Origin of the sequence: Pseudoalteromonas sp. Angola-30 (genome assembly GCF_028599215.1) — a bacterium.
GTDB lineage: Bacteria > Pseudomonadota > Gammaproteobacteria > Enterobacterales > Alteromonadaceae > Pseudoalteromonas > Pseudoalteromonas atlantica.
The window spans coordinates 1-101,018 of record NZ_JAQREI010000016.1 but is presented as its reverse complement, the minus strand read 5'-3'; the positions used below and the strand labels follow the sequence as shown (position 1 = coordinate 101,018).

The following is a 101,018-nucleotide window of genomic DNA, read 5'->3' as shown; positions in this document are numbered from 1 at the left end:
AGGTTTATCTGCAGCAGCGAATGCAGCAAATTTTGAGGTAGGGGGCTTTGATGTCACCTTCGACTCAACTTTTTCCTATGGTCAAAGCGTCCGTGTTGAAGACAGAGATTTCGACATTATTGGTAAAAGCAATAATCCTGCATTTGATTGGACTGGGTATAATCCTTCATTAAATACAATTTATTCTTCTCAAGATGTTTGGGCTCAACCAGGCTCTTACTCTAATAATGGCGATGCAGGTAATCTTAATTTTGATAGCGGTGATTCGTTTTCAAAATTATTGAAAGGAACACACGACCTTTCAATTAGTAAAGATAACTACGGCTTATTCACACGTTTTATGTACTTTTACGATTTTGAGTTAATGGATGGTGATAGAGCCTACGTTAACCCAACCTCAGGACAAGGCGTAGATCCATGTGATGATGACGACACAAAAGAGCAAAGCTGTGCCGACATTCGTTTATTAGATGCCTACGTTTGGGCAAATTTTGACTTAAACGATGGCAATAACCCGCTGTCAATTCGCCTTGGTCAACAAGTAGTTAACTGGGGTGAGAGTACACTTATCTCTCATGGTATTAACGTAAACCCGGTCGATATTGACCGCTTAAAAGCGCCAGGTGCTGAGCTTAAAGAAGCATTTATTCCTGTAGGTATGCTTTGGGCGTCATTAGGGATCACTGAAAATATTACTTTAGAAGGTTTTTATCAGTACCAATGGCATGAAACACGCCTACCGGCTGCGGGTACTTATTTTTCTACCAATGACTTTGCAGCAGAAAACGGCTATCAGCAAAATGTACAGTTAGGTTTTACTTCAAACCCTGACATTGATATGGCCTTTTTAACCGACAGCCTTAATAACCTTTATACTAATTTTGCTCAGGTAGCCGCAGCACAGGGTATTGACCCAACAAGTGCTGAAGGCCAAGCCCTGCTTGCAAACATGTATTTAGCTCATCCAACTAAAGTTGCGCTTAAGGGGAAAGGCGATAACGGTAAAACAGAGCCAGATGACGGCGGCCAATATGGTTTACGTTTAGGTGTATTTTTACCTGAGTGGAACGACACAGAAGTGGCGTTATACCACGTTAACTACCATAGTCGACGTCCGCTAATTTCTGGTCGTGTATCTAACTTTTCTCAAGCTGCCATCGCACAAGATTTAGCGATGATTGCAACAACAGAAATTACAGATGACAACGTGGCAGATTTAGTTGCGTTTTCAAAAGCAGAAAATGATTACCCAGAAGATATTAAACTTTACGGTTTAAGCTTTAACACCACAATTGGCGAAACCGCGTTTGCTGGTGAGTTTGCATTTCGTAAAGACGAACCGTTACAAATTGATGATGTAGAGCTACTTTATACCGCCATGCCTGAACAATTGGCGCTTGCTGGTATTCGCCCAGACTTTGCGGGTATTTCGCAAATGAGCTTTGGTGATGCGATTAGCTCTGTAGCGGCAGGTGAAGTTGCGCAAGGTTATATTGAACGCGACACATCACAAATTCAGTTTACTGCAACACATTTATTTGGGCCGTCATTAGGTGCTGATAGCTGGGCTGTAGTAGGTGAAGTAGGTGCTGTGAAAATTCATGATATGCCTGATTACGACGAAATGCGTTTAAATGTGTCGGGTACAGGTCGAAGTGGTGTGATCACAGGCCCAGGCACTACTGACTACACAACATTACAACTAGGCCTTTCTAATGGCCCAGAAGAAAAGTCGTTTGCAACGGCATCATCTTGGGGTTACCGCCTAATTGCTAAAGGTGATTACTTTAACCTTTACAATGGCATTAACTTCTCTCCACGATTTGTATTTTCTCATGATGTAAACGGTAACACACCTGATCCTATGTTCTTGTTTATTGAAGACCGTAAATCGTTGGGTGTAACGATGAACTTTAATTACCAAAATGCATGGTCACTTGATGTGAGCTACAACTCATTTTGGGGTGGTGGCGATATCAATACTTTCTCAGATCGTGACTACGTTTCTTTCAATTTAAAATATTCAATTTAGGGGTAATATTAGTATGATTAAAAAACCTACCCTCATCGCTACCGCTTTGTGTAGCATGTTTTTAAGTTCAGCGGCAATGGCAAAAATGAGCGCTGAAGAAGTTGCACGTTTAGGACAAGACTTAACGCCATTTGGCGCAGAAAAAGCAGCCAATGCTGATGGGTCAATTCCAGCGTGGAATGGCGGTATTACATCTGCACCAGAAGGTTATGAGCCAGGCATGCACCATTTAGACCCGTATTCTGCGGACAAAGTGTTGTTTACCATTGATAAAACAAACCTTGATAAGTACAAAGCTAACTTAAGCCCTGGTCAAATTGCTTTATTTGAAGCATACCCAGATACGTTTAAAATGCCTGTTTATGAAACGCGCCGCTCTGCGTCTTACCCACAGTTTGTATACGATGCAACAAAAGAGTTTGCTGCAACGGCTGAGCTTATTGAAGGTGGCAACGGAATAAAAAATACCGCAATTGGTATTCCATTTCCTATTCCTAAATCTGGCTTAGAAGCTATTTGGAATCACTTATTACGCTATCGTGGACAATCAATAGAGCGTTTTGGTGGACAAGCTGCACCCACCGCATCGGGTTCGTACAATTATGTAGGCTTTGATGAACAACTATTGGTTAAATATTCAGATCCTAAAGCGACCCCTGCAGAGCTTCAAGACTCAAACATTTTGTTTAAATTTAAGCAAAAGGTGACAGAGCCAGCACGCCTTGCCGGTACAGCGCTACTTGTACACGAAACCATGGATCAAATTTTAACGCCTCGCCAAGCGTGGACATATAACTCAGGTCAGCGTCGTGTTCGTCGTGCACCAAATGTTGCATATGACGCTCCAGGTACAGCCGCAGATAGCTTACGTACTACCGATGATTTTGATATGTTTAATGGCTCACCTAACCGTTACAACTGGACGTTAAAAGGTAAGCAAGAGCTATATATTCCGTACAATAGCTACAAGTTACACAGTGATAAACTAGAGTACGATGATATTTTAAAACCAGGCCACATTAACCCAGAGCATACGCGTTATGAAAAGCACCGTGTATGGGTTGTTGAAGCTAACTTAAAAGATGATACACGCCATATTTATAAAAAACGCGTGTTTTATATTGATGAAGATAGCTGGCAAGTACAAGTGACCGATATTTATGATAATCGCGACCAGCTTTATCGTGTAGCAATGGCATATGGCTTAAACTACTACGAAGTACCTACGCAGTGGAGTACCTTGGAAGTGTATCATGATTTAAATTCGCGCCGTTACTTAGCTATTGGTTTAGATAACCAAGAAAAAATGTACGACTTTTCAGAGTCGTTTAACGATAACGAATTTACTTCAAGCGCATTACGCCGTGAAGGTAGATAACAACGTAATATGCAGCTAACAGCCCGTTAGCTGCTTTTTTCTTTCTCATCGCGTTTGTCTATACGACACGCAGGATTTTCCTCAGCAAACAGACAAACAATTCTTCAGTTCAAGGCGATTAAAATTTATGAAGTATTTGGTATATGCCAGCCTGATCATAAGCGGTGCGAGTATTGCACAAGATGCACCTCAGTATGCTATTAGCGCAATCAACGCAAATAAAACCCTACTAACTGATATTACCAATACAGGTGCAGGTTTAGTGGCTGTAGGTAAGCACGGTACGGTAATAACAAGCAAAAACGCTGAGCAATGGCAGCAAGCGCAAAGCGTCCCTACACAGGTATTGTTAACGGCTGTCGATTTTTCTAATGAAACCCACGGGTGGGCATGCGGGCACGATGCCACAATAATTAATACCACCGATGGTGGTTTAAATTGGCAATTACAACAAGCAAAGCCAGAGCTTGATAAGCCGTGTTTAGATATTTACTTTGAAGATGACTTAAATGGTTTTGCTGTTGGCGCTTATGGCATGTTTTATCAAACCAGTGATGGCGGCAAGCACTGGCATAAACGCTTTTTAGACTCTTTACTGTTTAGTGAAGACAGAGAGTATTTGAATGATTTAAAAGAAAATGACCCTCAAGGCTACGAGGCTGAAACAGCATCTATACTGCCACATTTTAACCGTATTGAAAAAACAGACAGTGGTTTGATGTTAGTCGGTGAAATGGGGTTAATGGCCAAAAGCAGTGATAATGGCCAAACATGGCAACGCCTTGATGAAATTTACCCAGGTTCTTTTTTTGCGGTAGCATCAGAACCGCAGCAAGAGATTGTGGCAGGGCTCAGAGGAAATGTATTTGTTAAAAATAAAAATGAACAACAATGGCAGCATTTTGAAAATGTTAAAACGGCCACGGTTAATAACATTATAAATTATAATAATGAGCATTGGTTACTGCTGGCAAATAGTGGTGTGATCTTTCATTTAAAAGACGGCTTACTTACACATGAACAACGCCCCGATGGTAAAGCTATTCTTGATGGCGTAATAATTAATAATAAATTAGTCATGGCAACAGAAGATGGCATTAAAGTGAAGGAGTTAAACCCTTAATGCATACGTTTTTAGATTTTTTAGAAAAGGCGGTGTTTAGACACCGTACTATCATGTTGATCGCTTTTGCGCTAATCACATGTTTTTTAGGCTATAAAGCCACTCACATTGAACTAGACGCCTCGTTTAACAAAAATATTCCGCTAAATCATGAATACATGAAAGTGTACACCAAACACGAAAAACAATTTGGTGGCGCAAATAGCATTTTAATTTCGGTGTGTGATGACAGTGGCAACATTTTTAACCCCGAATTTTTCACCCAGTTAAAAGCAGTACACGATCAACTGTATTTTATTCCCGGTGTAAACCGCCCATTAGTTAACTCTATTTTTGCGCCCAGTGCGCGCTTTGTCGAAGTTGTTGAAGATGGTTTTGCTGGCGGCCCAATTATTCCTGCAAACTTTAAAGCTGACCAAAAAGGTTTAGCGGTAGTTAAAGAAAACATTGAAAAAGCAAAAGTAGTAGGGCGAATGATTGCCAGCGATTACTCATGTGCCATGGTGACCGCGCAGCTACTAGAAACCGACCCGCAAACTCAGCAAAAGCTAGATACACTCGCATTTGCAGATAAGTTAGAAACGCAAGTAAGAGAGCCTTTAAGTACAGATAAAGTCAGTATTCATATTATTGGATTTGCCAAAATGGCCGGCGATATCGCACAAGGGGCAAAAGGCGTTGTGCTATTTTTTGCTATTGCCATTGGTTTTACCTTTATTATGGTATGGCTATTTTGTGGCAGTTTAAAGCTCACCATTTTACCTATAGCGTGTTCAATTATTGCCGTAATTTGGCAAATGGGTTTGCTGTCGAGTTTAGGTTTTGGTCTCGACCCTATGTCTATATTGGTGCCGTTTTTAGTATTTGCGATTGGTGTAAGCCACGGCGTGCAGATGATCAACGCCATTGGTAAAAAAGTAGGTGAGGGCAAAAGTACCCGCATTTGTTGTCAATCAAGCTTTAGAGCATTACTTGTACCTGGTGGTATTGCGCTGCTTTCAGACACGGTGGGCTTTTTAACCCTGCTGACTATTGATATAGGTATTATTCGTGAACTTGCAATCACAGCAAGTTTAGGTGTTGCGGTTATTATATTTACTAATTTAATTTTATTACCAGTGTGGGCCTCGTATATGAATTTTGCCAACACTGTGCATATTCAATCAGGCGATGCGCAAAAGCCAAATATGCTAGATGCGATACGCGATTTATTAGTAAAAGCCACAGACCCTAAAACCGCAAAAATGATTATTGGTTTTACGCTGGTGTTATTTGCCTTAGGTTACTGGCAAGCAGATAAAATGCGAATTGGTGATTTACATGCAGGTGCGCCTTCGCTGCATCAAGATGCTCGCTACAATCAAGATACTTTTTTAATATCGGACAAATACACTATTTCGTCGGATATTTTAAAAGTGATTGTTGAGGCTTACCCAGCGGCGTGTACAGAGCACGATGTGATGGCGCGCATTAGCCGTTTTCAGTACAAGGTAGAAAACGTGCCAGGCGTACAATCGGCGGTTAGTTTAAGCTCTGTGGCGCAGTCGGTTAACGCAGGTTACAACGAAGGTAACTTAAAATGGCAAAGCTTGCCGCGTAATTCAGCCAGCTTAGTGCAATCAACAGCCCGTGTAGAAACAAGCACAGGATTACTCAATGGCGATTGCTCAGTCATGCCGGTGATTATATTTTTAGATGATCACAAAGCAAATACAATCGATACCGTTATTCAACGTGTTAAGCAATTTGCACAAGAAGAAGGCACAGACAAGTTAGCCTTTAAGTTAGCGTCTGGGCCTGTAGGGGTTATGGCGGCAACAAACGAGTCTGTTTCTGCGGCGCAAATTCCGATGATGCTTTACGTTTACGGCGCAGTTATTATTTTGTGTTTGTTAAGCTTTAAGAGTGTGAAGGCGACAATCGCAGTGGTATTACCTCTGTATATTGTATCAACTCTTGCACAAGCACTTATGGTGCAATTAGAAATTGGCTTAACGGTATCTACTTTACCTGTTATAGCCTTAGGTGTAGGTATTGGTGTGGATTACGGTATTTATATACTTTCTTCGATGATGGGCCAACTTAAGCAAAACGTACCGCTGAGCGTGGCGTACCGTAATGCCCTTGTTGAGCGTGGCAGTGCTGTATTGTTTACCGGTATTACCCTTGCGATAGGTGTTAGTACGTGGATATTCTCTGATCTTAAGTTTCAAGTAGATATGGGAATACTGCTTACCTTCATGTTTTTAGTAAATATGTTAGGTGCGGTACTGCTATTACCCGCAATTGGTAGTTTGCTGTGGACCGACCAGAAAAAATAAAGTGAATAATTGTGCTCCTAAATGACCTGTAATGGTCATTTATATCTATATTTTGTGAATAGATGACCAAATAGCTGAAATGCTTAAAATGTTTTCATCGAAAAGGCTGTTTATTAGCGCTAAAAGGGTTAGAATTTAACTGACTCCACGCTAATAAATGGCTGTACAAATATTCTGCTTAACTAAAAGCAGTAATAGATTAAGGAACATACAATGACACGAAATGAAGGCCAAGCCTCGGTTATCCTAGATAATGTCTGTAAGCTTATCCAGAAAAAAGTTCACGCTGATAATGTGTTACTCGTTGAGAAATTCGCCAAAGCCTTGTACAGCAATATGTCTAAAGAGGATTTGGCAAATCGCAATGATAGTGACCTATACGGTGCTGCACTCAGCCTTTGGAATGCACTAGAAAAAAACACCACGGACGACGCAGTAATTCGCGTTTTCAACCCTGAAGTAGCAAAAGATGGCTGGCAGTCATCACATACAATTGTAGAAATTATTGCTAAAGATATGCCATTTTTAGTCGATTCTGTTCGTATGGCTATGACCCGTGAAAATATAGCTTCTCACTTATTACTTCACTGCCCACTAAAAATTCAGCGTGACGATAACGCTAAAATTTCTGGTTTATCAAATTTAAAAGCAGAGCAAGAATCGAGCTCTACTAAAACAGTGTTCTTTATTGAGATTGACCGCCAAACCGATGCATCTGTTATTGCGTCTTTCAAAAAAGAGCTCGAATCAGTATTGGTTGATGTTTCTATTGCGGTAGATGATTGGCAGCCAATTCGCGAAAAATTAGTCTCTGTTACTAAAGAAGTACCAAAACGTAAGCACAATAAAAACAAAAACGAAGTATCTGAAGCCGTAGAGTTTTTAGATTGGCTGGCTAAAGATAACTTTACTTTAATGGGTTATCGCGAGTACGAGCTTACCCCTGTACAAGGTGATTACCAGTTAAAAGGTAAAATGGATACAAGCCTTGGCCTGATGAAAAATTCAACCGATGAGCACACACGTTTATTATCTGAATTACCAGAATTTGCTCGCCAAGAAGCCCTCAGCAGTAACTTATTAGTATTAACAAAAACGAACTCTGTATCGCGCGTTCATCGCCCAGCGTACATAGATTACGTTGGTATTAAACGCTTTGATGATGAAGGCAATGTGGTTGGTGAAGACCGTTTTATCGGCCTATTTTCATCAAGCTTTTACAACAACAGCGCAGCAGATGTGCCTGTTCTAAAAACTAAAATTAACCGCATCATGGATATGTGTGACTTTGCAAAAGGCACCCATGCATACAAAGCGGTACTTAATATTTTAGAAACGTACCCACGTGATGAATTAGTTCAAGCTCGCGAGAGCGAGTTACTCGAAGTAGCAATGGGTGTTTTACAAATTCAAGAGCGCGACATGTGTCGCTTGTTTGTGCGTAAAGACGCCTACGGACGTTTCTTCTCTTGCATGGTGTACGTTCCGCGTGAGCGATATAACACAGCGCTGCGCCGAGAAACACAAGACATTTTAGCTAACGCCTTTAATTCTGACGAAAAAGTCGAATTTACTACCTATTTCTCTGAGTCAACACTGGCGCGTACACATTACACCGTTCGTGTGACCGATAACAATATCGAATATAACGTGAAAGACATCGAAAACAACTTAGTAGAAGCTGCTCGTACATGGGAAGATAAATTACAATCTGCACTGTTAGAGTCAGCAGGGGAAGCCCGCGGTAATGAGCTAAATCGTAAATATTGCAACGCGTTTGCACGCTCTTACAAAGATGAAGTACTACCGAGTGCTGCGGTTGTAGATATTGAAAAACTAGAATTGTTAAACGACGAGAACAAGCTAGAAATGTTGTTCTACCGTCCGCAAGAAGAAGCTAACAGCAATATTGTACGCCTAAGCTTGTTCCATAAAGATGAGCCAATTCACTTATCTGATGTTATGCCAATGCTAGAAAACTTTGGTTTACGCGTTGTAGGTGAAACGCCATATTCTGTTAAAACAAGTGATGGTCGTATCAATTGGATCATGGACTTCTCTATGCTGATTGACAGCAAAGGAATGGCCGACTTTGATAAGATTTCTGCTCGTTTTCGCGCTGCATTAACTAATGTATGGGGCAACCGCCTTGAAAACGACGGCTTTAACCGCTTAGTATTAATGGGTGGTTTAACAGGTCGTGAAGCCTCTATATTACGTGCCTATGCAAAATACATGCGCCAAATTGGGGTTACTTTCTCACAGACCTACATTGAGAGCACGTTTGCAAACTACCCGCATATTGCTGCGCAAATAGTTAACTTATTTGCTAAAAAATTCTCAGTAAAAAGCCCTGCAAGCCCTAAAACACTTGAAAAATTAAGTGCACAAATTTACTTAGAGCTTGAAAACGTAGCGAACCTTGATGATGACCGTATTATACGTTTATACGTAGATATGATTGTCGCAACACTGCGTACTAACTACTTCCAAAAAGATGAAACAGGTCAGTTTAAATCTTACGTGTCGTTTAAAGTACAGCCTAGCTTAATTCCTGATATGCCGCTTCCGCTGCCAGCATTTGAGATTTTTGTATACTCTCCGCGTGTAGAAGGTGTGCATTTACGCGGTGGTAAAGTTGCTCGTGGTGGCCTTCGTTGGTCAGACCGTCGTGAAGATTTCCGTACTGAGGTACTGGGCTTAGTAAAAGCACAACAAGTTAAAAACACCGTAATTGTTCCGGTAGGTTCTAAAGGTGGTTTTGTATGTAAGCAGCTACCGAGTGAACGCGAAGCCTTTATTAAAGAAGGTCAAGAGTGTTACAAAATTTTCATCCGTGGTTTATTAGACATTACCGATAACATTGAGCGTGGTGAAATTGTACCGCCAGCTAATGTAACACGTCACGATGAAGACGACCCATACCTAGTAGTTGCAGCCGATAAAGGTACAGCTACCTTCTCTGATATTGCTAACGGTATTGCTAACGAATACAACTTCTGGCTAGGTGATGCGTTTGCATCAGGTGGTTCAGTAGGTTATGACCATAAGAAAATGGGCATAACAGCAAAAGGTGCATGGGAGTCTGTTAAACGTCATTTCCGTGAAATGGATATTGACTGTCAAACTACCGACTTCACTGTGGTTGCTATTGGTGATATGGCCGGCGACGTATTTGGTAACGGCATGTTATTGTCTAAGCACATTCGCTTACAAGTCGCGTTTAACCATATGCACATATTTGTAGACCCTACACCAGATGCAGCGACCTCTTACCCAGAGCGTGAGCGCTTGTTTAACCTGCCTCGTTCATCATGGGAAGATTACAATAAAGATCTGATTTCAGCGGGTGGTGGGATTTTCTCGCGCGCAGCTAAATCGATTTCTTTAAGCCCAGAAATGAAAAAAATGCTTGGCACTAAAAAAGCAAGCATGACACCGAACGAGTTGATCAAAGCCTCATTAATGATGGAATTTGATTTACTGTGGAACGGTGGTATTGGTACTTATATTAAAAACAGCCACGAAACAGACGCTGATGTAGGGGATCGTGCAAACGATGCGCTGCGCATAAACGGTAAAGACCTTGGCGCTAAAATTTTAGGTGAGGGCGGTAACTTAGGTGCAACCCAATTAGGGCGTATCGAGTTTGCAGCCAAAGGCGGGCGTGTAAATACCGACTTTATTGATAACGTAGGCGGTGTTGCGTGTTCAGATAACGAAGTAAATATTAAAATTTTACTTAACGGCTTAGTTTCAGAAGGGGATTTAACACGTAAACAACGTGATGAGTTACTTTACTCTATGACCGACGAAGTATCTGAGCTTGTACTTAAAGATTGTTACCGTCAAACACATACATTGTCGATTACACAGTCTAAAGGTGCATCAACACTTAAAGAGAAGATCCGCTTTATTCATGCCCTTGAAAAAGAAGGCAAGCTAAACCGTGCAATCGAGTTTTTACCAACTGATGAAGAGTTGGCAGAGCGCGCTGCAGCAGGTAAAGACCTAACACGTCCAGAGCTTTCAGTATTAGTTTCGTACGCTAAAATGGTGCTTAAAGAGTCTTTAGTAACAGATGAAATTACTGAAAACCCGTACTACCGTCAGCTACTAGTTAAGTCTTTCCCGCGTCCACTGCGTGAAAAATTTAACGACGCGATGGATAATCACCCACTGCGCAAAGAAATTATTGCAACAAAACTGGCGAACAATATCGTTAATGACATGGGCTTAAACTTCATGGTACGCATGAACGAAGAGACCGGTGCTAACGAAGCTGAAATCGCAATGTGCTATTCAATTGCGAGTGAGATTTTTGAAATGCGTGAAACCTGGTCATCAATCAGCGCGCTAGATAATAAAATCCCAGCAGCAGTTCAAACCGAAATGCTGTACCAATTACGTCGTACTGTTCGCCGTGCAACACGCTGGTTCTTACGTCATCGTAATAAGTCACAAACAATTGAACAAGCTATCGAGTTCTTTGCACCAACGTTTAAAGATTTAAGCGAAAACTTAAATACGTACATGCAAGACAAAGAACACGAATGTTTAACTGGCAAAGCAAATGAGCTAGTTGAAAAAGGTGTACCTAAGCAAATTGCTAAGCGTATTATTGACCTTTCTAGCCTGTTCTCTGTAATGGATATTGCTGAAATAGCGCATAATTCAGGCCGCAGTGTGGCGATGGTATCTAATACCTACTTTAAACTTGGCTCGCGTATGGGCTTACACTGGTTCTTAGATCAAATTACTAACCAGCCTGTTTCTAATCATTGGCAAGCACTTGCCCGTGCGTCGTATCGTGAAGAGCTTGATTGGCAACAACGTACGCTTTCTCATGTTGTGCTAAACAGCTTTGAAGGTGACGAAAACGATGTTGATAATCAAATCGATCAGTGGATGGCCAGCCAAGATCTGCTGCTACAGCGTTGGAAGCAAATGTTAGCTGAATTTAAAACCTCGCAAAGTCACGACTTTGCTAAGTTCTCAGTTGCACTGCGCGAATTAATGTTGTTAAGCCATAACTGTGATACATCAGGAAAATAATTTAGCTTTAATTGGTTATTTATTCAGTAAATAATCAGTTAATTGTTAAAATTGTTATACAATACCTCAGCCTAGTCTGAGGTATTTTTTTGTCTGTAATTTAAAGAGGAACAATTCATGTTTTACGATTTAGCCCGCCGTTTTATGTTCACCCGAGATGCTGAATGGGCACATGAGTTTGCGCTTAATAATTTACGCCGTTTTGCACACACCCCTTTAAACACAGCTTGGTCACAACAACTACAAAACAAACCCGTTAATTTTTTAGGCCTTGAGTTTAAAAACCCTGTGGGTTTGGCTGCAGGTTTAGATAAAAACGCTGAGTGTATTGATGCCTTTAGCCAAATGGGCTTTGGTTTTGTAGAAGTTGGCACGGTTACCCCGCGCCCGCAAGCAGGTAATGATAAGCCGCGCATTTTTAGATTACCGCAGTCAAATGCCATTATTAACCGAATGGGCTTTAATAATAAAGGGGTCGATAATTTAGTTAATAACGTAAAAAATGCCAAGTACACCGGTATTTTAGGTATTAATATTGGTAAAAATAAAGATACCCCAAATGAACAAGGTAAAGACGACTACATTCATTGTATGCGTAAAGTGTTCGAGCATGCTTCGTATATTACGGTCAATATTTCATCTCCAAATACCCCAGGGCTGCGCGATTTACAATATGGCGCCGCGTTAGATGATTTACTGCAAAGTTTAAAGAATGAACAGCTTGATTTAATTGCCAAGCATAATAAGCAAGTACCTATGCTGGTTAAAATAGCGCCAGATCTTGATCAAATCCAAATTGAGCAGGTTAGCGAGTCACTATTAACTAATAAAATTGATGGCGTAATCGCAACAAATACTACGCTTGAACGTAGTGCAGTAATGGGTCAGCAATACGCCGATGAGGCGGGTGGTTTATCTGGCAGCCCAGTAAGAGAGCGCTCTACACACGTTGTTAGCGAACTTAAACGTTTAACACAAGGTAAATTACCAATTATTGGTGTAGGTGGTATTGATGATGCGCAATCTGCTCAAGAAAAGCTAAATGCAGGCGCAAATTTAGTGCAGGTTTATACTGGGTTCATCTACAAAGGGCCACAATTGGTAAAATCGATCGTTGATTCCTTATAAGGATCAGTTATGTAAGCTTTTGATCGTTCAATAAATGTTCTAAACAAATGTTTTAAAAATGGTCAAAAGCCGTTATAATCTAATATTAATGTCTTAATTAAAAATAAATTTTTAAACAAGGAGGAGGCAAATGTTACAAGCAACAAAACAATGGCAGTGGATTGCATGTGCAAATAAAAACCGCTTACTACTTGATTTAAATGACGATATGCAGTTATGTACACCGTATAAATTAAGACAACTCACCGACTGTGTATTTGAAAACCCGCGTTTTAGCTTAGAAGATGCTGCTTTTTATGAACAGGTGTATAACTACTTAGATGGTTTTGAGCTGTATAAGCCTGCACAAATTTGCCAAATTGCGCTCAATGCCACCGCTGTAAAATTTCATTTAAAACCTGTACTGGCTAAAAGTTGGTTTTTTGAAGAGTACACAGGCACCCAGCCAAGTACAGAAGCCATCGTTAAACTTACCTCAAAAGCGCAAACCGGTGAGTTTTTAATTGTTGAGCATTGCCCTGATGCTTCAATTTGCTTAAACCTTAACGAAACATTCAAACTTGATGATAATTTGTCTCTTGAACAGTTTGAAGTTATCCGCGTTTTAAACAATCGTGTTCACCCGCTATTACTTGAGCAATATCACACTAAATCAGCTTAGCAAATTTACAAATCGAGCTGCGTTTATCAAGTGTTTGTCAGCCAACCTATGTTATAATCCTGCGCAATTAGCTATTAAGGGTTATTACTTTGCAATTTATCGCACTTACTTCTATCGGAATCGAAAATTTACTTGTTGATGAACTAACAGAATTAGGCGCCGTCGTGTCTAAACAAACTGTGGGTTCTGTTCGCTTTGAGGCAGATTCAACATTGGCGCAAAAGGTTTGTCTATCAACTCGTTATGCAACACGTGTACTGATGCTTATTGAAGAAAAAGAAGGCGTTAATGATAAAGATAGCCTGTATAAATTTGCTCGTTTTCAGCCATGGCAAGAATGGTTTGGCCCTACCCAAACATTTGCCGTTGATTTTAATGGTACCAACGACTCTTTAAAAAATACCCAGTTTTCAGGCTTGGTAATTAAAGATGCGATTGTTGACTACTTTAACGATTTATACGAGCAACGCCCAAATGTAGATAAGCAAGACGCCAATGTGCGTGTTGTGGCGCGTTTAAATCGCCATGGTGTGGCTTTGTACATTGATTACTCGGGACCTCGTTTGTCTGAGCGCGGTTATCGCCAAGGCCAAGGTAAAGCCCCAATTAAAGAGCACTTAGCGGCCGCGATTATTAAACGCAGTGGTTGGCTTGAAAATGTAAATCAACCTTTATTTGACCCATGTTGTGGTGCCGGCACTATTTTAATAGAAGCGGCGGGCATGGCGCGTAACGAAGCACCTGGTTTATTTAGAGAAGGGTTTGCTTTTGAGCGTTTACCTAGTTTTAGAGCGGCCAAATTTAAACAACTTCGCGAAGAATTAATTGAGCAAATTACCGATCCTAAATTGTGGTTAATTGGCCACGATTACGATGCGCAAGTTCTAGATAAAGCCATTGCCAATGCCGAGCGTGCAGAGCTGGGTAATGTTATTAAGTTTAAGCAAAGTGATGCAACAAAGCTTACCTCTGTTGCTAAATTACCCGGGGTGGTTATTTCTAACTTACCGTACGGCGAACGTATTGGCTCTATGGCTGAGCTGGTAAATTTACACCGCAGCATGGGCGTGGGTTTTAAAAAGCACTTTAATCATTGGAAGCTTGCGTTACTAGGCATGGATGAAAGCTTATTTAAGCTGTTAAAACTGGTCAAACAAAAGCGTTATAAATTTAAAAACGGCCCATTAGATGTAGAGCTAAATTTATATCAGTTAGATGATAAACAGGTAAGCCTGACAAGCGATGACATACCGGCTCTTAATTTTGAAGGCTCAATGTCGTTTGCTAATCGTTTGAAAAAGAACAAACAAGGCCTAAAAAATTGGCTTAAACAAAACGAAGTACAAGCTTATCGCGTATACGATGCTGATATTCCTGAATACAACGTAGCGGTTGATATTTACGGCGATTCTGCTGTTATTTTTGAATACGCAGCACCTAAAGAAATTGACGAAAAAACATCAGAAAAGCGTCTTCAAGATGTGATTAGCTTAACTGCACAGCAGCTAAACATAGCGCCTGAAAACATTGCCGTTAAAGTGCGTAAAAAACAAAAAGGGGAAGAGCAGTACACCCCAATGGCTAAACAAAACCGCACTATGGTGGTGGAAGAATTTGGCGCTAAGTTTAAAGTAAACTTGTTTGATTACCTCGATACAGGGCTGTTTTTAGATCATCGTTTAGCGCGTCGCTATATTCAGCAAAATGCAAAAGACAAACGCTTTTTAAACTTATTTGCCTACACAGGTACAGCCTCTGTGCACGCGGCATTAGGGGGTGCAAAAGCAATTACCACCGTTGATTTATCAAAAACCTACCTTAAGTGGGGCCAAGATAACTTTGCGTTAAATGATATTAGCAATACCCGCTACCGTTTTGAGCAAGCTGATTGTTTAAAATGGCTAGAATACGCACAAGGGCAATACGATTTAATCTTTTTAGACCCGCCTACTTTTTCTAATTCTAAACGAATGAAAGACGCGTTTGATGTGCAAACCGATCATATAAAATTACTTACTTGGGTAAAAAAAATCTTGAGTCCTTCGGGTACATTAATTTTTTCTAATAACAAACGTGGTTTTGTTATGGATGAAGTAGGTTTAATGGGCTTAGGGTTAAAAGCTGAAAATATTTCAGAAAAAACGTTATCACCTGATTTCAAACGTAATAAAAAAATACACAACAGTTGGTTAATTACCCATGGCTAATTATGTTTTATACCACACCGATGGCTGTCATTTATGTGAGCAAGCCGAGCAGGTTTTATTATCGGTTTTGGATAAAAATAGTGAGCTTAAATTAATTGATATACTCACTGATGAGCAGCTAATAGCGCGTTTTCAGTTAAGTATTCCCGTATTTGAGAGCAAAAGCGGCCACCATTTGTATTGGCCGTTTGATGCACAAACAGTGCATGAATTTTTAGCGCAAGAATAAAAGAGCAGTATTTATGGATTTAATTAGAATACAAAAAGCGCAGTTAGCTTATGGTACGCACCCATTACTTGATGATGCTGATGCAGTGATAGAAAGCGGTGAGCGCGTCTGTATTGTAGGGCGAAATGGGGCGGGTAAATCTACACTTTTAAAAGTACTAGATGGCCAAGTTATTTTAGATGATGGTGAAATTAACCAGCTTGGCGGGATCAAAATATCTCGCTTAGAGCAAGATCCTCCTAAAGGAGCAAACGGCTCAGTATTCGATTATGTAGCACAGGGTATGCCTGATATTGCTAATTTACTGATCGATTATCACCACGTAAGCACACAGCTACAAACCGACTGCACCGACAAACTGCTAAATAAGCTTGAGCGTTTATCTAACGATTTAGAAGCGTGTGACGGCTGGCGTTTTGATTCGCGTATTCAATTAGTACTCACGCGTTTAGAGCTTAGCCCTGATGCTAAGTTAGAATCGCTCTCAGGTGGTTGGTTGCGTAAAGTTGCTTTAGCACGTGCTCTTGTGAGTGAGCCTGACTTATTGTTACTTGATGAGCCAACAAACCATTTAGACGTAGACAGTGTTAAATGGCTAGAGCAGTTTTTAAAAGAATTTAAAGGCGGTATTGTATTTATATCGCATGACCGTGCGTTTATCCGTGCTGTTGCAACGCGTATTTTAGATTTAGACCGCGGTAAACTTATCTCTTACCCTGGCGATTACGCGACCTACCTTGAACAAAAAGCGCATGACTTAAAAGTAGAAGAATCACAAAATGCACTCTTTGATAAGCGTTTAGCAGAGGAAGAAGCCTGGATACGCCAAGGTGTTAAAGCCCGTCGTACCCGCAACGAAGGCCGTGTACGTGAACTTAAACAGTTACGTGTTGAGCGCAAAGCTCGTGTAGAGCAAGTAGGTAAAACCGATTTTAATATTGAAACGGCTGATAGATCCGGCAAGCTAGTGTTTGAGGCAAAACACCTTAGTCATGCATTTAAAGATAAAGTAATTGCTAATGATTTTTCTACCCTTGTTATGCGCGGTGACCGAATTGGCTTAGTAGGCCCAAATGGTATTGGTAAAACTACCTTACTTAAACTGCTGTTTGGTGATTTAGAAGCCGATAGCGGTCATGTTAAACAAGGCGTTAATTTAGAATTTGCTTACTTTGACCAATACAGGCAAAAGCTTGATGAAGAGGCCACTGTTCAAGATAACGTTGCCGAGGGTAAACAAGAGGTAATGATGGGCGGGCGTTCTCGTCATGTACTTGGTTACCTGCAAGACTTTTTGTTTCCACCGGCACGTGCGCGTACACCTGTAAAAGCACTCTCTGGTGGTGAGAAAAACAGGCTTTTACTTGCAAAACTATTTCTAAAACCCTCAAATATTTTAGTACTCGATGAGCCAACCAATGACTTGGATATTGAAACATTAGAGTTACTCGAAGAAATTATTAATCAGTATCAGGGTACTGTGCTTATAGTAAGCCATGACCGTGAATTTATTGATAATACGTGTAGTAGTGTATGGGCGTTTGAAGGTGATGGCAAAATAACTGATATGGTAGGGGGTTACACCGATTACCAAGCTTATTTAAGCTATTTAGCCGAGCAGGAAAAACAGCAACAAGCACCAAAAAAAGACGTTAAACCTGCGCCTGTAGCCGCGGCAAAGCCTGAAAACAAAAGCACTAAGCTTTCTTACAAATTAAAACTTGAATTAGAGCAACTACCCAATAAAATGGAACAACTTGAAGCCGCTGTAGAAGCGCAGCAAGCTGTAGTGAGCGATCCTGACTTTTTCAAACAAGATAGCGACGTAACCACTAATGCATTGAACCATTTAGCAAAACTTGAGTCTGACCTTGAAGCCGCGTTTGAGCGCTGGGAAGAACTTGAAGAATTACAGAATCAGTAGTAAGGATTAAAATGAAATATAAATTACTCGCTGCCAGTATTTTAGCGACATTGAGTACATCTGCATTAAGTGCAACCTATGAATTAACAGAACTAGGTACTCTTGACGGCGCTAAACATTCTTACGTTACTGACGTAAGCGAAAGCGGGCACATTATTGGTACTGCCAACGGATTGTATAATTTACCAATCGATATTAGCTATATCGACTTTACCGAAAGCGTTATTGAAAATGCGTACGATAGTGAAGAGTACAACTTTGAGCTAAGTGATAAAGAAATTACTTTTACACTTGATGATATAGAAAATAACGATGCGGTTTTTAATAACGCCGATGCACATTCATTTATGGTTAGTTTTTTAGCTGGCAGGCCAACGGATTACGAGTACCAAAAGTTAAGCTCGGTAGTTGGTATTAAGTTTGACGATGGCATAGCGACTGAGCAAATACTGTTTGATGAAGAGTCGGTAGATTACGATGGTTTAACGCGTTCGGTTAGTAACTTTTATAATGCGGTAAGCGAAGATGGCGTGAGCGTTGGTTGGAGTGCAGCTCCATATGATAAAGTTTTATTTACGCCAGATGATGAAGATGAAGAAGAAACATGGTTTACCCATGACTTTATTGAGCGCGGAATAGTTATTTCTGAAGATGGAACGCAAAAGGTTGAGTTAGTTCCAGACTTTGACGATTACGGCGGTACTAGCCGAGCTAACGATATTGTTAAAACAAATGACGGATACACTGTCGTTGGTTATGTTTCAACAGGTATTCCTGAAGACAGGCTTGATAATATTGAAGATAACTGTGATAACGAAGACGAGCCAACCAATACCTGTGTGGAATTATTAAATTCAAGTGTAACCACCGGCGTATTTGATGAGCGCGCGGTAAAATGGGAGCTTGATGAAGCATTTAATATCACTTCTACTGAAATACTAGGCCTTGCCTTAACGCCAGAAGAAGATGATGACTTTGCTTTTACAAGTACCGCTCTTGCGCTAAATAATAATGGCACAGTGGTGGGCTCTTCAAATGCTCGTTACTATAAAAATGACGACACTATTTTAACAATGCCTGTTTATTTTAAAAATGGTGACGTGTTTAATTTTATAGACCAAGAAGATGATTGGCTTTCTGGTAAAGCGCTTGCTGTCAATGACAACGATGTAATTGTTGGTTATGCATCAAAGCGTATTGAAACCACGATCCGTGATCAGTTTTTCTATCATGATATAAGTACTGGCAATACCGTTTTCCCTACCGGTTACTTTAATAGCTCAAGCGCTTATGGTAATGATATTAATAACCAAGGTTATGTTGTTGGTGAAGGCGAGGTAGGTACATCTGAAAACAGCCGTCGTAAAGAAGCGTTTATATATAAAATTGGTGACGATAAAATTACCAACTTAAACGATTTACTACCTTGTTACGAAACAGATGGTGAAACAGACTACGCCTACACAATGGCTGAAGCGAAAGTCATTAATGAAGACAATGAAATTTTTGGTGTAGCTACCAAAACCGTTGAAAAGCGCGATACCTTTGGTAATGTAGAAACCGATATCGAAGGTAATATTGAGTACGAAAGTGTTGCTGTTGCAGTAAAACTAACACCTATTGATGGTGAAGTAGAAGACTGTACACCTATAGAAGAAGAGCTTTATGAAAGAAGCTCAGCAAGCTTCCCTTGGTACACACTGTTATTATTGCCGCTAGTGGGCTTACGCAGAGTATTTAGATTTTAAGCTTTACGCTATTCATAAAAAACCAACTTATAAAAGTTGGTTTTTTTTCGTCTATAATAAAGTGCTTGGCGTTAATTAGTTATCTCAATTTGCTTCATTAAGTCATTCTATTTACGCACTTGAATAGTTGGCTTTATTACGTATTAGTATTTCGCGCTAACCAGGCTTTGCGCACAGAGCGTCGCCAAATAATATCAATACCTAAATAAGCAATAATAGCAGCAACAGAAGCGCACACCAGTGAGCCAATTAAAAATGCAGGACCGATGGTAGAAAGGCTTTCTAAGAACCATGCCCAACTGGCTTCAAATGCAAAATGCTGCTCTGGTTGATTTAAAACAAGCGTACCTACAAGGTATGAGCCGTAAAATATTGGCGGCATAGTCAGTGGGTTGGTAAGCCACACCAATGCCACAGAAATAGGTAAGTTAACTCTAAATACAATAGCTGCCGCAGCGGCTAAAACCATTTGAAAAGGAACAGGGATGAACGCAAAAAATAAACCAACTGCAAATGCGCCCCTTGCAGAGCGTCTGTTTAAATGCCATAGGTTGGCGTCTTGTAATAGGCGGCCGAATATTCTAAGTGTTTTATGATGCCTAATTTTATTAGGATCAGGTAAAAATCGTTGGATCGTTTTCTTAGGCATTTCAAGCAACCATTTACTTCAGTGTGGATTAGTCTTGGATTTGTAATTGGTTGTATTTCAACCGTATTTTATTATCAAACCCATGAATTTACAGTCATCACAATATCTGTCCTTATTGCGAGCGCCTATTTTAAGCCGTTTTTGAATGTTTTGTTAGGGTTTATTTTAGCTATTTGCTGCATTGTTGTGCACTTTTACCTGTTTTATAGCTATACATTGCCAAATGATGAAAATAACTATGCTTACCCTGCCACAATTCTCGTTGATGACGTTATCTCTGCAAAGCAACCACAGTATATAAAAGCAACGTTATTAAAGTTAAATGGGGATGAAATACACAAATTTAAAGCACCTAAAGCCATGTTAAGTGTCGATTCTGCACAGCTTATTAAGCAGGGCGATACTTTTGAGGCAACAATAGCGCTGAAAAAATTCAGAACAATTAAAAATATCGGTGTGTTTGATAATAATGTGCATGCCTTTAAACAACGCATACTATTTAAAGGCAAAGTACTTAATAAACAATTGCGCATTACTAGCGCGGCTTCACCTTCAATAATTTATAAATACAGGTCGTTTTTAAAACACACTTATCAAAAAACAACGCTTAATTGGCTTTATTATGCATTGCTTAGTGGTGATAAATCACTGATGTCGTTTGAAAATAAACAAACAATGCAAAGTTTAGGGCTCAGCCATTTATTAGCTATTTCAGGGTTGCACATAGGGCTTATATTCAGCTGTTTTTATTTACTGAGTAAGTACACAGCATACATCCTTAAAATTAAAGTATTGCAGTCTATTAATTTAACTATTGTTTATTGTTTTATCGGCTGGTTAGCGGCATTTATCTATGTGTATTTAAGTGAATTTTTACTTTCAGCGACTCGCGCATTTATTATGTTAAGTTGCGTATTAGGTCTTTACTTTATTGCCAAACAGCCACTGCGCTGGCGAAGCATTTTATATGCTTTAGTCGCTGTATTACTCATCAATCCTTTTAATGTTTTAAACCCAGGTTTATATTTTTCTTTTATTGCGGTTGCAATTATTTTCCTTGTTATAAAACACCTCCCTAAAACTGAATATAATTGGCTTGGCGTGTTTATGGCGCTGTGTATTATTCAGCTTGCTTTATTTATTGGGCTTTTGCCCATTACCCTTATTTATTTTAGTGGGGTAAGTATTGCTGGGTTGGTTATTAATTTATTGGCAATTCCATTATTAAGCGTGGCAATCATGCCACTTTTGCTGCTATTTACGATAATAAGTGCTGTGGTAGATATAACGCCCGTCATTTTATTATTCGATAGTGTACTTATAACATTGTTTAAATATATGGATGAAATCCCTTGGCATTACAGATGGTTAGATATAGCTAAACCGCGTACATTGTACTTAGTCGCAGCTTATCTATGCATATTAATCGCCTGGTTTAGCCCCTTTAAACGTTTAGCACTCATTCCTCTATGCGTTACATTAATAGATTATCTGTATTTACCAAAACCTCTTTGGCAATTGCATGTGTTTGATGTTGGGCACGGATTAATGACGTTACTCGAAAAAGACAATCAAGCGCTGGTTTACGATTTTGGCCCGAGTTATTTTAACCGTTTTAGCCGTACATACAGTGTGTTAATTCCCTATTTAAAAACACATAACTTAACCGTCAGTGATGCAATAATAAGCCATCAAGACAACGACCATGCAGGAGGCGCAGCACATTTTATTAATGCAGGATTTGGTGAAAGCTTTAAGCGGTTTCACCCACATGGAATAACCACACAGTGTATGTCTTTAGATTATAACTTTAATGGATTACGCATTAGCAGCTTTGCTGATAGCACATTTAATGACGAAAACGATAATTCGTGTGTGCTTTTAATCAAATCACCGCAACTTACTATGTTATTAACGGGTGATATTTCTAAAGCACGTGAGCTGAGCCTTATCAAAACTCACTCATTACAAGCCGATGTGATTTTAAGCCCTCATCATGGCAGCGATACGTCTTCAAGCACAGAATTTATCAACCATGTAAATCCGCATACGGTTATTCACTCAACAGCTTTTCAAGGCCAATGGCAATTTCCCAGTGAAAAAGTGGTTTCGCGCTACAAAGCAATAAATGCTAAACAATATGTTACGGCACGTGATGGGCAAATTACGGTAAGTATTTATCAAGATAGCTTTAAAGTGACAACGGCGCGCAAACACGAAAGTTATTGGTTTATAGAAGATTGACGTTTAGTTTTAACGGTTTGAAGGATACAATAAGGGCTGTAATTGTATAACGAGAGTAATATGAGTCAAAGTACTACACAAATTTATAAACGGTTGATTTCTTACGTTGGTGATTATAAAAGCGTTGCCTTCGTCGCTATTATTGGAATGATCGGCTATTCGGGTATGGATGCTTTATTTATTCAATTAATGAAACCCTTTATTGATGAAGGCCTAAACCAACGTAATAGCGAAGTGCTAGCTTATGCCCCTTTTGTTGTAATTGCGCTGGTAATAGGGCGTGGCCTGTTTAATTTTATGTCTTCGTATTGCCTAAGCTATGTAGGCTCGCAAGTAGTACGTTCGTTACGCCAGCAGTTATTTGAACACATATTACATTTGCCTGTTTCGTTTCATGATAAAAACTCAACAGGTGATTTAATTTCAAAAATTACTTTTGATACAGAACAAGTTCAGCAAGCAATCACCAAAGCACTGTTAATTGTTGTAAGAGAAGGCGCTTTTGTCGTTTTTTTACTTGCCCTTATGTTTTATACCAGCTGGCAGCTTTCGCTGATTTTTTTAGTGATCATTCCATTAGTGGCAATTATTGTAACGTTTGTGTCTAAACGCTTTCGCCATATTTCAAAAAATATACAGTCTGCAATGGGGCAGGTCACCCGTAGCTCTGAGCAAATGCTAAGTGGACACAAAGTTATTCATGGTTTTGGTGGGCAAAAACAAGAAATCGACCAGTTTTCAAAAATCAATAATCATAATCGCCAGCAACGTATTAAAATGGATGCCACTAAAGCGTTAAGCGTATCGGTAATTCAAGTGCTTGCAGCAAGTGCAATGGCTGTTATTTTGTGGGTTGTATCTATGCCTTCAATGATAGATACGATCAGCTCTGGCGATTTTATGGTACTCATCTCTTCTATGATGATGCTTTTACGCCCGCTTAAACAATTAGCAAACGTGAACAGTGATATGCAGCGCGGTATTTCTGCAGCGCAAAGTATTTTTTTAGTTTTAGATGAAGAAATTGAAAAAGACAAAGGGACTTACAGCGTAGATAAAGTGAAGGGCGAAATTGAGGTTAAAAACGTGACCTTTAAATACCCAACTAAAGATGAAGCTGTTTTAAATAACCTATCAATAAGTATAAAAGCCGGTGAAAGCATCGCGCTTGTAGGGCGTTCAGGCTCGGGTAAATCGACTATTTCTAATTTATTACCGCGTTATTATGATTTAGAAGCACCAAGTGAAATTTTATTAGATGGCGTTGCGCTTGAGAAATATAAACTGGCTGATTTACGCCGCCAGTTTGCCTTAGTATCTCAGCAAGTTGTGTTATTTAACGACACAATTGCTAATAATATTTGTTATGGCATAAGCCGCGAAATAACACCGCAGCAATTAGAAGAGGTGGTTAAACAAGCCCACGTGTGGGAATTTGTTAAAGACCTACCTGAGCAGCTCAATACCATGGTCGGTGAAAACGGGGTGATGCTCTCTGGTGGTCAACGTCAACGTATAGCAATTGCTCGCGCTATATTAAAAGATGCACCTATTTTAATTTTAGATGAAGCAACTTCAGCCTTAGACACAGAGTCTGAAAAACTAATTCAGCAAGCTCTTGATACCCTTATGCAAGACAAAACGTCTATAGTCATTGCCCATCGTCTTTCAACCATTGAGAACAGCGACAAAATATACGTTATTGATGGTGGTCGGGTGATTGAAAGTGGCGATCATCAGAGTTTACTAGCTAAAGATGGTACTTATTCAGCTCTATGTAAAATGCAGTTTGGTGAGCACGGGTGAGTAAAATAGAGCAAAGCTGGTATAAACCATTTAGTTTTATAACGCTACTTTTACTGCCATTAGCTGCGCTTTTTTGGTTAATTTCAAGCATTAGGAAATGGTTTTTTAAGGTTGGCTTTGCCACGCCTTTTAAAGCTAAATCTAAAGTGATTGTGGTGGGCAATATAAGTGTAGGCGGAAATGGCAAAACGCCATTTGTGTTATGGCTTTACGAATACTTGTCAGAGCAAGGCCTAAAAGTGGGTATTATCAGCCGAGGTTACGGCGGTAAAGCCAACAGCTACCCGCTGGTGGTAGAGCGCGGCGTAACAAGTGCACAAGCCGGTGATGAGCCAATACTTTTATTTAATCGCTTAAAATGTCCGCTTGTTGTTGGACCCGATAGAAAAGCCAACATTACATTATTAGAGCAGCAATTTTGTGTGGATGTCATAATCTCAGATGATGGTATGCAGCATTATAAAATGGCGCGCGATATAGAGTGCTGCATTGTTGATAGCCAAAGGCGATTTGGTAATGGCTTTGTTATGCCTGCAGGGCCATTACGAGAAACCACAAACAGATTAAATAGCGTTGATTTAGTGATTGAAAACGGGGGAGATGCATCCCTTAGCTACGTTTTGCAAACTGGTGCACTTAAACACGTTGCTAACAATACCCCTGTTAATAAAACCATTGAAAAAGGCCATGCGGTAAGTGCCATTGGTAACCCACAACGTTTTGAAGATTCATTAAAGGGGCAAAATATTCAGCTGCTTTCGACTCATCATTATCGAGATCACTATGCTTATAGCATGGCTGATTTTACTCAATTTAATGATGATAACGTATTAATGACAGAAAAAGATGCAGTAAAATGTAGAGACTTTGCAAAAGATACTTGGTACTACCTACCCGTAAATGCAAAACCTACTGACGCTGTAATACATAAATTAGAATTATTATTAAAACAAAAAGGGATCCTCAATGGCCTTTGATACAAAATTACTTGAAATAATTGCTTGTCCTGTGTGTAAAGGAAAGCTTCGTTTTGATAAAGAAAATGCAGAACTTATTAGTACTGCAGCTAAACTTGCATACCCAGTACGCGACGATATACCGGTACTTTTAGAAAATGAAGCGCGTGAGCTATCTCAAGATGAGGTTGATAAGTGGAATTCGTAGTTGTTATACCTGCACGTTACGCGTCTACCCGTTTGCCTGGCAAACCATTAGCTGACATATGCGGTAAACCTATGATTCAACACGTGTATGAAAAAGCGTGTTTGTCAGGTGCAAGTAAAGTGGTTATTGCAACCGATCATCAAAAAGTTTTTGATGCTGTTAAATTGTTCACAAACGATGTGCTGATGACGCGAGAAGATCATCAATCGGGTACCGAACGCTTAGCAGAGGTTGTTGACCTACTTAAGCTAGACGCAGAAACCCTGGTGGTCAATGTACAAGGCGATGAGCCATTACTTGCCAGCGAAAACGTATCGCAAGTTGCCACTTTATTAAATAATTCAAGCGCGCCAATGGCAACATTAAGTGTAGCCATTGAAGAGCAAGACGAAGTGTTTAATCCTAATGCCGTGAAGGTTGTTAGTGATATTAATAAAAATGCGTTGTACTTTTCACGTGCCAGTATTCCGTTTGATAGAAGCGCAATGTTAAATAACGACAGTGTGTTAGATATAACGCCTTTTCAGCGCCATGTGGGTATATATGCTTATCGCGCGGGCTTCATTAAGCAGTATATTGAGCTAAGTGTATCGCCACTTGAAGTACTTGAGTCGCTAGAGCAACTTAGGGTGTTGTACCATGGTTACGCTATCAAAATTGAGCAGGCCAAAGTAACGCCACATGCTGGGGTTGATACGGCCGAGGATTTAGAAAAAGTGATTGCCTACCTAAAAGCTAAGCAAGCCTAATAATGGTTAAAAGTGAATTACCCATAGTGTTTAGCCACGCTGATTTTTATATTTTTGAAAAACCAGCGGGGCTTAATTTTCACTCAGAAGGTGAAAAAGGGTTTGTGGTATTAGCTGAGCAGCAAACTGGCGAAAAATTATTTGCTGTTCACCGCCTTGATAAAGTGACATCTGGCCTTATTATTCTTAGTCGCAATAAAGAAGCCGCTGCTAAATTTACGTCTCTTTTTACTGAGCACGCAATAAACAAGTTTTATTTAGCTATAAGCAATGCTAAACCTAAAAAAAAGCAAGGGTGGATAAAAGGTGATATGGCTAAGTCTCGCAGAGGCATGTTTAAGCTTTTACCGACCGTGCAAAACCCGGCCATTACCCGCTTTTATTCTTTTAGTTATAAGCCCGGGTTTAGAGCGTATATTTTAAAGCCGTATTCGGGCAAAACCCACCAACTTAGAGTAGCATTAAAAAGTTTAGGGGCGCCAATTTTAGGCGATACACTTTATAGTGGCAGCAAAGCTGAGCGGGCGTATCTTCATGCCTATGGGTTAAGTTTTTTATGGCATGGGGAGCAAATTAATTGCTCTTTGCTACCTACTACGGGTGATGAGTACCAGCAATTAATTAATCATCAAGAATTTCAAGCATGGCAATCGCCGTGGCAACTGGATTGGTAAATGAGCGAACAAGTAACAGATATTCGTTTTGGCGGGATCAAACGCCTATACGGTAATCAACAATTTGACTGGCTACAACAAGCCCATTTTTGTGTAGTGGGCATAGGCGGTGTAGGAAGTTGGACCGCAGAAGCTTTAGCACGTACAGGCGTGGGTAAAATCACTTTAATTGACTTAGATGATATTTGCGCGACGAACGTAAATAGGCAAATTCATGCACTTAGCGGCAGTATTGGCCAAGCCAAAGTAGATGCAATGAAAAGCCGCTGCGAACTGATAAACCCAGAGTGTAAAGTAACTGTGATAGATGACTTTATTACTCTTGAAAATATTCGTGAGCATATTCAAGGTTTTGATTACGTTATTGACTGTATCGATGCAGTTAAAGAAAAAGCAGCGCTTATTGCTCATTGTAAGCGTAATAAAATGCCTATTATTACTACTGGCGGCGCGGGTGGGCAAACTGATCCTAGCCAAATAACATTTGGTGATGTGGCTAAAACCACGCAAGATCCGCTACTTGCTAAAGTGCGTTATATTTTACGCAAACAATATAATTTTAGTAACAACCCTAAACGCAAATTTAATATTGATTGTGTGTACTCAACTGAGCAACTTGTTTACCCAGGCAGTGATGGCAGTGTATGCCATGCTAAACAAAATGCTGATGGTACAATGAATATGGATTGTAATAACGGGTTTGGCTCGGTAACTATGATCACCGGAAGTTTTGGCTTTTTTGTAGCGGCTAAAGCGGTACGTAAATATTTAGATAAAAAACAGCGTTTACAACAAGCTCAATAGTTTAATTGAGCTTGTTAGTTGCCATGCTTTGAATTGCCTCGACCATGGCTTTTATTCCGTTCCCTCGAGATGCACTAAGGTGTTTAATTAAGCCTAACTTTTCAAATTCGTCATACGCATTAATATTCACGACCTCTTCAGGTGTTAAGCCATTATAAAGCGCTAAAATTATCGCTAATAAGCCTTTTACAATGCGAGTGTCTGAATCGCCAATAACCACTAAACGATTCTCGCTATCGTCAAACTCCATAAACATCCACACTTTGCTTTCACACCCTGGCACAAGCGCGTCATCGGTTTTAAGTACATCCGCTAAAGCGGGAAGTGTTTTGCCCAGAAGCATTATTTCGCGATATTTTTGCTGCCAAGATTGCGCCTGCTGTATAGGTTTTACTACGTTTTTAAACGTATTTGTCATGAGTTATCCTAAATTAGTCTAATAATTCAATCGATTCTTTCAAAGCATTGATGAAATTATCAACATCTTGATGGGTATTATAAAATGCAAAGCTTGCTCGAACAGTGCCTTTTACCCCTAAATGGTGCATTAATGGTTGCGTACAATGGTGTCCACTGCGCACTGCAATACCAAATCCGTCAAGCAAAGTTGCCAAATCGTAAGGGTGTTCACTTTTATAATTAAAACTGAGGGTGCCAATATTATTGTTCAGGTCGCTATAAATAGTAATACCGTCAATTTTACTCAACTGTGTGGCTGCATAATTAAAAATAGCCTGCTCATGGCGCTGTAACTGTTGTATGTTTAGGGCTGATAAATAATCAATTGCTGCACTAAAGCCAATGACGCCAGCTATATTTGGGGTGCCGGTCTCAAATTTAGCAGGAGCGTCTCTGTAGGTGGTTTTTTCAAGGGTTACAGTATCTATCATCTCACCACCCGTTTGATACGGGGTAAGCGCATTAAGTAATTCATAGCGACCATATAAGCCCCCTACACCCGTAGGGCCAAGCATTTTATGCGCTGAGAATACATAAAAATCACATCCAAGCTGCTTTAAATTAGGGCGTAAATGCATGGCTCCTTGTGCGCCATCAACAACAACTAACGTGCCGACTGCTTTCGCTGCAGCTATTAATGGCGCTAAATTGGTAATATTACCTAATGCGTTAGATGCTTGGCTGATACACAGCACCTTTGCTTTAGTGTGCGTGATCATGTCTATACAGCGCGCTATATTAAGCGTCGCGTTTTGCTCAAGGGGGAGTGCAGATAGCGTAGCCCCGGTATTTTGTGTTAATACCTGCCAAGGTACAATATTAGCGTGGTGCTCAAGGGGGGTAATTAATACCGTATCTTCACCTGTAATTTGCCTTTGTAGGCCATGAGCAAGTAAATTTAGCGCCTCTGTCGCGCCTTTTGTCCAGACGATTTCTTTAGCATTTACGTTAAAGTAATCCGCTGTTTTTAATCTTGCCTCTTCATATTGTTCTGTAGCGCGCTCGCTTAAAGTATGGCGGCCTCTGTGAACGTTTGCGTTGCCTAAATTATAAAAACGAGTCGTTGCATCAATAACGCTTTGTGGCTTTTGCGACGTTGCGCCAGAGTCTAAATAAACTAAAGGGTTGCCATTAAGGGTTTGGTTTAGAGTAGGGAAGTCGTTGCGGATTTTTGTTATATCAAACTCTTGAGAAGGCATGGCTATTCAACATCTATAAATTTAGGCAGGAATTGTAATCGGTTTCGTAAAATTGACAAGCAAAGCGCACAAAAAAGGCCGCAAAAGCGGCCTTTTTTAACTAACTAAGCTTAGCGCTTGTCAGTTGATACGAAGTCACGTTGCGTGTAACCAGTATACATTTGACGAGGGCGGCTGATCTTATGACCAGGTTGAGATAGCATCTCATCCCAGTGAGTGATCCAACCAACAGTACGTGCCATTGCAAAAATTACAGTGAACATGCTTGTTGGAATACCAATCGCTTTTAAGATAATACCTGAGTAGAAATCAACGTTAGGGTAAAGTTTCTTCTCTACAAAGTATGGGTCTTCAAGGGCAATTTGTTCAAGCTTCATTGCAATATCAAGAAGCGGATCTTGAATGTTAAGCTCTTCTAATACTTCGTGACACGTTTGACGCATTACTGTAGCGCGTGGGTCGAAGTTTTTGTAAACACGGTGACCAAAGCCCATGAGACGGAACGGATCAGACTTATCTTTTGCTTTTGCTACGTATTCATCAATACGATCAACAGAACCAATCTCTTCTAACATGTTTAAACATGCTTCGTTAGCACCGCCGTGAGCAGGGCCCCAAAGAGATGCGATACCCGCTGCAATACATGCATATGGGTTAGCGCCTGAAGAACCTGCTAAACGTACTGTTGACGTTGAAGCGTTTTGCTCATGATCAGCATGAAGCATGAAGATTTTATCCATTGCTTTAGCTGTCACAGGGTTAACTTTGTATTCTTCAGCCGGTACAGAGAACATCATGTGTAAGAAGTTTTCTGCGTAGCTTAAATCATTACGTGGGTAAACAAACGGTTGACCAATGTTTGTTTTGTACGCCATAGCTGCAATAGTCGGTAATTTAGCGACAAGTTTAATCGCGCTTGTTTTACGTTGGCTTGCATCAGTAATATCAAGATCTTCGTGGTAAAAAGAAGATAATGCGCCTACTACACCACATAGCATTGCCATTGGGTGAGCATCGAAGCGGAAACCTTGGAAAAAGTTAGCAATTTTCTCATCAAGCATTGTGTTGTGCGTGATTTCTTTTGCAAATGCATCGTATTGCTCTTTAGTTGGTAACTCACCGTTTAATAGTAAGTAACAAAGCTCGATGTAGTTAGAGTCTTCAGCTAATTGCTCAATTGGATAACCACGGTGAAGTAATACACCTTTACCACCATCAATGTAGGTGATTGCAGATTCACAAGAGCCAGTCGACATGAAACCTGGGTCATAAGTAAAGTGACCGTGTGAACCTAACGTACGTACGTCGATCACATCTTGGCCAGCAGTGCCTTGATAAATTGGAAGTTCGATTGGATCTAGTCCATCAATATGGACTGTGGCTTTTTTATCTGCCATCTATGTATCTCCTATTAAGATATCTATTCTGATTTTTAGATTTTTAAAGTTCTGAAATCTTGTTTTAAGCACATCTTCGCATTTTAACGTGAAAGAGGGGGTTAAAGTCAATTTTTATAAACATTATGCATATATGTATAATAAATATTCGGTATTAATTAAATATTATACTATCGGCTAATTCGCAAACGTCTCTAACTAAACAAGAATTGTAAAACAACCTTTGGGTATATATACTATCGGAGGTTTTAAACCGCTTTGTATTTAGGTAAACATATTTTTACAGCGTAATTTTTGCAGATTTGTGAACTTTTGCTGTATTGACACGTTTACTTTGATAGTTCCACCAGAAATTTTGGTGGGTTTTAGAAAAACAAGTAGATGAGCTCCAATGTGAGCAAGATGGGCAAGTAACTGTGAAAAAGCAAAGACCTGTAAATCTAGATCTAACAACTATATCTATGCCGGCAACGGCTAAAGCATCAATCTTTCACCGCGTCACCGGTGTTGCATTATTTTTTGCTTTAACGTTTGTCATTTGGGCTTGGTCTGAGTCTCTTTCTTCAGCTGAAGGTTTTGAATTCGTCAAGGGTCTGTTTAGCGGATTCATTGCCAAATTCATAGCTTGGGGCACACTTTCTGTATTGGGTTATCACCTTATTGGTGGTATCCGTCACATCATTATGGATATGGGCCACTGGGAAGAACTTGAATCAGGTAACCTTAGCGCTAAAATTGCAATGGCACTTGGCGTTGTATTTGCCGTACTGGCAGGGGTGTGGATATGGTCTTAAATCAAGCAACTCTTAAACGTGATGGTGTACAAGATTTCGTATCTTTACGTACCACGGCACTAGTAATCACCGCATACGCGATTTTTATTATCGGCTATTTTTTAGCAACGCCAGAAGTCACTTTCGAAGCCTGGACAGGCCTATTCTCTAATCTAGCAATGAAGGGTTTTACACTTATTACTCTTGTATGCATGATGGTTCATACCCGCATTGGCCTTTGGCAAGTTTTAACGGATTACGTTAAAAACGCTAAACTACGCGCTGTTTTAGGCTTTGTATTAAACCTGATGGCCGTTGCTTACGTAGCTATTGGTCTAATCGTTTTATGGGGTGTTTAAGTGAAATATTCTGTTCGTGAATTTGACGCCGTAGTAATTGGTGCAGGTGGTGCTGGTATGCGCGCCGCTCTTGCCATTACCGAATCTGGCAAAACGTGTGCATTAATATCTAAAGTATTCCCAACACGCTCACACACTGTATCTGCACAGGGTGGTATTACAGTAGCGCTAGGTAATTCACACGAAGACAACTGGGAATGGCATATGTACGATACCGTTAAAGGTTCCGATTTTATCGGTGACCAAGACGCTATCGAATACATGTGTCAAACAGGCCCAGAAGCTATTACTGAATTAGAAAACATGGGTTTACCATTTTCTCGTTTTGAAAATGGCCGTGTTTACCAACGTCCTTTCGGTGGTCAATCGAAAAACTTTGGTGGTGAACAAGCTGCACGTACTGCAGCAGCAGCTGACCGTACTGGTCACGCTTTATTACACCTTCTATACCAACAAAACGTTAAAAACCAAACTAATGTATTCTCTGAGTGGTATGCACTAGATTTAGTTAAAAACGACAATGGCGATGTAGTAGGCTGTACAGCAATTGAGATTGAAACAGGTGAAATCACTTTCTTCAAATCAAAAGCTGTTGTACTTGCAACCGGCGGTGCTGGTCGTATTTTCGCATCAACAACCAATGCTCACATTAATACGGGTGATGGTGTTGGTATGGCAGCTCGTGCAGGCGTTGCTATGCAAGATATGGAAATGTGGCAATTCCACCCAACGGGTATTGCAGGCGCTGGTACACTTGTAACGGAAGGTTGTCGTGGTGAAGGTGGTTATCTTTTAAATAAAGATGGCGAACGCTTCATGGAACGTTATGCACCAAACGCTAAAGACCTAGCGTCTCGTGACGTTGTAGCACGTTCAATGATGACTGAAATCCGTGAAGGCCGTGGCTGTGATGGTCCTTGGGGTCCACACCTTAAGCTGAAACTTGACCACTTAGGTGAAGAAACGCTTAACTTACGTCTACCAGGCGTATGTGACCTTGCTAAAACTTTCGCACACGTTGACCCTGCTAAAGAGCCAATTCCAGTAATACCAACTTGTCACTACATGATGGGTGGTGTTCCAACTAACGTAAATGGTCAAGCGCTACAAATCGATGCTAACGGCAACGAAAAAGTAGTAGAAGGCTTATTTGCAGTAGGTGAAATTGCCTGTGTATCTGTACATGGTGCAAACCGCCTAGGTGGTAACTCATTACTTGATTTAGTTGTATTTGGCCGTGCTGCGGGTAACTTCCTAGGTAAATACCTAAACGAAGTTGAAATTACTAAAGCACCGAAAGCATCTGATATTGACGCGTCTCTTGCACGCTTTAACCGTTGGGAAAATTCAACGGCTGGCCAAGGTGAAGACCCAGTTCAAATCAAAAAAGACCTACAACAATGTATGCAGCTTAACTTCTCGGTATTCCGTGAAGGTGAGTCTATGGCGACAGGTCTTAAAGAGCTTAAAGAAATTCGTGAACGTCTGCAGCATGCACGTCTTGATGATAAATCATCAGACTTCAACACGCAGCGTATCGAATGTCTTGAACTAGACAACTTAATGGAAACAGCTTACTCAACTGCAGTAGCTGCAAACTTCCGTACTGAAAGCCGTGGTGCACACTCTCGCTTTGACTACCCAGATCGTGATGACGAAAACTGGTTATGTCACTCAGTATTCAATCCGGTAACGGATGAAATGAGCAAGCGTGACGTAAACTACGCGCCTAAGACGCGTGAAGCGTTCCCACCTAAAGCACGTACCTACTAGGAGCGAGACGATGGCACAAGTACAATTTTCAGTTTATCGTTACAATCCTGATGTTGATAACGCACCTCGTATGCAAGAATATACTTTGCAAACAGAGGAAGGTCAGGACATGATGGTATTGGATGCACTTTTATTATTAAAAGAGCAAGATCCAACATTATCATTCCGTCGCTCATGTCGTGAAGGCGTGTGTGGCTCTGATGGCGTTAACATGAATGGTAAAAATGGTTTAGCATGTATTACACCATTATCTACGCTGCAAAAAGGCGGCAAAGGTACTATTGTAATTCGTCCTTTACCTGGCTTGCCTGTGGTACGTGACCTTGTTATTGACATGAGTCAGTTCTACACTCAGTACGAAAAAGTTAAACCATACCTAATTAACGATCAGCCAGCGGCTGGTGAGCGTCTTCAATCTATTGAAGAACGTGATAAATTAGATGGACTTTACGAGTGTATTTTATGTGCATGTTGTTCTACATCGTGTCCTTCGTTCTGGTGGAATCCAGACAAGTTCATTGGTCCAGCAGGCCTTCTTCATGCTTACCGTTTCTTGGCAGATAGCCGCGATACGGCAACTGAAGAACGTTTAGCAGACTTAGACGATGCGTTCAGTGTGTTCCGTTGCCACAGTATCATGAACTGTGTTAGCGTTTGTCCTAAAGGTCTTAACCCGACCAAAGCAATTGGACAAATTAAATCTATGTTATTAAACCGCGCGGTTTAATCACTTAGTAACGTAAGATGGCTAATATTTTTATTAGCCATCTTGTTATGACAACTATTAATTTCTGCGCTAAAGAAAAGGGCTTATAAATGCACGAAGGTGTGATGAAGGCATGGCTAGAATCTTCACATTTAAACGGCGGCAACGTTGCTTATGTAGAAGAGCTTTATGAAGCGTATTTAGATGATGCGACTTCTGTGCCAGAAGAATGGCGAGAAGTGTTCGAACAATTACCTAAAGTAGATGGTGTGGATGTTGAAGTAAAGCATTCAGAAGTTCGTTCACAGTTTGCGGCGCTTGCTAAAAACAAGCATAGAGAGGTAGTGGTAGCAGAGGGTAGTGGCGGTGACCTTAAACAGGTTAAAGTACTACAACTTATTAATGCTTTCCGCTTTCGAGGACACCAAAATGCTAACCTAGATCCATTAGGCATTTGGCAACGAGAGCGTGTTCGAGATTTAGAGCTAGAATACCACGACTTATCTAAAGCTGATTTTGACCGCGAATTTAACGTAGGATCGTTTGCCGTAGGCCGCGATACTATGCCTTTAGGTGAACTATACCAGGCACTTAAAACCACCTATTGTGGTTCTATTGGTGCTGAGTATATGCACATCACATCAACAGAAGAAAAGCGTTGGTTACAACAGCGTTTAGAATCTGTTCAATCACGACCTACTTTTTCTAAAGAAGAAAAACTGCGTATCCTTAAAGGATTAACCGCAGCAGATGGTCTTGAAAAATATTTAGGTGCAAAGTTCCCTGGTGCTAAGCGTTTCTCACTTGAAGGTGGTGATGCGTTAGTTCCTATGCTTAAAGAACTTATTCACCGTGCTGGCGAAAGCGGGCAAAAAGAAGCAGTTATTGGTATGGCCCACCGTGGTCGCTTAAACGTCCTAGTTAATGTGTTAGGTAAAAACCCATCTGAGTTATTCGATGAGTTTGCTGGTAAACACAAAGACACGTTAAGCTCTGGTGACGTTAAATACCATATGGGTTATTCATCTGACTTTGCGACCAAAGGTGGCAATGTTCATATGGCACTTGCGTTTAACCCTTCTCACCTAGAAATTGTTAACCCTGTTGTTATGGGATCGGTAAGAGCGCGTTTAGACCGTTTAGGTGACAGTTCAGGTAGCAAAGCATTACCTATTACTATCCACGGTGACTCTGCGATTACAGGCCAAGGTGTTGTACAAGAAACATTTAACTTGTCGCAAACAAATGCCTTCTCATGTGGTGGTAGTATCCGTATTGTTGTAAATAACCAAGTTGGTTTTACAACCTCAAAACAAGACGACGTACGTTCTACAGATTACTGTACTGACATTGCTAAAATGGTTCAGTCACCAATCTTCCACGTTAACTCTGATGACCCTGAAGCCGTTGCATTTGTTACACAACTTGCACTTGATTTTAGAAACCAGTTTAAACGTGACGTAGTAATCGATTTAGTATGTTATCGCCGCCATGGTCATAACGAAGCTGATGAGCCTAATGCAACACAGCCTCTTATGTACCAAAAAATTAAAAAGCATGCGGTTCCGCGTTTAATTTACGCTGATCAACTTATGTCTGAAGGCTCATTCACTGAGAGTGAAATTAAAGCTTTAGCTGATGAATACCGTAACGGCTTAGATGAAGGTAACTGTGTTGTTGAAGAAATTCAGCCAGAAACTTCGCACTCATCTGATTGGGCAAAATATGTTGGCCATGAGTGGAATGTTGAGTACGACGCAAGCGTACCGGTAGATAAGCTAAAAGCACTTGGCGAACAAGTTGCGCAGTTCCCTGAACAATATAAAGCACAGTCTCGTGTTAAAAAGATTTACGATGACCGTAAGCTTATGGCAAGTGGCGAAAAACCACTAGATTGGGGTATGGCAGAAACACTTGCTTATGCAACAATTGCCTCTGAAGGCACAGATATACGTTTAACTGGCCAAGACTCAGGGCGTGGTACTTTCTTCCACCGCCATGCTGTAGTACATAGCCAGTCGGATGGTTCAACTTACCTCCCTCTTCAAAATTTAAGTGAAGACCAAGGTACCTTTGAAGTATTTGATTCTGTTTTATCAGAAGAAGCGGTACTTGCTTTTGAATATGGTTATGCAACAGCTGAACCTACATCATTAGTCCTTTGGGAAGCCCAGTTTGGTGACTTCGCAAATGGTGCACAAGTCGTATTTGACCAGTTCTTAAGCTCTGGTGAGCAAAAGTGGGGCCGTTTATGTGGCTTAACATGTTTGCTTCCGCATGGTTATGAAGGTCAAGGCCCAGAGCATAGTTCTGCACGTTTAGAGCGTTTTTTACAGCTTTGTGCCGATCACAACATGCAAGTGTGTGTTCCTTCAACACCTGCACAAGTTTACGCTATGCTACGTCGTCAATCAGTTAGACCACTTCGTCGTCCATTGATTGTAATGACACCAAAATCACTACTTCGTCACCCACTTGCGGTATCTTCACTTGAAGAACTTTCACAAGGTGTATTCCACAATATGATCGACGAAATCGATGATATTAACCCTGAGAAAGTAGAACGCGTAGTATTTTGTAGTGGTAAAGTTTATTACGAACTATTACAAGAGCGTCGTAAGCTTGAGCAAGACAACATTGCTATTGTACGTGTGGAGCAGTTATACCCGTTCCCACATGCAGAAATGGACACGATTATGGAACGTTACCAACACGTTACTGATTTTGTTTGGTGTCAAGAAGAGCCACAAAACCAAGGTGCTTGGTACTGTTCGCAACATCACTTTATTGATGCAATCCCACAGGGTGCTAAATTGACTTACGCAGGGCGTAAGGCGTCGGCATCTCCAGCGTGTGGTTACATGTCAGTACATACTAAAGAACAACAAGCGCTCGTTGCAGACGCGCTTACTATACAAAAGAAAGGATAAGCAATGAGCACAGAAATTAAAGTTCCTGTTCTTCCTGAGTCGGTTGCAGATGCTACCGTTGCTACATGGCATGTAAGTGTAGGCGACAAAGTAAGCCGTGACCAAAACTTAGTAGACATTGAAACAGATAAAGTGGTTTTAGAAGTGGTTGCACAAAATGACGGTGTAATTACTGAAATATCACAAGAAGAAGGTGCAACAGTACTTGGCGACCAAGTTATCGGTTTACTTGGTGATGCTGATGCAGCACCAGCAAGTGACAGTGCTCCGGCTAAAGAAGAAGCCGCACCTGAAAAATCAGAAGACGCGCCTGCGGCGCAATCAGCTCCAGCATCAGAAGGTAAAGAAGTGGACATTAAAGTACCTGTACTTCCAGAATCAGTTGCAGACGCAACAATTGCTACATGGCATGTACAACCAGGTGAAGCGGTAACTCGCGACCAAAACTTGGTAGATATTGAAACTGATAAAGTTGTTCTTGAAGTAGTAGCTCAAGAAGACGGTATCATGGGCGAGCAACTAAACGCAGAAGGCGATACTGTACTTGGCGAGCAAGTTATTGGTAACGTTAAAGCGGGCGGCGCTCCAGCGGCACCTGCAGCTAAAGCAGAAGAAGCGCCTGCTGCAAGTGAGTCTAACGATAGCTCAGATGTGTTAACGCCGTCTGTACGTCGTTTAATCGCTGAAAAAGGGCTTGATGCGTCTAAAATTAAAGGCACAGGTAAAAACGGCCGTGTAACTAAAGAAGACGTTGATACTTTCTTAAAAGCACCTGCTCCAGCTGCTAAAAAAGAAGCTGCTTCAGCACCTGCTGCACCTATGGGTGACCGTACACAAAAACGTGTACCAATGACGCGCTTACGTAAAACCATTGCTAATCGTTTATTAGAAGCGAAAAACTCAACAGCAATGTTAACTACATTTAACGAAGTAAACATGAAACCTATCATGGACCTTCGTAAGCAATACCAAGAAGTATTCGAGAAGCGTCACGGTATTCGTTTAGGCTTTATGTCTTTCTACGTGAAAGCAGTAACTGAAGCACTTAAGCGTTTCCCTGACGTAAATGCATCAATTGATGGTGACGATATTGTTTACCACAATTACTTTGATATCAGCATCGCTGTATCTACACCACGTGGTTTAGTTACACCAGTACTTAAAGATTGCGACAAACTATCTGTTGCTGAAATCGAGAAAGGTATTCGTGAATTAGCCCTTAAAGGCCGTGACGGTAAACTAACACTTGACGATATGACAGGTGGTAACTTTACCATTACTAACGGTGGTGTATTTGGTTCGTTACTTTCTACGCCTATTATTAACTTACCACAGTCATCAATCTTGGGTATGCACAAAATCCAAGAGCGTCCTATGGCTGTAAATGGTAAAGTTGAAATTCTTCCTATGATGTATTTGGCACTATCTTACGATCACCGCCAAATCGATGGTAAAGAATCTGTTGGTTTCTTAGTAACTATTAAAGAGTTACTTGAAGATCCAACTCGCTTATTACTGGATGTTTAATCGAGTAGTATGAAATATAAGCTGTGAATGACAATTCACAGCTTTTTTTTTGCGCCTTTGGTGTTACTGGGGTTTTCATGTTAAGCCTTGGGATCTATACTAGGTGCGCAATTTGGGATAGCTGTTTATTTGCATAAATATTCAGCTCTTTTAGTATAAAAAATTGGATAAAGCATCATGAATTTGCATGAGTATCAGGCAAAACAACTTTTTGCCGAATATGGTTTACCAGTTTCTCAAGGTTTCGCTTGCGATACACCTGAAGAAGCTGCAGCAGCTGCCGAAAAAATTGGCGGTGATATGTGGGTTGTTAAAACTCAGGTTCACGCAGGTGGCCGTGGTAAAGCTGGCGGTGTTAAGCTAGTTAAAACAATCGAAGAAGTAAAAGAATTCGCTGCAAACTGGTTAGGTAAAAACTTAGTTACTTACCAAACAGACGAAAATGGTCAGCCTGTTGCTAAAATTTTAGTAGAAAGCTGTACAGATATCGCTAACGAATTGTACTTAGGTGCAGTTGTTGACCGTGCTTCTCGCAAAGTTGTTTTCATGGCGTCTACTGAAGGCGGTGTTGAAATTGAAACTGTTGCTGAAGAAACTCCAGAGCTTATCCACAAAGCAGAGATCGATCCATTAGTGGGTCCTCAAGCTTACCAAGCACGTGAGTTAGGTTTTAAACTGGGTCTTAACCCTACACAAATGAAGCAGTTCGTTAAGATCTTTATGGGTCTTGGCAACATGTTCAACGATTTTGATTTCGCTCTTCTTGAAATCAACCCGTTAGTAATCACAGACGAAGGTAACCTTCACTGTCTTGACGGCAAAATTGGTATCGATGGTAATGCACTTTACCGTCAACCAAAAATCCGTGAAATGCACGATCCATCTCAAGAAGATGCACGTGAAGCTCACGCAGCAAGCTTCGAGCTTAACTACGTAGCACTAGATGGTAACGTAGGTTGTATGGTTAACGGTGCAGGCCTAGCAATGGGTACTATGGACATCGTAAACCTACACGGCGGCAAGCCAGCTAACTTCCTAGATGTTGGTGGCGGCGCGACTAAAGAGCGTGTTTCTGAAGCATTCAAAATCATCCTTTCTGACGATAACGTAAAAGCTGTTTTAGTTAACATTTTTGGTGGTATCGTACGTTGTGACATGATTGCTGAAGGTATCATTGGCGCAGTTAAAGAAGTAGGTGTAAACGTGCCTGTAGTTGTACGTTTAGAAGGTACTAACGCTGAATTAGGTCGTGACGTTCTTAAGAACTCTGGCCTAGATATCATCGCTGCTGAATCACTAACAGACGCTGCTGAGAAAGTTGTAGCTGCTGCGGAGGGCAAATAATGTCTGTATTAATCAATAAAGATACAAAAGTTATCTGTCAAGGTTTCACTGGTGGCCAAGGTACTTTCCACTCTGAGCAAGCGCTTGAGTACGGTACACAAATGGTTGGTGGTGTAAGCCCAGGTAAAGGCGGTCAAACGCACCTTGGTCTTCCAGTATTCAACACAGTACGCGATGCAGTTAAAGAAACAGGCGCAACAGCGTCAGTTATCTACGTACCAGCACCGTTCTGTAAAGATGCAATCTTAGAAGCTATCGATGCGGGCATCGAGCTAATCGTTTGTATCACTGAAGGTATCCCAACGCTAGACATGGTTGACGTTAAAGTTAAGCTTGATAACTCTGGTGTTCGTATGATCGGTCCTAACTGTCCAGGTGTTATCACTCCTGGTGAGACTAAGATTGGTATCATGCCTGGTCACATCCACAAGCCTGGTAAAGTAGGTATTGTTTCTCGCTCTGGTACTTTAACGTACGAAGCGGTTAAACAAACTACAGACGCTGGTTTTGGTCAGTCTACGTGTGTTGGTATTGGTGGCGACCCAATCCCAGGTACTAACTTTATCGACGTGCTAGAAATGTTCGAAAAAGATCCACAAACTGAAGCAATCGTAATGATTGGTGAAATTGGTGGTACTGCAGAGGAAGAAGCTGCAGAGTACATTAAAGCTAACGTAACTAAGCCTGTTGTTTCTTACATTGCTGGTGTAACTGCACCAGAAGGTAAGCGTATGGGTCACGCTGGCGCAATCATCGCAGGCGGTAAAGGTACTGCTGATGAGAAATTTGCTGCACTAGAAGCTGCTGGCGTACAAACTGTACGTTCACTTGCTGATATCGGTAAAGCACTTAAAGAGAAAACAGGCTGGTAATCAGTTTGCTTAATCTTTAAAAAGGCTCGCATTTGCGAGCCTTTTTGTTATTGGCTAAAAAATTAGTATGGGTAACTAATGTGTTGAAAAAACCGTACTAATAAATCTTGTCGTTCTTTATTTATTGCCAGCTCTGAGCACATAGCGTGTATTGTTTTTTCTACTTGATTCATAAAGCGGCCGTAGCCCATTTCATGTTTATCTTTATGGGTGGCAACAATCACAAAATGTAGTGACTCAACTAATTTTTCAGCATTGAAAAAAATATGTATTTGCGTGGCTGTGCCATTCACATCAAAACTTATTTTTTGCAATTCTGAATTCCCATCATTTTTATCTATTTGGCTATTACGCACTATGGGCCTTGCACCATTAGCAACCATAGCGCCGTGAGATAATTCGTATCGATCGCAGCACCCTTTAAATGATTGGGCAAAGTAGTTATAAAACTCAGTGTAATTATTTTTGTTTATTAAGCTTTGAAATTGCGTTTTAATGCCGCGCGAAACCGGTATAGAAAACGTTGCATAGGTCATTTCTGCATGCTCGGCGGGTATTTTACATTGGCGAGCTAAATAACGAGGGTATAGGCTTCTAAGTTTGTAGCCGTAACTTTGGTAGCAGCCTTTGCTCTTGGCAAATAAGTCATAGGTTAAATGCTGATGATCGCGAAGCTTAAACTGGGGTTGTTCAATAAATAATTGTGTTTGTAAATTATCTAACACTTTTTGCACCCTGCTGTGAAATTGTGCCGAGCTTGCGCGTAAATCATCACCGGTAGCTAAAAATAACAAGCGAATTTTTTTACTTTTAAAAGTAGGGGTGTAGTGTAGTTTGTGCGCCTCGTGGTAACGCGGGTTGTAAAAAAACAACATTTGCTTTGCTGTTTCTAATTGATACGACTCATCATGAAATCTGACCACAGGTAATTTGTCGTTAGCGAGTAGATGTACATTATGTAGCTCGTATTCATCACAGCTTGCAAATAGTTGCTTGGCAATGCGGGTATAGCAACTATCGATATCGCTAAAACTAGTGTAAAAGTCATCAGTGGGTGTTATTTCAGCGAGTAAATAGTGATTAGCTCGCGCATTTGTTGGAATATAAACTCTGTGTTGTGTAGAACTGGCCATCTTTGAATCCTTTTAAGGAGCTTAAGTTTAGGTACTATAAATGCCTTTCATGACTCAAATATTGCGCTAAAACAAATTTAAGTAATAAACTAATGCACCATTGCCATAATAACTAGAATAAACCCGCATCTAGTGCTGTATGTTAGTGTTTGTTTTTGTAATAATGCATTAGTTTTGTTATCACGAATATTCAGAGGATCGCACTCCTATGGCGGAAATTGAGAATCGCCCAAGTAACTTTATAAGAACTCGAATTGATGAAGATTTAGCAAGTGGCAAACATGCAACTACGCATACACGTTTTCCACCTGAACCAAATGGCTTTTTACATATTGGCCATGCAAAATCAATTTGTTTGAATTTTGGCATTGCAAAAGATTACGATGGTTTATGTAACCTACGTTTTGATGATACAAACCCAGAAAAAGAAGATATTAACTACGTTAATTCAATCAAAGAAGACGTGCAGTGGTTAGGCTTCAACTGGAGTGGTGAGATAAAATATTCGTCAAACTATTTTGATACCCTATACGGCTATGCAGTAGAGCTTATTGAAAAAGGCTTAGCGTATGTTTGTTTTTTAACGGCCGATCAAGCACGCGAGTATCGCGGTACGTTAAAAGAGCCGGGTAAAAACAGTCCATACAGAGACACCTCAGTAGAAGAAAACCTCGCATTGTTTGAAAAAATGCGCGCGGGTGAATTCAAAGAAGGTGAGTGTGTTCTACGCGCTAAAATTGATATGGCAAGCTCATTTATGGTGCTTCGCGATCCAATTATTTATCGCGTTCGTTTTGCTCATCACCATCAAACAGGTGACAAGTGGTGCATTTACCCAATGTATGACTTCACACATTGTATTTCTGATGCGCTTGAGGGGATAACCCATTCATTGTGTACACTTGAGTTTCAAGATAACCGTCGTTTATACGACTGGGTACTTGATAATATCAGCCTTGAGTGCCACCCACAGCAAATTGAGTTTTCGCGCTTAAATCTTGAATACACAATTATGTCTAAGCGTAAGCTAAACGACTTAGTTGTAAATAACTATGTAGAAGGGTGGGATGACCCACGTATGCCAACTATTGCTGGTTTACGTCGTCGTGGTTATACACCGGCTTCAATACGTGAGTTCTGTTTACGTATCGGTGTGACTAAGCAAGAAAACATGGTTGAAATGGGCATGCTTGAAGCGTGTATCCGTGAAGACTTAAATGAAAACGCACCACGTGCAATGGCAGTACTCGATCCAGTTAAAGTGGTAATAGAAAACTTAGATGCAGATAAAGTAGAAACATTGTCGGTAGCTAACCACCCTAATAAAGAAGAAATGGGGCGTCGTGAAGTACCGTTTACTCGTGAGCTTTTCATTGAGCGTGAAGATTTCCGCGAAGAAGCGAATAATAAATTTAAACGCTTAGTACTTGATAAAGAAGTACGCTTACGTGGTGCTTATGTAATTAAAGCACAGCGTGTAGAAAAAGATGAAAATGGTGAAATTACCACTATTTACTGTACTTACGACAACGAGACACTAGGTAAAAACCCAAGTGACGGTCGTAAAGTAAAAGGGGTTATTCATTGGGTTTCTGCGCCTGAGTCGGTTAATGCAGAAGTTAGATTGTATGACCGTTTATTTAATGTACCAAACCCAGGTGCAGCTGAAGAGTTCGAATCGACACTTAATCCTGATTCGTTAGTTGTATTAGAAAATGCAAAACTAGAAGCATCGCTTGCTAAAGCCGAACCGGCTCAAGGCTTCCAGTTTGAGCGTACTGGCTATTTCTCACGTGATACAAAGTCAGAAAATTTAGTATTCAACCAAACGGTTGGTCTTAGAGATTCATGGGCTAAAATCGAGAAGCAGTAACGCTTTTAAAATACCAATTTGCATAATATCTCATTATTGCAAATTGGTATTAAACACAGTTTAAATGTTTAATTTTAAGCACAAAAAAACCTGCAATAGCAGGTTTTTTTATTTCTATAGCGCGTTATTAGCTATTTGAATCGCTAAATGCTTTACACGCTGCTTTGTCTTGACACTCACCGTATAGGTATAAAGAGTGATTTGTTAGTGTAATACCGTTTTCTTCGGCTATTTCTAACTGGCGACGTTCAATTAAGTCATCTTCAAATTCAACAACTTTACCACATTTTAAACACACTAGGTGGTCGTGGTGAGTGCTGCCAGAAAGTTCAAATACTGACTTTCCGCCTTCAAAATGGTGACGGCTTACAATACCTGCGTCATCAAATTGGTTTAATACACGGTAAACAGTCGCAAGACCAATTTCTTCACCTAAATCTAAAAGAATTTTGTATACATCTTCAGCGCTGATGTGTTGGTTATCTGGAGATTGTAGAATTTCTAAGATTTTAATACGCGGTAAAGTTACTTTTAAACCGGCTTTTTTAAGTTCCAAGTTATGATCAGTCATTAAATCTGTCTCAAATTTGTTTGGTTATACTAGACATCTCTTACAGATGCACACGACACATTAGCAATAACAAGGATAACGCGCCTAAGCACTGAGTGCAAAGAACAATTGATCAATTTTGCTATTAATTCTAAAGTCGCTAACTGTTTGATAATTATTTAAACAGTTAGCGATAAAGGGGGGGAGGTTAGTCTGCTAGTTCGCTTAAGCACATTTCATCATATACTTGTGCGCACCATGCTTTAACACGTTGCTCTGTTAATTCAGGTTGGCGGTCTTCATCAATACCTAAGCCTACAAAGTGCGTGTCATCAGCCATACCTTTAGATGCTTCAAAGTCGTAGCCTTCACTAGACCAATGACCAACCACAATAGCACCGCGCTCGGTAACGATATCGTTGATCATACCCATAGCGTCTAAAAAGTATTCTGCGTAGTCTTCTTGGTCGCCACAACCAAAAATAGCCACTAGCTTTCCTTCAAAGTCTACTTCTTCAAGCTCAGGGAAAAAATCATCCCAATCACATTGTGCTTCACCGTAGTACCAAGTAGGAATACCGAATAAGATTAAATCGAACTCTGCAATCTCTTCTTTAGAGCTTTTTGCAATGTCGTGAACAGCCACAAGCTTTTTACCCAATTCTTTTTGGATCATTTTTGCTACGTGTTCTGTATTACCTGTGTCACTTCCGAAAAAAATGCCTACACTTGCCATGGACTTCAAACCTTTTATCTATCAATAGCCAATCTTTCTTGTAAAATTGTTTCAATCAGCGCACTACGGCTAATATTTTGTGCATCTGCCATATCACTCAGTGCCTGATATAACTGTGATGAAACTTTAAATTCTACACGCTTTAAACCGCGTGCTTTATCTCGTTTTATTTGATTACGTTTATTAACCTTTAACTGCATATCCCTTGGTAAAGGGTTCGTTTTAGGCCTGCCTGGGCGCTTTTCGTATTCAAATAAATCGGGAGTTGTTCTATCTGTTTCTGACTTCGCCATGCCTAACCTACACCTGCACCTTGCCAAAAAACTTGTATAAGTCCTTTCGCAATAAAGCCAGAACACCCTAAAAAGAGGACGCCCCACACAATGTAGCGACCAAACTTAGGTACGTTACCACTATTAAGTACGTCTTTAATTGCCAGGCCGATGAATACAAAAATACCGGCTAAGCCAAAGTACAACCCTAGGGTATCAAATTCGTTAATAAACTGACTGACCATCAACGTATAACCTTTAAATTAAACGGCGCGTACTATAGCATATAAATATGCATTAATTTAGTACGGATAACCAAAAACACATGATTAAAATTGCATTAAAGCCCTGTTAAAAAGTCATTTATTGCTTTATTAACTGCAGCGGGTTTTTGAGCATGAAGCCAATGTCCTGCACCGTGTATAATTTTTGCTCGTGTATTTTTAAAGCGCTTTGTTATTTCATCGCGGTATTCTGGCAGTATGTAATCAGAATCATTGCCTTTGATAAATAAAGTATCGCACAAACAAGAATTATTTTCATTAACATTAGCTGTGATTGTCGAATATTTTTCATCAAGTACATCTAAATTAAATCGCCATTTGTACTGTCCATCGTCGTTTTTAGCTAAGCTTTTTAGTAAAAACTGCCTAACACCTAGCTCATTAATGTACTCGCTCATAATAGCATCAGCTTGTTTTCTATCAGTAACCTGGCTAGTTGCCACTTTTTTTAGTGCATTAATAATTTGTGTGTGGCGGGCAGGGTAACTCACAGGGGCAATATCAAGTACCACCAGCTTATTTACTTTTTGGCTATGCATTAGCGCCACTTCCATCGCCACTTTACCGCCCATTGAATGGCCAATCAGGTGCGCATTGTTAATATTTAACGCGTTCATTAGCTCAACAATATCTGCGGCCATTGCAGGGTAGTTCATTTCATTACTGTGCGGTGAAGCGCCATGGTTACGCAAATCTACATTCGTTACCCTAAAGTGCTCGCTCAATGGTTTTGCAATAACATTTAGGTTTTCTAAAGAGCCAAATAAACCATGAATGATCACTACATCCGGACCTTCACCGTATTGTTTATAGTTTAATAGCATGACCGCCTCCTAAAATTTTGGCTTAGTTTGCCGAGCATTGCCCTAAAAAGCAAAAGATATAACGGTTAACTGCTCTGCACGCGCCTTTTATGGGGTAACACCGTTTATTTTTACGCCAGTTATGGGCTCTTTGGTGTTACCAGCCTAATGGAGATAATAATACGGGTAGTACTTTTAAAAGCTGTTAATTACTACATTGGGTTTATAAGCAAATAATCAACACACCTTTATTAGCGCGTTTATAGGTTATGTTTGTGCGAGTGCTTGTTGTAACTCGCATTTATATTTGGTTTGGGTATAATCACGGGGAAAGAAAAAATGTGGCCCGTAATGACAGGAACAACATGAAACAAATCGACATAGACGACGAGTTATATCAGTATATTGCTAGCAATACACAAAGTATTGGCGAAAGCGCATCCACTATTTTACGTCGTTTATTAAATCTAAACGGTGATGACAACACTCCCGTTGCTAAGAACAATCAAAACAACCAAACAGCTACTCAAGCCCCACTTGACGACACGCCAGCTACTAACGACAGCCAAGAGCAAGAGGTTGTCACACCCGTGAAGCAAACAAACGCTAATGTATTTAATATTCTAAATAAAGAAGAACTAGCAATGCAAAAAGGGGTGGTAGGCAGGTTTTTATTTATTTTAAGTGCTTTTTATAGAACGCATAAAAAAGAGTTTAGTGCTGTGCTTGATATAAAAGGGCGCGACCGCGTTTACTTTGCAACCAGCAAAGAAGACTTAGTTAATAGCGGCAGTAGTATGAACCCTAAAAACATTACCGACAGTGAGTACTGGGTAATGACAAATTCAAACACGACACGTAAAAAAATGATGCTACACGAGGTTGCGCTGTGCTTAGGTTATTCAGCAGAGCAAGCAGAAGAAATTCGCGATTACTTGTAAGGAAATAAACATGGCTATTCATTCAGGTGCTGGGAAAACTGCGCCACATTCAACTTTAGTTAACGTACCAAAACTGGTATCGGCTTATTACTTAAATGAGCCAGACTTAGAGCAAAACCCAGAGCATTGTGTTGCTTTTGGTACGTCGGGTCACCGTGGTTGCTCTTACGATGTTAAGTTTAACGAATCTCATATTTTAGCCATTACACAAGCTATTTGTGACTACAGAAAGCAAAACGACATTTTTGGTCCGCTTTTTTTAGGTAAAGATACGCATGCATTAAGTGAAGCTGCTTTTAACTCTGCTATAGAAGTATTAGTGGCTAATGAGGTGCAAGTAATCACCCAGCAAAATCACGATTACACGCCAACCCCTGTCATTAGCCATGCTATTGTTTGCCATAACAAATTAAATCCTAACGAATTAGCCGATGGTATTGTGGTAACGCCTTCACATAACCCGCCAGAAGACGGTGGCTTTAAGTACAATCCACCTAACGGTGGCCCAGCAGATACCGACGTAACTAAATGGATTGAAGACAGAGCAAATCAATTACTATTAGAAGATTTAGTAGAAGTTGAGCTGTTTCCATTTGCTAAAGCATCGCGTTCAGGGTTTATTAAATACGAAGACCTAATGACGCCATACATTAACGACTTAGAAAATATCGTTAATTTAAAAGCCGTTAGCGATGCGGGTATTAAAGTAGGTATTGACCCGCTAGGTGGCTCTGGTATTAACTTTTGGCCATTAATAGCGCAAAAATACAATTTAGATTTAACCGTAGTAAACGACAGTGTTGATCCGCGTTTTGCATTTATGCCACTTGATAAAGATGGCAAAATCCGTATGGATTGCTCATCACCTTACTCAATGGCTAATTTAATTAAATTAAAAGGCGACTTTGATATTGCTATTGGCAACGACCCAGATTACGACCGCCACGGTATTGTTACCCCAGATGGATTAATGAACCCTAATCACTTTTTAGCGGTAGCGATTGATTATTTATTAAAACACCGCGACTGGGACAGCAGTGTAGAAATTGGCAAAACGCTGGTTTCTAGCTCAATGATTGACCGCGTAGTAGCACGTAATGAGCGAAAAGTTAAAGAAGTGCCGGTTGGCTTTAAATGGTTCGTCGATGGCTTAAACAAAGGCAAGCTTGCCTTTGGTGGCGAAGAAAGTGCGGGTGCTGCGTTTTTACGATTTGATGGCAGCGTATGGTGTACCGACAAAGACGGCTTTATTATGGGGTTACTTGCAGCTGAAATACTCGCAGTAACAGGTAAAACACCATCAGCGCTTTATAAAGAGCTAGAGCAAGAATTCGGCTCTCCACTATATAAGCGTTTAGATGCCCCTGCTAGCAGTGCGCAAAAGTCACGTTTAAAAGCACTTAGTGCAAGCGATGTTAAAGCCGATACATTAGCTGGCGAACCTATTTTACAAAAACTGACTCATGCCCCTGGCAATGATGCGGCTATTGGCGGCTTAAAAGTAGTGACTGAAAACGGCTGGTTTGCAGCACGTCCTTCTGGTACTGAAGATATTTATAAAATTTATCTTGAGTCTTTCAAAGGTGAAGAGCATTTAGCACTACTAGAAAAAGAAGCGAAGCAATTAGTTGACTCTGTGATCAGCTAACAAGGCTTACACTATTTAAAAACGGCTGATTTATTCAGCCGTTTTTGTTTGTATCTCTCACACTATAAAAGGGCTTATCATGTTAGCCAAACCAGATTATTTAAATGAACTAATAAATAGCGGCGATTTTTTAACACTCAGTCGCGACAATGAATGGCATTTAGAGGCAAGTGAATTTGCTTTAGAAAATGGCACGCACGTAACCGTTCACGATACAGGTGTTATTGAATTTCAACCACAGGGCATAACAACAAAAGATGTTGTGCTTTCAAGCGCTGTACACGGTAACGAAACCGCACCTATAGAAATATGTGACGAGCTAATAAAAACCATAATAAAAGGGGAGCTTGCATTAAATCAGCGTGTGCTCTTTATATTTGGCAATCCAAAATCAATAAATATTGGCCTGCGCTTTGTAGAAGAAAACCTAAACCGTTTGTTTAATGGCCACCACACTGTTGAGGGTGTGCCAATGAATGATGAGCGTAAACGCGCAGCAAAACTAGAAGAGTATGTAACTGACTTTTTTACACGGGGCGAGCAAGGCAGTACACGTTATCATTATGATTTACATACTGCTATACGTGGCTCAAAAAATGAAAAATTTGCTGTGTATCCTTATCTTCATGGTAAACCATGGAAAAAATCGCAGTTACAATTTTTACTTAGCTGCGGTGTAAATACCGTATTGATGATGAAATCACCGGCAACCACATTCAGTTACTATTCTTCGTTTGTTCATGGCGCTGATTCATTTACCGTTGAACTGGGTCAAGTTAAACCGTTTGGTGAAAACGACATGGCTCGCTTTGCAAAAACCAAGCAAACGCTAACTGCATTAATTAGCCAAAAAGAAGTCCAATACCCTCAATTTAATGCAAGTGACTTTGAGCTGTTTGCCGTACATCGCACAATTAATAGAACGCAGCAGGACTTTAGCTTTCCGTTTTCTGATGATGCAGAAAATTTTACAGGGTTTGCTAAAGGTGAGTTGCTAGCAACAGACGGCGATACCCCTTATTATGCCGATGTGGAAGGGGAAGCTATTATTTTTCCAAATGCGCACGTTGCGCTTGGGCAAAGGGCACTGCTTACCGTTATTCCTATGCAAGTAGATAGTAATTTCGTCTAATAAAACTCATCAGACCACTCGCCTTATATATTTAACTGTATGTTTTTATTAGTTTAATAAATGCGTACAGTTAACTTTCCATATTTTTAATCGTATTTTACTTTTGTTTCGTCTTACACTTGTTGAATAACATCTTACGTTAACGTAAGGTGGTGGCAGCTTTAATTAAATACAGCGCAGATGCTGCAAAGTTTATTCGCAAGCCTCACCCATAATAAAAACTTAAAAGGGGCGCTGTATCACAGACAACAAGAGAAGGTAGGTTATGAGTAATCCAAATAACGTATCGCTGAATATTAACCACGACCTCGAGTTTATAGACGGTCATGCGCTAACTATTCCAACCCTTAGTATTTTAACTGAGGACGGCGACATTCATCCTAGTGCTACCGCACCGACTATTTCTAAACACACAGCGATTAAACTATACGAAACAATGCGTTTTATTCGCCTACTCGATGAGCGGATGCAAGGGGCGCAGCGCCAAGGCCGCGTAAGCTTTTATATGCAATGTTTAGGTGAAGAAGCCGCTGTTACTGCCTCAGCTGCCGCACTTGATCAAGATGACATGATTATGGCGCAATACCGCGAGCAAGCCGCTTTGCATTACCGCGGATTTACGCTTGATCAATTTATGAATCAAATGTTTTCTAATGAGTTAGATTTAGGAAAAGGGCGCCAAATGCCGATTCATTATGGTTCAAAAGAATTAAATTATATGACCATATCATCGCCCCTCGGTACGCAAATTCCTCAAGCTACAGGCTATGCCTACGGGCAAAAAGTAAAACACATTGACGCAAAAACTGGCGAGCTTGCAAGCACCATAGATAATGTGACGATTTGTTACTTTGGTGAGGGCGCAGCATCTGAAGGTGACTTTCATGCGGGTTTAAATATGGCTGCGGTACACAAAGCCCCTGTTATATTTTTTGCACGTAATAACGGGTATGCAATATCAACACCTGCAGATGAGCAATTTAAAGGCGATGGTATAGCGTCGCGAGGCGTAGGGTATGGCATTAAAACCATACGTGTTGATGGCTCAGATGCATTAGCCGTGTTTGCAGCAACACAAAAGGCCCGCGAAATTGCAGCAACGCAGGGCGAGCCGGTATTAATTGAGTCAATAGCGTACAGATTAGGCGCTCACTCAACCTCAGATGACCCAAGTGGTTATCGCTCAAAAGATGAAGAGGCCACGCATAAAGTTTGCCCAATTGATAAATTTAAAAAATGGTTGATCAAGCAAGAGTGGTTAAACGAAGAGGACGATGCTAAAGCGAAAGACACTATTCGTGAAGATATTTTAGCCGCCCTTAAACGTGCTGAAAAAGTGCAAAAGCCAGCGCTTGAAGAGCTCATATCAGATGTTTACGATACGCCAATTCCTTCACTTGAGCGCCAATATAACGATTTAAAAGCACATATAAAGCAGCACCCAGATGCGTACCCAATCACAGCAGGGAGAATTAAGTAATGGCTAAAATGAACATGCTACACGCAATTAATTCTGCACTCGATATCACCATGAATGAGCACCCTCAGGCGTGTATTTTTGGGGAAGATGTTGGCTATTTTGGTGGTGTTTTTAGAGCGACCTCAGGTTTGCAAGAAAAGTACGGTAAACACCGCGTATTTAACACACCGCTTACAGAGCAAGGTATTTTAGGTTTTGCCAATGGCTTAGCCGCGTTTGGCGCGCCTGCACTTGCTGAAATACAATTTGCTGATTATATTTTTCCGGCATTTGATCAAATAGTTAATGAGTCTGCCAAGTTTAGATACCGCAGTGGTAATGAATTTAACGTGGGCAATTTAACGATACGAACACCGTATGGTGGCGGTATTGCGGGGGGCTTATATCACTCACAATCGCCAGAAGCATACTTTGCCCATACGCCAGGACTAAAAATAGTTGTACCGCGTAACCCGTACCAAGCAAAAGGGTTACTACGAGCAAGTATTAAAGACGATAACCCCGTTATTTTCTTCGAGCCTAAACGTTTATACCGCGCTTCTACCGGCGAAGTACCAGAGGATGATTACAGCATTGAGCTGGGTAAAGCCGAAGTAGTACAAGAAGGTAAAGATATCACTGTACTTGCGTGGGGAGCGCAAATGGAAATTGTTGAAAACGCAGCAAAACAAGCCAATGAACAAGGCATTAGTTGTGAGGTGATTGACCTTAGAAGCATATTACCTTGGGATGTTGAGACAATTGCTAAGTCGGTCACTAAAACAGGACGTTTAGTGATAAGCCACGAAGCGCCTATTACCAATGGCTTTGGTGCCGAAATTGCGGCGACTATTCAGCAAGAGTGCTTTTTACACCTTGAGTCACCTATTATGCGAGTATGTGGGTTAGATACACCTTACCCATTAGCACTTGAAAAAGAATATGTGCCTGATGCGCTAAAAGTAATGGCCGCAATTAAACAATCAATGGATTTTTAGGGGATACCATGGCTAAAGATTTTATATTACCCGATATTGGTGAAGGCATTGTTGAGTGCGAAGTGGTTGAATGGCTAATACAAGAGGGTGACACAGTAAAAGAAGATCAACCCATTTGTGACGTGATGACCGATAAAGCCCTGGTGCAAATTCCGGCTGTGCACGATGGCGTAATCACTAAATTGTATTATCAAAAAGGGGAGATAGCCCAGGTTCATGCACCCTTGTTTGCTATGAATGTAGCCGATGAGCAAAGCCAAAGCGATGAAACACACACAGAGCAAGTGCAAAATACACAAAGCGACAACGCATCGTCAGAGCATTTAGAAGATTTTATTCTTCCAGATATTGGTGAGGGGATTGTTGAGTGTGAGATAGTTGATTGGCTAGTGGCCGAGGGCGATGAAATACAAGAAGATCAGGCTGTGTGTGATGTAATGACCGACAAAGCTCTTGTACAAATTCCGGCTAAATACACAGGTACAGTGCAAAAGCTTTACTATCAAAAAGGTGAAATTGCTCAGGTACATAGCCCGTTATTTCAAATGAGCATAGCCGGCAGTACAGCTAAACCAAATGTAGATGTAAACGAAGCCGTTGTAAAAGCACAAAGTAAAGCGGCAGATAAATCTGTAGCAACGCAGCAAACAACAGCAAATAAAGTTGTTAATAAAAAAGCGGTTGCCTCTCCAGCTGTAAGGCGCAAAGCCCGAGAGCTTGATGTTGATTTAACGTGCGTACCGGGCAGCGGTAAAAATGGCCGTATTTATAAACAAGACATAGAAGAATTTATTAAAGGTGAGGTACCTAACACAATAGATACATCACCACTTAGTAGTGCTACTACTCAAAACAGCGTTACTCAAAATAAAGAGCCACAATCGCCACAAACACAAAACGGTGGTATGCGAGCAGAGCCAATTAAAGGCATTAAAGCGGCTATGGCAAAGCAAATGATGGCCTCGGTCTCTACAATCCCTCACTTTACCTTTAGTGACGAGATAGACTTAACGCAATTAATTGCCCTGCGAGCGAGTTTAAAAGAGCAATATAAAGCACAAGGTGTAAAGCTCACTATGATGCCATTTTTTATCAAAGCGTTATCGCTTGCGATGAAAGAGTACCCAGTGCTTAATTCTAAAGTAAATGATGATTGCACTGAGCTTACCTACTTTGACGATCATAATATTGGGGTAGCAGTGGATTCAAAAGTGGGTTTGCTAGTGCCTAATATTAAATCCTGCCAATCTAAGAGTATTGTTGAAGTTGCAAACAGTTTAACACGCTTAACTGATGCAGCACGCGAGGGGCGTGTAGCACCAGATGACTTAAAAGGGGGCACCATTAGCATTTCAAATATTGGGGCAATTGGCGGCACTATTGCGACCCCGATTATTAATAAGCCAGAAGTTGCTATTGTAGCATTAGGGAAGTTACAACACTTACCGCGCTTTGATGAAAGCGGGCAAGTTGTGAGCAAAGCTATTATGCAAGTGAGTTGGTCTGGCGATCACCGTGTTATTGATGGCGGTACAATTGCGCGCTTTAATAATTTGTGGAAATCGTACCTAGAAAACCCATCGGCAATGATGATGGCAATGAGTTAAAAATTAAACTGACAAAAAACCAGCAATTTGCTGGTTTTTTGTTTTAAAGCGCAGTGTTTTTAATTAAGATACAAATGTTACTAAAAGGTAATAAATCAAACCCGCTAGGGAATATAAAAACTAACACTAAGGAATTGTAATGGAACATTATATGAACGCGCTGCGTAGCTACGCAGATTTTTCAGGACGTAATCGCCGTAAAGCATTTTGGATGTTTTACTTAATAAATTTATTAATCAGCATAGTACTAGGTGTTGTTGATGAGCTAATGGGCGTAGCTGTAATTGGTACTATCTATAGCTTGGCACTGTTAATTCCTCAATTAAGCGCAGGTGCACGCCGTTTACACGATACTGGCCGCTCTGGCTGGTGGCAGCTACTTTGGTTAGTGCCAATCATTGGCTGGATTGTTATAATTGTATTCCTTGCGCAAGACTCACATGAAGGTGAGAACGATTATGGCCCAAATCCTAAAGAGTTAGCGGCTGAACCTGTTTCTGTATAAATAATACGTGTCCCGTCCTGAAATAGGTTGACGGTTTTAATGAAAGACTTGGTGCGAAAGCGCCAGGTCTTTTTTATGCACTTGATTTGGTGTTTTCATATCCAAACTTAAGTGCGGTCGCATTTCATTGTATATAAATATCGATTCTTCAACGAGCTGTTTTAACTCTGCCATATTGCGACATTTATACAGTAAAAACTCTTGCTTTAATATCCCGTTAATACGCTCTGCTAATGCGTTTTGATAACAGTCATACCCATCGGTCATCGATGGTCTAATGCCCTCTTTTAATAGCGAATTTTGATATACTTCAGAGCAATATTGTAAACCTCTATCTGAATGATGAATGGCATCACGTTTATATACGCGTTGCTTAATTGTCATTTCTAATGCTTTGGCTACATCGGTTGCTTTCATTTCATCACTCAGCTCATAACCCATTATTTTTCGACTGTAAGCATCAGTGACTAACGATAGGTAATGCACGCCTTGCGCTGACTTTACGTATGTAATGTCACTAACGAAGACTTCTTCGGCCGCAGTAGGCATGTATTCCTTTAGTAAATTGGGATGCTTGCGCATCCAATGGTTACTGTTTGTTGTTTTAGTGTAATTTTTCTTTGGTTTTACAAGAAAGTCATGCTCTCTCAAATAATCAAAAAAACAATCACGACCTAGTTTAATGCCACGCTCTTGCAGGTCTGGCTTTATCATCAGATAAAGTTTCTTCCCACCAATACGAGGCATGAATTGCCGCCAGTACATCACTAATTCTTTGACTGGCTCCAATTTTTTATTCCGAGCATCTATTCTGCGCATAGCTTGATAGTAACCTTGTCGCGTTATGCCATATGCACGGCATAACGGAGTAAGCTTTATTTGATGGTTTTCTTTTGCGCGCGTGATAGCTCGGATATGTACTTTTTTCGCAAGCCCGCTCCATATTCTTCATCCATAATATTAATCATTTCATCTTTGATTAAATCCTTTAGGCGTAACTCTTCTATCTCGCGCTCTAAACGTTTAATTTTTTGTGCTGGGGTTTCTTTCGATTTAGGCATGTTGGCTATATAAGTTGGTTTAGACCAATCTAATTTACCATGTTTTCGCAGCCATACCAGAACGGTACTGCGGCCTTGAATGCCGTAATGACTTTGCGCTTGTTTATAGGTGAAGTCGCCTTTTTCTACTTGCTCAACAATAGATAATTTAAAGCCTAATGTATAATCTCGCTGAGTACGCTTAACGTCTTTAGTTTTAGTGGTTTTCATAAAATAAGTCCTAAATGTGTAAACACATTTCAGGACAAGACAACGCTAACATTAAAAAAGCTCAGCAATTGCTGAGCTTTTTTGTACTTATGATTTTTTAAACTGTTAACTTAAAAAGTAAAGCCCGTAACCAACAACTAAAGCAGGTATAGAGGTATACAAGGTAGCAATTACAGCCGCTTTTGGCGCCATTGCAATGGCAGGAAACAACGCATCGCCATCATTTGAAATCGCATTAGCAGCTAATGCACTAAAAGGAATAATGCCCTGTATATAAAGCGTGGTTACAATTATTTGTGGCCCACAGCCAGGTAAAAAACCAATGACGACTGCAATTAACGGTGCTAAATAGGCGTAGTGCATAAACCAGGTTTTTAAATCAAGGCCTACCACACTGACTAATATTTCAAACAGCATGAACGAAGCCACCACCCAAGCAGTTACAAAATGGGTATCTTGTAATACTTTTATAAGCTTTGAAGGCGGATTACATTCATCGTCTTCAGAGGTTACTTCTTTATAGCTTTCGCCTTTAGAAGAGTAGGCCCATATAACAACCGTAAACAGTGCCATTGCTGCACCAAATAAGCTAATACCGGTGCTGGTATATTGACCAAATTGGTTAAAGTCCACATTAAATGCAATTAAAAACGCAATGATTAAACTTGGAATAATGGCAAACATCCACACAGGTTTGCTAATTTTTATTATTTTAGTGGGCAAAACTTTTACTTGGTGTTTTTGCTCTTGTGCGCTGGGGCGTAAAAAATCAGGTTTGTGAATTGCATTAACTATTAATCCACACAGCGTGCCTACCACTAAACCTATAGCCATTATTGTTAAGCCTTCAGTAGGGCGCGTAGCAAGCAGTAAAAAAGCAGCATCGCCCATTGTGGCGGTAAGTACAGCAACAATAGCCCCAAAGCTTGCTTGGCCTTTAGTGTATTGAGTAACCACAATAATTGCACCACCACAGCCGGGTAAAGCGCCAAGAACGGATGCAAACAGCACTTCAAGCGACTTAGATTTTGCGCTTAAGTAGCTCATTTCTAATTGAGGGATATGTTCTATTGCGTAGTAGTAAATAAGTAACGTAGCCGCTACAAATACACTAACCTGAAAAAACGCATCACTGAGAGCAGTAATGGTTATTTCGCGAAGACTAGGAACAGCTAAACATACCAATAAAAAAAGTGGTAGGAGTAAGCGTTTATTTTGGCTAACAAACCGTTTGGAAGCTGGCGTAATAAATCCTATTTGAGAGAGTAAAATCATAAGTGTGCCCCAGTTTTATTTTAACTAGGACACACTGTATACATTTTGCAAATGATAATCAATATCATTTGCATCTATTTAAATTGATAGCTCAGTTTGAGTTTTTCGATGGTAAATAACCTACGCTCAGGCTAAATACATTATTTGCGTTGAAACTCTGAGTTTTCGTACCATGCTGGCCATTGTGCTTGCTCAGAAATATCAAAGCCTACTTTATAAAACAATTGTAAGTCTTGCACCGCACCCGATAAATCCCACTCATCGCGGTATCTGTCACAGGGTTGATGGTAGCAACCACGTAGCACTAAGCTCATACGTTTACGATAATTTGCTGTATCCTCATCAGCAGCAACAGTTCCGCCGCCTGCATACATAGCCGGAATGCCCATGTTTGCAAATGCAAAATGATCAGAGCGGTAATAACCACCTGATGATGGTTTAGGGTCGCCCGCTATTGTTCTACCTTGCTCTTTTGCTGCTTTGGCTAGTAGGTCGTCCATTTGCGACTTACCTAAACCTACTACGTTCATGTCTTTTACTTTACCTAATAAGTTTAGGCTATCCATGTTTATATTGGCGACTGTTTTATCGGCAGCAATAACTGGGTTAGCAGCGTAGTATTTAGATCCAAGTAAGCCTTGCTCTTCAGCCGTAACAGCTAAAAATGTCATTGAGCGAGTAGGGTGCTTTGGCAGCTTAGTAAATGCCTCTGCAACCTCAATTAGCCCCGCAGTGCCTGTGGCATTATCGTGCGCCCCATTATAAATTTGGTCGCCCTTACGGGTTGTATCTGTACCTAGGTGATCCCAATGCGCTGAATAAATAACATGTTCATCCGCTTTTTCGCTACCTGGCAACGTTGCAATAAAGTTATACGACACCGATTTTTTAATTGTATTTTTAACATTAACCGATGCAGTTAAATCGCCCATGTCAACGTTATACGCACCTTTAGCTGCATTGGCTTTTGCAGTCTCAAAATCAAGACCCGCTTTAGCAAATAACTCTTTTGCTACATCAGTGGTCACCCAGCCTTCAACCGCAACGCGGTCCATATTGTTGTTCTCTTTTTGAAAACCGAACTGCTCACCGCTCCATGAGTTTTCAACCACTGACCACGGGTATGACGCAGGGGCTGTTTCGTGAATGATAATAGCACCGGCTGCACCTTGACGACTCGCTTCTTCATATTTATAAGTCCAGCGGCCGTAGTAGGTCATTGCATCGCCGGTAAATAACGCAGGATCTTTTGTAGCAAAACCCGGATCGTTAACAAGCATAACAACAGTTTTGCCTTTTACGTCTAGGCCTTCGTAATCGTTCCAGTTATATTCTGGGGCATTTACACCGTAACCTACGAATACAAGCTCTGAATTTTCAATCCCTTCTTGTGCGCTAATGCGGCTACTGCCCATAACCATGTCTTTTTTGTATTGATAATCTTTGCCACCAATACTTAATACCATATTTGAATCAGCTTCTAATGAAACAAGCGGCACTTCTTGTAAAAAGCTATCACCATTACCGGGTTCAAACCCTAATGCTTTAAATTGTGTAGTTAAGTAATCTAGGGTTAGTTTTTCACCTTCAGATGAAGGCGCTCTACCGCCAAATTCATCAGAGGCAAGCACTTTAATGTGCGCTGCAAGTTCATCTGCTTTAATACTGTTGTAACCATTTGTTATATCGGTAGGTGTAATACTTGTTGTTGCACAGCCAGCTAACACAGCGCCAGCAATCAGTGTGAGAGAGAAATATCGTTTCATAGTAGCTCTATTCTTGTTCTAAGATGTGATTAGTATATTAACTTCTATTAATTAGAACCAGTTTTTGCGGTAAACTGCCCGCAAATTAACAGCATAAATTGTTAAAGGTATAAATGAAGCGCTTTACTCCGCCCGAGCAATGGCAAGTTAGTAGTTTGAAAAGCGGTGCGTTTGAGCACTTACGAACACTGTTTAATATTGATAAACAAACTGATTGGCCAACCCCCGATTGGTTCACTGTATATTTGAATGCCATTAATGCTAATAACCTGCCAATAACGTTTGAAGACGATGCAAACGTTGATTTTGGTGAGCGCTATTACGAGCAAGTCATTTTTGAAACTGGCGTAGTGCCAACACGCAGTAAAAATTGGCACGACTTATTTGGTGGCTTTATTTGGTGTTTGTTTCCAAAAACCAAGGCGCTTATTAATCAGCGTCACGTACAAGAAATAGCGCAACATGGCTTAAAGCAACGTACTAAACATCGTAATGCACTCACATTATTTGACGAGTGCGGCGTGGTGCTTGCCATTAGTGATACTAAGTGGCAAACGCTTTTAACAGAGCACCAATGGAAAACTGCATTTATAACTCACCGTGAAGAGTGGGGCAAAACAATACAACCTTTTATGTTTGGCCACGCTAATTATGAAATGCTTACAAAACCCTATATTGGTTTAACGGGTAAAGCGTTATTTGTAAGTGTACCGGATGAAATATTTTGTAAAGATTTAGTTACTCAATATCAGTACCTAGACCAAGTACTTTATGAGAAGATAAAAATAGAGCATTGCTTAGCCGATAACAAACAGCTTTCTCCATTGCCATTATTAGGTGTACCAGGGTGGCATGACGCAAATGAGAATGAATTGTTCTATGATAATACCGACTACTTTAGAGCTAAACGAAGGATACGAAAATGATAGAAGTCGCAGGGCTTAAAAAAAAGTTTAAGTTAACCAAGGATCATAAAAAAAATAAAGTTGATGATATAGACCCGCGTGAAGATAAAGATTTTTTTCATTCTGTAAGAGATGTCAGCTTTCAATGTGCAAAAGGTGAAGTGTTAGGGTTACTTGGCCCTAATGGCGCGGGTAAAACTACTACATTGCGTATGCTCTCAACTGCACTTAAGCCCGATGAAGGCACAATAACTATTGCCGGCAACGACATAATTAAAAAGCCGTTAGTAGGGCGCAAGTCTATTGGTTTTTTATCCGGTTCAACTGGTTTGTATGGTCGCCTGACCGTTAAAGAAAATATTGAATACTTTGCAAAGCTTCATGGAATGAACAAAGAGCAAATAGCGGCTCGTTGTGAAGAACTTTTTACTTTGCTCGACATGCATAAATTTATTGATAAACGTGCAGAAAACCTATCTACCGGCATGAAGCAAAAAGCCAATATTGCACGCGCTGTGGTACATCACCCAGAAGTGGTGGTACTCGATGAGCCAACCACAGGCCTTGATATCATGACCACACAAACAGTGATCAACTTTATAAAAGGCTTAAAGGCGCAAGGCACGCCTGTTATTTTTTCAACGCACCATTTAGATGAAGTCGCCCTTTTATGTGACCGTGTTGCGGTAATTAATGAAGGCGTAAGCTGCTTTGATGGCACACTTGCTGAATTCAAACAGGCAGGTAATAGTGAAGAGCTAAACCAAGCGTTTATGAATATTTTAACGGAGAAACACGATGTTTGAAGTTTTTAAAAAGGAATTAACAGAACTCTTACGCGATAAAAAAACCTTGTTGTTTGTAGTCGCTCTACCCGTTGCGGTGTTTCCCTTATTATTTGCCGTTATGGCGTTTATTAGCTCTCAAGCGGCACTCGATGCTGAACAAAAGGTACATACCTACGCCATTATTAATGGCGACTACGCGCCAGAGTTTACCGAAAAAGTGTTTTATCATAAAAGCTTTGAACTTTATAAAGGTACTAAAACCTTTAATAGCATTGAAGAGCTAAAAGAAGGGGTAATCGCAGGTGATATAGACATGGGTATATATTTACCCACTAACGCTAAACAAGCCTTAAATGATGCCCAGCAAAGTAAGTGGGAAGTGGTATTTAATGATGCTAAATCTATCAACTTTTTATTTCAGCGTGTAAAAGAGCTCGCCAAAGAGTATAGCGATGCATTACAAACAGAAAAATTAATCAGTTTTGGTATTGAAAAAGAAGCTCATTTAGCACTTTTAACCCCTATTGAAGTAGTAAAGGTTGATACCGCCGATAAACGTGAAAACTTAGGTGAAAAACTAGGAGGCTTTTTGCCCTACCTACTTATTCCCATAGTTCTTATGGGCGCTACGTACCCAGCAATAGATTTAGGTGCAGGTGAAAAAGAGCGCGGTACATTAGAAACCTTATTGCTTACACCTATTACGCGTACCGAGCTGGTACTAGGCAAATTTATAACCTTACTGACAACCTCAATTGCATCAACAACTATAACTGTACTCAGTATGGGCGGGTGGATAGCCGTAGCCCTTGCATTTGCAGACCTTGAAGTAATTAAAACAGCATTTAGCTCATTAGCGGTAAGCGATTTATTAATGATTTTTGTATTGTTACTACCTATTGCTGCGATATTCTCAGCATTGGCGTTAGCAATATCTATTTATGCTCGTACATTTAAAGAGGCCCAAAACTACATGGCACCATTGAGTATGGGGGTGTTTTTTCCCATCATAGTATCCATTATGCCTAATGTAGAGTTAACAGCTAAAACTGCTTTTATTCCTGTTACTAATGTAGCGCTCGCGATTAAAGAAATTGTTAAAGGCACGGTAGATTACACCCTTGTAGGCTTAATATTTTTAGCAACAGCTATTATAGCTGGGGCATTACTTGCTTTTTGTGTTAAGTGGTTTAACCGCGAAGACGTATTATTTAGATAGTTTAAGGTTTTATAAACGGGCAGGGTATTGCCTTGCTCGTTTACTTTTACTACCCATTAACTGTTATCGCTTATAATTTTTTTATTTGCCGTCTATATTAATTTGTATGTTTTTTAGAATGGTATTCATCTTAAATTAACACTGCTTTTTAATAGTAATACTAAGTGATTGGTTTAGAGTATTTGTTCAAACTTTAATTACACTTTTTTAAGTAACTAATTATTTTTACTTCTATTTTTTATCAAATAATCCTCTATAATCTAACCTAGAAAATAGTGAGGAGTGAGGGTTCAATGCTAAAAAGGAATGTATTTATAACAGCAGCAAAAGGTAATAAATTATTACTGGTTGCCATTATTGTTTTTTTAGTTATTGCATTACCTTCGGTGTATGTGTTTGAAAAAAAAGTGCGCGCAGAGATATATAACGATGCTCGTAGTGAACTCAGTCGTGAGCTTGAAACAAAAGCCGCGTCTTTAAAAAATCATTTAAACGACAGTATTACCGCTATTCGCTTTTTAAACGCCACTCCACCTATTCAAGGTATATCTAGAGCGACCGACAATCAATTAATCGACCCACTATTACAAACCCCAATTGCTGTATGGCAAGACCGCCTTGCTGATATTTTTAGCGGGTTTATGCAAACCGACGATTCTATTTTGCAAGCACGTTACATTATGCTTGCTGAAAATGGCCAAGAGATAGTACGTGTAGACCGCTTTTTAGGTGACATAATTAGGCTAGAGGGCGCACAACTGCAAAAAAAAGGCGGGCGAGACTACGTACTTAAAGCCAGCATGCTTGATGAAAAAAGCGTGTATATATCGCCTATTAACTACAACCGCGAAAACGGCGAAATACAAAAACCCTTTGTGAGTACATACCGCGTAGCTAAGCCTGTTTTTGATCATCTAAAGCAAGTGTTTGCAATTTTAGTGACAAACTACTCCGCAGATAAGTTATTTGAAAGTTTAACGTTTGAACTTCCACCTGGGATTAATATTTATTTGCTTAATAATGAAAGCGAATTTTTATACCACCCAAACCCAGATTTACGGTTTGGCTTTGAATTTAACCAAGCCAAAACCTGGAGCGATGAATTTAGCTCCACACAAAACATGAACTCTCACGAAACATTGTTAATAGGTGATGCGCCAAAACAGTACTTTTTAAATAAACGAGTAAGTTTTGAAGGCGATATTGCCATGCTGCCGTTAGAGATGGCCGTTTCTATTGATTCTGAAACCTTGTTGGAACGCGTTGCAAAAAGGCGCGAAAGTTTTATTGCCATTACCGCCACATTTTTTACCATATTTATAATTATTACGCTGTTGTATCAGCGCTATATTAATCGCAAGCTGCTTATACACTCTTTAACAGAGCAAAATAATAAAGTGATTGAAAATTCACTCGACGCTATTTTTACCATAGACAGTGATGAAACCATTATTCACTGTAATCAAACGGCTAAAAAAGTTTTTGCAAGTAGGCTAGGTAATGACAACACCCGCTTTAGTAACTTATTTACCCTTGCAGATGAAGATAAAAACTGCATTAGTGAAACCATAGAGCATGGCTCTAAAATGCCATTTGAAGCGGTTTATACTGGTGATGATGGCAATAAAGAATGTTATTCAATCACGCTTACCAGCGTATTTGATGTATTTAGCAACCGTTATCAGGTTGCTGCTATTTTGCGTAATATCAGCTCGTTAAAGCAAACTCAATCACAGTTACAGGGTTTAAATAGCACGTTAGAGTTAAAGGTATCTCAGCGTACTGTTGAACTTGAGCGAGCGATTGACCAAGCCCTTGCCGCAAGCCAAGCAAAAAGTGACTTTGTAGCCAATATTTCCCACGAAATACGCACACCAATGAACGGTGTTTTAGGCATGCTTGAAATGCTAAAAGAAGACAGCCTCAATGAGCAACAGCAACACTATTTAAAATTAGCCAATAGCAGTGCACATTCGTTAATGAGTTTAATTAACGATATTTTAGATTTTTCTAAAATTGAAGCGGGTAAACTAGATATTGATAATCACTCGTTTGATGTTATCTCTGTCTGTAGCGATATGATTAATTCAATTGCGCTGCAGGGCCAACGTAAAGGGTTAGAGGTCTTTTTAAATACCCAAAACGTGGTTGATAGAATGGTTATTGGTGATAGCCATCGCCTTAAGCAAATTTTAATTAATTTAATAAATAATGCGTTTAAGTTTACGCATAAAGGCGAAGTAAGTTTAACCTTAAACTCTAAATACATTACCGACAGTAAAATTTTAATGAGCTTTATAATTAAAGACACCGGTATTGGTATTGCCCCTGAAAACATCGATAAACTGTTCGATGTGTTTACCCAAGAAGATTCAAGCACTACGCGCCATTTTGGTGGCACCGGTTTAGGGTTATCTATATGTAAAAAATTGGCGCAATTAATGGGCGGTAATATCACCGTTAGCAGTGAAAAGGGCGTAGGCAGCACCTTTATTGCCACGGTAGAGTTACATGTGGCGCAACAGCAAAAACTTAATACCGGCATTGAGCTTTCTAAAGAGGTCAGTGTAGCGGCGCTTATTGCGCGCGATAACGTATTTAAAAATGTATGCGGATTATTAACTCAAACCTGTAAAATTCAGCCGAGCCATATTACAAGGCTCGACTACTTTAGTGAACACAGCGAATTTGATGCCGATTTACTGATTATTGATGACGAACACCCGCAAGTTAATGCGCTAATAAGCTACTGCGAAAAGGCAGATAAAAAATATGTGCTTATATTGCGAGACATGGTGGTTAATAAGCAATCTAAAAAGGTGTTTCCTGAGCATAGCCACATTTTGCACAAACCACTCACGCAAGATCAATTTACCTATAAGCTAGGCAGTATTTTTGGCGCTAATAATGAGTTTGTTTTAACCGCGCCTAAACAAGCAAACGACGTAGAGCCAGAGCCTGAGTTGTCTAAGTATCATGTATTATTGGTAGACGACAACATGATTAACATTGAGGTAGCGAAAGCTATTTTAAAACGCACAGGGATAAAAATTACCTGTGCAAGTGATGGTATAGAAGCACTCTCGGCCCTTAAATTTAATCAAGAGCAACCGTTTGACTTAATTTTAATGGATTGCCAAATGCCTAACCTAGATGGCTACGATACCACCAGCGAGATAAGAAATGCTAAAGCTGGGGTTGAGTATATTAGCATTCCAATTATTGCCATGACCGCAAGTGCAATGGAAGGCGATAGAGAGCGTTGCATTACCGCCGGCATGAATGATTATATTACCAAGCCAATAAAGCCTAAAACGCTTAAAAATAGGCTGCTAACCTGGTTAAATTAAATGAGCTAAGTCCAGCAGTTACGCTGCTGACTTACTTGGTTTGGTATCAGTTTGAATAGGTTTAACTAAGCTGGTTACATCGGCTGTATCAAGTACTTTTTGCGTATCAGACCAATGCAACAGCTCTATTTTACCGTTTGGCTGCTCAACTAATGCGGTACAGCTTTCAATCCAATCACCATCATTACAATACACTATGCCATCTACTACTTTAATTTTAGGGTGATGGATGTGTCCGCAAATGATGCCATCGACCTTTTGCTTTTTTGCCTCATGAATAGCGGCATCTTCAAAAGCCGCAATGGCTTCACGGGCTTTATGTACGCGTGCTTTTATCCATGCAGCAAGCGAATAGTAGTTACCGCCAAACACTTTACGAACTCGGTTAGTCCAACGATTTAAAAACAGCAGTAAGTCGTAACCTGCATCGCCTGCAATACTAATGAGCTTGTTGTAGCGGGTTGCCGAGTCAAAGTCATCACCGTGGATCAGTAAAAAGCGTTTATTGGCTTTTGTGGTATGAATAAACTGCTGGTGGACTTCTACACCAAATAAAGTTTGATTTATGTAGTGGCGAAAGGTCTCGTCGTGGTTACCAGGTATGTATATTACACGGGTGCCATCAAGGGCTTTTTGTTGAATGCAACTAAGCACTTGGTAATGAGATGGGTGCCAATAAAAACTGCGCTTCATCGACCACAAATCAACAATATCACCCACTAAATAAAGCGTATCGCATTCAATTGAGTTTAAAAAATCTAATAAATAGTCGGCTCTACAGTCTTTATACCCTAAATGTACATCCGATATCCAAACGGCTGGATAATGTTGTTTTTTACGCTGTTGATTGTTTGTCATGCCCGTCATCCATAGTGTAATAATTAAACACTGTAGATAAATCTAATGACACTTATGAGACACTTTAGCGAAGCCTCCATGACAATTTATATCAAACCAGCTAATTAAAGTTTATTGGCTGGGAAGGAGATTAGGTGAGCGGTTTTTACATACATTACTATTAAACCCGCATAAAAAGGCCGCATGTTTAAATGCGGCCTTATAAGTTTGTTTTAAGTGTGGGTGTTATTAACCTTTAACAGCCGCTTTAATAGTCTCTATCGCGGTGTCTAAATCAACCATTAACTTTTCACCGGTACGGCGATTTTTAAGCTCAACCTTGTTTTCATCAAGGTTACGCTCACCAATCACTAAAGTATAAGGTACACCCATTAATTCCATGTCGTTAAACATAACGCCAGGGCGCTCTTTACGATCATCAAATAAAATATCTAAGCCTGCATCTTTTAAACCTTGGTATAGATTATTAGCAATATCAGGAATACGATGCGACTTATGCATGTTCATTGGCACAATAGCTAAATCAAATGGGGCAATAGATTGTGGCCAAATAATACCGTAATCATCATTATTTTGCTCAATAGCCGCTGCCACAATGCGCGAAACACCAATACCGTAACAACCCATAGTCATTACTTGGTTTTTACCCGACTCGCTCAGTACGCCTGCTTTCATGGCTTCTGAGTACTTAGTACCAAGTTGGAAAATATGACCAACTTCAATACCGCGTTTAATTTGTAAAGTGCCTTGTCCACACGGGCTCGGATCGCCTTCAACAATGTTACGAATATCAGCAACTTGATATTCTTTAACATCGCGATCCCAGTTAATTCCGCTAAAGTGCTCGTTATCTTTATTAGCACCGGCAACAAAATCTGCCATTACATTAGCGGTTCTGTCTACAATAATTGGCATTGATAAACCCACCGGGCCAAGTGAGCCTGGCTTTGCACCAATTGCTGCAACAATGTCAGCCTCAGTGGCCATTTCAAGTGGAGAGTCTACAAGTGGGTGCTTTTCAGCCTTTAATTCGTTTAACTCGTGATCGCCTCGTAGTACAAGCGCAACTAAATCACGTTGTTCGTTTTCATCAGGCGTACCGTAAACAATTAATGTTTTAACACCGCGGTGTGGTTTAACGCCGTAGTGCTTTTTAAGCTCGCTAATTGTTTTAGCATCTGGTGTAGGAAACGCTTTAAGCTCTTTAGATGGCTCAGGACGACTTTGAGTTGGAGCTAACGCTTCTGCTTTTTCGATGTTAGCTGCATAATCGCTTGCATCACTAAAGGCAATCGCGTCTTCACCTGATTCAGCAAGTACATGAAACTCATGTGATAAGCTACCACCAATAGAGCCTGTATCAGCAAGTACAGGGCGGTATTCTAAGTTTAAGCGTTCAAAAATATTACAGTACGCTTTGTGCATTACTTTATATGTGGCATCTAAACACGCTTCACTTAAATGAAATGAATACGCATCTTTCATCGTAAATTCACGTGCACGCATTACACCAAAGCGTGGGCGTCTTTCATCGCGCACTTTAGTTTGTACTTGGTACAAAGTAACAGGCAGTTGTTTATAGCTGCTAATCTCTTTGCGAACAAAATCTGTAATTACTTCTTCATGCGTAGGACCTAGCGCAAACTCACGGTTATGGCGGTCGTTAAAGCGAACAAGTTCAGGACCAAATTGCTCCCAACGGCCAGACTCTTGCCATAAATCAGCAGGTTGAATAACCGGCATCAACATTTCTATTGCGCCTGCTTTATCCATTTCTTCACGAACAATATTTTCTACTTTACGAAGCACGCGTAAACCAGAGGGTAACCATGTATATAAACCCGAAGCGACGCGACGGATCATACCGGCTCTAAGCATTAATTGATGCGAAACAATTTCAGCATCTGATGGCGTTTCTTTAAGTGTTGCGAGTATATATTGACTGGTACGCATGATTTTTCCGAAATTAAGTAATATGTTCTTTTTAATAGGGCGCTAAGTTTACCAGCGCTTGCTTTTACACTAAAGCGCTAACTGCACTTTTTAGTTATTTTCTATACTTGTTACTAAGTTATGCTCGCCGTTAACCTGCCAGCGTATATTATAATTATACAGTGTCATACCATAACTTTGCTCGCCTTGTTTTTGTTTTTTATAGGCGGGGCGTGGGTCTTGTTTTAGTACATTAGCAATAAAATCTTCAAGCTCAGGGTAGTGTGTTTGCTTGGCAATAAAATCAATTGCCTCGGGTGAAAACGCGACACTCATTTGTGTTTCTGGTCGGGTATCGGCGAAACCGGCACTGGCGTCGTGCATTGCATCTGAATACGGTAAGTAAGGCTTTATATCGACAATAGGCGTGCCATCGAGTAAATCTATACCAGCAAGCAGTAAACTAAGTTGGCCGTTTTTATACTCAACGCCTTCAAGTTTTACAGCGCTCATCCCAATGGCGTTGGGTCTAAATGTGGCGCGCGTTGCAAAAACACCTTTGCGCTCATTGCCGCCTAAACGTGGTGGGCGCACCATAGCTGAATACCCTTTATCGGCGGTTTCATGAAACCTAAATAACAGCCAAATATGGCTAAATTCTTCAATGCCTCGCACAAATTCTTCACGATTAAACTCAGCAGTAAAAATAAGTTTGGCTTTAGCTTGAGGCACTAAACGTGGTTGCCTAGGTATTGCAAACTTTTGTTTATAAGGGGATTGAATGTGGCCAACAGCCGAAATGCTATAATCGCTCATAATGCTCAGTTAACAAAAAAATAGGGCGCTATTCTACCTCTATTTAGTATTTATAGCAGTACAGTTAATGCGTTATATTTTAGACTGGTTGGTTTAATCGAGCATTAGACTAAACGGTTTAAAATATAGCGATTAGTGTTTATTCCAATTTGCTAAATTAAGTGGAGCTATTTTGAGGCTGGAGCGACACGTTTAGCGCCGCGATATGATTAGCTATTATTACGGATGGATATTATGTATAAGCAACAAAAAGGTGAGCACATGGCTCACCCTTAAGTGTTTTAAATGCTAATTAAAACATGTATTGAATTGATACTGATGCAACATCCATTTCTGGGTCAATTTCATCATCTAGTTCGTAGCGTTCGTACTCTAAGCGCATTTGAACATTGCTAGAAAATGCGTATTGAATACCTGCGCCGTAAAACACGTCGCCGCCGTCTTGTGATGCTGAAATACTACCAACAGGAAGCTCTTGCTCTACATCTGCATCCCATTCAAACCAACCACCTTTAGCATATACTGAAAAGCTTTCAGAAAGCGGAGCCGCTAAAATAGCTGCTAATGACACACCATCAACTTCTGCTTTGCTGTCGATGTCGCTCACTTCATCAAAGTTTTGATAAGCTAACTCAACGCTAAAGTGTTCGTTAAATTGTGTACCAATGTAACCTTTTAGCATTTGTGCATCGTCATCAAATTCAGTGTCGTTTTCGCTGTCTTCAAATTCAAATGAGTATTGGCCATAACCAACACCTGTATAAATGCGAGGAGAATCAAAATCCGTAATGTCAGCGTGTGCTGCAGAGTTAAAACCCAGTGTTGCTAAAGCAATTGCAGAAAGAGAAAGTGTTTTAATCATTGTATAGCTCCTTTAAAAAAATAATAAATGTTTGATTTAACTTATCAAACGACAATTAGTTATTTGCAGTGAGCATGCCAACAATAGGCTGTGGTTACAAAATAGCCGTAAAAACGACTTATACGGCATTTTTACGGCTATTTTGTATTTTTTATAAGCAGGGTGAACTTTTTTAGTTTTTTGTTTTCTAAGTAAAGGTTGTACCTTTTACACGGTCTATGTGAATTTTACATTGTACTTTTATACTTTATGAAGCAAATTTTCTGTCTCAATTGCAATTTGTTTCATTTTAATAGCGTAGTTTTCCAATTTAATATCTTCTTCTGTTTGTGCTTTAAAAGCAGGAACCTCTACCGGGTAACCTGTTTCGTCCATTGCTACAAAGCTAATAACACAGTGGTTTGTTTCTACCATGTTTTGAGTTTTAGGATCGCCACACCGTACTTGAATAAATATTTGCATACTTGTTGAGCCTGTATGCGCAATTTTTGCTTCAACTTCGACAATTTGGCCAACCAAAATAGGGCGTCTAAATTTAACCCCAGCAACAGAAACAGTAACACAATAATGGCCGCTCCAACCTGCAGCGCAGGCATAACCCGCTTGGTCAATCCATTTCATGACCACACCACCATGAACCTTCCCACCAAAATTTACATCGGTAGGCTCTGCTAAAAAACGAAATACAACATTTGACGACGGCATATTAAATACTCACTTTATGAAACTTACCTATGAGCATACCGTAAAAAAGGGGCCGAAGCCCCTGCAATTTAGGATAGGTTTATAATTTATATGTAAAAGATAGGTTTTTAATGCACCTTTGTGCATAAAATAGTTACATATTAGGGTAGTTTGGCCCGCCAGCACCTTCGGGTGTTACCCACGTAATGTTTTGGCTTGGGTCTTTTATGTCGCAGGTTTTACAGTGCACACAGTTTTGAGCATTAATCACAAACTGATCTTCACCTTCAATTTGTTGCACTTCGTATACCCCTGCAGGGCAATAGCGCTGTGCGGGCTCGTCAAACTTTACTAAATTAACCGCAATAGGAATGGCGGGATCTTTAAGCTTTAAATGGCAAGGCTGCGACTCTTCATGATTAGTATTAGATAAAAACACGCTAGAGAGTTTATCAAAGCTAAGTAGGCCATCAGGCTTAGGGTAGTCAATGTGAGGGCTGTTAGCTGCATCTTTTAGCGTGTCGTAATCGGGCGTGTTGTCTTTAAAGGTAAAGGGCAGTGCACCGTTGAAGATGTTTTGATCAAGGGTATTATACGCACCCCCAGCAAACTTACCTAATGTATGCATAGCGGGGCCAAAATTACGCGATTGGTAAAGCTCTTTATAAGCCCAAGAATTTTCAAACGCGTTTTTATAATCAGCTAAATCAGTATTAGCTTGGCCACTTTGGAGCGCTTTAAAAATAACGTCTGCCGCCACCATGCCCGATTTCATTGCGGTATGGTTACCTTTAATTTTGGCAAAATTGAGCGTACCGGCATCGCAACCTATTAATAAGCCACCAGCAAAATGCATTTTAGGCAACGAGTGAAGGCCGCCTTTTGCAATTGCACGGGCACCATAGGCAATGCGTTCACCCCCTTCAAGGGTTTGCTTAAAAACAGGGTGGTGTTTCATTCGCTGAAACTCATCAAACGGACTTAAATGCGGGTTAGAATAATTTAAATCAACAATTAACCCTACAACCACTTGATTGTTATCGCAGTGATACATAAAAGAGCCGCCATTGGTATCGCCACTTAGCGGCCAGCCCGTACCATGCACTACTTTACCTTGCTGGTGTTTACTGGCATCTATTTGCCAAATCTCTTTAAAGCCTAAGCCATAGTGCTGTGGTGACACATCTTTATCAAGCGCAAACTCGTTGATAAGCTGCTTACCTAAATGCCCGCGACACCCCTCAGCAAATACAGTGTATTTAGCGCGAAGTTCCATACCTGGCATATAACCATCTTTTTCATTGCCGTCTTTATCAACGCCCATATCGCCTGTAACAATGCCTTTAACGGTGTCTTGCTCAATAATTAAAGAGTGAGCGCTAAAGCCTGGGAATATTTCAACGCCTAAATTTTCAGCTTGCTCGGCAAGCCATCGGCACACATTGCCCATAGAAACAATGTAATTACCTTCATTATGAAATGTTTTAGGGGTCGCAAAGCGAGGGAGAGTAGTGGCTTTTTCGCTGTTATTAAACCAATAAATTTCATCCTGTGTCACTTGTGTAGTGACGGGAGCGCCTAGCTCTTGCCAGTTAGGCAAAAGCTCATCTAAAGCTTTGGTTTCAAATACCGCGCCTGAAAGAATATGCGCGCCTACCTCGGAGCCTTTTTCTACCACACAGATAGTTTGTTCTTGTTGTTTTTCTTGCGCTAGCTGTGCGAGCTTAATAGCACTGGCAAGGCCTGCTGGGCCCGCACCTACAATAACTACATCAAATTCCATGGTTTCACGTTCGACCATAATAACCTCTTAATCAATGACGGGCTTAGCTAAATTAGATAAGCAATGCAGCCTTTTTAATACTTGCACATTAAATGTTACAGGCTGTGAATACTTTAAGGTTATTTTAGGTTGACGTTTACGTCAACAGGAAGTAGTCTGAATTCATAAAATAAATAGGTTGACGTACACGTTAGCTTGTAGGTTTAAATATAGATGGAGTTCCTATGAAAGTTCTCGTTCCAATAAAAAGAGTGATCGATTACAACGTTAAAGCACGCGTAAAGGCTGACAACAGCGACGTTGACTTAGCAAATGTAAAAATGGCAATGAACCCATTTTGTGAAATTGCGATAGAAGAAGCCATTCGATTAAAAGAAGCGGGCACAGCAACAGAGGTTATAGCGGTAACAATTGGTGCAAAAGCAGCGCAAGAGCAGCTACGCACCGCACTTGCATTAGGTGCAGATAAAGCCATTCACATCGAAACCGATGAAAAACTAGAATCGCTGCACATTGCTAAATTATTAGCAAAATTAGTTGAGCAAGAAGCCCCAGAACTAGTTATTTTAGGCAAGCAATCTATTGACTCAGACAACAACCAAACAGGCCAAATGCTTGCGGCTTTAACTAAGCGCGGCCAAGGTACGTTTGCCTCTAAGGTGGATATAAACGGTAACACAGTGAATGTAACCCGTGAGGTAGATGGTGGCTTACAAACTGTTGCACTAAAACTGCCCGCTATTGTAACTACCGATTTACGCTTAAACGAGCCTCGCTATGCATCGCTGCCAAATATAATGAAAGCAAAGCGTAAACCACTTGATGTAATAGCAGCAGATTCGTTAGGTGTAGATTTAACACCCCGCGTACAGCTAATGAAAGTAGAAGAGCCGGCTAAGCGCAGTGGCGGTATTATTGTTGAAGATGTAGCCCAGCTGGTAGAGAAACTTAAAACAGAGGCAAAGGTGATTTAAATGAAAACACTTGTAATTGCAGAGCACGATAACGGTGCACTAAAACCAGAAACCTCAAAAACAATCAATGCGGCAAGTAAATTAGGCTTTGATATAGATGTACTTATTGCGGGTTTAAATGTAGACGCAATGAGCGAACAGGTTGCCAGTATTGAAGGTGTAACAACTGTACTCACCGCCGATAATGCACTTTATCAGCATCAGTTAGCTGAAAATATGGCTGAGCTTGTTTTAACTATTGCCGATAATTATACGCATATTGTTGCCAGTGCAACCACCACAGGTAAAAACTTTATGCCTCGCGTTGCAGCGCTTTTAGATGTAGCGCAAGTGTCAGAAATAATAGAAGTAATAGATAGTGATACATTTAAACGCCCCATTTACGCCGGTAACGCAATTGCCACAGTTAAATCGCTTGATAGTAAAAAAGTGATCACCGTACGAGCGAGTAGTTTTGACTTACAAAGCCAACAATCACCTGCTAGCATAAATGCATTAGATACACTAAGTGATACTCAATTAAGTGACTTTGTAAGTGTTGAACAAACCGAGTCAGAGCGTCCTGAGTTAACTGCAGCAGAGGTGGTTATATCAGGTGGTCGTGGCATGCAAAATGGTGAAAACTTTACTTTATTAAACGGTATTGCTGACAAGTTAGGCGCTGCAATTGGTGCGTCTCGTGCTGCCGTTGATGCAGGCTTTGTACCTAACGATATGCAAGTAGGGCAAACGGGTAAGATCGTAGCGCCTAATCTGTATATTGCCGTGGGCATAAGCGGTGCTATTCAACATTTAGCAGGTATGAAAGACTCAAAAGTTATTGTGGCGATTAATAAAGACCCTGACGCCCCTATATTTCAGGTGGCTGATTACGGTCTGGTTGCTGATTTATTTGAGGTATTACCGCAGCTTGAAAACGCGCTATAAACATATTCTGGTTGTAAAGCCGCGGTGAACTTAGGTTCCTGCGGCTTTTTTTATTCAGCCTCAACCATAGAATAATGATGCGCTGACAAAGTATCTAAAACACGCTTATCTTTTAATAAATTGAGCAACACCTCTGTTTGCTCTACAGAGCGGCTCGATTGGCTATTTACCAATAAAATTAGGGGGCGAACAAACGTATACTCACCATTTTTAATAGTTTCATCTGAAACGTTAACGCCATTGATACCGAGTAAATTTATTTTATTTATTTTTTTAGAGCCAAGTAGCTGCGAGACTGCACCGTAAGAGTCAAAAGCAATGGCATTGGGCATGCGTTGTACTATGCCAAGGGCTTGGTTAAATTCGTCATACATTTGCACTTCCATTTTAGGAAATAACCCTCGGTTACCAGCCTGCTTTAGTTTAATTGTATTACCATTTGGAACCCGCATAAAAGATAGGTTTAAAAACTCTAATAAAATATCAAATGTGCCATGGTTATAGGCCTTACTAAACAGAAGAATTTTATTATCTCTTTGTGTCTCTGGTTTATAATCTGGGTTAATTTCTTGCCACGTTTTATATTTGCCCGAATAAATGTCGCTGAGTTGCTCTACGCTTAGTGAATCAATGTTATTTTTTTTATTAGTAAAAAATACCAGCGCATCTTGCGCAATAACAATTTGACGTACATGAGGGTATTGCTCTTGCTCTGCATTGGTTAAATAGCGTGATGCTGTACCAATATCAATAATGTTTTGTGCTATGGCTTTAATGCCTTTAGTACTGCCCATAGAGCGGATTTGCATGGCTGTATTAGTTTGCTCTTCATAGTTGGGCTTTAATAAATGCAATAGGTGCGAGACCGAAGAAGAGCCGCCAATAAGTAAAGGCTTGTGATCGGGGGCAATATCAGAAACTGATGTTGCAATGTTAGAGGAAGAAAGCAGTACGGTGGCTGCCAAAATAAGGTTTTTTATCATGCTATTAGCCAAATAACGAATACGTTATAAAACTATAGTTCAAAATTTATAAATCTCTAATTTATAAACAGTATTTTACAAAGCCATAATTAAAAAACAACAGGCATTAAAAAGCCAGCAAAAAAGCTGGCTTTTAAAATCAATTAATTTGATTAGTAGGTTGCGCTGCCTTTAGTACGAGGGAAGGCAATCACATCACGTACGTTGCCCATACCTGTAACATAAGCAACTAGGCGTTCAAAACCTAAACCAAAGCCAGAGTGTGGCACGCTACCGTATTTACGTAAATCGCGGTACCAGCTGTAATCTTCTTTGTTTAAGCCCATTTCATCTAAACGCGCATCAAGCACATCAAGGCGCTCTTCACGTTGTGAACCACCAATAATTTCACCAATGCCTGGTGCTACAACGTCCATAGCGGCAACGGTTTTACCGTCTTCGTTTTGGCGCATGTAAAACGCTTTAATATCGCGCGGGTAGTTTTTAATAACAACCGGTGCTTTAAAGTGCTCTTCAGCTAAGTAGCGCTCGTGCTCAGATTGTAAATCTACACCCCATTCAACGGCGTACTCAAACTTTTTACCACATGATTTAAGTATTTCTACGGCGTCAGTGTAATCAACTTGGGCGAAGTCTTTTTCTACAAACTCTTCTAAACGGCTAATCGCTGTTTTTTCGATACGTTGTGCAAAAAATTCCATATCGTCACGGCGCTCTTCAAGTACCGCTTTAAATACGTACTTAAGCATGTTTTCAGCAAGTTTTGCAATATCTTCTAAATCAGCAAATGCTACTTCAGGTTCAACCATCCAAAACTCAGCCAAGTGACGAGACGTGTTTGAGTTTTCTGCACGGAATGTTGGGCCAAAGGTGTAAATTTTTGACATAGCCGATGCGTATGTTTCACCATTTAACTGGCCAGATACCGTTAAAAAGGCTTCTTTACCAAAAAAGTCTTCGCTGTAATCAACGTCGCCTTTATCAGTGCGTGGCAAGTTTTGCATATCAAGTGTTGATACGCGGAACATTTCACCTGCGCCTTCACAGTCACTGGCTGTGATGATTGGGGTGCTGATCCAGTAAAAGCCTTGCTCGTGGTAAAAACGGTGAATTGCTTGTGCTAAACAGTTACGCACACGTGTTACTGCACCTATCATGTTTGTACGTGGGCGAAGGTGAGCGTGCTCACGTAAATACTCAATGCTGTGGCGCTTAGCGGCCATAGGGTATGAATCTGGGTTTTCTACCCAACCTAAAACTGTGACAGAATTAGCTTGAATTTCAAATGACTGACCTTTACCTGCAGATTGCACTAACACACCAGTAACCGACACAGAACAACCGGCTGTTAAGCTAGTAACTTCATCATAATTATTTAGTGAATTAGGAACTACCGCTTGAATAGGATCAAAACACGAACCGTCATGAACGGCTAAAAATGATATTCCTGCTTTTGAATCGCGGCGTGTACGGATCCAGCCTTTTACTGTTACTTGGCTGTCTACCGCAACATTGCCTTTTAATAGCTCTGAAATCGCTAAATGGCTCATCTTCACTCCAATGATATAAGTTGCCTAACTGTATAATATTAACTACTCAACGCAGCGGTTAAATTTAGTGCGTTGAACTTGAACCGTGTATCTTACCTAGTTAAATAAAATAAAAAAACTATTGTGAGCAACTCTTTAAAAGTTTTTATGCAAGTGGGTTACTTTTAAAGCGTTTTTTGCTTTAAATTACCACTATTGTTATTTGGTGCTCTGAAATTTAGTGATTTTGTGGCATTATTACTGCGTGTTGACTCTACGGATTGAAATTAGCCAACCTTGAGGCTATTTAATCACCGAGCAAAATTTATAAGCTAGTGGGCGCGCTAACTGCTTCAGCGTTATTCTAATGGCTTACAATGATGAAATAATAAGTAACAATTAAGCCGGTAAATCAGCACATCATAATTTTAACTATTTAATATTTACCATTACCCAGAAATGGATGCTATGAAACAAGTTTTTATTTTAAGAGGGCTACCAGGAAGTGGTAAGTCTTACTATGCACAAACCCTAGCCGATGAGCTTGGTGGAGTTGATACAAGCCAATATTTAATTTGTTCAACCGATGACTACTTTGTCAATGAACAGGGCGAGTATCACTTTGATAAATTTAAACTACCGCAATATCATAATTTAAATTTAGCGCGCTTTATAAATGCTTTAGCGCAAAATATTCCGCTTGTAATTGTTGATAACACCAATATAAAAAAATGGGAGTTTATTGCGTACTCTCAAGCAGCACATGCACTTGGTTATCAAGTTAAAGAAGTTATTGTTGGTGAAGTAAAAGACAAGTCTATGCAGCATTTATACGCTAAGCGCAATACACATAACGTGCCTTTAAAAACCATTAGTAAAATGGCGTACATGTTTGAGTGGTAGGTGAGTGTTACTTATGGGTTATTTAAGCTTTATTAAAGCGCTTAAATCACATTGAGTAATGGCATCTAGATGAGCAGTGATTTTTTCATTGCTCCAATCCCACCAAGCTATATCTAGTAACGTACTTATTGTGTTGCTATCAAACCTGGGCTTAATTACTTTTGCCGGATTACCACCTACCACGCTATAAGGGGCTACATCGCAGGTAACCACCGATTTACTTGCAATGATAGAGCCACTGCCAATATTTACCCCTGGCATTATGGTTGCGTCATAACCAATCCATACATCGTGACCGATAACCGTATTGCCTTTAAAGGGTAACTCGCCAGCCTGCGGGGCCGATTTTTCCCAGCCGTTGCCAAATATAAAAAATGGATAGGTAGAAAACCCCGCTGTTTGATGATTAGCGCCGTTCATTATAAAGGTCACGTTTTTAGCTATAGCGCAAAACTTTCCAATAATGAGACGATCACCAATAAAATCGAAATGGTAAAGGACATTTTTTTCGAAGTTTTCAGGGCCGTCAGGATCGTCGTAATAGGTATAATCACCCACAACTATATTAGGCGAGGTAATAAAGTTTTTTAAAAAGCCAACCTGAGGAAAGCCCTCAACAGGGGCAGGGTTATTTGGATTAGGGCCCTGTTTAGACATAGCTACCTCATAGTTTAATTATTGTTTTTTATACACAGCCAGCGGGTGAGTAGTAACAATAGATACATGAACGCTGTCACCCGGATTAACCACAACCTCGTGGCTTACACGGCTAGTAACGAGCGTATTATAGCTTAATTTAACCGCACATAAACGGCTGCCACCTTCAAAGCGTACCCAAACAACTTCACCGTTAGGTTGATTTAAGTTTTGAATAAGCTGTACATCGTCAGGGCGAAGCAACACATCTACATCGCCACTGTCGCAGTCTATACCTTGGCCTGGTGCTACGCCAATACTGGTGGTTGCTTGGCCATTTTCAAACTGCCCAGCAATAAAGCTTGCCTCACCTAAAAAGCGTGCTACAAAGCGGTTGTTTGGCATGCTAAAGCATTGTTCAGGGCTGTCGAGTTGCTGTATCTTACCGTTTTGTAATACACCTACACGGTCACCTACCGAAAGCGCTTCTTCTTGGTCGTGAGTAACCCACACGGCAGGCACTCCAGCTTCTTTTAGGGCGTTTCTTATATCCCAGCGCAGCATATCTTTTAATGCGGCATCAAGGTTAGAAAGTGGCTCATCAAGTAACACAAAATCTGGCTGGTGAGCAAGTGTACGCGCAAGTGCTACGCGCTGTTTTTGACCACCAGAGAGGGTGGCTGGCTTTTTTGCTCTAAAATCATTTAGACCAAGCAGTTTAATCCAATGATCGGCAATGGCGGTGTCTTTTAATCTAAAACAAATGTTTTGCTCAACCGTTAAATGAGGAAACAATGCAAAATCTTGAAACACCATACCAACACTGCGTTTTTCAGGGGGCACATTACGTTTTGGCGTTGCGCGCCATTTGCCTACGTTTATTTCGCCCTCGCTAATGGGGATAAGCCCTGCAAGTGCTTGCAATATTGTACTTTTACCGCAGCCCGTAGGGCCTACTAGCATGAGAATTTCATTTTCACCTAACGATATATTTAAATCGCTTACTACACGGTTACTGCCGTAATCTATAGACAACTGGCTTACAGATAGCATTTGTTTTTAAATCCTCAATGTTCGAGTTGGTTACGTTTTTCGCCAGACATCATAATAGCTAAGCCACAGGCAGAAATCACCACTAACAATAAACCGGGAATGGCAGCACGGCCAAAATAACCGGCTTCGTACACACGCCATAAATAGGTTGAAAGGGTTTCGAACCCGGTTGGGCCTAGCAATAGCGTTGCTTCAAGCTCGCGCATTGATTCTAAAAATACCAATGCAGCACCGGCAATAATACCACGCATTGTTAGCGGCAGGGTAATGCGAGTAAAGGCTTCACGCGGGCTTGCGCCTAATACGCGCGCCGACTTTATTAAGCTTTGATCTAAATGCTCTGTACTGGTGCGAATAGAGCCAACGGCAAGCGGTAAAAATCGTAGCATGTAAGCAATAATCAGAAGCGCTAATGTTTGATATAAAAACGGGAGTTGCAAGCCGCCATATACCAGCGCGGTGCCCATCACAATGCCAGGAATGCCAAAACCAAAATAGGTAACACGCTCCATTATTCTGCCGGCTTTTCCACTTAATGCGGCATGAGCAACAGGAATAGCCACAATAACCGCCACTATGGCAGCAATGGCTGAGGCATACGCTGAGTTCCACGCTATGCTAAAGTCAAAGTTGCTGTAACCATCGCGTGCTAGCCAAACAAAAAATATCGCCAGCGGTAAACCAATAGCTAACAATAAAATAGGGCCAAGCGCAGCAACCATTGCGGTTATTTGCCATTTAGTGGGAAATAAAACCAGTGGGCGACCGTGTCGTTCAGAGGCGGTTTTTATTTGTGATTCTATTAAAAGTAAAAAGCCAACAATAACCATTAATTGCAGCGACAACATCGCCGCGCGGCCTAATGCAAACGCATTGTATTCTACGTAAATTACCCGGGTAAAGGTATCTAGGCGCATCATTGCGGGTGTACCAAAGTCTGAAAGTGTATAAAGCGCCACTAATAATGAGCCCGCTGCAATACCGTTAACTACACGGGGTAAAATTACTTTAAACACACTTTGTGTCATCGACATACCCAAGGTACGCGCTGCATTTACCATGCTGGCATCTAAACTCAGCAATGACGAGCGTGTAGTCATCATTACAAAAGGGAAGGTATACAAGGTCATTACAATGGCTGCACCGCTTAACCCGTACATGGGTGGGGTTTCAAAGCCAAGTAGGTTATTTATTTCACCACCTGGGCCAAACGCAGCGTACAAAGTAAATGCGCCAATATAACTTGGAATAGCCAAGGGCGCGGCAAAAATCACCAGCCATATTTTTTTAAAAGGCAAATGCACATAAGCACTTATAAAAGCCAGTGGTACCCCAATCAGAATTGAGCCTAATACGGTTAAGCCCATTAGCGATAACGTATTGCCCAGTATTTTTAAATTATGACTGTCAAAAAGGGTACTGGAGTCGCTAGCAAGGGTAATTAAAATATAAACAGGGGTAATCGTAATGAGCGCTGCAAGCAGCGCCATTGGGTAAGAAGCAGGTATTCGCATTTATAAAACGCCGTTGTTGCGCATCAAGTTGATGGTGGGGCGTAAATCCGCAAGTTGAGTTAAATCAACCTTTGGTGGAGATATGTCACTCAGCGACGGTAAGCCTGCCGGTTGAGTAATGCCATTAACAAGCGGTATTTCATACGCTTCTCGGGCTAAATAACCTTGTACTTCTTCGCTTAATAAGTAACGCATAAAATTAGTAGCAAGCGGGTCATCGTTTAGCGTTAAAATACCCGAGGCATTGACTAAACAACCTGCATCTTGCTCGGTAAAGGCTAAGTCTAATTTAGCATCGGGTTTACCCGATTTAAGACGCAGCGTGTAGTAGTGATTAGCAAAACCAATATCTACTTCACCACGTTCTACCGCCATTACAACACCGAGTTCACCGGCGTATGTTTTAGCACGCTTTTTAACTTTTTTAAGCCATTTAGCGGTTTTATCATCGCCTTCTAAAATACGCATAGCGGTAACAAACGATTGAAACGATGCATAAGCAGGGGCCCAACCAATTGATAAATCGCTATCTGCAATGTCCATTATGCTTGTTGGAATTTGATCTTTAGTTAAACGCGATGTGTTATACGGCAAGGTTCTGATCCGACCGGTAACCGGCGCCCATTGATCGTATCTAAATTGCGGTTGTAACTGTGCAGATAAATCACTCGGTAGGGGCTTTGCAAGGCCTGCATCGGTAACTAGGCCAATAGCGCCTGAGTCAACCGCCCAAAATAAATCGGCACGGCGTACACCTGCCTTTGCCTCTGCCACTATAGTATTGGCAAGTGCAGCAGTCGGACCGCGGCGAATAGCTAAGTTAAAGTCAGGATTTTTTTTCTGAATCGCTTGTAATACATTTTCATACAAACCACCTTCACCACGGCCTAGGTATAAGGTTAAATCACCTTTAAGCTTTGGTAAATTATCAACAGAAACTGGGTTTGCTATATCGGCAGCTAGTGCGCGAGAAAGGGGCAGTGGCAAAGCGCCAACAACCCCTAACGCAGCTAGGCCTTGTATAAAGGTCCTACGCTTCACTTAAAAAACATCCTTACGCGACTTCTCCGCTTTTTCTATTAGCGTTTTAGCGCGGTCTAATTTAGTGTGCATATCACTTACCACGTCACGTACTTCATCAACGCTTTTAGCGCTTTTAATTGTTTGCGGTAGTGTTACGTTAAAATCTTTTTCCAGCACTTCTACTAGTTTTGCATCTTGTTCGATAAGCGTACCTTCTACGCCTTCAAAAAGGTGTAAATACGTATCGTGAACAATTTCAGTGGCTTCTTCGTTTAAGCGCTCTGCAAATTTAGCAACAACACGGTCAAGCTTGTGCTTGATTTCGTCAATGGTGGCACTTTGGGTCATGCCTTCTGTAGCAGTGGCTTTAACTGTATCAAGTAGGCCTTTTTGCTGGAATTTTGCCGCAAGCTTAACAGCACCAAGACCTTGCCACAAGGCTATGTTCATGGCTTTTTGCTGATTGCGCACTTCTTGGGCAGGCTTGTTGTTATCAATGGCCATTTTTACACCATAAATACCTTGCCAAATAGAGGCATATACAGGCACAAAGTTAGTTTCAATAGCGCTGTGAAACTTAACCGACTCCCAATATTCAATTAAATCGTCGCTGTTTACAGCCTTTGCACCGCTTTTGCTGTAGTCAGTTACCATGGTGTCTACTTTACCAACCATCCATTCAACTTCTTCTGAATAGTCTTTGATGTTTTCTTGTAAATGGTTTACGTGCTCACCAATTGGGCCGTTAGCTAGCGCCGGTTGCGTTACAAAAGCAGAAGCTAACAATAAGCTTGCACCTAATGTTTTTACAGATTTAGAAAGGTGTTTCATAGTAAAGAGTCCGAAAAGGTAATTGTAAATGATAGACATTATCATATCCGTAATATTTACTAAAATCAATATAACAAATACGTCAATGCAAAGCTCAAAACCTGAGCAAAATTAATACCTAACAGGCAAATAATGACTATGCCTCTTAGGTATAATTTAACGCTTAGCAGTAATGCTTACCTGCAATTGCAGTGTAAATGGCATCACATAAGGTGTTTATACTGGCTGAGTCACTTATATACGGGGGCATTAGGTAAATAAGTTTACCAAAGGGTCTAATCCATACGCCTTGCTCTACAAAAAAGGCTTGAATTTTAGCAACATCTACATTGCCAGCAGCATCAGTTAGCTCTACAACACCTATTGCGCCTAAGGTACGCACATTGGCTACCGCATCTAATTCATTGCACTTTTTAAGCTGTTGTAGCTGAGTGTTTATATCGCTAATGCGTTGTTGCCAATCTTGCGCCAAAAGTAAATCTATACTGGCGCACGCAACCGCACAGGCAAGCGGGTTGCCCATAAATGTAGGTCCGTGCATCAAAACGCCGGCTTCACCTTCGCTAATACCCGTTGCTATTTTATCACTGGTTAGTGTAGCCGAAAGGGTCATTGAGCCACCGGTAAGGGCTTTACCAATACATAAAATATCAGGCTCTATATTAGCGTGCTCTACAGCAAATAATTTACCCGTGCGGCCAAACCCTGTGGCTATTTCATCGCAAATTAGTAAAACATTATATTGCGTGCATAATTTACGAACGCAGGCTAAATACGCGGGGTGATAAAAGTTCATGCCGCCGGCGTTTTGTACTATGGGCTCAATAATAAAGGCGGCTACCTCGTGATGGTGCGTTTTAAAGTATTGTTCAAGCGTTTGGGCTTCTGCTTGGTTAAACTCGCCATTAAATTTACTTACAGGGGCGGGTACAAACACATGCTCTGGTAAAAAACCTTTATATAAACTGTGCATAGAGTTAACCGGATCGCACACGCTCATAGCGGCAAATGTATCACCATGATAACCCTTATACGGCGTCATTAATTTTTGCTTGTGTGTAAACCCTTGGCTTAACCAATATTGCAGCGCCATTTTAATCGCTACTTCTACACTTACCGAGCCGCTATCGGCTAAAAACACCTTAGTTAAACTTTTTGGGGTAATTGTAATAAGCCTTTTACACAGCTCTACCGCGCTGTTATGGGTAATGCCGCCAAACATTACATGGCTCATGCTATTAATTTGTTCAATCATGGCGTTATTTAATTCTGGATGATTATAGCCATGAATTGCACTCCACCATGAGGCCATGCCGTCAATGAGTTGCTCGCCGGTTTCTAGGTAAATTAAATTATGATTTGCATGAGTCACAGGGTAAACCGGGATAGGCTGTGTCATTGATGTGTAAGGGTGCCAAATATGGTCACGATCAAAATCAAGGTCAATCGTATGTTTTTTATTCATATGTAAACTTTAACGTGGTGGGTTTCGTTGACAATGGTACTTCAAGACGTAGACTAATCCAACATCACCACTGAGAAAAATAAGAGACTACTATGGAACTTGCACCTGTTCGCCACGATTGGACCCACGCCCAAGTAAAGGCATTATTTGAAATGCCATTTAACGATTTATTATTTAAGGCGGCATCGGTTCATCGCGCTAACTTTAATCCTAACGAAGTACAAATATCTACTTTATTATCTATTAAAACAGGGGCTTGCCCAGAGGATTGTAAATACTGTCCGCAATCGGGGCATTATAAAACCGACTTAGAGCGCGAGCGCCTACTAGAAGTAGAAAAAGTGGTAGAGCAAGCACGCCTAGCTAAACAAAAAGGCGCAACCCGTTTTTGTATGGGCGCAGCATGGTCAGATCCAAAAGACAGAGACATGCCGTATATTTCTAAAATGGTAAAAGAAGTAAAAGAACTTGGCCTAGAAACCTGTATGACGCTTGGTAAACTTACCAACGAAAAAGCACATGAGCTAAGTAGCGCAGGGCTTGATTACTACAATCATAACCTCGACACTTCGCCTGAATATTACGAGCAAATTATATCAACGCGTACCTTTGAAGACAGATTAAACACCATAGATCACGTACGTGATGCCGGCATGAAAGTATGCTCAGGCGGTATTGTCGGTATGGGTGAGCAAGCAAGCGACCGTTACGGTTTATTAATGCAGCTGGCAAATTTACCACAACAACCAGAAAGCGTACCTATTAATATGTTGGTAAAAGTAAAAGGCACACCGCTTGAAAACGTAGACGATTTAGATCATTTTGAATTTATACGTACCATAGCTACCGCCCGTATTATGATGCCACACAGCTATGTTCGTTTATCGGCAGGTCGCAGCGCCATGAACGAGCAAATGCAATCAATGTGCTTTTTTGCAGGCGCTAACTCAATATTTTATGGTGATAAGCTACTGACTACCGAAAACCCAGAGGCCGATGCCGACATGAAGCTAATTAAAAAATTAGGCATGAACCCAGAAAAACACCAAGACTACTCAGACGAAGCCGTTGCCGCATCGCTGTCATCGCAAGTGGCCGATAAAGCAACGTCAGCCTTATTTTACGAAGCCTAAGCTTACCCTTTATGCCATTTGAATTTTTAAATACGCATTTACAGCAGCAACAGCAACATGCGTTATTGCGTAAACGCCATGTGGTGCAGCGCGCCACAGCACGTACCATTACGGTAAATAACGCAACGTACCTTAATTTTGCCAGTAATGACTACCTAGGCTTTGGTGATTGCAGTATTAACCTTGAGCAAAACAACGTACTCGGTAGCCACAGCTCACCTTTAGTGACTGGGTATCAGGCGCAGCAACAGCAGCTAGAGCAATACTTATGTAGTGCGCTTGGCTACGAGGCAGGCATGTTGTTTAACTCGGGGTTTAGTGCAAATAGCAGTGTAATTAAAGCGTTGTTTAACGATAAAAGCGCGGCGCAAAACAGTGCTATTTTTCAAGATAAACTCAACCACGCTAGCTTGATTGACGGCGCAATGCATTCAAATGCAGCATTAATACGCTTTAACCATAACGATTTAAAGCATTTACGTTCTCGGCTCGAAAAATCAAAAGCACACAATAAGCTAATTATTAGTGAAGGGGTGTTTTCGATGGATGGCGACACCGCCCCCATAAAAGAGCTGCTTGTTTTAGCTAAAGAGCACAATGCTTGGCTTATGATTGACGATGCACATGGTTTTGGCGCACTAGGTAAAACCGGTTTAGGTAGCTGTGAGGCATTATTAGATGAAGGCTTAGCACTTCCCGATATACTGGTTATTACTTTTGGAAAAGCAGTAGCAAGCAGCGGAGCCTGTGTATTAGCAAATAACCAATTTATTAATTACATGCTGCAGTTTAACCGCGACTACACGTATTCAACCGCTATGTCGCCCCTTATGGCAGCGCTTACGCTTACGCGCTTACAAGCCATTAAACGTGCAGATAATAAACGCGAGCAGCTAAGTAGTAACATTGCTTTTTTTAAGCAGCTTTGTAAACAACACGCTATTGCGGTAATGGAGTCAAACACCGCTATTCAGCCCATTGTGCTTGGCTGCGCAGAGCAAACGTTACACGCAGCACAAAGGCTAAAACAGCAGGGTATTTGGCTAACCGCTATTCGCCCACCTACGGTTGCGCATAATACCGCGCGGTTACGTGTAACCTTAACAGCGGCGCATACCCATGCAGATATAACAGCCCTTGTTGAGCACTTAAAAGGCGCAATAGCATGATTGCGCAGGCTTTAGCTCATACCCACAGTAAGCAAGCTTTAAATAAAAAGCCCGCGCTTTTACCTATAAATGGGGCTCCACAAAATAGTGCGCTTATACAAAGTGCTGAGCAAGTACGCCCTCATACAGCGCTTAAAAAGGGGGCGAGTGATAAGTTTTCTAAAGCAGCTGAGCAATACAACAGCCATGCCAATGTACAAAAACAGGCAGCAAGCGATTTATTTAAATTAATAAGCTCCCAGTCATGCAACCAAAATAAGCGCTGTGTAGATTTAGGAGCTGGCCCACTGGTTAATACCTCACAGCTAAGCAAACTATACGGCCAAGTAATCGCGATAGATTTAAGCTTAAACATGCTTAAAAGCGCTGCATTAACTAACCCAAAAGTTTGCGCCGATATGGATAACCTGCCGCTACAAGCAAGCAGTATTGACGCCATATTTAGTAATTTTGCAGTGCAGTGGTCGGCTAATTTTGAAAAATTAATGCAGGCGCTTTATAAAAGCTTAAAGCCTGGCGGGCAGGCTTATATAAGTACCGTAGTGGCGGGTTCGCTTAACGAAATTAAAACAGCGTTTGCAGCACTTGATAACCGTAGCCATATAAATACCTTTAATACACACGCTTATATAAACCGGTCGGTCCAAAAGGCAGGGTTTAGTATTAATAGTTCGCAAAAAGTAATTTATACCGATTGTTATTCAAGCCCATTAAAAGCCATTAAATCTATTAAAGCCATTGGTGCTACAACGCAAAATCATGCTAATTCGCGCCAAGGGTTATTAACTAAGTCGGCGCTACAACGGGTATGCAATGCCTATCCGCTTTTAAACAATCAAGCGTGTGTATCTTACCATGTGGTATTGTTATCATTACAAAAAAGCCATGAGTAGCTAATACTAAAATTAATCAAGGCAGTAAAATGAAAGAATTTTTTATTACCGGTACCGATACTGACGCCGGAAAAACCCACGTGACTAGTTTGCTATTAAAGCTACTTGCCCAACATAAAAAAAACGCAATTGGCTTTAAGCCACTTGCCGCAGGCTGCGAAATGGCGTTTGATCAGCTAGTAAACGCCGATGCACTAATGCTAATGGAAAGCGCCACGGTAAGTGCCAAATATGATGTAATTAACCCCTTTGCCTTTGCGCCGCCTATTGCGCCGCACATAGCCGCAGAGCAAGTAGGGGTTAATATTACGCTCGAAAAACTAAGCACAGCGTACTCAACACTTAAACAACAAGGTGCCGATTACCACCTAACCGAAGGCGCTGGTGGCTGGGCACTGCCAATTAATAACACCGATTATTTATACGACTGGGTTAAGGCCGAGCAACTACCCGTAATTTTAGTAGTAGGCATGAAACTAGGCTGTTTAAACCATGCTTTACTTACCGCTGCCCATATGCAAAGTTTAGGCATTAATTGTGTGGGCTGGATTGCCAACCAAGTAGACCCAAATATGGACGAATACCAAGCTAACCTTGATTCGTTAAAAGCACGCTTACCATTTCCTATTTTGGCTATAAGCCCATACAGCGAGCAAACCCCTAAACTACAAATATACAAAACCTTACTTAATACCCTCAATATACAGAGCTAATTGTGGCTGCTTTGCGCTTTTAAATGCGAAGCAGTTTTTATATAAAATACATGAGCTTATTAATTGTATTTACGCCTTGAAATTACCCCCTTTAGTACACATATTACAAGTTAAAGCTATTGTTACTAAGGAAATAAACCGCTACATGACGCACCCATACATCAAACGCTTCGCTCAAAACACACAGGTAACGGGTGAACCCGAGGTAAAGCCAAGTGCTCAGCCTAAAACCCGTGTGGGCATTTTAGGTGGCGGCACAGCAGGGGCAACAATAGCTATTCGATTAGCAGCGCTAGGGATTCATACCACTATTTTTGAGAAAAAAAAGTCACTTATAGATGGCCCACCTATGTGCCATTTACACGCCGGAGGTAATTTATACCGTGAAATACCAGACGAAGACTGCATAGATTTACTCAAGCAATGTATCGATATTTTACGCTTATACCCCTATACCATAGATGTACGCCCAACCGTGTTTGCAGTGCCAACGCGCGATGACGACTCACCCGATGATTTACTACCAAGATTAAATAAAATCACCAACGCGTATAAAGAGTTAGTTGAGCAAGACCCTAACAACAAAGTTCTTGGCGAGCCCGACAATTACTACCAGCTGTATAACCATGAACAAATGATAGCGCTGAGTAAAAAAGAGCAGGTTGCAGAGCCTAAAACGCTAGATGAGTGGATGATCCCCGTTGCTAAGCACCTAAACTTAAACAAAGTAAAATACCCGCTAATTGTTGCTCAAGAATACGGGTGGAATATTTTTAGGTTATCGGCCAGCGCCCAACTTGCGCTTGCCCAGTACGAACACGCTAATGTACTTACCAGCACAGAGGTAAAGCAAGTTAGCCAAGTTGAGCAAACCAGTGCCAATAACCAATCGCCAACCTGGAAAATTGAATACCAAAACAACCAAAGCGACTCTACGCAAACACTAGAGGTAGACTACCTAATTAATGCCTGTGGCTTTCAAACCGGTATTGTAGATGACATGGTAGGCGTAGAGGCCAAACGTATGGTCGAATTTAAAGCCTCTTACATTACGCATTGGCAAGGCGCTGGCGGGCAAATTCCTGAAATTATTATTTATGGTAACCGTGGCACGCCAGAGGGCATGGCACAACTAACGCCTTATCCTAATGGCTATTATCAAATTCATGGTATGACCAACTCAATTACCTTGTTTAACGATGGCCTAGCCGATACCAACGAGCAAAGTGCACAGCCGCAATTGCCAGCTAAATATTTAAATTACATAAACAATGGGTGGGATCAGCAGGTACTAAAAGCACGTAGTCAAAAAGCCATTGATTATGTAGCCGAGTTTGTTCCGGCATTTAAAAACGCCAACACACAAAACAATGCCTTGTTTGGTGGCCAGCAAATCCCAGGAGAAGACGACACGTTACGCGTCGCTGATGTTAGCTTATATTCGCATATTAGCTACGCACGTGCCGAAAACGTAAAAGCGTCATCTACCTTAATCGCTGCTGATGAAATAGTGGCTGAATTTACTAAACGCGGCCTAATAAGCGACGATGCGCACATAAAGGAGCATCGTACTCATCACCAGTGGACGTATCTTCAACAACACAACCATGCAGATATAACCAAGGTTGCACAATTACTCGCAAAAGAGCGCGGCTTTCCTACAGATATGGCAACAATTAATAATTGCATTACAAGTAGCGGCATAACCAGCAACTAATTGTTTTTATTGGCGTAACGAGGTTTAATAACTACGTTACGCCACACTTTACTCCCTTTTTAAACTCCTCAAAAAATTTATTAATAAACCTGCAAATAACCCTTGCGTTATGACATAGTTTGTCACAGAATAGCCTCAACGTGATGACATAGTGTGTCATAGCGTAATGATTGCTTTAACCTAATTTAATTTTATGTTCGGTGATCAAACCTATTTTTGTGAGGACAATATGAAACGTATATTTTTGTTTTTATTAACTAACCTAGCGGTTATGTTGGTATTAGGTGTAGTGCTTTCAATAATAATGAGCGCGCTGGGTTTAAGCCATCGTAGCCTTGGCGGAATATTACTTATAGCCTCTGTATTTGGCTTTGGTGGCTCGTTTATTTCGTTATTTATGTCTAAGTGGATTGCTAAAAAATCAACAGGCGCACAGGTAATTACTCAACCGCGCAACGAAACCGAGCACTGGCTTGTACAAACTGTATCAGCACAAGCTCAAAAAGCAGGTATAAAAATGCCTGAAGTAGCAATTTACGACAGCCAAGAAATGAACGCCTTTGCAACCGGCCCAAGTAAAAATAACTCGCTGGTGGCGGTAAGCACAGGTTTATTACATAACATGAATCAAGACCAAGCCGAGGCCGTACTTGCCCACGAAGTATCGCACATTGCTAATGGCGACATGGTAACGCTTACGCTAATACAAGGCGTGGTAAATACCTTTGTAATATTTGCCGCAAAAGTACTGGCAGGCATAGTTGATAACTTTTTAAATGGCGATGAAGAAGAGGGCGGTAGTAGCTGGTCTTACTTTTTATTCGATATGTTATTCCAAGTTGTATTTGGTGTGCTTGCAAGCATAGTGGTAGCAAGTTACAGCCGTAAGCGTGAATTTGCAGCCGACAGCGGCGCAGCTAAATTGGTAGGTGCAGACAAAATGCGCTCAGCTCTTGAGCGATTAAAGCAAAATCACCCATCGCAATTACAAGGCTCAATGATGGCCTTTGGTATAGCAAGTGGTAAAGGGATGGCTGAACTGTTTTCATCTCACCCACCGCTTGATGCGCGAATAGACGCCCTGCGTAAATAAGCTAACCCTTATTTAAAAACACAAAAGCCAGCTAATTAGCTGGCTTTTTAGTATGTGGTAACCGGTTTATCAAACGTTAAAGTTATTTACCAAAAATAATATCGGTAATTCCCTCAGGTGAGAGTATTTCAATCCAGTAGCCGTCAGGGTCTTTTATAAATGCTAAGCCCTTCATTGAACCATCATCTGGCTTTTTAACAAACTCTACATCGTACTTTGCAAAGCGCTCACTCGCGGCGTATACATCGGGCACGCTAATGCCAATATGGCCAAAGCCTTTAGGCTCTTGGTTACCGCTGTGGTAGCCCTCAAAGCTGTCGTCGTCTTCTGTACCCCAGTTATGGGTAAGCTCGATTAGTGCAGGGCGACCAAATACCCATTTAGCTTTGGTTTTATCATCACCTTGCGGCTGCTCTGGCTCGTAGCCTAAAAAGTACAGCGTAAACTTCATTTCAGGAAAGTCATACTTACCTAACAGCTTCATACCTAATACATTTTGATAAAATTCGAGCGACGGTTTGGGATCTTTAATACGCAACATAGTTTGCTGCATCACATAGCCTTTAGTGGCCTGTTCAATTTGCTCTGGCGATTCGTTATAGCTAGACATGGTAATCCTTTGTATAAATTAAGAAGCGAAAACTTAGATATAATGCTTAAACCAACATAATCAACTCTCAGCTAAATAAAAACTCACTCGCATACATCACTATTTATAACGGATTAAGTCTATAAAGCAGAAGTTAATAAATATACCACATTATTTTCTAAGCCATTTTCCTAGATGAGTTAGGAATATGGATGATTTTTAATTATCTAAATACTCATAAACTATACCTAAACAAGGACGGAGGGTATCAAGTATGATTTGTATGGATGAAAATATAACTGAATTTGGCAACATGAGTGTATTGCTTAATATCCAAAGTGAAACAAGTTACTGTATACAATGGTTTAGCAAAATGACCGGCGCAACAGTTATACTTACCCGCAAAGCATCACGGCAGTACCAAGTTACCAGAAAGTGGGCTTTAGGGCGCGAGCTTGACGATGTATTGAGTGAGTTTACCCATGCTAACCAGGCAATTATTCACTTTTTAAATAATGTTGATATAGCAAAAATTAACGAACAAAGAATTATTGCAGCAAAATATCACTGCATAAATTTATTTGCAGAAGCTGAAGGGTTAAGGCCAATAACCAACCTTAATTTACCAAAACCTAGGCTACAAGAAGCGATTGGCAAAAAGGTGTTGATAAAATCAACATTAGGCAATAACAACATAGCAACCGGATTATTACTTCAGCTGGTGGGCAACCAAGTTGAAATACAAGTCAACACCGACGATGCATACTGTGACCAACCAAGGCAAAAATTTTATACCAAGCAAGTATCTATTTGCTAAATTAACCAACTGTTTTTATTGGCAGTTTTACTTTAATAGTAAAACCGCCATCATTAATAATTTCAAAACTTCCCCCTAATGCCATAGAGCGCTCTTGCATAAAAGCTAAGCCATAGTGTCCGGTGTTGTCGGTTAACTTTACACTATCGCCGTTATCTCTAATTTCCAACTCACTAAAATGCTCGCTAGATTTAATGTTTATAGTTAGTAAGTTTGCATTACTATGTTTAATACAATTGGTTACTGCTTCTTGGCAAATTCTATAAACCGCAATTTCATGCTCTTTAGAAAGCGCTTGCTCTAGTGTAAAACTTACTTCGTAACTTATATTAGCCTGATTAAGTAAGCTTTTTAAGCGTCCCTGAACCATTGCTTTTTTAAGCCCTAGCTCATCAAGTTCTCGTGGGCGTAAATAATGCATTAACTGATAAACAGAGTCGTACATGGCATTTGCATTATTTTTTAATGTTGTAACAAAGGTTTGTGTTTTTTCATTACTAATATGAGACAAAATAGCTAAATCTGTTTTTAAAGCTGTTAAGTTTTGGCCAAGTTCATCGTGTAACTCTTGTGAAAGGTGTTTACGTTCATTTTCTTGAACGGTAACCATTTTAGCTGCAAGGCGCGAGTTTTGATCAAGCTGCTTAGTGAGTGCGCGGTTAATTTTTTTTAACTCTACATTTTTACGTTTTAGCTCAGTAATAGCCGCGCCTAGCACCATGCTGGTAATGGCATTGGCTAAAATAAATAGTTGGCTAATATAAGTATTACTCGCTTTATCAGTAATGATTGCTTCAACAATTATTAAAGCGTTAATAAGCGTTGCGCTAGTAATTGCGCCTACAATACCAAACCGATACGAAAACCAAATAATAGGCAATAAAGATGCAAGGCGAAGTAACGGGTAGGTGTCGGGGCGTAGTAAGTATGCAAATATCAGCACAAATATTACTATGGCTAATGTTAAGGTTAAATTAGTCACTTTAAGTAATGCAGGGCGATTTAATGGTAGCTTTAAAGAGTGAACCAGCATAATAAACGGCGCAATGAGCAACGAGCCTGTTATATCGCCTAGGCACATATTTAATTGATACTGCAATAGCTCTTTAGCAAGCTGAATGTTTGTAAATTCGAATGCGCTTGAGAACAAAAACCACTTTATTGAAGTGCTTGCTACACATAACAAAATTAACGAAAGTATACCTAAGCTATTATTAATGCTTGGCGGCCAACGACTGTGTTTAAACACATAAACAAGCGCATAAAAACAAAGCTCCTGCCAAAAGCCATGCAGTAAATTAAACTCCCAAACACCAGAACCTAAATACCCAAAGTGCGCTGCCAAAGCACGAGACGATAACCACAAAGTGACCCAATAGCGTGTTGGCGAAAGCAAATAAAAAGCAATTTTTATTCCCGCAGGAATAAATATAGCACTACTCTCTGGCACAGTTTCTAAATTAGTGCCAACCCAAAAAGCAGCAATGCAGGCAACAAAATATATTCCACCTAGTAAAAGGTGCTTTGTAATTTCTTTAATACATGCAATAGCAGAAAAGTTAAAAGCGGGTAGTGTACTAGGTAAGTTCATCTAGCTTTATTACTCCAGCATCAATGGCTATTTTTAACAGTTCAAACGAAGTGGTTACATTAAGCTTGCTGTAAATATTTGCCTTATGCACGTGCGCTGTTTTAGGCATTATTTCTAAGTGTTGCGCTATTTGTTTCGCATTTAACCCTTTTGCTAACAGTGGTAAAGCTTCAAGCTCTCGGTTAGTTAACATAGTTAAAACTGAGCTTTGTGTATTTAGTGCAAAATTTACGTCTTCACTTATATAGCGTTTACCCAGCGCAACCGATTTAACTGCATCAATTAGCTCTTCCGACGCAGAGCGCTTAGACACATAACCAAGGGCGCCTAGGCGTAGTGCATTACTCACATAAGGTTCGTAATCGTGCATGGAGGCAACAATTGTTTTTATTTCAGGGAAATTTTCGTTAAGGTAGGTTAAAAATGTAAGGCCAGTTTGAGATTCATTAAGTGATATATCTACAATAAATATATCGGGTTGCTCAAGTGCAACGGCTAGTATTGCTTGGTCAACATTGCATGCTTCTATTATTACTTCCCAGTCTGCATGTAGTTCTAATAGTTTTTTAAAACTGTCGCGTACTAATTGATGATCTTCAATTATTCCAATGTGCATGTATTTCTCCCTTTAGATTTATTATACATTGAAATACTTAACCTTCAGCCAAAATATTTATTAAATTTAACTACCTAGTAAATATGACACTGCAAAAATAAAAGGGCAATAACGCTCAGTATTTGTATATTTAAACGCAGACATTATAAATTAAATATAAGAGCTAAGTAGCCAAAATTTATACCCTAAGTAAAGGGCAGCATGCGTTCGGCTAGAACTCATGTTTTAAAACAAGGAACTTTTATGGATTTTACTATCAAAACAGGCACAATTGACGATGTAACCGCAGTGAGTAAACATGTCCCTGAACTATTAACCACTATTGATAATCAAACAGTACACAAACGTTTAAATAATAAAAAAGCACTTATATTAGTGGCCTACCTTGAAGATACATTGGTCGGTTTTAAAATTGGCTATGAGCAATCAGCTACACAATTTTATAGCTGGCTTGGCGGCGTACATTTTAAATACCGTAGGCTTGGTATAGCTAAAAAGCTACTTATTCATCAGGAGCAATGGGCCGCTGAGCAAGGCTACACGCATATACATGTAAAATCGATGAACCGGTTTCCTCATATGCTCACTATGTTAATCACAAACGGCTATCACATAGGTGGCTATGTCGATAAACAAAGTACGATGCAAAGTAAAATTAAGTTTGTAAAACAGTTAGCAAAATAAAATAGGGCGCTTTATTCATCGTTATTTAACTATGTGCAATGTAGGGTTTAATTAACTATTGCAGGAACTACTTACAGTAAGTAAATAACGCATATAAAGGAGTAACTATGTTTTTTGATGATATGCAGGGCTTAATACGCGTACTTATTATTGGCGTGCTGGGTTATGTAGCGCTGGTGTTTTGGCTGCGTATATCGGGTAAGCGTACACTTTCTAAATGGAACGTGTTTGATTTTATTGTCACTATTGCGCTGGGCTCTATTTTAGCCTCGGTTATTATTACAAAAAGCGTTGCGCTGCTAGAGGGCATGCTCGCGTTTGTTGTGTTAATAGGGCTGCAATATTTTATTACGTGGCTAAGTGTGCGCTCATCTAAATTTGCTTCGCTTATAAAAGCAGAGCCTACGCTATTGCTGAGTAATGGTGAATACTGCACGGCGGCACTTAAATCGCAGCGGGTAACTAAATCAGAAATTCGTGCTGCAATTCGTGGTGCGGGTATATTAGCCATAGAAGATGTAGCCGCTGTAGTGCTCGAAACTGACGGCAGTTTTAGCGTACTTAAACAAAATAACAGTGGGTTAAAAACCGCGTTAAGTGATGTTAGCGAGCAATAAAGTAAGGCGCTAGTACTTATATTAATTAAGACAGGTTTAATACCTGCCTTAAATTGTATTAAAGCCTAATTTATTTAGCGTGCTGCTCTAACAAACTAAAGGTAGGTAAACGCCACTTAAAGCGAATTGACGCCATACGTATTAAGTAGCCTGTAACAAGGCTTACAATAATGCTGATGTTGTCATCAATATTGTAATGGTGCAGTGCCAAGAATAAGCAGGCAACCAGTAACGATACACTCGCGTATAGCTCGTTATGTAATACTAAAGGCGCTTGGCGACATATCAAATCGCGCAGTAAGCCACCAAAAACACCGGTTACAACCGCAGCCACTACACAAATACCATAGTGCAAGCCCATATTTAGCCCCACTTGGCAGCCAATAATACTAAACGCGGCAAGCCCTAGCGCATCTAAGCGCATAAAAATACCTTTAAATTTAACCACCCACTTAGCAAGCCACGTAGTAACAATGCCCGTAATTAAAAGGTATTCAGGGTGCTGAACCCAGGTAAGTGGGTAATTGCCAAGTAAAATATCTCGCACACTGCCACCACCAATTGCTGTTGCACTGGCAACCAGTACAACGCCAAACCAATCCATTTTCATTCGCCCAGCGCTAAGTGCGCCGGTCATGGCTTCTGCGGTAATACCAATAATATAAACAACGGTTAGTAGCATGAGATAATCACTTGAAAATTGCACGTAAAAATAAGGTGTGGATTGTATAGATAAATTAAGTAAATAACGAATGAAAAATCACACTAAAAACGCTTAATTCAGATAGAAATAACTAATAACAAAACCTTGTGTAAACAAGCTGTTAAGCTAATCGCTTTGCAAAAGTTAGCAGTAGTAGAATAAAGGACAAATGGCCGTAATTTATAAAATAAAACAGGCTATTTTATTGCTGTATTTTAAACCTCAAAGCTCGGTATTTTCCCTATACGGTTAAGTATTTTGCAAACTAGTTGGCGTGTTTAAATTAACCTAATATGAATATTTGGTTGCGTGGTAGCAATTTAGGAACGTATACTAACGACTCTTAACATAAATGGAATTTGCGTAATCGCAGCTTAATCAGCACAGGTAAATACATGAACAAAGGATTGTTAAAAGCGTGGAATGACGAAAAGGGCTTTGGTTTTATTAAATCAGACACCCTAGCGCACGACACCTTTATACACATTTCAGTGCTCAAACATATGAGCCGCAAGCCAAAAGTGGGCGACACCATTTATTTTAAAGTCGCTACACAGCCCGATGGTAAAACCAAAGCCGTTAATTGCCGGATAGAAGGCGTAGCTGCGCTTAAAGTAACACCTAAAAAATCAAACCATCACCGTGTTGCTAAATCCAATTTTACCGACAGCTTTTTAGGCAAAGTCGCGTCAATTAGCATTATCGCCGTACTTGGCTTTATCGCTGTAAATAAATACAACCATTATCAAAGTAACGAGCAATTTAATAGCCAAACACCTGTTATTACCAACGCCGATTTAGCCACTTTTGATGAAAAATATCCAAAAATCGTTATTCCTCAAAACTCACAAAACTTTACCTGTGATGGCAGGCAGCACTGTAGCCAAATGACTTCACGTGCAGAGGCGGTATTTTTTATAAATAACTGCCCAAATACAAAAATGGATGGCGATAGAGATGGGGACCCATGTGAGAGGGATACAAGGTTCCAAAATGAGTGGTAATTTTAGAAATCGATGAGTAGTAAAAAGTTAAATTTAAGACAGGTTTTACTGTGTGCTGTATATAAATACAGTTATGCGTAATTTGTCCCATAACATTATTAAAAGGCGTTATGGGATTAAATAACAAGGGCTACTGAATAGCAATTGTTATTGTCTGATTATAAGTGAGTTGCTTGGTGTAATTATCGAAGAAAGTAATATAAGCCGTTTTGGAGTGTAGAACTCTGCAAAATGAGTTTCAATAAGCTGTTATGTGTTAAGACTAAAATGGAGTAAGTATATTCTATGAGTTTAATCGATAAAGCAGTTAAAGCTTTGTACGGAAGTAAAAAATACGGTGAACTCTCATCCTTGTATAAGCTATTTGATGAGACAGTCAGTGATGCAATAGCGTCAGAGCTAAGTGATAAGCTAAACCTTTGTAATTCTACTAGAGCATTTGACAAAATATACGTAGATTTACAATGGATCGACAAAATTCCACTTGCTTCGTTTGTCACCCCACAAAAAGATTTGAATGGTCATAAGATTATAAATAAAACCGAGATAGGTGATTTGTTTATTCAATATCGCCATACAAATGCTTATCCCATAGATGGTAACTCATACTGCCATAGAGCATTAGTTGTTCAAGCCAAATTAGCTTCAGTAGAAAAGCCAAAGGTACCTATTGGCTATGTAAATAGAAAATGCGTTAACTCAACGACTAAAGAATTAAAACTACTTGAAAGCTGGCCAACTTTTGATCTGTATGAAAGCTCTCGTAGTTCTCAACCTTTAGCTAGAGGACTCTCAGTAAAATTAGATGATGTGCCTTTTTCTTTCTACGCTGGTTTTTCTAATCAAAGTAAATCATGGTTCTTTGGCAAAGCTAAATATACAGAGCTATGTAACAAGAGCTTCTCGGATATTATTGTAGAATTAGCTAATAACGATGCAGGCAAAGAAGTGGATCATGACTCCGCATGGGAAACTATAACTTTTGAAATAACAAAAACTTGTCAAAACCGAAAAATGCCACCCTCAATTGCGGGGAAAATCGAGTCTAGACATAAATCTAAAGGAATAAATGAGGGAGTTTTATACTCATTCCCAGCACCGCTTGTTTATATTTTCCAACGGATTTGGGATAAGTTTTTATCAATGTTTAGGGGTAAGAAAATGCTAGTTGTGACTATAGATAGAGTTAGCTATGAAGGTATTAACATGAATAAATATAGATAATTTATATTTTGGTGATAATTACATATAACAAGCGCATAAAATCTGACGTCGCATATTGTCCGATTTTTTGCTTAAAAAAGTGATGTAAAAAGCGTTCAACATGCTCCGTCGTATATGTGGGTGTTAGTTTTTAAGCGCTGAGCCGAGAAAGGATTTATGGCAAGAGTAAATAAAATCAGAAAAGAAAAGTTATCTATCTATTTGGCGAGAGATGGCAGAAAGCCAGATTCTGATGTTATAAAGTTAGAAAATGCTAAGCAACCTATTGAAATGGACCTGCCTGAGGCAGAATCAGCCCGTCTTTACATAAAAAAGCAGCCACCTAAAAATGCTCCTCCTTGGACTAAATTGTTTACTAAAGATAGTCAGGTTGATGCTTCTGAATTTGGCACATCTTCAAATGTAGGGGCTGTATTTGTAGTAAGAGTATCAGCGGCTACATTTGTACTGTCTTTTGGCACTGGTTTTCACCTGTTAAAACAAGAGTCTATCGAGCGTGATTTCGGTCTAAAGGTAACGCTCAACTCCGTAGACCCTGACAAGCTGAGAAGTTTGGATAAAGCCAGTTATGATCACAACCCATTGAATTCAAGAACTCAAAGCACTCGGGATGTAGATATATTTAATCTCCATTTAGATTCGGAGATGGAGATGCTTTACGCAGTAACAGGCACCTCATTAATAAAAGAGTTCGGTAGTCATGTAACTGGTAGGGATGCCCTGACAATAGCAGTGGAGACCAACCTTTCAGATATACCCGTAATTCTTGCAAAGGCGATCAAACAATATCATTCTAATCTTCCAGATAAATTTAGCTGGGTAGAAAACATCAATAGGGTTAGGGACTATGACGAGATTGAAATACTAGATTTGGAACTAGATCAATACTTGAGCAGTAACAATGTTTCTAATTTCTGGTTAGGGGAGCCGGAAATAGTAGACTGGGAAGGTCAAATCGGTTATTCATTTGATATGTACCAGAAAACCCTTCGTCATGTAGTTTTATCTTTCGATGACTATATAGCACACCTTAGTGGTGTTACTCCTACAGTTGAGTTAATGAAAAGCAATGTTGTTCACGTAAATAACAGTGAGTATCAGCCTGTAAAAAGTTGGCCGGTCTACCGCTGTTTGTATGCTGAAATTAAATTTGGTAACTATCATTACATTCTAAGAAATGGTGTATGGTACAAAGTAAACTGTGATTTTGTGTCAGCAGTTGATGACTACCTCTGCGATATTGATATTCATCCATTCTCATTTCCCATATATGCTCATGATGATGAGGGTGACTATAACGAGCTGGTTGCTAAAACAAATAGCGTTTTTTGCTTGATGGATAAAAAGAATATCCAGATTGGCGGCTCTTATGACAAATTAGAGCACTGTGATTTGATAAAGGGTGGAAATGAATTTGTTCATGTAAAGTTATATAGAAGCTCAAGCACACTAAGCCACCTATTCTCTCAAGGATTTGTGGCTGCAGAAGCGTTTATAAAAGACTCTGACTACAGAGAGAAGCTGAACCCGAAATTGCCGACATCAATCAAATTGGCTGATCCAAAACCAAGGCCTGACCCAAGTAATTATAGGGTGGTTTATGCAATTGCTACGACCAAGGATATACCTGAGGAGCTCCCATTTTTTTCAAAGGTTACATTAAAGAATTCTTTAAAAACTTTAAGGGCATTAAATTACAATATTTCTCTATCTAAAATAGATATTGACCCCAACTGGTTAAAGACTAAAAAATGTAAGCCAAAGAAAAATTAACAAGACACCCATCTTAAATTTTGAAATTAAGATGGGTGTATGTCTAAATGAATTGAATGGGTGTCATCATAATTCTTTAAGTCAAAGACGAATTAATTGACTTTGCAAATTACGTATTTATAGTGTAATAAAATTTTAGAAGGAACTAGAGTAATGGAT

84 protein-coding genes are annotated in these 101,018 nt (G+C 40.4%); 53 read left to right on the top strand and 31 right to left on the bottom strand.

What is annotated here, in order from left to right:
* The 11 genes from PSH54_RS16785 to PSH54_RS16735 all read left to right on the top strand — a co-directional run.
* Positions 1-2,032, top strand: a 2,032-nt coding sequence (locus tag PSH54_RS16785; RefSeq protein WP_273606655.1) for a DUF1302 domain-containing protein, incomplete at its 5' end; no start/stop codon positions are given.
* Between the two features lie 13 nt (positions 2,033-2,045).
* Positions 2,046-3,410 carry a DUF1329 domain-containing protein gene (locus PSH54_RS16780; RefSeq protein ID WP_024033529.1) on the top strand — a complete coding sequence of 455 codons (1,365 nt, stop codon included), beginning with the start codon at positions 2,046-2,048 and terminating at the stop codon, positions 3,408-3,410.
* Positions 3,411-3,537: 127 nt separating this feature from the next.
* A complete protein-coding gene (locus PSH54_RS16775; RefSeq protein WP_273606654.1) occupies positions 3,538-4,533 on the top strand; it encodes a WD40/YVTN/BNR-like repeat-containing protein in 996 nt (331 codons plus the stop codon).
* Positions 4,533-6,854: an efflux RND transporter permease subunit gene (locus PSH54_RS16770; RefSeq protein ID WP_096041646.1), complete on the top strand. Its 2,322-nt coding sequence runs from the start codon at positions 4,533-4,535 to the stop codon at positions 6,852-6,854. The genes PSH54_RS16775 and PSH54_RS16770 overlap by 1 nt, the downstream gene beginning before the upstream one ends.
* A gap of 213 nt (positions 6,855-7,067) precedes the next feature.
* The gene (locus PSH54_RS16765; RefSeq protein WP_096739568.1) at positions 7,068-11,909 is read left to right on the top strand and encodes an NAD-glutamate dehydrogenase; all 4,842 of its coding nucleotides are present in this window, start codon (positions 7,068-7,070) and stop codon (positions 11,907-11,909) included.
* A 117-nt stretch (positions 11,910-12,026) separates the two neighbouring features.
* Complete coding sequence (pyrD, locus tag PSH54_RS16760) at positions 12,027-13,037, top strand: quinone-dependent dihydroorotate dehydrogenase (RefSeq protein ID WP_273606653.1); 1,011 nt, start codon at positions 12,027-12,029, stop codon at positions 13,035-13,037.
* Positions 13,038-13,167: 130 nt separating this feature from the next.
* Positions 13,168-13,698, top strand: a complete 531-nt coding sequence (locus PSH54_RS16755; RefSeq protein WP_024033533.1) for a cell division protein ZapC — start codon at positions 13,168-13,170, stop codon at positions 13,696-13,698.
* A gap of 89 nt (positions 13,699-13,787) precedes the next feature.
* A complete protein-coding gene (gene rlmKL / locus PSH54_RS16750; RefSeq protein ID WP_273606652.1) occupies positions 13,788-15,905 on the top strand; it encodes a bifunctional 23S rRNA (guanine(2069)-N(7))-methyltransferase RlmK/23S rRNA (guanine(2445)-N(2))-methyltransferase RlmL in 2,118 nt (705 codons plus the stop codon).
* Positions 15,898-16,134: a glutaredoxin family protein gene (locus PSH54_RS16745; RefSeq protein ID WP_004586699.1), complete on the top strand. Its 237-nt coding sequence runs from the start codon at positions 15,898-15,900 to the stop codon at positions 16,132-16,134. The genes rlmKL and PSH54_RS16745 overlap by 8 nt, the downstream gene beginning before the upstream one ends.
* A 13-nt stretch (positions 16,135-16,147) precedes the next feature.
* Positions 16,148-18,058 (top strand): ATP-binding cassette ATPase Uup, encoded by a 1,911-nt coding sequence (gene uup, locus PSH54_RS16740; protein ID WP_273606651.1) that lies wholly within the window; start codon positions 16,148-16,150, stop codon positions 18,056-18,058.
* 11 nt (positions 18,059-18,069) lie between these two features.
* Positions 18,070-19,806: a DUF3466 family protein gene (locus PSH54_RS16735; protein WP_273606650.1), complete on the top strand. Its 1,737-nt coding sequence runs from the start codon at positions 18,070-18,072 to the stop codon at positions 19,804-19,806.
* Between the two features lie 136 nt (positions 19,807-19,942).
* On the opposite strand, the gene PSH54_RS16730 is transcribed toward PSH54_RS16735, so the two are convergent.
* Entirely contained in the window at positions 19,943-20,455 is a 513-nt protein-coding gene (locus PSH54_RS16730) for a DUF2062 domain-containing protein (protein WP_024033538.1), read from the bottom strand.
* Here PSH54_RS16730 and PSH54_RS16725 point away from each other — a divergent pair.
* The 7 genes from PSH54_RS16725 to tcdA are packed head-to-tail and all read left to right on the top strand — an operon-like array spanning position 20,435 to position 27,896.
* Entirely contained in the window at positions 20,435-22,699 is a 2,265-nt protein-coding gene (locus tag PSH54_RS16725) for a DNA internalization-related competence protein ComEC/Rec2 (RefSeq protein WP_273606649.1), read from the top strand. The two genes, PSH54_RS16730 and PSH54_RS16725, sit on opposite strands and share 21 nt — an antisense overlap.
* 60 nt (positions 22,700-22,759) lie before the next feature.
* The gene (msbA, locus tag PSH54_RS16720) at positions 22,760-24,505 is read left to right on the top strand and encodes a lipid A export permease/ATP-binding protein MsbA (protein ID WP_096739572.1); all 1,746 of its coding nucleotides are present in this window, start codon (positions 22,760-22,762) and stop codon (positions 24,503-24,505) included.
* Positions 24,502-25,482, top strand: a complete 981-nt coding sequence (lpxK, locus tag PSH54_RS16715; RefSeq protein WP_273606648.1) for a tetraacyldisaccharide 4'-kinase — start codon at positions 24,502-24,504, stop codon at positions 25,480-25,482. Before msbA ends, lpxK begins: the two co-directional genes overlap by 4 nt.
* Complete coding sequence (locus tag PSH54_RS16710) at positions 25,472-25,669, top strand: Trm112 family protein (protein ID WP_004586692.1); 198 nt, start codon at positions 25,472-25,474, stop codon at positions 25,667-25,669. The genes lpxK and PSH54_RS16710 overlap by 11 nt, the downstream gene beginning before the upstream one ends.
* On the top strand, positions 25,657-26,418 hold the full coding sequence (kdsB, locus tag PSH54_RS16705) for a 3-deoxy-manno-octulosonate cytidylyltransferase (RefSeq protein ID WP_024033541.1): 762 nt from the start codon (positions 25,657-25,659) through the stop codon (positions 26,416-26,418). The genes PSH54_RS16710 and kdsB overlap by 13 nt, the downstream gene beginning before the upstream one ends.
* Before the next feature lie 2 nt (positions 26,419-26,420).
* A complete protein-coding gene (locus PSH54_RS16700; protein WP_273606647.1) occupies positions 26,421-27,092 on the top strand; it encodes a TIGR01621 family pseudouridine synthase in 672 nt (223 codons plus the stop codon).
* Entirely contained in the window at positions 27,093-27,896 is an 804-nt protein-coding gene (gene tcdA, locus PSH54_RS16695) for a tRNA cyclic N6-threonylcarbamoyladenosine(37) synthase TcdA (RefSeq protein ID WP_055015990.1), read from the top strand.
* A gap of 1 nt (position 27,897) precedes the next feature.
* Here the strand turns inward: tcdA and PSH54_RS16690 are convergent, their stop codons facing one another.
* The 3 genes from PSH54_RS16690 to PSH54_RS16680 form a co-directional block, all read right to left on the bottom strand.
* A complete protein-coding gene (locus tag PSH54_RS16690; protein ID WP_004586688.1) occupies positions 27,898-28,314 on the bottom strand; it encodes a SufE family protein in 417 nt (138 codons plus the stop codon).
* Positions 28,315-28,327: 13 nt separating this feature from the next.
* Positions 28,328-29,554, bottom strand: a complete 1,227-nt coding sequence (locus tag PSH54_RS16685) for an aminotransferase class V-fold PLP-dependent enzyme (protein WP_273606646.1) — start codon at positions 29,552-29,554, stop codon at positions 28,328-28,330.
* A gap of 110 nt (positions 29,555-29,664) precedes the next feature.
* Positions 29,665-30,951 carry a citrate synthase gene (locus PSH54_RS16680; protein ID WP_004586686.1) on the bottom strand — a complete coding sequence of 429 codons (1,287 nt, stop codon included), beginning with the start codon at positions 30,949-30,951 and terminating at the stop codon, positions 29,665-29,667.
* Positions 30,952-31,367: 416 nt separating this feature from the next.
* Between PSH54_RS16680 and sdhC the strand changes: the two genes are divergently transcribed.
* From sdhC to sucD, 8 genes are all read left to right on the top strand, one after another.
* A complete protein-coding gene (sdhC, locus tag PSH54_RS16675; protein WP_084554498.1) occupies positions 31,368-31,745 on the top strand; it encodes a succinate dehydrogenase, cytochrome b556 subunit in 378 nt (125 codons plus the stop codon).
* Positions 31,736-32,083, top strand: a complete 348-nt coding sequence (gene sdhD, locus PSH54_RS16670; RefSeq protein WP_004586684.1) for a succinate dehydrogenase, hydrophobic membrane anchor protein — start codon at positions 31,736-31,738, stop codon at positions 32,081-32,083. Before sdhC ends, sdhD begins: the two co-directional genes overlap by 10 nt.
* Complete coding sequence (gene sdhA, locus PSH54_RS16665) at positions 32,084-33,856, top strand: succinate dehydrogenase flavoprotein subunit (protein WP_273606645.1); 1,773 nt, start codon at positions 32,084-32,086, stop codon at positions 33,854-33,856.
* 10 nt (positions 33,857-33,866) lie between these two features.
* Positions 33,867-34,583: a succinate dehydrogenase iron-sulfur subunit gene (locus PSH54_RS16660; RefSeq protein ID WP_004586682.1), complete on the top strand. Its 717-nt coding sequence runs from the start codon at positions 33,867-33,869 to the stop codon at positions 34,581-34,583.
* A gap of 89 nt (positions 34,584-34,672) precedes the next feature.
* Entirely contained in the window at positions 34,673-37,492 is a 2,820-nt protein-coding gene (locus PSH54_RS16655) for a 2-oxoglutarate dehydrogenase E1 component (protein WP_004586681.1), read from the top strand.
* A 3-nt stretch (positions 37,493-37,495) separates the two neighbouring features.
* Positions 37,496-39,019 (top strand): 2-oxoglutarate dehydrogenase complex dihydrolipoyllysine-residue succinyltransferase, encoded by a 1,524-nt coding sequence (odhB, locus tag PSH54_RS16650; protein WP_024033546.1) that lies wholly within the window; start codon positions 37,496-37,498, stop codon positions 39,017-39,019.
* Between the two features lie 177 nt (positions 39,020-39,196).
* Positions 39,197-40,363, top strand: a complete 1,167-nt coding sequence (gene sucC, locus PSH54_RS16645; RefSeq protein ID WP_004586679.1) for an ADP-forming succinate--CoA ligase subunit beta — start codon at positions 39,197-39,199, stop codon at positions 40,361-40,363.
* Positions 40,363-41,235 (top strand): succinate--CoA ligase subunit alpha, encoded by an 873-nt coding sequence (gene sucD, locus PSH54_RS16640; RefSeq protein ID WP_004586678.1) that lies wholly within the window; start codon positions 40,363-40,365, stop codon positions 41,233-41,235. The genes sucC and sucD overlap by 1 nt, the downstream gene beginning before the upstream one ends.
* Before the next feature lie 62 nt (positions 41,236-41,297).
* Here sucD and PSH54_RS16635 read toward each other — a convergent pair whose 3' ends face one another.
* The gene (locus PSH54_RS16635) at positions 41,298-42,368 is read right to left on the bottom strand and encodes a DUF3083 family protein (RefSeq protein WP_273606644.1); all 1,071 of its coding nucleotides are present in this window, start codon (positions 42,366-42,368) and stop codon (positions 41,298-41,300) included.
* A gap of 208 nt (positions 42,369-42,576) precedes the next feature.
* On the opposite strand from PSH54_RS16635, the gene glnS reads away from it, so the two are divergent.
* Positions 42,577-44,241 carry a glutamine--tRNA ligase gene (glnS, locus tag PSH54_RS16630; protein ID WP_273606643.1) on the top strand — a complete coding sequence of 555 codons (1,665 nt, stop codon included), beginning with the start codon at positions 42,577-42,579 and terminating at the stop codon, positions 44,239-44,241.
* Between the two features lie 127 nt (positions 44,242-44,368).
* Here glnS and fur read toward each other — a convergent pair whose 3' ends face one another.
* The 5 genes from fur to PSH54_RS16605 all read right to left on the bottom strand — a co-directional run bounded on the left by fur (position 44,369) and on the right by PSH54_RS16605 (position 46,907).
* Positions 44,369-44,812 (bottom strand): ferric iron uptake transcriptional regulator, encoded by a 444-nt coding sequence (gene fur, locus PSH54_RS16625; protein WP_004586675.1) that lies wholly within the window; start codon positions 44,810-44,812, stop codon positions 44,369-44,371.
* A gap of 187 nt (positions 44,813-44,999) precedes the next feature.
* Entirely contained in the window at positions 45,000-45,527 is a 528-nt protein-coding gene (gene fldA, locus PSH54_RS16620; RefSeq protein WP_004586674.1) for a flavodoxin FldA, read from the bottom strand.
* A gap of 14 nt (positions 45,528-45,541) precedes the next feature.
* The gene (gene ybfE / locus PSH54_RS16615; RefSeq protein WP_004586673.1) at positions 45,542-45,820 is read right to left on the bottom strand and encodes a LexA regulated protein; all 279 of its coding nucleotides are present in this window, start codon (positions 45,818-45,820) and stop codon (positions 45,542-45,544) included.
* A 2-nt stretch (positions 45,821-45,822) separates the two neighbouring features.
* Positions 45,823-46,044 (bottom strand): DUF2788 domain-containing protein, encoded by a 222-nt coding sequence (locus PSH54_RS16610; protein WP_004586672.1) that lies wholly within the window; start codon positions 46,042-46,044, stop codon positions 45,823-45,825.
* Between the two features lie 95 nt (positions 46,045-46,139).
* Positions 46,140-46,907 (bottom strand): alpha/beta fold hydrolase, encoded by a 768-nt coding sequence (locus PSH54_RS16605; RefSeq protein WP_055253688.1) that lies wholly within the window; start codon positions 46,905-46,907, stop codon positions 46,140-46,142.
* Between the two features lie 344 nt (positions 46,908-47,251).
* Here PSH54_RS16605 and seqA point away from each other — a divergent pair, with 344 nt between their 5' ends.
* The 7 genes from seqA to PSH54_RS16570 all read left to right on the top strand — a co-directional run bounded on the left by seqA (position 47,252) and on the right by PSH54_RS16570 (position 55,176).
* Entirely contained in the window at positions 47,252-47,827 is a 576-nt protein-coding gene (seqA, locus tag PSH54_RS16600; RefSeq protein ID WP_024033550.1) for a replication initiation negative regulator SeqA, read from the top strand.
* A 10-nt stretch (positions 47,828-47,837) separates the two neighbouring features.
* Positions 47,838-49,475, top strand: coding sequence for a phosphoglucomutase (alpha-D-glucose-1,6-bisphosphate-dependent) (pgm, locus tag PSH54_RS16595; RefSeq protein ID WP_273606642.1), 1,638 nt, complete (start codon positions 47,838-47,840; stop codon positions 49,473-49,475).
* A gap of 79 nt (positions 49,476-49,554) precedes the next feature.
* Positions 49,555-50,607 carry a succinylglutamate desuccinylase gene (gene astE / locus PSH54_RS16590; RefSeq protein ID WP_273606641.1) on the top strand — a complete coding sequence of 351 codons (1,053 nt, stop codon included), beginning with the start codon at positions 49,555-49,557 and terminating at the stop codon, positions 50,605-50,607.
* A 265-nt stretch (positions 50,608-50,872) separates the two neighbouring features.
* Positions 50,873-52,087, top strand: coding sequence for a thiamine pyrophosphate-dependent dehydrogenase E1 component subunit alpha (locus PSH54_RS16585; protein ID WP_004586667.1), 1,215 nt, complete (start codon positions 50,873-50,875; stop codon positions 52,085-52,087).
* Entirely contained in the window at positions 52,087-53,064 is a 978-nt protein-coding gene (locus tag PSH54_RS16580; protein ID WP_121637532.1) for an alpha-ketoacid dehydrogenase subunit beta, read from the top strand. Before PSH54_RS16585 ends, PSH54_RS16580 begins: the two co-directional genes overlap by 1 nt.
* Before the next feature lie 8 nt (positions 53,065-53,072).
* Positions 53,073-54,671, top strand: coding sequence for a dihydrolipoyllysine-residue acetyltransferase (locus PSH54_RS16575; RefSeq protein ID WP_273606640.1), 1,599 nt, complete (start codon positions 53,073-53,075; stop codon positions 54,669-54,671).
* A gap of 139 nt (positions 54,672-54,810) precedes the next feature.
* Positions 54,811-55,176 carry a DUF805 domain-containing protein gene (locus PSH54_RS16570; protein ID WP_054982556.1) on the top strand — a complete coding sequence of 122 codons (366 nt, stop codon included), beginning with the start codon at positions 54,811-54,813 and terminating at the stop codon, positions 55,174-55,176.
* Positions 55,177-55,212: 36 nt separating this feature from the next.
* Here the strand turns inward: PSH54_RS16570 and PSH54_RS16565 are convergent.
* The 3 genes from PSH54_RS16565 to PSH54_RS16555 form a co-directional block, all read right to left on the bottom strand.
* Positions 55,213-56,447, bottom strand: a protein-coding gene (locus PSH54_RS16565) for an IS3 family transposase (protein ID WP_273606639.1) whose coding sequence is annotated in 2 segments (ribosomal slippage) — positions 55,213-56,096 and positions 56,096-56,447 — 1,236 coding nt in all. Because the reading frame shifts where the segments join, the coding sequence is not laid out codon by codon here.
* 105 nt (positions 56,448-56,552) lie between these two features.
* Positions 56,553-57,722, bottom strand: coding sequence for a putative manganese transporter (locus PSH54_RS16560; RefSeq protein WP_096739586.1), 1,170 nt, complete (start codon positions 57,720-57,722; stop codon positions 56,553-56,555).
* 140 nt (positions 57,723-57,862) lie between these two features.
* The gene (locus PSH54_RS16555; protein ID WP_273606638.1) at positions 57,863-59,488 is read right to left on the bottom strand and encodes a M28 family metallopeptidase; all 1,626 of its coding nucleotides are present in this window, start codon (positions 59,486-59,488) and stop codon (positions 57,863-57,865) included.
* 113 nt (positions 59,489-59,601) lie between these two features.
* Here PSH54_RS16555 and PSH54_RS16550 point away from each other — a divergent pair, with 113 nt between their 5' ends.
* From PSH54_RS16550 to PSH54_RS16535, 4 genes are all read left to right on the top strand, one after another.
* On the top strand, positions 59,602-60,414 hold the full coding sequence (locus PSH54_RS16550) for a DUF3025 domain-containing protein (RefSeq protein ID WP_273602613.1): 813 nt from the start codon (positions 59,602-59,604) through the stop codon (positions 60,412-60,414).
* The gene (locus tag PSH54_RS16545) at positions 60,411-61,199 is read left to right on the top strand and encodes an ABC transporter ATP-binding protein (protein WP_024033559.1); all 789 of its coding nucleotides are present in this window, start codon (positions 60,411-60,413) and stop codon (positions 61,197-61,199) included. The genes PSH54_RS16550 and PSH54_RS16545 overlap by 4 nt, the downstream gene beginning before the upstream one ends.
* Positions 61,192-62,400, top strand: a complete 1,209-nt coding sequence (locus PSH54_RS16540; RefSeq protein WP_273606637.1) for an ABC transporter permease — start codon at positions 61,192-61,194, stop codon at positions 62,398-62,400. The genes PSH54_RS16545 and PSH54_RS16540 overlap by 8 nt, the downstream gene beginning before the upstream one ends.
* Before the next feature lie 293 nt (positions 62,401-62,693).
* A complete protein-coding gene (locus tag PSH54_RS16535; protein ID WP_273606636.1) occupies positions 62,694-65,750 on the top strand; it encodes an ATP-binding protein in 3,057 nt (1,018 codons plus the stop codon).
* Positions 65,751-65,768: 18 nt separating this feature from the next.
* On the opposite strand, the gene PSH54_RS16530 is transcribed toward PSH54_RS16535, so the two are convergent.
* The 6 genes from PSH54_RS16530 to PSH54_RS16505 form a co-directional block, all read right to left on the bottom strand.
* Entirely contained in the window at positions 65,769-66,608 is an 840-nt protein-coding gene (locus tag PSH54_RS16530) for a UDP-2,3-diacylglucosamine diphosphatase (protein ID WP_029773612.1), read from the bottom strand.
* A gap of 228 nt (positions 66,609-66,836) precedes the next feature.
* Entirely contained in the window at positions 66,837-68,561 is a 1,725-nt protein-coding gene (locus PSH54_RS16525) for a proline--tRNA ligase (RefSeq protein WP_273606635.1), read from the bottom strand.
* A gap of 90 nt (positions 68,562-68,651) precedes the next feature.
* Positions 68,652-69,356, bottom strand: a complete 705-nt coding sequence (gene tsaA / locus PSH54_RS16520) for a tRNA (N6-threonylcarbamoyladenosine(37)-N6)-methyltransferase TrmO (protein WP_029773613.1) — start codon at positions 69,354-69,356, stop codon at positions 68,652-68,654.
* A gap of 292 nt (positions 69,357-69,648) precedes the next feature.
* The gene (locus PSH54_RS16515; RefSeq protein ID WP_024033565.1) at positions 69,649-70,218 is read right to left on the bottom strand and encodes an outer membrane beta-barrel protein; all 570 of its coding nucleotides are present in this window, start codon (positions 70,216-70,218) and stop codon (positions 69,649-69,651) included.
* Between the two features lie 240 nt (positions 70,219-70,458).
* Positions 70,459-70,923: an acyl-CoA thioesterase gene (locus tag PSH54_RS16510; protein ID WP_004586653.1), complete on the bottom strand. Its 465-nt coding sequence runs from the start codon at positions 70,921-70,923 to the stop codon at positions 70,459-70,461.
* A gap of 133 nt (positions 70,924-71,056) precedes the next feature.
* Entirely contained in the window at positions 71,057-72,703 is a 1,647-nt protein-coding gene (locus PSH54_RS16505; protein ID WP_273606634.1) for an electron transfer flavoprotein-ubiquinone oxidoreductase, read from the bottom strand.
* A 206-nt stretch (positions 72,704-72,909) separates the two neighbouring features.
* Between PSH54_RS16505 and PSH54_RS16500 the strand changes: the two genes are divergently transcribed.
* Positions 72,910-73,659 (top strand): electron transfer flavoprotein subunit beta/FixA family protein, encoded by a 750-nt coding sequence (locus tag PSH54_RS16500; protein WP_054982548.1) that lies wholly within the window; start codon positions 72,910-72,912, stop codon positions 73,657-73,659.
* Positions 73,660-74,586: an electron transfer flavoprotein subunit alpha/FixB family protein gene (locus PSH54_RS16495; protein WP_273606633.1), complete on the top strand. Its 927-nt coding sequence runs from the start codon at positions 73,660-73,662 to the stop codon at positions 74,584-74,586.
* A gap of 50 nt (positions 74,587-74,636) precedes the next feature.
* Here the strand turns inward: PSH54_RS16495 and PSH54_RS16490 are convergent, their stop codons facing one another.
* Positions 74,637-75,569 (bottom strand): PstS family phosphate ABC transporter substrate-binding protein, encoded by a 933-nt coding sequence (locus tag PSH54_RS16490; protein ID WP_273606632.1) that lies wholly within the window; start codon positions 75,567-75,569, stop codon positions 74,637-74,639.
* A 152-nt stretch (positions 75,570-75,721) separates the two neighbouring features.
* Positions 75,722-77,119 (bottom strand): asparagine--tRNA ligase, encoded by a 1,398-nt coding sequence (gene asnS / locus PSH54_RS16485; protein ID WP_024033570.1) that lies wholly within the window; start codon positions 77,117-77,119, stop codon positions 75,722-75,724.
* A 447-nt stretch (positions 77,120-77,566) separates the two neighbouring features.
* Here asnS and PSH54_RS16480 point away from each other — a divergent pair, with 447 nt between their 5' ends.
* Positions 77,567-78,001, top strand: a complete 435-nt coding sequence (locus PSH54_RS16480; RefSeq protein ID WP_004586647.1) for an ATP-binding protein — start codon at positions 77,567-77,569, stop codon at positions 77,999-78,001.
* Positions 78,002-78,019: 18 nt separating this feature from the next.
* Here the strand turns inward: PSH54_RS16480 and PSH54_RS16475 are convergent, their stop codons facing one another.
* From PSH54_RS16475 to bioA, 6 genes are all read right to left on the bottom strand, one after another.
* Positions 78,020-78,658 carry a Vat family streptogramin A O-acetyltransferase gene (locus PSH54_RS16475; RefSeq protein ID WP_273606631.1) on the bottom strand — a complete coding sequence of 213 codons (639 nt, stop codon included), beginning with the start codon at positions 78,656-78,658 and terminating at the stop codon, positions 78,020-78,022.
* Between the two features lie 18 nt (positions 78,659-78,676).
* Complete coding sequence (locus PSH54_RS16470; RefSeq protein ID WP_273606630.1) at positions 78,677-79,690, bottom strand: ABC transporter ATP-binding protein; 1,014 nt, start codon at positions 79,688-79,690, stop codon at positions 78,677-78,679.
* 14 nt (positions 79,691-79,704) lie between these two features.
* On the bottom strand, positions 79,705-81,204 hold the full coding sequence (locus PSH54_RS16465; protein WP_273606629.1) for an ABC transporter permease: 1,500 nt from the start codon (positions 81,202-81,204) through the stop codon (positions 79,705-79,707).
* Entirely contained in the window at positions 81,205-82,245 is a 1,041-nt protein-coding gene (locus PSH54_RS16460) for an extracellular solute-binding protein (RefSeq protein ID WP_004586642.1), read from the bottom strand.
* A complete protein-coding gene (locus PSH54_RS16455) occupies positions 82,246-83,058 on the bottom strand; it encodes a hypothetical protein (RefSeq protein WP_004586641.1) in 813 nt (270 codons plus the stop codon).
* Between the two features lie 163 nt (positions 83,059-83,221).
* The gene (gene bioA, locus PSH54_RS16450; protein ID WP_273606628.1) at positions 83,222-84,523 is read right to left on the bottom strand and encodes an adenosylmethionine--8-amino-7-oxononanoate transaminase; all 1,302 of its coding nucleotides are present in this window, start codon (positions 84,521-84,523) and stop codon (positions 83,222-83,224) included.
* 92 nt (positions 84,524-84,615) lie between these two features.
* Here bioA and bioB point away from each other — a divergent pair, with 92 nt between their 5' ends.
* From bioB to htpX, 6 genes are all read left to right on the top strand, one after another.
* Positions 84,616-85,656, top strand: a complete 1,041-nt coding sequence (bioB, locus tag PSH54_RS16445) for a biotin synthase BioB (RefSeq protein ID WP_004586639.1) — start codon at positions 84,616-84,618, stop codon at positions 85,654-85,656.
* Between the two features lie 11 nt (positions 85,657-85,667).
* Complete coding sequence (locus PSH54_RS16440; RefSeq protein ID WP_273606627.1) at positions 85,668-86,825, top strand: aminotransferase class I/II-fold pyridoxal phosphate-dependent enzyme; 1,158 nt, start codon at positions 85,668-85,670, stop codon at positions 86,823-86,825.
* On the top strand, positions 86,822-87,718 hold the full coding sequence (locus PSH54_RS16435; RefSeq protein ID WP_273606626.1) for a methyltransferase domain-containing protein: 897 nt from the start codon (positions 86,822-86,824) through the stop codon (positions 87,716-87,718). The genes PSH54_RS16440 and PSH54_RS16435 overlap by 4 nt, the downstream gene beginning before the upstream one ends.
* Positions 87,719-87,747: 29 nt before the next feature.
* Positions 87,748-88,431: a dethiobiotin synthase gene (gene bioD / locus PSH54_RS16430; protein ID WP_273606625.1), complete on the top strand. Its 684-nt coding sequence runs from the start codon at positions 87,748-87,750 to the stop codon at positions 88,429-88,431.
* 145 nt (positions 88,432-88,576) lie between these two features.
* Positions 88,577-90,148, top strand: a complete 1,572-nt coding sequence (locus PSH54_RS16425) for an FAD-dependent oxidoreductase (protein ID WP_273606624.1) — start codon at positions 88,577-88,579, stop codon at positions 90,146-90,148.
* A 229-nt stretch (positions 90,149-90,377) separates the two neighbouring features.
* Positions 90,378-91,241 (top strand): protease HtpX, encoded by an 864-nt coding sequence (gene htpX, locus PSH54_RS16420; RefSeq protein ID WP_273606623.1) that lies wholly within the window; start codon positions 90,378-90,380, stop codon positions 91,239-91,241.
* Between the two features lie 82 nt (positions 91,242-91,323).
* Here htpX and gloA read toward each other — a convergent pair whose 3' ends face one another.
* Positions 91,324-91,851: a lactoylglutathione lyase gene (gene gloA, locus PSH54_RS16415; protein WP_024033580.1), complete on the bottom strand. Its 528-nt coding sequence runs from the start codon at positions 91,849-91,851 to the stop codon at positions 91,324-91,326.
* Positions 91,852-92,113: 262 nt separating this feature from the next.
* Between gloA and PSH54_RS16410 the strand changes: the two genes are divergently transcribed.
* A complete protein-coding gene (locus PSH54_RS16410; RefSeq protein WP_273606622.1) occupies positions 92,114-92,647 on the top strand; it encodes a hypothetical protein in 534 nt (177 codons plus the stop codon).
* Position 92,648: 1 nt separating this feature from the next.
* On the opposite strand, the gene PSH54_RS16405 is transcribed toward PSH54_RS16410, so the two are convergent.
* Both PSH54_RS16405 and PSH54_RS16400 read right to left on the bottom strand, forming a co-directional pair.
* Entirely contained in the window at positions 92,649-94,238 is a 1,590-nt protein-coding gene (locus tag PSH54_RS16405; protein WP_273606621.1) for an MASE1 domain-containing protein, read from the bottom strand.
* Positions 94,225-94,854, bottom strand: coding sequence for a response regulator transcription factor (locus PSH54_RS16400; RefSeq protein WP_273606620.1), 630 nt, complete (start codon positions 94,852-94,854; stop codon positions 94,225-94,227). The genes PSH54_RS16405 and PSH54_RS16400 overlap by 14 nt, the downstream gene beginning before the upstream one ends.
* Positions 94,855-95,097: 243 nt before the next feature.
* Here PSH54_RS16400 and PSH54_RS16395 point away from each other — a divergent pair, with 243 nt between their 5' ends.
* Both PSH54_RS16395 and PSH54_RS16390 read left to right on the top strand, forming a co-directional pair.
* Complete coding sequence (locus PSH54_RS16395) at positions 95,098-95,538, top strand: GNAT family N-acetyltransferase (RefSeq protein ID WP_273606619.1); 441 nt, start codon at positions 95,098-95,100, stop codon at positions 95,536-95,538.
* Between the two features lie 107 nt (positions 95,539-95,645).
* Positions 95,646-96,155 (top strand): DUF421 domain-containing protein, encoded by a 510-nt coding sequence (locus PSH54_RS16390; protein ID WP_096041721.1) that lies wholly within the window; start codon positions 95,646-95,648, stop codon positions 96,153-96,155.
* 70 nt (positions 96,156-96,225) lie between these two features.
* Here PSH54_RS16390 and PSH54_RS16385 read toward each other — a convergent pair whose 3' ends face one another.
* Positions 96,226-96,837, bottom strand: a complete 612-nt coding sequence (locus PSH54_RS16385; protein ID WP_273606618.1) for a trimeric intracellular cation channel family protein — start codon at positions 96,835-96,837, stop codon at positions 96,226-96,228.
* A gap of 416 nt (positions 96,838-97,253) precedes the next feature.
* Between PSH54_RS16385 and PSH54_RS16380 the strand changes: the two genes are divergently transcribed.
* The 3 genes from PSH54_RS16380 (at position 97,254) to PSH54_RS16370 (ending at position 100,859) form a co-directional block, all read left to right on the top strand.
* The gene (locus tag PSH54_RS16380) at positions 97,254-97,862 is read left to right on the top strand and encodes a cold shock domain-containing protein (protein WP_273606617.1); all 609 of its coding nucleotides are present in this window, start codon (positions 97,254-97,256) and stop codon (positions 97,860-97,862) included.
* 285 nt (positions 97,863-98,147) lie between these two features.
* Positions 98,148-99,086 carry a hypothetical protein gene (locus PSH54_RS16375; RefSeq protein WP_273606616.1) on the top strand — a complete coding sequence of 313 codons (939 nt, stop codon included), beginning with the start codon at positions 98,148-98,150 and terminating at the stop codon, positions 99,084-99,086.
* A gap of 156 nt (positions 99,087-99,242) precedes the next feature.
* Positions 99,243-100,859 carry a TIGR04141 family sporadically distributed protein gene (locus tag PSH54_RS16370; RefSeq protein WP_273606615.1) on the top strand — a complete coding sequence of 539 codons (1,617 nt, stop codon included), beginning with the start codon at positions 99,243-99,245 and terminating at the stop codon, positions 100,857-100,859.
* Positions 100,860-101,018: the final 159 nt, after the last annotated feature.

Excerpts from the sequence above, each read along its gene's own strand:
- PSH54_RS16780 (WP_024033529.1), top strand. The coding sequence starts at position 2,046 with ATGATTAAAAAACCTACCCTCATCGCTACCGCTTTGTGTAGCATGTTT.
- PSH54_RS16775 (WP_273606654.1), top strand. The coding sequence starts at position 3,538 with ATGAAGTATTTGGTATATGCCAGCCTGATCATAAGCGGTGCGAGTATT.
- PSH54_RS16770 (WP_096041646.1), top strand. The coding sequence starts at position 4,533 with ATGCATACGTTTTTAGATTTTTTAGAAAAGGCGGTGTTTAGACACCGT.
- PSH54_RS16765 (WP_096739568.1), top strand. The coding sequence starts at position 7,068 with ATGACACGAAATGAAGGCCAAGCCTCGGTTATCCTAGATAATGTCTGT.
- pyrD (WP_273606653.1), top strand. The coding sequence starts at position 12,027 with ATGTTTTACGATTTAGCCCGCCGTTTTATGTTCACCCGAGATGCTGAA.
- PSH54_RS16755 (WP_024033533.1), top strand. The coding sequence starts at position 13,168 with ATGTTACAAGCAACAAAACAATGGCAGTGGATTGCATGTGCAAATAAA.
- PSH54_RS16745 (WP_004586699.1), top strand. The coding sequence starts at position 15,898 with ATGGCTAATTATGTTTTATACCACACCGATGGCTGTCATTTATGTGAG.
- uup (WP_273606651.1), top strand. The coding sequence starts at position 16,148 with ATGGATTTAATTAGAATACAAAAAGCGCAGTTAGCTTATGGTACGCAC.
- PSH54_RS16735 (WP_273606650.1), top strand. The coding sequence starts at position 18,070 with ATGAAATATAAATTACTCGCTGCCAGTATTTTAGCGACATTGAGTACA.
- PSH54_RS16730 (WP_024033538.1), bottom strand. The coding sequence starts at position 20,455 with ATGCCTAAGAAAACGATCCAACGATTTTTACCTGATCCTAATAAAATT.
- msbA (WP_096739572.1), top strand. The coding sequence starts at position 22,760 with ATGAGTCAAAGTACTACACAAATTTATAAACGGTTGATTTCTTACGTT.
- PSH54_RS16710 (WP_004586692.1), top strand. The coding sequence starts at position 25,472 with ATGGCCTTTGATACAAAATTACTTGAAATAATTGCTTGTCCTGTGTGT.
- PSH54_RS16700 (WP_273606647.1), top strand. The coding sequence starts at position 26,421 with ATGGTTAAAAGTGAATTACCCATAGTGTTTAGCCACGCTGATTTTTAT.
- tcdA (WP_055015990.1), top strand. The coding sequence starts at position 27,093 with ATGAGCGAACAAGTAACAGATATTCGTTTTGGCGGGATCAAACGCCTA.
- PSH54_RS16690 (WP_004586688.1), bottom strand. The coding sequence starts at position 28,314 with ATGACAAATACGTTTAAAAACGTAGTAAAACCTATACAGCAGGCGCAA.
- PSH54_RS16685 (WP_273606646.1), bottom strand. The coding sequence starts at position 29,554 with ATGCCTTCTCAAGAGTTTGATATAACAAAAATCCGCAACGACTTCCCT.
- PSH54_RS16680 (WP_004586686.1), bottom strand. The coding sequence starts at position 30,951 with ATGGCAGATAAAAAAGCCACAGTCCATATTGATGGACTAGATCCAATC.
- sdhD (WP_004586684.1), top strand. The coding sequence starts at position 31,736 with ATGGTCTTAAATCAAGCAACTCTTAAACGTGATGGTGTACAAGATTTC.
- PSH54_RS16660 (WP_004586682.1), top strand. The coding sequence starts at position 33,867 with ATGGCACAAGTACAATTTTCAGTTTATCGTTACAATCCTGATGTTGAT.
- PSH54_RS16655 (WP_004586681.1), top strand. The coding sequence starts at position 34,673 with ATGCACGAAGGTGTGATGAAGGCATGGCTAGAATCTTCACATTTAAAC.
- odhB (WP_024033546.1), top strand. The coding sequence starts at position 37,496 with ATGAGCACAGAAATTAAAGTTCCTGTTCTTCCTGAGTCGGTTGCAGAT.
- sucC (WP_004586679.1), top strand. The coding sequence starts at position 39,197 with ATGAATTTGCATGAGTATCAGGCAAAACAACTTTTTGCCGAATATGGT.
- sucD (WP_004586678.1), top strand. The coding sequence starts at position 40,363 with ATGTCTGTATTAATCAATAAAGATACAAAAGTTATCTGTCAAGGTTTC.
- PSH54_RS16635 (WP_273606644.1), bottom strand. The coding sequence starts at position 42,368 with ATGGCCAGTTCTACACAACACAGAGTTTATATTCCAACAAATGCGCGA.
- glnS (WP_273606643.1), top strand. The coding sequence starts at position 42,577 with ATGGCGGAAATTGAGAATCGCCCAAGTAACTTTATAAGAACTCGAATT.
- fur (WP_004586675.1), bottom strand. The coding sequence starts at position 44,812 with ATGACTGATCATAACTTGGAACTTAAAAAAGCCGGTTTAAAAGTAACT.
- fldA (WP_004586674.1), bottom strand. The coding sequence starts at position 45,527 with ATGGCAAGTGTAGGCATTTTTTTCGGAAGTGACACAGGTAATACAGAA.
- ybfE (WP_004586673.1), bottom strand. The coding sequence starts at position 45,820 with ATGGCGAAGTCAGAAACAGATAGAACAACTCCCGATTTATTTGAATAC.
- PSH54_RS16610 (WP_004586672.1), bottom strand. The coding sequence starts at position 46,044 with ATGGTCAGTCAGTTTATTAACGAATTTGATACCCTAGGGTTGTACTTT.
- PSH54_RS16605 (WP_055253688.1), bottom strand. The coding sequence starts at position 46,907 with ATGCTATTAAACTATAAACAATACGGTGAAGGTCCGGATGTAGTGATC.
- seqA (WP_024033550.1), top strand. The coding sequence starts at position 47,252 with ATGAAACAAATCGACATAGACGACGAGTTATATCAGTATATTGCTAGC.
- pgm (WP_273606642.1), top strand. The coding sequence starts at position 47,838 with ATGGCTATTCATTCAGGTGCTGGGAAAACTGCGCCACATTCAACTTTA.
- astE (WP_273606641.1), top strand. The coding sequence starts at position 49,555 with ATGTTAGCCAAACCAGATTATTTAAATGAACTAATAAATAGCGGCGAT.
- PSH54_RS16585 (WP_004586667.1), top strand. The coding sequence starts at position 50,873 with ATGAGTAATCCAAATAACGTATCGCTGAATATTAACCACGACCTCGAG.
- PSH54_RS16580 (WP_121637532.1), top strand. The coding sequence starts at position 52,087 with ATGGCTAAAATGAACATGCTACACGCAATTAATTCTGCACTCGATATC.
- PSH54_RS16575 (WP_273606640.1), top strand. The coding sequence starts at position 53,073 with ATGGCTAAAGATTTTATATTACCCGATATTGGTGAAGGCATTGTTGAG.
- PSH54_RS16570 (WP_054982556.1), top strand. The coding sequence starts at position 54,811 with ATGGAACATTATATGAACGCGCTGCGTAGCTACGCAGATTTTTCAGGA.
- PSH54_RS16560 (WP_096739586.1), bottom strand. The coding sequence starts at position 57,722 with ATGATTTTACTCTCTCAAATAGGATTTATTACGCCAGCTTCCAAACGG.
- PSH54_RS16555 (WP_273606638.1), bottom strand. The coding sequence starts at position 59,488 with ATGAAACGATATTTCTCTCTCACACTGATTGCTGGCGCTGTGTTAGCT.
- PSH54_RS16550 (WP_273602613.1), top strand. The coding sequence starts at position 59,602 with ATGAAGCGCTTTACTCCGCCCGAGCAATGGCAAGTTAGTAGTTTGAAA.
- PSH54_RS16545 (WP_024033559.1), top strand. The coding sequence starts at position 60,411 with ATGATAGAAGTCGCAGGGCTTAAAAAAAAGTTTAAGTTAACCAAGGAT.
- PSH54_RS16540 (WP_273606637.1), top strand. The coding sequence starts at position 61,192 with ATGTTTGAAGTTTTTAAAAAGGAATTAACAGAACTCTTACGCGATAAA.
- PSH54_RS16535 (WP_273606636.1), top strand. The coding sequence starts at position 62,694 with ATGCTAAAAAGGAATGTATTTATAACAGCAGCAAAAGGTAATAAATTA.
- PSH54_RS16530 (WP_029773612.1), bottom strand. The coding sequence starts at position 66,608 with ATGACAAACAATCAACAGCGTAAAAAACAACATTATCCAGCCGTTTGG.
- PSH54_RS16525 (WP_273606635.1), bottom strand. The coding sequence starts at position 68,561 with ATGCGTACCAGTCAATATATACTCGCAACACTTAAAGAAACGCCATCA.
- tsaA (WP_029773613.1), bottom strand. The coding sequence starts at position 69,356 with ATGAGCGATTATAGCATTTCGGCTGTTGGCCACATTCAATCCCCTTAT.
- PSH54_RS16515 (WP_024033565.1), bottom strand. The coding sequence starts at position 70,218 with ATGATTAAAACACTTTCTCTTTCTGCAATTGCTTTAGCAACACTGGGT.
- PSH54_RS16510 (WP_004586653.1), bottom strand. The coding sequence starts at position 70,923 with ATGCCGTCGTCAAATGTTGTATTTCGTTTTTTAGCAGAGCCTACCGAT.
- PSH54_RS16505 (WP_273606634.1), bottom strand. The coding sequence starts at position 72,703 with ATGGTCGAACGTGAAACCATGGAATTTGATGTAGTTATTGTAGGTGCG.
- PSH54_RS16500 (WP_054982548.1), top strand. The coding sequence starts at position 72,910 with ATGAAAGTTCTCGTTCCAATAAAAAGAGTGATCGATTACAACGTTAAA.
- PSH54_RS16495 (WP_273606633.1), top strand. The coding sequence starts at position 73,660 with ATGAAAACACTTGTAATTGCAGAGCACGATAACGGTGCACTAAAACCA.
- PSH54_RS16490 (WP_273606632.1), bottom strand. The coding sequence starts at position 75,569 with ATGATAAAAAACCTTATTTTGGCAGCCACCGTACTGCTTTCTTCCTCT.
- asnS (WP_024033570.1), bottom strand. The coding sequence starts at position 77,119 with ATGAGCCATTTAGCGATTTCAGAGCTATTAAAAGGCAATGTTGCGGTA.
- PSH54_RS16480 (WP_004586647.1), top strand. The coding sequence starts at position 77,567 with ATGAAACAAGTTTTTATTTTAAGAGGGCTACCAGGAAGTGGTAAGTCT.
- PSH54_RS16475 (WP_273606631.1), bottom strand. The coding sequence starts at position 78,658 with ATGTCTAAACAGGGCCCTAATCCAAATAACCCTGCCCCTGTTGAGGGC.
- PSH54_RS16470 (WP_273606630.1), bottom strand. The coding sequence starts at position 79,690 with ATGCTATCTGTAAGCCAGTTGTCTATAGATTACGGCAGTAACCGTGTA.
- PSH54_RS16465 (WP_273606629.1), bottom strand. The coding sequence starts at position 81,204 with ATGCGAATACCTGCTTCTTACCCAATGGCGCTGCTTGCAGCGCTCATT.
- PSH54_RS16455 (WP_004586641.1), bottom strand. The coding sequence starts at position 83,058 with ATGAAACACCTTTCTAAATCTGTAAAAACATTAGGTGCAAGCTTATTG.
- bioA (WP_273606628.1), bottom strand. The coding sequence starts at position 84,523 with ATGAATAAAAAACATACGATTGACCTTGATTTTGATCGTGACCATATT.
- bioB (WP_004586639.1), top strand. The coding sequence starts at position 84,616 with ATGGAACTTGCACCTGTTCGCCACGATTGGACCCACGCCCAAGTAAAG.
- PSH54_RS16440 (WP_273606627.1), top strand. The coding sequence starts at position 85,668 with ATGCCATTTGAATTTTTAAATACGCATTTACAGCAGCAACAGCAACAT.
- PSH54_RS16435 (WP_273606626.1), top strand. The coding sequence starts at position 86,822 with ATGATTGCGCAGGCTTTAGCTCATACCCACAGTAAGCAAGCTTTAAAT.
- bioD (WP_273606625.1), top strand. The coding sequence starts at position 87,748 with ATGAAAGAATTTTTTATTACCGGTACCGATACTGACGCCGGAAAAACC.
- PSH54_RS16425 (WP_273606624.1), top strand. The coding sequence starts at position 88,577 with ATGACGCACCCATACATCAAACGCTTCGCTCAAAACACACAGGTAACG.
- htpX (WP_273606623.1), top strand. The coding sequence starts at position 90,378 with ATGAAACGTATATTTTTGTTTTTATTAACTAACCTAGCGGTTATGTTG.
- gloA (WP_024033580.1), bottom strand. The coding sequence starts at position 91,851 with ATGTCTAGCTATAACGAATCGCCAGAGCAAATTGAACAGGCCACTAAA.
- PSH54_RS16410 (WP_273606622.1), top strand. The coding sequence starts at position 92,114 with ATGGATGAAAATATAACTGAATTTGGCAACATGAGTGTATTGCTTAAT.
- PSH54_RS16405 (WP_273606621.1), bottom strand. The coding sequence starts at position 94,238 with ATGAACTTACCTAGTACACTACCCGCTTTTAACTTTTCTGCTATTGCA.
- PSH54_RS16400 (WP_273606620.1), bottom strand. The coding sequence starts at position 94,854 with ATGCACATTGGAATAATTGAAGATCATCAATTAGTACGCGACAGTTTT.
- PSH54_RS16395 (WP_273606619.1), top strand. The coding sequence starts at position 95,098 with ATGGATTTTACTATCAAAACAGGCACAATTGACGATGTAACCGCAGTG.
- PSH54_RS16390 (WP_096041721.1), top strand. The coding sequence starts at position 95,646 with ATGTTTTTTGATGATATGCAGGGCTTAATACGCGTACTTATTATTGGC.
- PSH54_RS16385 (WP_273606618.1), bottom strand. The coding sequence starts at position 96,837 with ATGCTACTAACCGTTGTTTATATTATTGGTATTACCGCAGAAGCCATG.
- PSH54_RS16380 (WP_273606617.1), top strand. The coding sequence starts at position 97,254 with ATGAACAAAGGATTGTTAAAAGCGTGGAATGACGAAAAGGGCTTTGGT.
- PSH54_RS16375 (WP_273606616.1), top strand. The coding sequence starts at position 98,148 with ATGAGTTTAATCGATAAAGCAGTTAAAGCTTTGTACGGAAGTAAAAAA.
- PSH54_RS16370 (WP_273606615.1), top strand. The coding sequence starts at position 99,243 with ATGGCAAGAGTAAATAAAATCAGAAAAGAAAAGTTATCTATCTATTTG.